This window comes from Clostridium sp. (genome assembly GCF_029267215.1).
GTDB lineage: Bacteria > Bacillota > Clostridia > Clostridiales > Clostridiaceae > Sarcina.
Genome location: NZ_JARIDH010000019.1, coordinates 1 through 115343 on the forward strand (window position 1 = coordinate 1; position 115343 = coordinate 115343).

A 115343-nucleotide genomic window follows, 5' to 3' on the forward strand; every position below is an offset into this window, starting at 1 on the left:
TTTCTCTTATTTCTTGATTGATTGCAAAATTTTTACTAATCTTGTTCACCTCCGATAGAATTTAGCCAACACAAATATATAAATAAAAAAGGACGGTTTTAAGCCGTCCTCTATTACCAAAATCAAAGTAATAAAATTAATAACCTAACTAACTTTTACGCTGAAAGGTGAGAAACGGCTGTTTCTTCTTGACATCAGTTATCTTATCACTTATTTAAATCATTGTCAACATATTTTAGAAGTATTTTATAATAATAGATCCAATTATGCTTATATATATACATGTGTTTAGTAGAATTCTTTTTTATTTAAGATTGTTTGCTATATGTTTTATAAGTTTCTACTCTTTCTCCAAAGACACTTTTTATTGTGTTCAAAAACTCTTTATTTATACATTCCTCTTCATTGTAAATTTTAATTTTTTTTGGAGAGTTAGTTATTAATCCACTTATTATAACATCTTCAACATTTACTATGCCCTCTTCAGACATATCTGTGATTTCATTCAAAAACTCTTTAAATACATCTATGCCAGAATTATCTCTAACCTCATAAACTCCATCTCTCTGTATAATAAGATTAACTTCTTCTAATTTACATTCCTGTATATCAACGAAATATTTTAAAAGCTTTATAAACTCACTATATTCTTTTTCAATCATGTACTCTTCAACAACTTTATCTATTATACATTCAATCTCTTTTATTAATCCTTTCATTCTAAATGTTATGAATCCTTCTATATTCATATAATCATTTTCTCTCAAAAATTTTATTATATCTTCAGTCATATTATTTACTCTATTTATATAATAAAATTCTTTATCACTACAAATTTTATTTTCTCCTTTTAATATTTTACTTATAGTTAAATCAATTTCTAAAATTTCATCATGTTTTAAAAAGAAATAGTTTTCATTAATATAATGAAGCATTTCCATTTCTCTATAATGCTCGATTATAACATTGTATATAGCCCTAGCAACATAAGTTATTATAATTTCTCTCTTTTTCTCATCAAATTGATCATCTTCACAGTATATTTTAACGAAGTGAGTTCCACTTGAGATACTTTCTGATATACCAATTGTAATTTCTTTGCTTTTTAGAACATGCTTAATACTTTGAATATCTTGTATTAAGTTTTTTTCATCTTCACAACATAATGTCATTAGAAGCATTTTTCTCACTCCTTCCTTTACTTTTAGTATGTATTAATTCTCTTCTAATATTCAAAAAGCTAATTTTAATAATCGACAATTTATTTATTTTTTTAGTAAAATAAAAATATAAAAAAATTAAGGAGATTATAATGAAAACTTGTTTTGTTGATTATAGAATTTCAGAAATTGAAGAAATGAATTTAAAAAATTTAGGAGTAAATATTATAAAAGTCCCTAAACATAAAAACTTATATGAAGCCATAGATGGTCATCCTGATATTCAAATAAATATTTTAAATTCAAGTTCTATTATTATTTCAAAAAATTCATGTAAAGAATTATTTGATAGCATACCAAACAATATAACTGTTTTAGAAAGTTCTCTTTCTCTTGAAAGGAAATATCCTAAAGATATTTATTTAAACGCCGTAAATTTAAAAAATATTTTTATACACAACTTAAAATATACAGATCCAATTTTATTAGAAAATGTAAAACACAAAAATTTAATTGATATAAAACAAGGCTATGCTAAATGTTCTATTGCTGTAGTTTCTGAAAATGCATTTATAACATCTGATGAGGGTGTTTATAATTCCCTTAAAGAATCTAATTTTGATGTTCTTTTAATTCCTAGTGGAGATATTTTATTGCCCGGTCTCAATTATGGATTTATAGGAGGAACTTGTGGATTAATCTCTAAAAGAGAAATGGTCTTCTTTGGTAACCTTGAAAATCATAGTTATGGAAAAGAAATTTTGAATTTTTTAAAAAAGCATAATGTTAAGGCAATTTATCTATCTGATGGAAAGTTAATAGATAGAGGTAGTATTCTTACTATTTAAATTATTTTAAATATTCCCTATATTTTACTCAATTAAGTAATAAATGTTGATAAAATAGCATATAAATATTCTCTTTAAATTTGTAACATTTTTTGTCCTATTAATTCTTTTAAATTTCTAGAAATTATTATGAACAAATTTAATGTTTATTGAATTATTTTCCACTTTAATTCATATTTATCCTTTTCCATTGATTACATGCGTTTTGCTGTAGTAAAATATATTAAATTTATAATTATATTATAGTTTTAAAGGGGGATAACTATGTTTTACTTAGGAATTGATGCTGGTGGAACTAAGACTTCATTTATGATAATAAATGAGCTTGGAGATGTTTTATCAACTTATACTGGAAGCACATATCATGTTCATCAAGTTGGATTTGAAGCTTTCAAAACAGGAATGGAAGAAGGAATTTCTAAAGTTTGTAGCCAAATAAATATCTCAAAAGAAGATTTAAACTTCTCATTCTTAGGATTAGCTGGATATGGTGAAAATGAATCTGAAATGAATAAAATGGATTCTTTAATAGAAGAAATTCTTGGAGAAAACAAATTCAAATGTGGAAATGATGTTGAAGTTGCTTTAGCAGGTTCTCTAGCTTGTAAGCCAGGTATTTGCATAATACTTGGAACTGGGGCTATAGCCTCTGGAATAACTAATGATTTAAAAACAAATAGAACTAGTGGCTGGGGACATATATGTGGAGATGAAGGATCTGCTTATTGGATAGCTAAAAAAGGAATCGAGATTTTCACCAAACAATCTGATCACAGATTAGAAAGAACAGCCCTTTATTCAATATTTAAAGAAAAACTTAACTTAGAAAAAGATTTTGATTTAATTTTTCTTATAAAAGATAATTATAAACAAGATAGAACAAAAATTGCTAAACTGGCAATGCTAGTTTATGAGGCAGCACTTAAAGGTGATAAATTTGCACTTGATATATATAAACAAGCCGCTAAAGAGTGTCTTTTAATGGTAAATGGTCTAACTACTCAGCTTCAATTTACTGGGGTTTTAAATATCTCTTACTCTGGAAGCGTATTTAACTCTAAAAACTTAATATTGAAGCCACTAAAAAATTATCTTAAAGATAATTACACCTCATTTAATTTAGCAGCACCAATTTTGCCACCAATAAAAGGAGCTGCATTAAAGGCATTAAAACTTAATCTTGGAGAAATACCTGATGGTGTAGTTGAAAATTTAGCTTCTCTTCCTAAATAGATAACACTGTAGATTTTAAATAGGGGGATGTATCAAAATATAATAATAAAACTTACAAATATATTCCTAGAATCACTAGATTTTGCTAAAAATTTATAATCATCACTACTAAAATATCACTAAAACTTAGAAACTTGCTACGCTTTAAGCAATCTAATCTTTTTAAGGTGATATTTTTACGTAATAATTTAAATTCTAAATCTCATCTAGATATTCTCTTCATATTATTTGTAAGTTTTACAAAAAGTTATTTTGATACATTCCTTTTTCTATATAGTTATAAAAATTTAATTTCAAAATAAAACGCTATTGCATAACTTCTTAGAAACACCTAAAATATAAAACTATGTTTTTAAGAATATACAATGGATTTTTTATAATCTAATATAAAAATAATTACTATTTAGATAAAAGCTAAAACTAAAGCTGTTTTAACAGATACATTGTTATTTTTTATAAAATCCTTAGCTTCTTTAACTGGAATCTTAACAACTTCAATCTCTTCATTTTCTTCTGTATTTTCTGTAGAAACTGTTCCATGAACCTTCATCTTAACAACAGCTACTGACTCATCTGACATACCTACTGATGTATAACTTGGTTTTATTATATATTCACACTCACTTGCTAAAAGTCCAGTTTCCTCAAAAAGCTCTCTGGTTGCAGCTTCCTCAACTTCTTCATTACCATCAATTAGACCAGCTGGAAATTCATATATATAATCATTTATAGCTGGTCTAAATTGTTTTATTAAAACAAATTCATCTTCTTCAGTTATAGGGATAATCATAACTCCGTCAGCCTTTTTGTGATGATTAACAACACAAGTTAAATCCTCTTTTACTCTTCTACTTGCAATAAAATAATCTTTATGATTTCCAACTTTATTTTCTATGTCTAGTTTGTATAAGTTTAAAAACTTACAATCAGTTAATTGTTTTATACCTTTTATTTTCATCTCTTTAAACTCCCTTTAAAATTTAATATTACATTATCTATTTTTACATATAAAAAAAATAAATACAAAGCTTCCCTTATATTTATCCTTAAAAATAAACCTAAATTTAGAATATAAATCTTTATTTCTAACTAAATCTCAACTTTTCAATGAATCATTGTCAAATTTTTTCAAAGGTATAAAATCATCTACTCTACTAATATTAAGCTTAATATACCCAGTTTTAAACTTTAAGTAAATAACACTTTCTAAACTACTCACCTTTTCCTCACTTAAAATCCAAAGAAAACTATTTAATAAATTTATTAAAGATTCATATATGCTATTTACTTCAAATTTTTTATTTTGATTTTTTTTTGCATAATTCCCTAAATCATTAGCAACAGATATTTCAATCAAAAATAACTCATCACTATTTTTCAAATAAAAAATCTCATCGCTACTTTCTATAAAAATAATATCTTTTTCTAGAGGAAGTGTATTTTTAATTAATTGATACAGCCTGGTTTTTTCCAAATCCATTCTATTTTCAAAATTACTTATACTAAAATTTATATATGGCGTTATTTTCCATCCAAAATCCATATGCTTTGAATCTTTTTTTCCTAACCTTATGTCCCTTAAAAATAAGATTATCAAAGTAATACTTAAAGATAATGTAATAATTAAAAGCATAGCCATACCCCCTTTTTTATTTTTTCCAAAGTGAAATTAGGTACTTTTATCACAATATTAAACATATTATATTGTGAGTTATAATCTACTATATTCTATGCTTTAAAATAAACTTTATTGATAATCAAGTTTATTTTTGTAAACCTTTTCTAAAACAAATTCATATGTTTACTATAGGGAGGCCTTTATATGAAAAAAATTGTAAAAATTCAAAAAGAAGTTACAAACGATTTAGGCATTAAAGAAGCATTAGATGTTCTAATCGCTATTGATAATGTTAAGCTTATTCAATATACTTGCCCATCTAATGATTTTTATTCTACTGACTCTGATAATTTAATAGTATTTTTAGAAGATAATGAATTTAAAATCTCAAAATCCTCTATAGAAAAAGACGTAGTTGCAGTTATAACTTGGTTTAAATATAATAAAACTCAAATAATAAAATTATTCTTAAAGGATAATGTAGTAGACAATGACGAAGTGTATGATATGACCATAAGAAAGGTATTTAGAGAAACTAATTTCTCTAATTTTGGAGAAAAACTTCTCTCATCATTGCATTAAAAGAAAAACATCTATAAGTTTTACTTATAGATGTTTTTTTGGAGGCGCCACCCGGATTTGAACCGGGGAATAAAGGTTTTGCAGACCTCTGCCTTACCACTTGGCTATAGCGCCATGGAGCGGGTACCGGGAATCGAACCCGGGTATCCAGCTTGGAAGGCTGGTGTTCTACCATTGAACTACACCCGCAATATTGGAGCGGAAGACGAGACTCGAACTCGCAACTTTCACCTTGGCAAGGTGACACTCTACCATTGAGTCACTCCCGCAATTCTGGTGGCTCGAGCAGGAATCGAACCAGCGACACGAGGATTTTCAGTCCTCTGCTCTACCGACTGAGCTATCGAGCCAAATGTCTTGAATGACTCAAGACAAATATTATTATATTAACTCAATTTAAATTTGTCAATATATTTTTTTAAATTATTTATTTTTTTTAGAATTTTTATTAGCTTCCTTTTCTAATTCTTTTTCCTCAGCTTTTTTCATTTCTTCAGAAACCTCGTTAGCTATGGCGCTTTCTTTTTCAGCTAATAATTTGCCTATATCTTCCTTAGTAAATTTATATGATTTATTACAGAAATGACATTTTAATTCCTCTTCTTTTCCCTCGTCATATAATTCTTTTAAATCTTTATATCCAATACTTATTAAAGCTCTCTCAACTTTCTCTCTTGAACAATCACACTTATATTTTGGAGTAGTTTCTTCTAGTATTTTTAAATCCATTCCATCAAATATAAACTCAATAACTTCTTCTATAGTTTTTCCTTCTGATAACATAGTTGTTAATGATGGAATTTCATCTAATCTATAAGTTAATAAATCCCCTAATAATTCTTCAGCACCTGGTAATAATTGAATTATAAATCCACCAGCTTTCTTAATTGAATGATCTCTATCAACTAATACACCTAATGCCACGGCTGAAGGAACTTGTTCTGATACTGTGAAATAATATGCAAAGTCTTCTGCTATTTCCCCACTATATATCGGAACTTGTCCTACATATGGATCTTTTAATCCTAAATCTTTTATAACTGTTAAACCACCATTTTTACCAATAGCTTCTCCAACATTCAACTTACCATTTTCTACATTTAAAGGTAAATCAACATGAGGATTTCCTATATATCCTTTAACACTACAATCTGAATATGAAGTTACTGTAACCCCTTTAGCAGGTCCACCACCATTTATTTGTAATGTAACAACCTCTTTTTCTGATTTTAACATAGCTCCCATCATAGTACCTGCTGTTAACATTCTTCCTAAAGCAGCGGCCGCTGTTGGTGTACAATCATGCATTTTTGAAGCCTCATTAACTAACTCAGTAGTTTCTGTAGCAAATATTCTTATCATACCATCTTTTGCAATGGCTCTTATTAATTTATCACTCATTATTTATCCCTCCATTATTTTCTTACTATATAAACTATTCTTTCAGTCTCTTTTGTTACCTCTTCTTCTGTGTAACCATTATGTTTCTCTTCTACTTTAAAACCTATAGACTTAAGAATACTTTCTATTTCACTTTCCTTATAAGCTCTTTCTTCATGAACCTCTGTAAATCTTTCATACTTTTCTCCATCTTTAACAAAGAAATTTAAATTCATTTCTACTATATTATCTTCAAAGATGTTTTCCCAAGCATAAAATAATTCTTCACTATCATAAGTATAAACATTATTTCCTAAAACTTCTGATATTTTATAATATGAGTTTATATCAAATACAAATAAACCATCCTCTTTTAAATGATTATATACTCCTCTTAAATAATTTTCTACACTTTCATCATCTAATATGTAATTTGTTGAATCTAAAACGCAAGTTATTAAATTAAACTTTCTATTTAATTCTAACTCACACATATCTTGGCATACAATTTTTCCTCTCACTCTATTTTCTCTAAGCTTTTTATCAGCTTCTATAAGCATTTCGTGAGAAAGATCAACAAAATAATTTTCTTTGAAGGATTTTCCTACATGAACTCCAACATTTCCCGTACCACAAGCTAAATCTAAATACTTTTCTTTTTCTATCCCATATTTTTCACACTTAACTAAGGCATAGTTTGCTATGTTCTCATAGTTTACGTCTTCATATATAAGTTCATCATAAACTTTTGCCATCATCTTATAACTCTTCATAATAATTTAAATCCCCCATATATTATTCTACCTAAAAATTATATACTTTTTTTACTTTTCGTCAACGTGAGATTTCTTTCTTCCTAATATTTCATCATTACTAGGAATGTGTAACTGTTTCTTTCTTTTAGTCATAATTCCACCAATTCTACCAGTTTCCTCTGCAGTCAATCCTCCCCATCCCAATTCATCAACTTTGTCACTTAATCCTAGTTCTCCTGCAATTTCATACTTCATTTTTTCTCTGAGCTTCTCTGCTTCATTTAGTTCCTTATTAGATTTTAACTTTCCTTTTATTATTTTCTTTAGTGGTGTCTTACTCATATCTTTACCTACCTTTAACATTTTGATATATATTTTAAGCTTATTATTCCCCCTGCAAACTTAAATATTCACATATTGAAAGATTTGCAAGTTAACTCCACTAAATCTTTCAAATTAATAGTAAAATGTACTTGATTAATAGGGATTAATTGCACTATATTTAATATATAGAAAATTTAAAAATTCAATTAAATATTAAAAGTGTAATTTTTATAAATTGAATCATATTTGCACTTTAGAAAATATAATGCATTAAGACTAAATTTAGGAGGGATATTGTGTATAATGTAGCAGTAGTTGGGGCAACAGGAAATGTAGGAAGAAAATTCTTAGAAATCCTTGAAGAAAGAAATTTCCCAATAAAAGAATTATATTTATTTGCATCAAAGAAATCAGAAGGAAAAGTATTAAAATTTAAAGGTGAAGACTTAGTTGTTGAAGAATTATGTGAAGCTAATATTATTAATAAGAAAATAGACTTTGCTTTATTCTCAGCCGGTGGAAGTGTAAGCTTAGAGTTTGCTCCTATATTCTCTAAAAATGGAGCTGTTGTTATAGATAATAGTAGTGCTTGGAGAATGGATAAAAATGTTCCATTAGTAGTTCCAGAGGTTAATCCAGAGGATGTTAAATGGCATAATGGAATAATAGCTAATCCAAACTGTTCAACAATCCAAGCTGTTGTAGCCTTAAAACCACTTCATGAAAAATACGGAATTAAAAGAATTGTATATTCAACTTATCAAGCTGTTTCAGGAGCTGGAATACAGGGTATATTAGATTTACAAGAAGGAACAAATAAAAAGTTCCCATATCCTATATCAGGAAATGTAATTCCTCACATAGATGTATTCTTAGATAATGGATACACAAAAGAAGAAATTAAAATGATTGAAGAAACTAAAAAAATACTTCATGATGATTCATTAAAAATTACAGCTACTACTGTAAGAGTGCCTGTTTTAAATTCTCATAGTGAAAGTATAAATGTAGAATTAAATTCTTCATTTGAACTTGAAGATGTTGTAAATTTATTAAGCTCTTCAAAAGGAATAATAGTTCATGATGATGTAGAAAATTTAAAATATCCGACTCCATTAGAACTTAGTGGAAATGACCCTGTCTATGTTGGAAGAATAAGAAGAGATTTCAGCTTAGATAATGGACTTAATTTATGGGTAGTTGCAGACAATATAAGAAAAGGCGCTGCTCTTAATGCTGTTCAAATTGCTGAAATAATTATAGGCAAATAAAATTTTAGGAGGTACTAATTATGAGTTTATTTAAAGGTTCTTGTGTAGCTTTAATAACTCCATTTACTGAAGATGGTGTTAATTATGAAGAATTAAGAAAATTATTAGAATGGCATATTGAAAATAAGACTGATGCAATATTAGTTTGTGGAACTACAGGCGAAGGTTCTACCATGACTTTAGAGGAAAAAAAAGAAGTTATAAAATTCTCAGTTGAGGTTGTAAATAAGAGAGTTCCTGTTATAGCAGGTACTGGTACTAACAACACTAAATCTTCAATTGAATTGAGTCAATACGCAGAAAAGGTTGGAGCTGATATGGTATTAATAATCACTCCATACTATAATAAAACTTCACAAAAAGGATTAGAAGCTCACTTTAAAGCAGTAAATGATGCAATTAACATTCCAATAATGCTTTATAATGTTCCTGGAAGAACAGGAATGAATATAACTCCATTAATGCTTACTAAACTTGCAAAACTTAATAATGTTGTTGCAATAAAAGAAGCTAGTGGAGATATTTCTCAAGTTGCTAAAATGGCTGAGTTATGTGGAAACGAAATAGATATATACTCTGGAAATGACGATCAAATAGTTCCTATTTTATCATTAGGTGGTGCAGGCGTTGTTTCAGTATTAGCTAACGTTATTCCAGAGGATACTCATAATATATGTGAAAAATATTTCTTGGGTGAGGTTAAGGATTCATGTAATCTTCAACTTAAATATCTTTCACTTGCAAACTCTTTATTCATAGAAACTAACCCTATTCCAGTTAAAACTGCTATGAATTTAATGGAATTTAACTGTGGGCCATTAAGATTACCTTTATGCGATATGGAAGATTCTAATTTAGAAATATTAAAAGAAAATTTAAAAGCTAATGGTTTAATAAAATAATATATTATATAATTAAGTATAATCATCTTATGATTTAAGATGATTATACTTATTTTTAAAATTCAAAGTATATTTAGGTTGTTTTTAAAACTTTTTATTCTTAATATATAAAAGTACAATCTAATCGAAATATTGGAGGTCCAAATAATGGTTAAAGTTATATTAAACGGTTGTTCAGGAAAAATGGGTAGCGTAATTTCAAATTTAGCTGAAACAAAGTTTCCTAATGTTGAAATAGTTGCTGGTATAGATAGAAATAATGCTCAAAGATCTTACCCAATCTTTGATAAACTAGAAGATTGTAATGTGGAATATGATGTTTTATTAGATTTTTCAAGAGCTACTGCTTTAAGAAGTTTAATAGAATTTTCAAAAAAAACTAAAAAACCACTTGTTTTATGTTCAACAGGATATACTCCTGAAGATTTAGCTTTCATAGAAGAATCATCAAAAGAAATTCCTCTATTTAGATCAGCTAATATGAGTATAGGAATAAACTTAGTAAACAATGTATTAAAGAAAGTTGCTCCTATTCTTTATGAAAACTTTGATATAGAACTAGTTGAAAGACACCACAATCAAAAAGTAGATGCACCAAGTGGAACTGCCCTACTTTTAGCTCACACAATTCAAGATTCTCTTAAAGAAGAAACAAACCTTATTTATGGAAGACAAGGTACTGCTAAGAGAGAAAAAAATGAAATATGTGTAAATACTGTAAGAGGTGGCGGAATAATTGGAGACCACGAAGTTATCTTCGCAGGTGATGGAGAGGTTATAGAAATTAATCACAAGGCAATATCAAGAGAAGTATTCGCTATAGGCGCTTTAAAAGCCTGTGAATATATGGCTGATAAAACTATGGCTGGTAAATACTCAATGGATGATGTTCTTCAATTAAACTTTTAAATTAGGCTCTGTTTTAAATTGATGTTGATTTTGGATATTCCTTCAAACCTACTTAAATCAACACTCTATTAAAATAGAACCTTAAATTAATAAAATAAGCTCTGTTTTTTAAAACAAATCTTAAAAACAGAGCCTATTTTTATTTTTTCTAAATATTATTAATAAAATTTTCTAAAGCATCCATAGCTTTTTCTAATTGATTTATACTATAACAATATGAAATTCTTAAATATCCTTCTCCACCTTTTCCAAAAGCATCTCCAGGTACACAAGCTACATTTCCTTCTTTAAGAAGTCTTTTGCAAAATTCATCTGAACGTAATCCAAACTTACTTATGTTGGGGAAAATATAAAAGGCACCCTTTGGTTTTTCAACTTCTAATCCCATTTTAATAAGCCTATTGTAGACAAAATTCATTCTCTCTTCAAAGGATTTTTTCATCATTTCAACATCTCTTATACAGTTTTTTAACCCTTCCAAAGCTCCATACTGAGCTATTGATGTTGCACAAGATACATTATATTGATGAACCTTTATTACCTCTTCATATATCTTTTTAGAACAAGCTACATATCCAATTCTAAGACCTGTCATTGAAAACATCTTAGAAAATCCACTTACATATATTATTTTATCTTTTATTTCTTTTAACTGAGCTACTGAATAATATTCTTCTTCAAAACAAAGAGAAGAATAAATCTCATCAGTTAAAACAAGTATTTCATTTTCTTTTATTACATTAACTAATTCATCCCTACATTCCTTACTAAGTAATGCTCCAGTTGGATTACATGGATAAGAAAGTATTAAAAGCTTCCCTCCTTTTTTTATTCCTTCCTTTAAACTTTCAATATTTACAGAAAAGTCCGTATTAAGTTGGTAAGTTAAAACTTCACATCCTAAAATTTTACTTATACTCTCATAGGCAGGATAAGCTATTGATGGAACTAAAACTTTTTCTCCTGCATTTAAAACAGCTGTCATTGATGCATATAAGCCTTCACTTCCTCCAACAGTAATGATAATTTCATCCTTACTAAAATCAATATTAAAGCTATTTTTTAATAACTTGGATATTTCTTCTCTAAGTTCAAGAATTCCAGCATTGGCAGTATAAGTTGTTTTCCCCTCTTCTATAGCCTTAATCATTGCATCTTTAACTCCATTTGGAACCTTAAAATCCGGTTGTCCTAATGTTAAAGAAATTGCATTTGGATACTTAGAAACCTCATTAAAAAATTTTCTTATCCCTGATATTTCTACCTGAGCAACATTTTTATTCATTAAAACTCTATCCCCTCTCTTGCATTAACACCTTTTTTATAATAGTGTTTAATTTCTTTCATCTCAGTAACTAAGTCGGCTCTTTCTAAAATTTTATCTGGAACATTTCTTCCTGTTAAAATTAACTCCATATCAATTGGTTTACTATTTATAAGGTCTAAAACTTCATTACACTCTATAAATCCAGTTGATATTGCTGCCATAATCTCATCTAATATTAAAATATCACATTCTCTATTTTCAATAAGCTTTTTAACAAAATCAAAAGCTCCTCTAACCTCTTTTTTAAGCTGTGATAACTCTTCTTCATTAAGCTCCCAAGTAAACCCTTTAACTTTCTCAAATCTATAAATTTCTAAATTAGGGAACTTACTTGCGGCTTCTAACTCTCCTGTTTTCCAAGATTTAAGAAACTGAACAATCTTAACTTCCATTCCATCACCAGCTGCCCTAAATGCCAATCCCATGGCTGCTGTTGTTTTTCCTTTTCCATTTCCTGTGTAAACTTGAACATATCCTTCTTTAAGTTTTGCCACTATTATCACTCCTTTTAGATATATTTTATAATATATTTTGTTTATTTACATACTAAATTAATTAAATATTATGGAATAGAATAAAATTTTTCTTTTATTGATAATCATTTTTGTTTATAATAATTTATATTAGGTTTTATATTTTAAAGTGCTTATAAAACTAAAATGTTATAAGAAGAAAGGATGTAATTTAATATGAGTTATAACTTTACAGATCCATATGAAATTGCTAGATTCATAAAGGAAGTAAAAAAATCAACTCCTGTTAAAGTTTACGTAAAAGGAAACTTAGAAGGTGTAAATTTAGGTTCAATAGAATGCTATGGAAATAAAGATTTCTATGTATTATTTGGTGAAAGTGATGAAGTTTTAGCTTTCTTAAATGAAAATAAAGAAAATATAGAAAACTTTAGACTTGAGAATGACAGAAGAAACTCTGCTATTCCAATGTTAGACTTATTAAACATAAACGCTAGAATAGAACCTGGCGCAATAATAAGAGACAGAGTATCAATCGGTGATAATGCAGTTATCATGATGGGTTCTGTTATAAACATAGGTGCTGAAATAGGAGAAAGCACAATGGTAGATATGAATGCCGTTGTTGGTGCTAGAGGTAAACTTGGTAAAAGAGTTCACTTAGGTGCTGGCGCTGTTGTAGCTGGTGTTTTAGAACCACCTAGCAAATCTCCATGTATAATAGAAGATGACGTTCTAATAGGTGCTAATGCAGTTATATTAGAGGGTGTTAAAATAGGAAAAGGCTCAGTTGTAGCTGCAGGTTCTGTTGTTGTTGAAGATGTACCTAGTGGTGTTGTTGTAGCTGGAACTCCTGCCAAAATCATAAAATCAGTTGATGAGAAAACTAAAGACAAAACTGAAATATTAGATGATTTAAGAAAATAATAAAAATTGCCATGAGAAAAATTTCTCATGGCTTTTATTTTTAAGATATTTCTTCATCTGAATTATTTTCTTCAACTTCAGCACTTACTTTTTCCATTTTTGAAATAGAAACTTCGTAAGCTATTTTTTTAACTATTTCTGTTTCAGATATCTTTTTTTGATATTCTCTACTTTGAAGTCTTCCCCATATTCTTATATTATCCCCTACTTCTAATGTTTTACAGAATCTTGAATTTCTACCCCATGCTATTGTTGGAATATAATCTGATTTATTGTAGCTTCTATTAACTGCTAATAATAAATCAGCTATTTCTCTTCCAAATGGAGTTGTTCTGTAAATTGGTTCCTTACAAATGAAACCATCTAAGAATATTTCATTAGGATTTTTGCTTCTTTCCTCACAGAATTCAATATTTCTTGCAAAAACTGTTAATATAAGTTTATTACTTCCATCTATGAACTTATTGTAGCTTCTTAATTGTCCTTCAACAATAACATCTGTTCCAACTTTTAAGTCCATTGTTGTTATTAATCTTTCTGACACAGTAATATTTAATAAATCCTTTGAATCACTTAACCTCATAACCTCTAAATTGAAAGTATAGAACCCTTCTCCATACATTTCATGGCTAAACTCTAGTTCTGAAACTACAGTTCCTTCTAAATAAATTTTGTTGTTTAACATTAAATTATCCATTTTAACTTAAACCCCTCTCCCCATTAGTGTTTAATCATATAATTTTAATATGTTTTTTATATTTATTTGTATAGCTAATAACTATTTCCATTATAATACATTTTGTTCAACGATTTCAACTACTTTTTTGTTTCTGATTAATTAACATTTGTTTACCATTGTAATCTATTTCGTAACTATTTTCATATATTATGTCGCTTATTTTAACAAATTCATATCCTATTTTTTTTAATGCAGGAATTAACTCACTTAAATTATCAACAGTAAATTTTCCATTATTATGATAAAGTACTATTGACCCTCCTTTTACATTATTAAAAACTCTTTTATATTCTTGTTCTTTATTTATTCCTTTCCAATCTACACTATCAACATCCCATTGAATACATTTATATCCCATGTCATTTAAAATATTTAAACTTTCTTCATTATAAGAACCACTTGGAAATCTAAAGAAATTTGTCTTAACTCCAATTTCATCTTTTATTATATTTTCTGTCTTTTTAACCTCTTCAACGATTCTTTCTCTACTTATATTTTTAAAATCTGGATGAACATAACTGTGATTTCCTATTTCATGTCCTCTTTTACTAATTTCTAAAAGTTTTTCTCTATTACCTTCTGGGTAAATCACCCATTTTCCCATAACAAAAAATGTTGCTTTCACGTGATTTTCTTCAAGAACATCTAATATTTCATATAAATAATCATTTTCTGCCCAATTTACATCAAAAGTTAAACTTATTTTTTTATCATCTCTTTCTACAGAATGTATTGGAATACTTTCTTTTGAAAAAACATATTTAAATGTAAATATTAATATGAAAAAAATTAAAATTATAACTTTTAAAAGTATTAAATTTCTATTCATTTTATTTTCTCTAATCAAATTATCTCCTCCTTTTAAATACGATTTCTAAATATTTTTCCAAATTAAATAAAAAATCATACTTAAAAAAAGTAAAACATATGTAATCTTAATCAAATAACTTTATTATATTAAAAAATATATGGTATAATATGATTATTATTTCAAAACAGTTATGGAGGAAAACATAAATGTATGATAGCACATTAGAATTAGCAGAAAACAAACTTCTTCTTTTATATATAATAAAATCAATAAAATATCCTATTTCTAATACTCAATTAACTGATATAGTATTAGAAAATAGCTTCATAAATTATTTTATGTTGCAGCAATATGTGTCTGAACTTATATCTTCTGAATTCTTAAAGTATGAAAAACAAGATGATTCAAAAGAAATATTGGTTCTTACTCAAAAAGGAGATAAGGTTTTATTCTTCTTTAAAGATAGAATATCTCCAAACAAGTTAAGACTTATTGATGAGTATGTTCGTAAACATGTAGAAAAAATAAAAAAAGAATTAAGCATTTTTGCTGATTATACGATTGGTGAAGACAGTTCCTTTATAGTAAATCTAAAGGCAATAGAAAATAGTACAATAATAATTGATTTAAATGTTAGTGTTCCTTCCAAAACTGAGGCAAAAGCTATTTGTAACAAATGGCAAACAAATTCTTCTGATATTTACAACAAAATAATTCATGCACTTATAGAAGACTAATTTTTCTATATAATTTTAGCAATAAATTTAAAATTTATATAATCTCAGGGGGAAACGAGAATTGTTTAAAAAACATAATTTTCACTTTAATTGGCTTCCACTGATTTTGGTATCGGCCATATCCATTGGATTAATTCTAAACTTTAGAACCTTGTTAAGTGATGGAATAGGACCATTTTTATCTGTTTTAACACCATTTTTTTGGGCTTTTGGAGTGGCATATTTAATAAACCCTTTAATGATGCTCATAGAAAAAAAATTTAAACTTAAGAGATCTTTTTCCTTAATAATAAGCTATGTTTTAGTTATTATATGTATTTATATACTAATAGCTATTATTGTTCCTACAATATTTAATAGCTTATCAGAATTATTTAGTAATATTTCAGACTATGCAAATTCTGCTCAAGATTTTATAAATAAAACTTTAGCAAATACACCTTTAGACTTAAATCATCTAAATTCATCTGCTACTGACTTTATTTCTAAAACATCTGCAATACTATCAAATATAGTTGGAAATTTACTTACTCAAACTATAAAAATAACATCATCTGTTGTTAAGTTTGTATTTGGTTTCATAATTTCAATCTATATGTTAATGGATAAAGAAAAACTAATCGCAGGTTGCAAAAAAATAATAATTGCTATTTTGCCATCTGAAAAATCTTCTAAACTTTTCATAAGTTTTATGGGAGAAGCACATAATATTTTCAGTAGATTTATAATTGGTAAAATAATAGATTCTCTTATAATCGGAATTCTTTGTTACATAGGATTATTATTAATGAAAGCTCAGTACTCAGTACTTATTTCTTTCATAGTTGGACTGACAAATATGATTCCATACTTTGGACCATTCATAGGTATGATTCCAGCATTCCTTTTAACACTTATTGTAGATCCATCAATGGCATTATGGGTACTTTTATTCATATTCCTACTTCAACAATTTGATGGATGGTACTTAGGACCAAAAATACTTGGAGATCAGGTTGGAGTTTCTCCTTTATTCATAATATTTGCTGTCACAGCAGGTGGTGGATTATTTGGAGTTTTAGGAATGTTCTTAAGTGTTCCTATAATAGCTCTTATAAAAATTTATACAGAGAAACTTATTGAATATAGACTTGAAAGCAAAAAACAAAATAATTTAAATTCATAATAAAAACTTAATTTTTAGTAATAATATAAATATCCTTACTTTTAAATTGGATAAAATGATATTACTAAATTTTAAGTCTAAAATTTAGTAAAAGGGAGTTAAATTTAATTTAACTCCCTTTTCTTTATGCTTTACTTTTTTATTTGTAATTATATAACTTATAGTTTATGATTAAACCATAAAAATTCTAATATTATTATAAAGGAGATTTACTATGAATTATTCAGCTGATTATTTTATTAAATCACTAAATATGATAAAACATCCTGAAGGTGGATTTTTTAAAGAATCTTTTGTATCAGATAGCACAATACCCAAAAATACATTACATATAAATGAAGACAGACCTCTTTGGACTAGCATCTACTTTCTACTAAGAACTGGAGAAAATTCTAATTTCCATAGATTAAAATCTGATGAAATGTGGTACTTCCACGCAGGAGAAGCACTTACAATATACATGATAAGCCCTGATGGAAAGCTTATTGAAAAACAACTAGGCCTTAACATAGAAAAAGGAGAAAATCCTCAAGTTTTAGTTCCTAAAGGCTATATATTTGGATCATCAATGAATAATGATGGGTTCTCACTTGTTGGATGCATGGTTGCACCTGGTTTTGATTTTAAAGATTTTGAACTATTTGAAAGAGAAAAGCTTTTAAAGAAATACCCAGACCATGAAGAAATAATAAAAAAACTCACAAGATAAAAAATTAAAAAGACTTAATCAGAATACTATAAATCTCACATATTAAAACTAAATAAATTTAATATATGAAATTTATAATACTCTCTTGATTAAGCCTTTTTTATTTAGGTTCTCTTTTAAGAAAGTGTTAATTTTAACTATTCCTTCAGACCTACTTAATTGCAAATTAAAATCAAATTTTTTAATTTTGCAATTTGAACTTATATCTTCGAATTTAAAAATTAACTAGAACAAAAATCACAATTAACCTTTTCAGAAATTTCATCGTAATATTTAGCTTGATTTTCAGAACTAAATATTATTTCTAATACATCTCCAGCCTGTATAAGAGTCTCTCCATTAGGTATTATTTCATCAGCCCCTCTAAATATTGTTACAACTAAACTTTCCTTAGGCCAAGAAACTTCTTTTAATTTTTTACCCTCTAATTCTGAACCTATTTTAACCTCAAAATTAAATATTTCCTTTTTATTAACAGCCTTATCACCCTTTATATTCATTCTTTTTAAAATTCTCTCTAAAAGACTTTCATATATAGGTTTATTATTAATAAAGTCAGAAACTAGATATGATATTGTTACTATTATCGCCACTGGTAATAGATGTTTAAAACTTCCTGTCATCTCTACTATAAGCATAAGACCTGTTATAGGTGCTTTTACAATTGATGAGAACTGAGCAGCCATTGCTAATACTATGAAGTTTGTTATAAAAATACTATCCATTCCAAAATATTTGTTTAAAATCATTCCAAATATGGCTCCAGACAAAGTACCTAAAGCCAACAAAGGAAAGAATATTCCTCCTGGAACCCCTGATGAATAGCAAAAAAATGTAAAGATAAATTTTACAATTAATATTACTATTAATACTTTAATAGCCATATTACCATTTATAACATGTTCAATAAGCATATCTCCCCCATCAATTGTTTGAGGTAAAACTAATGCCAAAATCCCTGTCATAACAAAAGGAATTATTGTTTTATATTGTACTGGGATTTTCTTTAAGGTATCTTGATAGAAATCCTGTGTTTTTAAAAGTCCTTTATTAAAAATCCATCCACTAATCCCAAGTATTACCCCTAAAATAATTAGTGTCCAATAATATTTTATTGGTAATGTATGAGTTTCAGGAATTCTTATACAAAAATTATTTCCTAAAACAACATTATCTAAGAAAACTCCTGTTAATGAGGCTGATAAAGCTGCAAGCATTACAGGAAGTGAAAAACTTCTATGAACCTCTTCTAAGGCAAATATAGCCCCAGATAAAGGAGCATTAAATATAACTGCAAGTCCTGAGCTTGCCCCACCTGTTATTAAAAGTCTTTTTTCAAAATTGCTCTTTTTAAAAATTTTAGCAAATCCTTCCCCAATTGCTGCTCCAATTTGAACTGAAGGACCTTCTTTACCTAAGGAAAGACCTGATGCCATACATATTATTCCACCAATAAATTTATCTCTAAGTACCTTAGTCCAACTAACGCTTATCTTTCCACTTAATTCTCCTTCAACCTGTGGTATACCACTACCTGAAACCATAGGATTTTTCTTAATTATTAAGCCCACAATATATCCTAAGACTATAAGCACTATAAAAACAGGAATTATATAATATGGATTTAAACTTGCATATTTATATATCTTATTAACACTCTCCATACTAAATCCTATTATGGTTTTATAAATCATAATTACAGTACCAACAATTAGTCCAACAAGTATACCATGTAATATTATTTTAAACTCAATATTCTTTAACCCCTTTAACTCCTTATCCATCTTCATATTTAATCACATCCATACTTAATTTTATGAATAAATTATATACCTTTTGTGAATAATATTTCAAATTTAGAGTTTATTATTTATTTAGTTAAAATAAATTTATCTAAACAAGCCTAATATTTTATTGTTCTTAAGCCCTTATACTCATTTTTATTTCTTATAGCTTTTCTCATGTCACCAACCATATAAAGTGAACCACATATTAAAAGTAAATCCTTATTATTACTTAATTCTAATCCCTTTTTATATGCCTCTTTATAATCATTAAACTTATAGACATCAGAGACTCTTTCTTTTACCTTATTATAAAGCTCATCAATATTTTCAGCTCTATCACTATGTGGCTCTAAAACAATAACAGATTTACACCCTCTTGTTATCTCTTCCACCATTTCATCAACCTGCTTATCTCCTAATACCCCTAAAATTAAATTTATATTTTCAAAATTAAAATATTTATCAATACTTCTTCTTAAATTTAAGATTCCGTCTATATTATGAGCCCCATCAATTACCACAAGTGGATTTTCTTCTAAAACTTCCATTCTTCCAATCCACTTAACTTTTTTTATTCCCTCATAAATATCTTCCTTGCTTATATTAAGACCCTTTTTCCTTAAATTATATAAAGAAGTTGCTGCTACCAAAGAATTTTTAACCTGATGCTCCCCAAGTAATGGACAATCTATATTAAAAGTATCCTCCTCTATTTTCATCTCTATTATTTGAATGTGATTTTTCTTATCTATAATTACAGATTTAATCTCCTCTAAATCTACTACCTTTAACTCACATCCTAATTCCTTAGTTTTATTCTCTATAACACTAAGTACTTTTTCTTCCTGAGGATAAGATATAACCTTAACTCCTTTTTTAATTATTCCACACTTTTCCCTTGCTATCTCTTCAATGGTATCTCCTAAAATATTCATGTGATCTAAACTTATAGATGTTAAAACAACTAATTCTGGATTAACAACATTAGTAGCATCAAGTCTTCCTCCTAATCCTACTTCTAAAACTGCATAATCAACCTTCTTTTTTGAGAAGTAATAAAACATTAAAGCCGTTATTATTTCAAACTGAGTTGGACTTTCATACCCAAGTTCAATAACTTTCTCTATAGCCTCTTTAACATCACTCATAAAAAATGCTAATTCTTCTTTTTTTATATTTTCTCCATTAATCTGTATTCTCTCTTCAAACTCTTCTAAATAAGGAGATGTGTACATTCCAACTTTATATCCTGCTTCTTTTAAAACAGAACTTATCATTGAAGTAGTAGAGCCCTTACCATTAGTTCCTCCAATATGTATAAACTTAGTATCTTTATGAGGATTACCTAAAAACTCTAAAACCTTCTCAATTCTATCAAGCCCAAAATTCATACCAAATCTTGAAGAATTTTTAATATATTCCATAGCTTCATCATAATTCATCATTTCTATAACACTCCTTAAAATATATAAAGAAAGTGTATCATAAAGTGCTTAAAAAATATATTTATAAATTTTAAGCACTTTAGATACACTAAAGTTTTCTTGTTATATTATTGTAAAGCTTCTATTCTTTCTAGAACAGCCTCTAACATTTCTTTATATTTAACACCTTTTTCTCTTTCTTCATTAACAACAGCCTCAGGTGCCTTACTTACGAATCTTTCATTAGAAAGTTTCTTTTCAACTCTTAAGATTTCTCCCTCAAGTTTAGTTTTCTCTTTATTTAATCTTTCTAACTCTTTATCCTTATCAACTAAGTCAAGTAATGGTAAGAATAATTCTCCACCCTTAACAACAACTGATACTAAGTTATTATCTAAGTTATCTTTATTATCTAAGAAAGTAACCTCTGAGGCAGATGCAAGTTTTTCTAAGTAAGCTGCACCATTTATGAAGGCATCTTTAGCCTCTTCTGAAGCATAAGCCATAACCTTAGCTTTTCTTGAAGGTGGTACGTTCATCTCAGCTCTTAAGTTTCTTAATGATCTTATAGCTTCCATTATGAATGTCATATCTTTTTCAGCTTTTTCATTATTTAAAGCTTCCTCATATGTTGGCCACTTAGCAATTGTTATTGACTCAGTTTCTGTGCTTAAGTGAGTATATATTTCCTCAGTTATGAAAGGCATTACTGGGTGTAATAATTTTAATCCTGTATTTAATACAGTGTAAAGTACATTAAATACTACTCCCTTAGCTTTTTCATCTTCACCATATAATACTGGCTTAACTAATTCTATATAGTAATCACAAAACTCAGTCCATAAGAAATCATGTACTTTTTGAAGAGCTATTCCTAACTCATATTTTTCCATGTTTTCAGTAACTTCTTTAATTAATGAGTTCATTCTTGATAATATCCATTGATCTGCTAAGCTATACTCTTTACATTCTTTGTATTTATCCATAAGCTCTCTATCTAAGTTCATCATAACAAATCTTGAAGCATTCCAAATCTTATTCGCAAAGTTTCTTGCAGCTTCAACTCTCTCAGGAATGTATCTTATATCATTTCCTGGGGCATTTCCTGTTACTAACATGAATCTTAAAGCATCAGCTCCATATTCATCTATAACTTCTAAAGGATCTACACCATTTCCTAAGGACTTACTCATTTTTCTTCCTTGAGCATCTCTTATGATACCATGAATTAATACTGTATCAAATGGAGTTTCTCCCATGTTATGGATACCTGAGAATATCATTCTAGCAACCCAGAAGAATATTATGTCATATCCTGTAACTAATGTTGATGTTGGATAGAAAAACTCTAAATCATCAGTTCTATCAGGCCATCCTAAAGTTGAGAAAGGCCATAGGGCTGAACTAAACCAAGTGTCTAAAACATCTTTATCTTGTTCTATATTAGAAGATCCACATTTACAACACTTAGTTGGATCATCTAATTCAACCATTATTTCACCACAATCTTGGCAGTAGAATACTGGTATTCTATGTCCCCACCATAATTGTCTTGAAATACACCAATCTTGAATATTTTCCATCCAGTTGAAATAAGTTTTTTCAAATCTCTCTGGAACAAATTTAGTTTTCTTGTTTCTTACAACTTCTATAGCAGGTTCTGCTAATGATTGCATTTTAACATACCATTGTTTTGATATGATTGGCTCAACTACTGTACCACATCTATCATGAGTACCAACGTTGTGAGTATGAGGTTTTATTTTAACTAATAATCCTAACTCATCTAAGTCAGCAACCATTTGTTTTCTAGCTTCATATCTCTCTAAGCCTTTATATTTTCCACCTAAATGGTTTATCACACCACTATCATCCATAACTCTGATTTGTGGTAAGTTATGTCTCTTACCAACTTCAAAATCGTTAGGATCGTGAGCTGGAGTTATTTTAACAGCCCCTGTTCCAAATTCTACGTCAACATAATCATCGGCAATTACAGGAATTTCTCTGTCTGTTAAAGGTAATTTTAACATTTTACCTACTAAATGAGCATATCTTTCATCATTTGGATTTACTGCAACGGCGCTATCTCCAAGTAATGTTTCTGGTCTAGTAGTAGCTATTTCTAAGAATTCATCTGAACCAACTACTGGATATTTAATATGCCAGAAGTTTCCTTCTTTTTCTTCGTATTCTATCTCAGCATCTGATAAAGCAGTCTGACATTTTGGACACCAGTTAGTTATTCTATTTCCTTGGTATATTAAACCTTCTTTATATAATTTAACGAATACGTGTCTTACAGCTTTACTTAAATTTTCATCCATTGTGAAAGCTTCTCTTGTGAAGTCAGCTGAACATCCCATTTTTTTAAGCTGTTCTCTGATTCTTTCTCTGTACTCATCTGTCCATTCCCAAACTTTTCCTAAGAAAGCTTCTCTTCCCATTTCTTTTTTATAAAGACCCTCTTTTAAAAGCTCGTTTTCAACCTTAACTTCAGTTGCAATACTAGCGTGGTCTTGTCCTGGTAACCATAAAGTGCAATATCCTTGCATTCTCTTAAATCTTATAAGCATATCTTGAAGTGTATTATCAAGTGCATGACCTAAGTGTAATTTACCAGTTATATTTGGTGGTGGCATTATTATTGTATATGGTTTTTTACTCTTATCAACTACTGGAGTAAAATATTTTTTCTCCTGCCAAGTATTATAAAGTCTTTCTTCAAACTCTTTAGGACTATAAGTTGTTGAAATATTCTTGTTATCCATTAGACAAACCTCCTTAAAATTTAAATACGAATATGTATTTATAAATTATTTTCTATTTTAAAATCAACTTTAATATTTACTTAATTAAAGTTATGTATAAAGTTTAATCTTTAAATAGTTTTTATTTAAAACATTTCAAAAACACTTCTTGAAACATCTTTTAACAATTATAATTTCAATTTAAAAATGATTTTTTAGGCAATAAAAAAAGCCTTCAATCCATAAAAGGACGAAAACTCGCGGTACCACCTTTTTTCCCTCAAAATTAAGGGCTCTTCAAAAATTAACGACTGAAAATGCCGTCTTTGATTACTTAAATTTTCACCAAAGAAACTCAAAAGCTACCTTCAAGATATAGACCTTAGAAATCTTACACCCTAGGATTTCCTCTCTAAAAAGCTCTTACTACCTTTACTCCTCTTTATCACTGTTTATATCACTATTTAAATTATAGATATATCTTATACCATTTCTAAAAGTTCTGTCAAGTAAGCAAAAAAATTCTTTATATTTTCTACATTACATGAATATTATTGCCATAGATGTTAATAATTAAAATAGATATTTTTAAGAAAGCTATTAACTATTGAAATAAATATAATTGAAAGTGTGGTGAAAAAAAGGTTGCCAATTTAAAAAGAGCAAAATTATTATAAAACTTTAAAAATAAATTAGATTAATAATATTTATATCTTTTTTTGCAACCCTCTGAGTATGAGTAATTTTTCTAAAGCTAATGATCTTTATAATACAAAAAATTATAATGATGCAATAAATTATTATAAAAAAGCCTTAGATAATGATGAATGTAAATGCCATAGCTACTACAATGCTGGTGTTTGTTACATAAAACTTAAACAATATGAAAAAGGGATTGAAATGATTACTAAAGCACTTGAAATTCATCAAGATTCAAAGTATTTTTTCAATTTAGCCTATTGTTATTCTATGACAAATAATAATAAAAAAGCATTAAGATATTTTAACCTTGCATGGGCATTAGATCATGCAGATATAGATTGTGAAAAAGCAATAAATTTAATTGTTTCAAAACTTTAAAATAGCCCTAATTCCTTTAACATATAACACAAAAACAACCAAGCGTTTCTCTTGCTTGGTTGTTTTTTTACCACTCTCCTATAATCTTTCCATCTTTATGAGTTTCTCTATTTCGTTTACTATCAAAATAGTTACCTACTTTTCCAAAGGTAGGATCTACTGTTATCCACCTATCTTGTTCTTTTAAATAAACCTCATTCCAAGAATGTGCTCCCCATTGAACTCCATTATATGCATCACCTGTGATTATTCTAACCTTTAATCCAACTTCCCTAGCCATAGCCACATAAAGACAAGCATAGTCAAAACATATTCCACGTCTACTTTCAAAAGCTTCTATTGCCCCTGATTTATACTTAGAAGGCATGCCTGTTATATTCTCTGCCTTTTTATCATCATAAGTTATATTTTCACTTATCCAAGTATAAAGAATCTTAGCCTTCTCCCTATCAGTTTCTGCATTTTTAACAAGTTCCTTCGCTTTATCATTAATAGCTTTATTTGATTTTATTCCCTGTTCTAAGGTAACTCCATTATAAAAATTTATTACATTTTTTTCTGTTTTAACTCTTTTTTGAGTTCCTTCCTTAGAAACTTCTTCTCTTTCAGAGAAATTTTTGCTAATAGCTGTTACATACCTTTCATGAAAAGATTCATATTCCTTTGTTAAGGCTGCATAATACTTATTGTCATTTAAAAGATCATAAGACTTAGAATTAAGAGTTAAATGTTCTATCTTATTGCCTAAATAACCATTACTTCCTAAAATAATTATAACTAATGCACTTATTATCATATAAAATAAAGCTTTAGGCATATTAAGTATTAACGCCACTCTTTTTCCAAATTTCTTACCTCTTTTAGCTTCTACATTCTTAAGCCATTTTAAGAATGGATTAACTATAATGAAATTAAATATTAAAAATACAAGTTTAACTAAATAATACAAAACCAATGTTAAAACTAATACTATTAATATAATTATTATCTGAGGTGATATATTAAGTTTTGATATTAAAAAGTCAAATTGAACTATAGCTATTGAAAAAATTCTTTCAATTACATTAACTTTTTTTATTAACATAAAACTTAGGTAAAGAGCTAGAAAAAGTGAAAGGTAATTCCCTAACTCTTCAATGCTTTGCTTCATTCTTATAATATTGAACTTTCTTTTATAGGAAACCAATAAAGGAATTATAAAAGAACAAAGTATAACTATATCTATTAAGTTAAAATTCATATTATCTACTCCATTAATTCATTGTTAGTTAGTCTTCTGACCACCTTATTGCAACAATCATAATCATATCCCTTTGATAAAAGAAATCTAAATAATTTTTGAGATAATTTGTATTTATCACTTTCTTTTTTCTTTAGTATATTATATCTCTTCTCTGCAAGTTTAAATGCAGTATCATCTTCATCTTCTGAATCAATATTAGCTAATTTTTCTGAAAGCATATCTTCACTTATCCCTTTTCTTATTAAGGCATATTTAATCTTATTTCTACCTTGAGTTCTAAGTCTGTCTTTTATATACATCTCTGCATATTTTTCATCGTTTATAAGATTATATTCCTTAAGAAAACTAAGTGTTTTATATATTGTATCCTCTTCAAAACCTCTCTCTTTAAGCTTATCTATTAATTCCTTCTCTGTTTTATATGCTTTCTCAACAGTCCTTAAAGCAGAATTTTTACATTTTATGAATTCATCATCTTTTACTATTTCACTTATTTCCTGAACATCTATAGAGGAATCTTTTTTAATTCCATGCTTATATATAAGTTCAGCGTCGCAAGCAAAGGTATATTCATTATCAACGTAAATATTAACTCTGTTTTGATTTTTCTTTTGAACTTCTATACTTGTTATTTTTCCCATTGTATTACTCCATTGGCTTTAATATGTGTATTGTAGGATTATTTAAATACTCTTTGCAAACCCTGTAAATATCATCACCTGTTAATTTCTCCAGTTCTTCCATACTGTCTATAAATTCAGTTATATCTTTTCCTGAAAGACTTTGAACAAGTACATAACTACAAAGATTACTACAATCTTCTAAGGTAGACACTACCCCTGTTTTATGAGTTTTCTTCATCATACAAAGCATATCTTCGTCAAAAGTTATGACTTTATTCTTTATGTCTTCTATGGAAGAATTTATAACCTCTATAACTTCATCTATTGATTCTTCTCTAACTGAGGTAAAAATATTCATTGTATTTACATTTTCATCTAAATCCATTTGACTATAAACATCATAAGCAAGACCTCTTTCTTCTCTTAACTCCCTAAATAAAATTGAGTTTGAACTCTCTGCTAGTTTATAACTTAAGATTTTTAAAGGAAGTTTATCTTCTTCTTTAACCTCTTCAAAGGCATAAAGATAAGTAACTGTCCCTTGCTCAATCTGTGATTTATATGAAGTTTTCTTAATATCTCTATTTTTTTCTTTTATTATTTTAGCTTTTTTTCCACAAGTTCCTTTCCACTTGCCAAATATGTCTACTATTATCTTTTGCATTTGTTCATGGCTAAAAGCACTTACTGTTACTATAACACAGTTATCTGGAGTGTAGTATTTTTTATAAAAATCATAAACCTGTTTTCTTTTATAACTTTTAACATGTTCTTCAGTTCCTGCTATAGAATTTCTAAGAGATGATTTATAAAATGCATACTCATGGGTTCTACTTAAGCTTAAATCTTCTAAGTCATCTTTATCAGTTCTTATTTCTGAAATCACAACACCTTTTTCTTTTTTCATCTCTTTCTCATCAAAGGAAGAGTTTAAAATCATGTCACCTAAAAGTTCTATTCCCTTTTCAAATTCTTCATCTAGGCAATTAATACTATAAACTGTTGAAATATAATCAGTATAGGCATTATAATCTCCACCTAAAAATTCTAATTCTCTATTTAATTCTTCATTACTTCTAGTTTTTGTTCCTTTAAAAAGCATGTGCTCAACAAAGTGGCTCATACCTAATTCTTTTTCTTCTTCATATAAAGAACCTATGTTAACTCCAATATTTATTGAAGCTAGCCTTGTATCTTTTTTTATTGTTATAACTTTTAACCCATTAGGTAAAATTATAGTATTTTCATCAAAAGTCCATCTCTTCATTAAAAACTCCTCTAAAATTATTTATATAAACCTTAGTTTTCATTGTATAATAATAAGTAAGTTAAAACAATATATTTTAAAGGTTGGTGGTTATATGAATAAAACGGTATTAATAGTTGAGGATGAAATACGTATAAGATTTCTTGTGAGAGATTACTTTAAAAAAGAAGGATTTAATATCTTAGAAGCTTCTGATGGGGAAGAAGCACTTAGAATATTTTCTGAAAATGCAGTAGATTTAGCCATATTGGATATAATGATGCCAAAACTAGATGGTCTTTCTGTTTGTAAAAATATAAGAGAAGTTTCAAACACTCCTATAATATTACTTACTGCAAAAAGCCAAGAGGAAGATAAACTTTTAGGCTATGAACTTGGTGCAGATGACTATATGACTAAACCTTTTAGTCCAAAAGTATTAATTGCAAAAGCTAAAGCCTTATTAAAAAGAACTGGTATTTCTACTGATAAAAATATTCTAGATTTTAATGGTCTTATAATAAATAAACTTTCTCATGAGGTTAAAATAAGAGAAACTGAAATTCTTCTTTCTCCAAAAGAATATGATTTGCTTATATATCTTTCATCAAACGAAGGAATAGCCTTATCTAGAGATAAAATTTTAGATAATGTTTGGGGATATGATTATTTTGGAGACATTAGAACAGTAGATACTAATATTAAAAGACTTAGAGAAAAGCTTATGGATAAATCAAATTATATAGCTACAGTAAGAGGAAGCGGCTACAAATTCGAGGTGAAATAGTGAAAAAAAATATTTCAAAAAGATTATTTGTAATTACTTTTAGTATAATAATTTTCTTAACTTTATTTACAATGGTATTTCAAATGACCTTTTTTCAAGAATTTTATTTAAAAAGAAAAAGTGCTGATTTAAATAATGCGGTCCTAAAATTTAGAGCTCTTTATTCCTATGATTTAAATAATACTAAATCTCTTTATAGAGCTCTTAGTTTTTTTGAATTAGAAAACAATGCTAAGATAGGTATATATTCCATTGATAGTACACCTAAATATCTTTCTGATCCAAAAGATAGTCAAAATTCAGAAGCAACAGCTTTACTTAATGATATATTTATGGAACTTTATAGTGAGCCAGACTTTGCTAAATTACTTTTAAGCTCTAATTCTGGAATTATAAGAATACATAATAGTGAAAAATATTCTACAAAGTATTTAGTTTGTATGGCTCCTTTTTCCTTTAATTCTAGAAATGACTCCATAATTATAGCCATAACATCTTTCCAACCAATTGAAGAGGCCAATGCTTTAATTAAGGATTTCTATAAATACATATTGCTTATAGTACTTGTAATAGGCTTAATACTTTCTTACGTATTTTCAAACCTAATAAGTAAACCTCTTGTTAAATTAAATAAATCTGCTAAAAAAATGAGTGCTATGGATTTCTCTGAGAAATGTGATATTAATAGAGATGATGAGATTGGAAACCTAGCTAAAACATTAAACTTCTTATCTAAAAATCTTTCTAATGCCTTAGATGATTTAAAAATCAAAAATAAAAAATTAGAAGAAGATATAGAAAAAGAAAGAGAGCTTGAAAAACTTAGAAAAGACTTCATAGCAGGGGCATCTCATGAACTTAAAACTCCTATAGGTATAATTTCTGGTTATGCTGAAGGAATTAAGGATGGAATTGTTGATGAGAATGATAAAAATGTCTATTTAGATATTATTATTGATGAAGCTGAGAAGATGAATAAACTTGTTATGGATATGCTTGAACTTTCAAAACTAGAAGCTGGAAAGATTGATTTAAACATAATAGATTTTTCATTAACAGATCTTACTGAGGAAGTTTTAATGAAAAATGCTGTTGATATAAATAATAATAATCTATCAGTTGTAAAGAATTATCCTTTAGATGAGGATTATTATGTTAGTGGAGATGACTTTAAAATCGAACAGGTTATAACAAACTTTGTTACAAATGCAATAAAATACTCTGAACCTAATAACAAAATAATAATTACTATTAAGCCAAGCGATGATGATTATATCTACTTCTCTATTGAAAATACAGGAGCCCATATTCCTGAAGAAGATTTAAATAAGATTTGGAATCAATTCTATAGAGGAGATACTTCTAGAAACAGAGGTGCTAGAAGTACAGGACTTGGATTATCAATTGTAAAGGGACTACTTCAAGTTCATAACAGTGAGTATGGTGTTTGCAACACAGAAAATGGAGTAAAATTTTTCTTTACTCTAAAAAAATCTAAAGAGATATCATACCATGAAAATATTTAAATAATAGCTAAAGCGAAGAAACTCCCATAGGTCAAAGAGCTTCGCTTCTTAAGGCTATTATTCTTTCATATTCGATAAAACTCTAAACTACTTATTAAAATGGTCATAAATTTCTATCTAAAATCAACACTAGTTTAAAACATAGCAAAATAATAGTATATTTCAACTTAAATTAAATTTAAGTACTAAAATTTAATTTAAAACTTTAAAATATAAATTCAAAAAAGAGTGAGCAATAAAATTTTACGCTCACTCTTTTTTTCTAAAACCTTATAACATTCCCCCATCAATGGTTATAATTTGTCCTGTTAAATAGGATGAATCATCAGAACTTAAAAATACTGATGTTTTTCCTATTTCATCAACCTCTCCAAATCTATTCATTGGAATCTCCTCTTCTAAAGCACTCTTTTCATCACTACTTAGCCAAGCATTCATTTCCGTGTTTATAACACCTGGTGCTATAGCATTAACTCTTATTCCCCAGGGGGATATTTCCTTAGCTAAAGCCTTAGTAAACAGGTTTAATCCACCTTTAGTTGAAGAGTATATAACCTCACAAGAGGCCCCAACATTTCCCCAAATAGAAGATATATTTATTACAGATGGATTTTTTCCATTTCTTAATAAATCCATTGAATCCCTTGTAAACTTCATAACACTTATTAGGTTTACATTCATAACATAATCTAACTCATCATCTGTCGCATCCATGAATAATCCAACTTTTGAAACTCCTGCATTATTAACTAAAATATCAAGTTTTCCAAACTTCTTTTTAATAGTACTTATCATATTTTCCCTGTGATCTTTTTTAGCTATATTTCCACCTAGAACCTCAGCACTTCCACCTAATTCCTTAATCATATCAACAGTTTTAAAAGCACCTTCATAGTCCCTATTATATCCAACTAAAACAAAGGCTCCAGCTTTTCCAAATTCTATAGCTATGCCTCTTCCTATTCCTTTTGAAGCTCCTGTTACAAAAGCTACTTTTCCTAATAATTTCTTCTCCATCTTTATCCTTCTTCCTGTTTCTATATAAAATAACATCTAATTTTTAAATTAAAACATCTTTAATCACTCTTTTAGCATTTTTGTAAAAAATCTTCTCTATTTCATCCTGAGTAAATCCCTCTTTCTCTAATACGGAAATAAGCATTCCCATTTTGCTAACATCAGTGATTTCAACTTCATTATCTATTCCATCAAAATCTGAACCTAAAGCTAAAATATCTATTCCTCCCACATTTCTTATATGTTTAATATGTCTTGCCATATCAGAAAGTAAGGCCATATCAGAATCTAAGGCATTCTCTTTTCTTAAAAATGCATTACAAAAGTTTATTCCTGTAACTCCTCCATTCTCTGCTAAAAGTTTAATCATAGAATCAGTTAAATTTCTACTATGAGGTGTTTTAACTCTGCTATTTGAATGAGATGCTATTATTGGTGCTTTAGAATATTTTAAAACATCATAAAATCCTCCATCAGATAAATGAGAGACATCTATAAGCATTCCTAATTTATTCATTTCCTCTACTATTTCAATCCCACACTTAGTAAGTCCTTTATTCATATGCTTAAAATTATAATTAGGATATCCAAGTTTATTTTCATAATTCCAAGTTAATGTTATAAGAGAAACTCCCTCTTCTTTAAATTCTCTTAACTTATCCACTTCACCTAAAATAGGCTCTCCCCCTTCAATGGTTAAAAATGCTCCTATCTTTTTTTCATTCTCTGCATTTTCTAAATCATTTATATTTCTACAAAGCACTATTTCATTTGAATTTTTATCCAGCTCTCTTTTGAAACTACTTAACATTTCTTTACAGTATTCATAAGTATCATTCCTATATTCTTTATCAATAAAAAGTGCAAAAAACTGTGCTAAAGCTTCTCCTTTTTTCAACTTCTCAATATCAACCTTCAAATCATTTTTAATAAGCCTTTTATTATCTCGTAACATAATTGATGCTGTATCACAATGAAAATCTATAAACTTCATAAAACTCACCTCTTTATATAATCTAAACTATATCAAAAATATTAAAACTTTAAAATAATTATTACTCCAAAAATTTCAACAAAAAAAGCTATGTTAAAACATTTAATTATAACATAGCTTTTAAATTTAATTCTAATATAAAGGATATTTATCACATAAAGCTTTTACCCTAGCTTTTAATGGAGCTAAATCCTCATTTCTTCCTTTAATTGCATCATTTATTAAAGATGCTATTTCTTTCATATCTTCTTCTTTAAATCCTCTTGTGGTAATAGCAGGCGTTCCTATTCTTACCCCACTTGTAACAAATGGACTTCTTGTTTCATTAGGAACAGTATTCTTATTTAAAGTAATTCCTATGCTATCTAGAAGAATCTCTGCATCTTTTCCTGTTATATCTTTATTAGTTAAATCTACTAAGATTAAGTGATTATCAGTTCCATTTGAAACTAATTTAAATCCATATGATTCCAATGCATTTGCTAAAGCCTTGGCATTTTTAACAACTTGTTCCATGTAACTTTTAAATTCTGGCTCTAAAGCTTCCTTAAAACATACTGCTTTACCTGCTATAACATGCATTAAAGGCCCTCCTTGAATTCCAGGGAATATATTTTTATCAATTATTTTTGAAAATTCTTCTTTACAAAGTATTAATCCCCCTCTAGGTCCTCTTAAGGTTTTATGAGTTGTGGAGGTGACAAAATCAGCATATGGAACTGGTGATGGATGAAGTCCTGTGGCAACTAATCCAGCAATATGGGCTATATCAACCATAAGGTAAGCTCCTACCTCATCTGAAATCTCTCTTAATTTTTTAAAATCTATAATTCTTGAATATGAACTAGCTCCTGCAACTATTAACTTTGGATTATGCTTTTTAGCTAATTCTCTTAAATTTTCATAATCTATCATCTCAGTTTTTGAATCAACACCATATGAAACAAAGTTAAATAACTTCCCTGAGAAATTTACTGGTGATCCGTGAGTTAAATGTCCTCCATGGCTTAAATCCATTCCTAAAACAGTATCACCTGGCTCTAAAACTGAAAAATAAACTGCCATATTAGCCTGTGATCCTGAGTGAGGTTGTACATTAGCATGTTCAGCCCCAAATAATTTTTTTACTCTTTCTCTTGCTAAATCTTCAACCTGATCAACTATATGGCATCCTCCATAATATCTTTTTGAAGGATAACCTTCTGCATATTTGTTAGTTAAATATGATCCCATAGCCTCCATTACTGCTTTGCTAACAAAGTTTTCTGAAGCTATAAGTTCTATACTATTTTCTTGTCTCTCTTTTTCTTTTTCTATAAGATTTGCAATTTTTTTATCTTCCTTCTGTAAATTTTCAAAATTCATTTTTCTTCACCCCAAAACAAAATATATATTACATATTATAAATTTACCAAATATTTTTATCAATAAAAAATAAATTATATTTTTAAATTAAATTATTCTACTCTTAAATAGCAATTAAAAGTTTTCATATGTTATAATTACAGTATTATTATAATTTACATAGGGGCGAATAATATGGATTTTGATAAAATATTGCATATAGCAACTTTTGCAGGAAGAATAATACTAGAAAGCGGTGGCGAAACATATAGGGTTGAAGAGACTATATGCAAAATATGTCAAGCTTATGGAGTACGTTATGCAGATAGCTTTGTTACGCCAACTGGAATAATGGTTTCTGTATATGATGAAAATAATTATACAACCACCCTTGTTAAAAGAGTCACTAGCAGAACAGTTAACCTACAAAAAATTCATTTAGTAAATGAACTTTCAAGAAAAATTTACATAGAAAAATATTCATTAGATGAAGTATTAGAAAAATTAATAGATATAAATCAAAACTGTCCAAAGTATGATTTAAAAACAAACTTAATCTTTTCTGGTATGGGTGCCGCAGGATTCACCACTATTTTAGGTGGGAAACTTGAAGACTGCTTGGTTTCATTCTTTGTTGGAATGTTCGTTCAATATGTCACTATTAAATTTAGTAACTTAGGAATAAACGCATTTTTTGTAAATAGTCTAGGTGGTGCAATAGCAGCATTACTTTCTTTAATAGCCTATAATTTAGGAATTGGTACTAGTTTAGATACTATGATTATTGGAAGTATAATGCTTCTTGTTCCAGGACTTGCAATCACAAACGCAATAAGAGATACAATAGCTGGAGACTTAATTTCAGGTATTATAAGAACAGCCGAAGCCTTCCTTATAGCCATATCTATAGCTGTTGGAACAGGTATGGTCATGAGTTTTTGGATTTCATTAGGAGGTGGTATTTAATGCAATTATTAATTGAAGTTTTATCCTCATTTTTAGCAACAATTGCCTTTGGAATTTTATTTAATATTCATGGAAAAAATTTATTTTTTGCTGGAGTTGGTGGTGGACTAGGTTGGTTTATCTATAAAATAGGTTTATCATTTAACTTTAGCATTGTTTTATCTATGTTTTTTGGTTCCATAGCCATAAGTACATACTCTGAGATTTTTGCTAGAATTTTAAAAACTCCTGTTACAACAATAGTTGTTCCAGCCTTAATTCCACTTGTTCCAGGTGGTGGAATGTATAACACAATGTATGAAGCTATAAAAGGAGACGCAATGTCTACTTGGAATCAAGCAATTACTACAATTTCATCAGCAGGTGCTTTGGCCTTAGGTGTATTATTTGTTTCTTCTATTACAAGATTAATATATTCAAAAAAGAAACTTTATACTCATGGTTCATTAAATCCTAAAAATCTTCTATTATTTAAAAAATTAAAAAACAAAGATGACATAGAATTTAACAATAAAAAATAGACCACTATTTAAGTGGTCTATCTATTTAACAAAACTATTTAATGTTTTTATTAATTGTTCTAAAGCAGCCTTTTCTTCTTCTGTGCCATCATCTATTCCCATGCAATTTCTAGCATAATTTTCTATAAGAAGAACTCCTACCTTATTTATAGCTGCTCTTATTGCGGATACTTGAGTTAGGACATCCCTACAACAGACATCCTTATCAACCATTCCTTGAATCCCCTTAACTTGCCCTTCTATTTTTCTTAATCTTATTAATATGTCTTTTCTTAAAGCTTCATTATCATTCAACTTTTACACCTCGTGATCTTATTATCATCTACTATATAATATTTTAATGTATATTATTATTTCCAATATTTTTTAAGTAAAAATCAATAAAAAAGCAACCTAAAATTAAGATGCTATTTTATTATCTCAAAATTAGATTGCTTTTATATTATTCTGCCTTATCTTCTTCAGACTTCTTTATTACTTCTATTCCTAATTCGCTTAATTGATTTTCATCAACTATATTAGGTGCTTCAGTTAAATAACAGAATGCATTTTGGTTTTTAGGGAATGTTATAACATCTTTAATATTTTCAGTCTTAGCTAAGAACATTATCATTCTATCTAAACCAAATGCTAATCCAGCATGTGGTGGTGGTCCAAATTTAAATGCTTCTAATAAGAATCCAAATCTTTCCCAAGCTGATTCTTGAGTAAATCCTAATACTTCAAACATTTTTTCTTGAAGTTTAGTATCATGTATTCTTACTGATCCTCCACCAAGCTCTTCTCCATTTAATACTAAGTCATAAGCCTTAGCTCTTACTCTACCTGGATCTGTGTCTAAATACTTAATATCTTCATCCATTGGCATAGTAAATGGATGGTGAGCTGCAAAGTATCTTCCTTCTTCTTCATCATACTCAAGAAGATCAAACTCTGTTATCCATGTAAAGTTGAACTCATTCTTATCTTTAACTAAATCAAACTTTCTTGAAAGTTCTAATCTTAACTCTCCTAAAGATTTAAATACTACTGAGTTTTTATCAGCAACTATAAGTATTAAGTCGCCAGTTTTAGCTCCCATAGTTTCAATTATCTTGTTTAATTCCTCTTCTTTAAAGAACTTAGCTATTGGTGATTTAACACCCTCTTCTTTTAATTGAATCCATGCTAATCCTTTAGCTTTGAAAGTCTTAACGAATTCTCCTAATCTATCAATATCTTTTCTTCCCATTGAAGCTCCGCCTTCTAGGCATAATCCTCTAACTGAGCCTCCATTTAAAACAGCGTCTGTAAATACTTTAAATCCGCATTCTTTAACAACTTCACTTAAGTCTGTTATTTCCATACCAAATCTTAAGTCAGGTTTATCTGAACCATATTTCTCCATAGCATCTTTGAATGTCATTCTCTTAATTGGAGTTTTAACATCAACACCAATTACTTCTTTAAATACATGTTTGATTAAACCTTCATTTAATGCCATAACATCGTCTTGTTCAACAAATGACATTTCTAAGTCAACTTGAGTAAACTCAGGTTGTCTGTTAGCTCTTAAATCTTCATCTCTAAAACATTTAACAATTTGGAAATACTTATCAAAACCTGATACCATTAATAATTGCTTAAATAATTGTGGTGATTGAGGTAATGCATAAAACATTCCTGGGTAATTTCTTGATGGAACAAGGTAGTCTCTAGCTCCTTCTGGAGTTGATTTAGTAAGCATTGGTGTTTCCATCTCTAAGAAACCATTTTGATCAAGATAATCTCTTATAGCCTTAGTTGTTTTATGTCTTATCTTGAATATATTTTGCATATCTGGTCTTCTTAAGTCTAGATATCTATATTTTAATCTTATGCTTTCTGCAGCATCTAAATCTTCTTTAATGTATATTGGAGGAGTATCTGACTCAGATAAAATTTTTAATTCCTCAGCATTTAATTCAACCATTCCTGTTGGCATGTTTTTATTAACTGATTCTCTCTTAACTATTTCACCTGTTACAGCTATGCAGTACTCTGGTCTTATTGATTTTGCTTTTTCTAGGATTTCTTCTCCTAGGTTATCATGAAATACAACCTGTAAAATCCCTTCTCTGTCTCTTAAATCTATAAATTGAAGTCCTCCAAGATTTCTATTTCTTTGGACCCATCCCATTACAGTAACTTTTTGTCCTATGTGATTTTCTCTAGCATCGCCACACATAATGCTACGCTTTAATCCATTTAAAGCTTCACCCATTTTAATTCTCCTCCTGTCTACTATTTAACTATATTTACTATTTCATTTATATCTAAGCTAACTTCGAATTGTTCTCCATCGCTCATTCTCTTAATTCTAACCTTGTTTTCCTCTATTTCAGAATCACCTACAACAAAAGTAAATCTAGCACCTATTTTATTAGCATATTTCATCTGAGCCTTAACGCTCTTTCCTAGGTGGTCTATTTCTGCTTTTATTCCAGCTTTTCTTAAGTTAAATGCTAACTTCATAGACTCTAACTTTGCATTATCACCCATTGATCCAATGTAAACATCACATCTATTTGGTTCTGGAATTTCTATTCCCTCTTCATCTAAGATTAAAAGAAGTCTTTCAAGTCCTAATCCAAATCCCATTGCTGGAGTCTTAGGTCCATCAATCTCTTCTACTAGATAGTCATATCTTCCTCCACCACAAACTGTTAATCCATCTTTTATAACTTCAAAAACAGTTTTACTGTAGTAATCTAATCCTCTTACTATTTGAGGATCTATATTGTATTCTATTCCCATAACATCTAAGTATGCCTTTAACTTAGTGAAGTGGTCACTACATTCCTCACATATGTAATCTAATATTGAAGGAGCTTCTTTAACTATAGCTTTACATTTCTTTTCTTTACAATCTATAATTCTCATTGGATTCTTTTCAAATCTTGTTTTACAAGTTTCACAAAGATCATCATAATTTTCTTGTAAGTATTGTTTTAAAGCTTCGTTAAATTTAGATCTACATTTTGGACATCCTAAACTATTTATATTTAAGCTTAATCCATTTATTCCAAAATCTTCAGTTAATGCTCTCATTACTAATGATAAAACTTCTGCATCAATTGAAGGTTCTTGTGAACCAAATACTTCTATTCCATATTGATGGAATTGTCTTAATCTTCCCTTCTGCGCCTTCTCATATCTAAAGCAAGGAGTAAAATAAAACATTTTTGTTGGTTGTGCATCTGCATATAAGCTATTTTCTATGAAAGCTCTTACTGCCGGTGCTGTGCCTTCTGGTTTAAGTGTTATACTTCTTCCACCTTTATCCTCAAAAGTATACATTTCCTTTTGAACAACATCAGTAGTTTCACCTACACCTCTTTTGAAAAGCTCAGTTGCTTCAAACATAGGAGTTTTTATCTCTCTAATGCCATATTCAGCTGATATTTTTCTTAATTTTTCTTCTATATAATGCCATTTATAAGCCTCATTAGGTAACATATCTTTAGTACCTTTTTGAGCTTGTATTGCCATAAACTATTCCTCCTACAATATTTAATTTTTATTTATATAATGTATCAAGTAATTTTATCTTACCATCAACCATTTCATCGATTCTTTTAACATATTCTTTTACATCTTTAATATTTGAAAATCTTTCTATACGATTCTTTCCTTCATCTAAGAATACAACCTTAGAAACAGCATCAGCCCCTAGTGCTATGATTGTTTGTTTATCTTCAATCATTTGAATGTTATATATACACTCTTTTTCCGATTTAGAATAACCAACATTCTCCATGTTTCCAACCATATTCTTTTGTCTATACATATAATATGGATGCATATCAAGATTTCTTCCTAATTCTTTACTCATACCATACATCTTATTAAGATTTTTTTGGTTTGCAATTTTAATACTATTATGTAAAACTAAATTTTCATGAAGTCTTGATGCTCTTTTTATTGACATTCCATGAATAGTTAAACTATCTGGATTTAATTCTTTTATTAAGGAGCAAGTTCTTTCTACTTCTTCAACATCCTCATTTGGAAGTCCTATAATAATATCCATATTTATGTTATCAAAGTATAAGCTTCTTGCCAAATTGAATTTATCCACAACATCCGCTGTTAAATGGCCTCTACCTATAGATTTTAAGGTTTTATCGTTCATAGTTTGAGGATTAATAGATATTCTAGAAACTTTATATCTTTTCATTGAATTTAATTTTTCCTCTGTTATTGAATCTGGTCTTCCACATTCTACAGTAAATTCTTTTACTTCTTCTCTATTTTCAACAAAACTCTCATAAACATGTTTCATTAATTTTTCAAACTGTTCATTATCAACTGATGTAGGAGTACCTCCCCCAAAATAAACAGTTTCTATTTTTAATCCTCTTTCATTAACATAATCTCTTATAGCTGAAATTTCCTTATTTAAAGCCTCTAAATAAGGTTCTACATCTTTCTTACATCCACCTATAGGATTCGCTGCAAAGGAACAATAAAGGCATCTAGTAGGACAAAAAGGCATTCCTACATATATACTTATTAATTTCTCATCCTTATTTACAAAACTTTCTTCTCTCTCAGCAACTTCTATACAAAGTTTAGCTTTCTCTTCACTAGCTAAGTAATTATCTTCAAAGTATTTTATTATTTCTTCTTCTGACTTTCCTTCTCTTATAAGAGATAATGCGATTTTACTTGGTCTAATACCAACTAAAGTTCCCCAAGGATATTCATCCTTAAGTGTGTATTCTAAGAATTTAAAAATTCCTTTTTTAAGTTCAGTTTTAAATCCATAGCCTTCTTCATATTCATATGAAAAACTATTTTCTCTATTTGAAACAGTAACCTTATCTTCAGCTATTGTTACATCATAGTCTCTCTCTTCATCTTCTTCTACAAATTTTAACTCTTTAAAAGTATAGAAGATATTAAACATTTGATAAACATCATATCTATACTTTAAATCATTAAGATATATTTTAATATACATAAAAATCTCCTGATAAAAATGGGTTTCTTTGTCTTTCGTGTTTTATTGTTGAACTTGGTCCATGTCCAGGATAAATAGCTATGCTATCTCCTAATGGAATAATTTTTTTATTTATACTACTTATAAGATCTCCACTATTTCCTCCTTGGAAATCACTTCTTCCTATTGATTCTTTAAATAAAGTATCTCCTGTAAATAGGCAATCTCCTATCAAGAAGCACATTCCACCTGGTGTATGTCCTGGTGTTTCTATGCATTTTGCTTCAAGATTCTTAGTTAATTTAATAATCTCTCCATCCTCTAAGTATCCATTAGCCTTTGATATTTTTCCAAAAACATCAATTTTTTTCTCAATCATTTCCTCATCTTTTTTATCTATATAAAATGGTACTTTAAATCTCTCAGCTATTTTTTCTACTGAACCAACATGATCAAAATGTCCATGTGTTAATAAAATAATAGTTGGTTTGGCTCCTAAATCCTCTATAACTTTTTCTATTCTTGATGAATCTGCTCCTGGATCTAAAATTGCACACTCTTTTGTCTCTTCATCCATAACAATGTAGCAGTTTGCTTGGTACATACCTACTGGAATTGCTTTTATCATCATATCAATCCCTCCTTCATAAACTCCTATTTAAAATAGTTTTTCTAAAATCCTATATATATTATAATGCTTTATTACTAAAATAGTAACATATGTTTAGAAATTCTTTTTACTATCTATCATTAAAGTAACTGGACCATCATTTTCTATATCAACTATCATATGTGCTCCAAACACTCCAGTTTCAACCTTTATTCCCTCTTCTCTACACATACTAACAAATTCATCAAAAAGCTTTTTGGCTTCATCCCCACCTAAAGCATTCATGAAATTTGGTCTTCTACCTTTTCTACAATCTCCATAAAGAGTGAATTGTGATATAAGAAGAAGTTCTCCCTTAACATCTTTTAATGAAAGATTCATTTTATCATCCTCATCTTCAAAAGCCCTTAAATTCAATACTTTATCTTTCATATATTTTAAATCGTCTAGTGTATCTTCTTTTCCTATTCCAACAAGAACATTAAATCCTTTATTTATAGCTCCCACAATTTCTCCATCAACCTTAACTGATGATTTATTAACTCTTTGTACTACGACTCTCATTTCAAATTCCCCTTTATTTGTTTACTCTATAAACATCAACTATTCCTTTTAATCGTCTAAATTTTTTCATTAAATCACTTAATTGTTCTACACTATCTATTTTTATTTGAATATTTATATTTGCTATTCCGTTTTTGCCTGATTTAGCATTTACTCCAACAAGACTTAGTTTAGAATCAGTTATAACAAGCATAATATCTGATAATAAACACATTCTATCTTCGGCTTTAACTTCAAGTTCTGCTACATATGCAGCTCCCTTTTCATTTCCCCAGCTAACTTCAACAACCTTTTCACTTTCTCTTTCTAATATTGACTTAAAGTTAGAACAATCTTTTCTATGAATAGAAACCCCTCTTCCTTTTGTAATATACCCCTCTATATCATCACCAGGAACAGGATTACAACATCTTGCAAATCTGATCATTATATTGTTTAATCCCTTAACAGTAACTCCACAACTTTGTTTCCTCTTAGTTTGTCTTTCATTTCTTGCAATTTGTTCTTCAATATTCTTATTTAATTCATCTTCTGTTGGTTTTTTAATTTCATTTTCTTTTAATTTAGAAATAACTGTAGAAACTAAAAGTTCACCTTCTCCTATAGAAATATACATTTCATCAATATTATTCAAATGATATCTCTTCATTAACTTCTCATATAAAGGTCCTTTTAAAAGTTCAGAAGAATTTAAAGATTGCTTCTTAAATTCTTTCTCTAAAATCTCTTTTCCTCTTTCAAGATTATCATCTCTTCTAGCTTTTCTAAGCCATTGTTTTATTTTACTTCTAGCTTGATTACTATTTGCAATCTTTAACCAATCTATATTAGGTCCTTTTGATGATGACGATGTTAATATCTCTACTATTTCACCTGTTTTAAGCTTATAATCTAAAGTAACGATTTTTCCATTCACCTTAGCTCCAACGCACTTATTTCCTATATCTGTATGGATTTTATAAGCAAAATCAATAGGTGTAGCCCCTGCTGGTAAATTTATAACTACTCCTTTTGGAGTAAACACAAATATTTCATCGGAGAATAAATCAAGTTTGAATCCTTCCATAAATTCAGTAGCATCAACAGCCTCTTTTTGCCACTCAAGTATATCTCTAAGCCAAGTTAACTTATTTTCAAAAGACATTTCTTTTGAATCTGTTCCAGTAACCCCGCTTTTATACTTCCAGTGAGCAGCTATTCCGTACTCAGCTGTTCTATGCATCTCAAAAGTTCTTATTTGTATTTCAAAAGTTTTACCACCACTACCTATTACTGTTGTATGTAATGACTGATACATATTAGGCTTAGGCATAGCTATATAATCTTTAAATCTACCAGGCATCGGTTTATAGATAGTATGCACTATTCCTAAAACTGCATAACAATCCTTAACTGTATTTACTAATATTCTTATCGCAGTTAAATCAAAAATCTGATCTATGCTCTTATGCTTGTTAACCATTTTTCTATATATACTATAGAAATGTTTTGGCCTACCATCTATCTCACATTCTATATTAGCTTTTTCTAAATTTTTCTTAATTTCATCTATTATATTTGAAATATACTCTTCACGCTCAACTCTTTTTTCTGATATCTTATGTACTAAATCATAATATTCTTCTGGATTTATATATCTTAAGCATAAGTCTTCAAGCTCCCATTTAATCTTAGACATACCTAGTCTATGGGCTAATGGAGCAAAAATATCTAAAGTTTCCTTAGCTTTTCTCTTTTGCTTTTCTGGCTTCGTATATTTAAGAGTTCTCATATTATGAAGTCTATCAGCTAACTTTATAATAATAACTCTTATATCTTTAGCCATAGCTAAAAGCATTTTTCTTACATTATCAGCCTGTTGCTCTTCTTTGCTCTTATATTTTATTTTTCCTAACTTTGTAACTCCATCTACTAAGTTTGCTACCTCAACATTGAAAATATTACTTATATCCTCATAAGTATAATCCGTATCTTCTATTACATCATGAAGAAGTCCTGCAACTATAGTATTTGTATCCATCCCCATATCAGCTAATATCATGGATACGCTAATAGGATGAGTTATGTATGGTTCACCAGATTCTCTCTTTTGTTCTTTATGTGCTTCAAAAGCTAAATCATATGCTTTTTTAACTAAATCTATATTAACATTATTCCCATTAGCTTTTATTTTAGAAATTAGTTCTTCTAACATACTGGATTTTTCTCCCCTACTTAAGATTTATTTTAATATATTATATTATTATATAACAAAAAAATAAAATAAACCAATAAAATTAATGGCTGGTTTAACAACCAGCCATTTTAACATTTAATTATGATATTTTACAAATTTAATATATATTAAACTTCATAATCAACTAATGATGTTATTTCATATCCATCTAATTTGTCTCTTCCTTTTAATTCTGTTAACTCTATAGTGAATGCTAAACCAGCCACTTCTCCACCAGCTTGCTCAACTAATTTAGCAACCGCTGCTATTGTACCACCAGTAGCTAAAAGATCATCAACTATTGCTACTCTCATTCCTGGTTTTATAGCATCTTTGTGTATTTCTAAAGTATCTTTTCCATATTCTAAATCATATTCTACTTTCACTGTATCTGAAGGTAATTTTCCTGGTTTTCTTACTGGGATAAATCCAACTCCTAAAGCATACGCTACGGGAACCCCAAATATAAATCCTCTTGCCTCTGGTCCAACAACCACATCAATATTTTTATCCTTAAAAAATGCTGCCATTTGGTCAACAGATTCTCTTAAACCTTCTCCATCAGCTATTAAAGTAGTTATGTCTTTGAAACTTATGCCTTTTTTAGGAAAATCCTCTATAACTCTTATCTTATCCTTTAAACTCATTGCTTTGCCTCCAAAATTAATAAATATATAAATTTTAATTACTACCTAATTTTTTCATTATAAATATACTTAGTTATTTGCTCTGCCCTATCCTTATCATTAGTAGTTAAAAGTTCTACTATAATTTTAGCATTGTCCTTTTTACTGATAGCTCCTTCACGAGGAGTTATCTCATTAACTATTTTTGTTATACTCTCTATATTTATTTCACTAATATTAAAGAAACTCTTAATAGCATTCAATCCTATACTATATGTATATCTTAAATATTGAATGCCTTCCTTTAATATTATTCCATTTTCACCTTTATTCTCAACATTTTTAGAAACACTACCTATAAGTATTAAATCTAAATACTTATTTATTCTCTTCATGTTATAATATATAGCAATAGCTTGCATTAACTTAAAAGTTAACCCTGAATTAGTCAAATCTTTATATCTATACGAACATTTTTCTTCACTTGGGTTTATATATGTTGAATCATAAATACACTTTGTATCTTTATTTTCCATTATTATCAAATCTATATTTAAATCATTACAAAGATTTTCAACTTTTTTATCAACAAGTCCACATCCAACTGTTATCAAAAGTTCTGCTCCTAAAAAAGCAATATCTTCTCTAAGTGTATATTCATCTATATCATAGTTTTTCTCTTCATAATCTGAACTTATACAATATTCAACATCAGCATTTAAATATTTTAATATAAGCATTAATGATGATATGGCACATATAGAATCCAAATCACATCCACCATATATAACTATCTTTTCTCTATTGTTAATTGCAGATGCTAGTCTTTCTATTGCTTTATTCATATTTTTAATATTAAAAGGGCTATACCCAGATATGTAATTAGTGCAATATATGTTTTTCCAAGCCTTCTGCATAATTTAACTCCTCCATAAAATTAAGAAAACAAGTATATTATAATTTAAAATTGACTTTTTGACAAATACTTTTCAAATAAATACGTATTCACAGTATATTTTTATATTTTTTTGTTATATTTTATTTAAATATGTCATTTTTTAAGATAAAAAACTTAAAAAGGTGCCAGAAGATTAAAATTCTTCTGACACCCATTTAAAATATTATTAATTTCTTGATTTTTTGTTTTTTTGATGGTTAGTTATCATACACCAAATTGGACTTGCTATAAATATTGATGAACAAGCACCTGATGCTATACCAACTATTAATGGGAAAGCAAAATCTCTAACAGTTGGAACGAATATATAAACACAAACTATAGTTATTAAAGTTGTAAGAGTTGTGTTTATTGATCTTGACATAGTTTGTGTAATACTTATGTCTGCAATCTCATTATTATTCTTTCCTCTTAATTTCTTTCTATTTTCTCTTATTCTATCAAATATAACTATTGTATCATTAATTGAATAACCTACTATAGTAAGAATTGCTGCTATAAATGGAGTATTTATTGTTATTCCAAAAATAGTATACACACTAATAGTTATTAATACATCATGTAAAAGAGCTACTATTGCTGCAATACCAAATGAAAATTCAAATCTTATAGCTACATATATAAGCATACATATAACTGCGATTACAAGGGCAATTATTGCATTCTTAGTCAAGTCACTGCCTACTGATGCTCCTATTTGATTTTGAGATACTAAAGCATCATCTTTTAAATCATATTTTTCTTTTAAAGCTTTGAATATTTGGTCAACTTGATTTGTATCCAAGTCCTTAGCTTTTATTTGAAGTTCTGTACCATTTACTTCATTTGTAGTTGCATCTTTTGAATAATTTACTATAATTTTATCAACATCTTCTTTATTAAATTCTTTACCCATGTTTATAACAACCTGAGTGCCACCTTTAAAGTCTATTCCAAAGTTCATTCCTCTAGTAAACATAAATCCAAAACCTATAGCAATTATAATAATTGATATAGAAAACCATATTTTTTTCTTTTCTACAATCTTAAGCATTATGTCTACCCCCTTCTTTAACTTTGATTCTACCAAACATTGAAGGTTTATTTAATATTCCCATGTTGAATCCAAGATTCATGAAGAATCTAGTTATTACTACTGCTGTAAGCATACTTATCATTATACCTATTAATAATGTTAATGCGAATCCTTTAACAGGACCTGATCCAAAGAAGTATAAAACTAACCCTGCAATAAGTGTTGTAATATTTGAGTCTACAATTGAACTTAAAGCATTACTAAATCCTATCTTCATTGCTGACTTAACACTTCTACCATTTCTAAGCTCTTCCTTAGTTCTTTCAAAAATAAGTACGTTAGCATCAACCGCCATACCTACAGTTAATAAGAAAGCTGCAATTCCTGGTAAAGTAAGTGTTACACCTACTGATATAAATGTATATAAAACTAATAAGATATATACACTAAGTGACATACAAGCTATAAATCCTGGTATTCTATAATAAAGTATCATGAATATGAAAATTATTAATACACCTATAGCTCCAGCCTTCATTGCATTTGGTAATGCATTAGAACCTAACTGGGCACCTACTGTTTCAACAGAAACTGCTTTTACTGGCACTGGTAATGCCCCTGCATTTATTATACCTGCTTTTTTTTGTGCCTCTTGTAAGTTTTGTTCTCCAGATATAACTGCTTCACCATTACTTATTATGTCATTTACAACTGGATCTGTTAACACATCATTATCCATTTTAATTGCAATTTTTTGGCCTTTGAATTTTTTTGTTGCTTCTGCGAACTTATTTTTTCCTTCTTCATTAAGTTCTAATTTTATTTCTGGTTGTCCTGTTTGAGAATTTATATATGCGCTTGCTTTTTTAACATCTTTTCCTGTTAAAATTATTTTTCCATCAGGACCTACAAAAGTTAATTCTCCTGTTTTTTGTAAAGAATCAACTATAGACTTTGAATCATATTGTCCTGGAATATCAATTCTTATTCTATTATTTCCTTCTGTTGTTACTGTTGTTTCTGAAACTCCAACTTTATTAACTCTTAAAGAAAGAAGTTCCTTAGTTGTATTTAGCTGATCTACAGTTACATCTTTAGATTGCATTTCCATAAGAACAGAAACTCCACCCTGTAAATCTAACCCTTTTGTTATAACCTCATTAAACGTTTTAAATTGATAATTCCCCAAAGTAAATCCTTTGAACCCTGCAAGAGCTAAAAAACTTATTACTGCTATGGAGATAAAGAATAATATGAAGCTACCTGTTTTTGATTTCATGGTTATCCCCCTCTGTAAAAATTTCTCTAATAAACTAAATTATATTAATTTGTTGCCATACAGTCAACATATGGCAACTTTTGTTAATACTATGTTATTTATTATTGATTTCCATAGTTTTTGATTTTAATGCTATAGCACATTCAATTCTCTTTTTCTGCATTTCACATCCAATTTCATATGGTACATGTATATCACCATTGAAATTAAAGTTGTTAGCTTGACAACCACCACTACAATAGAATCTAGCCCAACACTCTTTACACTTTGGTTTATTGTATATGTGAGCTTGTTTAAATTCTGATGTTAACTCTTTTTTCATTATTCCATCTTCTATGTTTCCTAATAAGAAATCAGGGTTTCCAACGAATTGGTGACAAGGATATATTTCTCCATCTGGAGTTACAGCAATGTACTCATGACCTGCTCCACATCCTGCTATTCTCTTGTAAACACAAGGTCCACCATTTAAATCAATGTTGAAGTGATAGAACTTAAAAATGTTGTCTCCCTCTTCTAATCTTCTTACCATTTCATTATATAATTTGTCATACTCTCCATAGATAGTTTCTAAATCTTCTCTTCTTAAAGATAACTCATGTTCATCTGGTAAAACAACTGGTTCTATTGATATTTCATCGAATCCTTCATTAGCAAGAGCCATTACATCTTGGAAGAAATCAGTATTATTTCTTGTAAAAGTACCTCTAGCATAGTATTGCTTACTTGGATCTCTCTTTTCAACCATTTTCTTTATATTTGGAAGTATTCTATCATAACTTCCTGAACCATCAACTCTTATTCTGACAGCATCGTTAACTTCTTTTCTTCCATCTATTGAAAGAATTATATTTCCTATATTTTTATCTATATAATCCATTCTCTCATCATTTAGAAGAGTAGCATTAGTAGTCATTGTAAATCTTACATTTTTACCTACTTCTTCTCCTCTTTTTTTACCATAATCGATTATTTCTTTTATAGTATCAAATACCAGTAGTGGTTCCCCACCAAATAAATCAACTTCTATATTTTTAATTCCACCTGAGTTTGCTAGTACAAAATCTATTGCTTTTTTACCAACTTCTGCACTCATTGGCTTTCTACATCCCTTGTATTCTCCTTCATCTGCAAAACAGTACTTACATCTTAAGTTACAATCATGCACAACATTTAAGCATAAAGCTTTTATATATGATGGTGCCTTATCACTTTCTTTAGCAACCTCTTCATATAAATCTCCTGAATATAAAGCCTCATCTTCAACTAATTGAAGTAAATCCTCATATGCTTCTTCTATATCTTTCACTTCGTATTTATCTTTTAATTTTTCAACTAAAGATTCTTTAGTACTTAATTTGTTATCATCATCTAACATATTGTAGATAAGATCATCAACAATATGAACACTTCCAGAGTTTACATCTACTACGTAATACTCTCCACCTTGCATAAATTTATGTATTAATGCCACAATATTTCCTCCTAACTAAGAACTATGGCAGCAACTTTAAAAGTTACTGCCACTTAAAAAATTTTATAATTAATTTTCACAAGCTAAGTTTGCTACTGTAGCTGATGTTTTACAAGCTGATTGGCATGAGTTTGCACACTCTCTGCAATCTGCTGGTTTACATAAGCTCTTTTTTAAGCTTGACTTGTTTACTGTTTTTATACGCTTCATTTACTCTTCCTCCAATCAAAACTATCTTTAACATTATACCATGCATAGGTATAATTTTAAAGTTCTTTTTAGAAAGCTTTATTTGATTTATCAACACTATTTTTTCACATTACAAGATAAAATTCAATACTTAAGCAAAAAAAATAGTTATTTTTATGCTTTTATACATTGAAATAACTATTTTTCAAAATAATTAGTCAATTTTTGAACTTATACCTTGTTTTGAAAACTCTAGTTTAGTTCTATCTTGACTAGATTCTATTATAACACTATCATCTTTTATTTTTATTATTCTACCTATGATTCCACCTCTAGTTACTATTTTGTCATTAACTTTTAGTTCTTCTATCATAGAATCGTATTTTTTCTTTCTTTTCTTTTCAGGTAAGATAAGTAGAAAATAAAATACAGCAAACATTAAAATAAAAGGTAATATCATTCCTATTAATGATTTCGGATTCATTCTAGCCACTCCCTTCTTAATTTATATAATTTTATTATTAAGCTCTTCCATTCCACTCTTCTAATTTTTTAGCTTTGAATTCAGCAAAGTATCCGCCATCTATAGCATCTCTTATATCCTCCATAAGCTTATTGTAGAAGTATAAATTGTGAAGAACACATAATCTCATAGCTAGCATTTCTTTAGCTTTGAATAAATGTCTTATGTATGCTCTTGTATAATTTTTACACGCAGGACATTGACATCCTTCATCTATTGGTCTAGCATCTAATTCAAATTTAGCATTCATTAAGTTTATTTTACCACCTTTAGTGAAAACATGACCATGTCTTCCATTTCTAGCTGGTAAAACACAATCGAAGAAGTCTACTCCTCTTTCAACTGCTTCTAATATGTTTGATGGAAGACCAACTCCCATTAAATATATTGGTTTATCTTCTGGTAAGTGAGGAACTACAGCATCTATAATTCTATACATTTCCTCATGAGTTTCTCCAACTGCTAATCCTCCGATAGCATATCCATCTAAATCCATTTCTCTTATAGTTTTAGCATGTTCTATTCTTATATCTTCATAAACTCCACCTTGGTTGATACCAAATAACATTTGTTCTTTATTTACTGTATCATCTAATGAGTTTAATCTATCCATTTCAACTTTACATCTTTCAAGCCATCTAGTTGTTCTTGCAACTGACTTTTCTACATATTCTCTAGTTGATGGGTTTGGAATACATTCATCAAAGGCCATAGCTATTGTTGAACCTAAGTTACTTTGTATTTGCATGCTTTCTTCTGGTCCCATGAATATTTTTCTTCCATCTATATGAGAGTTAAAATAAACTCCCTCTTCTTTTATTTTTCTCATTCCTGCTAATGAGAAAACTTGGAATCCACCTGAATCTGTTAAGATTGGTCTATCCCAATTCATAAATTTATGTAACCCTCCCATTTTCTTTACAACCTTATCTCCTGGTCTTAAGTGTAGGTGGTATGTATTAGAAAGCTCTACTTGACATTCTATTTCCTTTAAATCCATTGATGAAACAGCACCTTTTATGGCTGCTAATGTTCCAACATTCATGAATACAGGTGTTTGTATTGTTCCATGAGGAGTTACAAACTCTCCTCTTCTAGCTTTCCCGTCTTTCTTTAAAAGAGTGTATCTTTTTTTAGTCATGAAAACTGTCCTTCCTTTGCTTTTTATTTTATGAACATTGAATCTCCAAATGAGAAGAATCTATATTTTTCTTTTACTGCTTCATTGTAAGCATTCATTATATTATCTTGACCAGCTAAAGCTGAAACAAGCATTATTAAAGTTGATTCTGGTAAATGGAAATTTGTAATTAAATTATCTACAATATTAAACTTATATCCAGGATATATGAAAATATCTGTCCATCCACTTTGTTCTCTTACTCTTCCATTCTCATCACCAATAGTTTCTAAAGTTCTTGTTGAAGTTGTTCCAACTGCTATTACTCTATTTCCTGATTCTTTAGTTTTATTAATAAGGTCAGCATTTTCCTTATCTAAATGATAGTATTCTGAATGCATAACATGGTTATTAACATCATCAACCTTAACTGGTCTAAATGTTCCAAGGCCTACGTGTAATGTTAAATATGCTATATTAACACCCTTAGCTTTTATTTCTTTTAATAATTTCTCAGTAAAGTGTAATCCTGCTGTTGGTGCCGCTGCTGACCCTTTTTCCTTAGAATAAACTGTTTGATATCTTTCTTTATCTTCTAGTTTTTCATGAATATATGGAGGAAGTGGCATTTGTCCTAGTTCATCTAAAACTTGCTCAAATATTCCATCATACATAAACTCTATGATTCTATTTCCTTCTTCTCCAATTTCTCTAACGATAGCCTTAAGCTTTCCTTCTCCAAATGTGAAAACTGTTCCTACCTTAGCTCTTCTACCAGGCTTAGCTAAACATTCCCACTTATCCCCTTCAATTCTTTTTAAAAGAAGGAATTCTATCTTACCACCAGTTTCTTCTTTAGCACCTATAAGTCTAGCTGGTAAAACCCTAGTATTATTTAAAACTAAAGTATCTCCCTCTTTTAAGTATTCTAATATATCATGGAATCTTCTATGTTCAATTTCCCCAGTTTTCTTATCAACAACCATTAATCTTGAAGAATCTCTCTTTTCAAGTGGATATTGTGCTATAAGTTCTTCTGGTAAATCAAAATAAAAATCACTTACTTTCATCTTTACACCTTCTCTATTTTATTTATAAATCCCTATTTTAATAGTACTATAATTTTTTCAACAATACTGCTTAAAATAAAATTATTTTTCAAATAATGTATATTGTTTTGAAGCTAACTTAGCCTCATTAAACCTTGTTCTTCCTAAGTGTTTATAAGCCTTATCTGTAGCCATTCTTCCTCTTGGCGTTCTAACTATGAATCCTTTTTGAAGTAAATATGGTTCATAAACATCTTCTATTGTATCTAGCTCTTCTCCAACAAAGTATGCTAAGGTTTCTATACCTACAGGTCCCCCATTGAAATTATCTATGATAGCCTCTAAAATTTTGTTGTCTATTCTATCAAAACCTTCACCATCAACTTCTAAAAGTTCTAATGATTTTTTTGCAGCCTCTTTTGTAATTTCATTATCATATAGAACTTCTGCAAAATCTCTCACTCTTTTTAAAAGTCTATTTGCTATTCTAGGTGTACCTCTTGACCTTCTTGCAATCTCAAAGGCTCCCTCTTCAGTTATTTCACATCCTAAAATTTCAGCACTTCTAATTATGATTTCTTTTAATTGCTCATTAGTATAGTATTCCATAGAACATAAAACCCCAAATCTATCTCTTAATGGTGAACTAAGCATTCCAATTCTTGTTGTTGCACCAATCAAAGTAAATTTAGGTAAATCTAATCTTATAGACTTACTAGCAGCACCCTTACCAATTATTATGTCTAAAACATAGTCTTCCATAGCTGGATATAATATTTCCTCAACACTTCTATTTAACCTATGTATCTCATCAATAAATAAAACATCGTTTGTATTTAATGTAGTTAGTATAGCTGCTAAGTCTCCTGCTCTTTCAATTGCTGGTCCTGATGTTATTTTAAGATTTCCACCCATTTCATTAGCAATTATATTAGCCAATGTAGTCTTACCAAGACCTGGAGGACCATATAAAATTACATGATCTAAAGCTTCTCCCCTATTTTGAGCTGCTTTTATAAATATATTTAGTCTTTCTTTAACTTTATCCTGACCAATATATTCATTTATCTTCTCAGGTCTTAAACTATATTCATTAACTGAATCAATCGCCATTTCATTAGATGTAACTAATCTATCACTCATTTAATTACACCTCCTAACGCATTAAAAGTTTTAAAGACTCCTTTATCATACTTTCTAAAGTTAATGTCTTATCAACTTTTTCTAAAGCTTTCTGAGCCTCTTTTTCTGTATATCCTAAGGCGACTAAAGCACCAAGTGTTTCATTTATGTTGAAACTATAATCATTTTCTTCAATAATACCATCCATTAATGAATCTTCTTCTCCAACTAATTCATCTGGTTTTAATTTATCCTTAAGTTCTAAAATAATTCTCTGAGCTGTTTTCTTACCTATTCCTGGTGCTCTTGTTATATGTTTTTCATCCCCCATCATTATTGCATACTTTAAATTATTAACTGTACTTATTGATAAAAGTGATAAAGCAGCCTTAGCACCTACTCCATTTATAGATAAAAGAAGTTTAAACATCTCTAACTCTTCTCTTGTTGTAAAACCATATAAACCTATAAAATCTTCTCTAACTATTTGCTCTAAATAAAGAAGAACCTCTTCTGAAACCTTAGGCATATTAGACATTGTATTTCCTGAAGTAAATATTTTATATCCTATGTTGTTTAACTCAATTACAACATAGTCCTTACTTATTCCTTGAAATTGACCTCTTATATATTCGTACATTCTTAATGCTCCTAAATTGTATAATAAGTTCTTTAAATCTATATAATACTTTAACACGAAGAAGGAATATTATCAATGAGATACATAAAATTTACTTTTCCTTTAAACTCCCATAAAAGCTTTATTTCAAAGCTTTCTTAAACTTTCATATAAAGCAAAAAGATTATATCAATTGAGATTGATATAATCTAATATAAAAACTAATAAATATACATTTTATTAATTCACCTTAAAATATTTTCACTCTATCCTTAGAAATTATTTCATCTATTAATTTAGTTCCACTTTTCATTAAAATAATATTATTTTTTTAAATATATTCATAAATTTAAATACATTAATTAGCTTATATAATTTGTCATATGTTCTTCACACTCTTCTCTTGTATCATACTTTTTCTCAAAGTTAATTATTTTATCTCTATCAACTTCTGGTAAATCCTCTATTTTCTTTGTACTTACATCCTCTGGTTTTTCTATGGTTGGAACTCCCTTTGAATCAGCTTTAAACATAGCTATATACCCATCTTTTTCTCCTATATAATATTTGCCAGCTTCTAATATATTCATGTCATTTAAAAATACCATTTCTCCATTTTCTGAAGAAACAAGTTCGTACCCTTCTAAGGCCATTTCTTCTACCATAGCTTCTACTTCATCATCTGTTATACCTTCTTTTTTAGTTATTTCACCAATTGTAGTCTTATAATCAATAACCACAGCATCATCTAAAGTTCTTCTTGCAAATAATACAGTTGTATTTGGATTTTTTATGTTATTTGTTTCTTTTTTAATTGAACTACCATTTACCTCTTGAACCTTTTTTAAATTGTAATTGTAAGATAAAAAGTAACCTGTTGAAAAAACAAAAATACCTAAAAGAATAAATGCTGCTGTTTTAATACCATTATTATTTTTTATACTATTAAAATTCATATCATCACCTCATTGGTGATTATTAACAAATATTTTTTCTTTTATACATACACAAAATAAAAAGTAGTGAAAAACCCCACTACTTTTTTAATTTCATGATTAAACTTTAATAAATCATACAATTTAAGCTCTTATTTATCAAGCAACATCATCATTCTTTTTCTTTTTTAACACTAAAGTTCCACCTATACTTAATATTGTTCCAAAGACAGCAACTATTCCACCGCCAAAAGGCATTCCTGTCTGTGGTAATTTATCACTTGGTTTACTTGGCTCTATAGGTTTAACTGGATTTTCTGGATTACTTGGATCAACTGGGTTTTCTGGCTCAACTGGATTTTCTGGTTCAACTGGCTTACTAGGTTCTAAAGTTTCATCTTTTCCTGCAATAATAAGAGACTCTAAATCAGTTATTGCTTTTATTCCTTCATTTTTCCATAAGTTTGCTATCTCATCTCTTATTACTAAGTTTGTATCCTTCTTATTCTTAGCAGCTGAGAAATCATATGAATCTCCACCAACAGCCATGAAGTCATTAGTTACAACAGTATAGTACTTGTCTTCTTCAAGCTTAGTTCCATCAGCTAATCTAACAGAAGTTATTTTCTTCCCTCTTTCAGCCCCAGGAGTGTACCATACTTTAACACCAGCATGTTGTCCCCATCCAAAATTATCTGGCTCAATACCATGTTCTAAAACTTTAATTATATCTTTTCCTTTCATTTCCATTGTAAATAAAGTATTATCAAATGGAAGTATAGTATATAAATCTCCCACTGTTATAGTACCAGCTTGTAATGGAGCTCTCACTCCTCCACCATTAGTTATAGCTATATCAACTTTAGCTATTTTTCTCATAGCCTCAGCAACAGTAGCCCCCATAGGAGATAAACCTTTATCTCTATTATGATCTAAATTCACTTCTAAATCTGCTATTTTCTCTTTCATTATAGGCCCTAGTTCTTCTTCATATTTTGCTAAAATATTTTTCATATTTTCATCTTCTATAAGAGAATCTTTTCTAGCTGATATATCATCTAATTTAGTAGTAACTTCTAAGTCACCTTTTTCATCAAATTTTAAATTAACATATCCTAAATTTCTACCATTTTTATAAGCTTGAATAACTGGTACACCATTTACTACACCTTCCACTCTTTGATGACTATGAGCTGATATAATTGCATCTACTCCTTCTACATTTGCAACATCAACTATTTCTCCAGTAATTTCTCCATTTTCTCTATTTTGTTCACTTCCTAAGTGAGATAATACTACCACAGCATCAACTTTTTCTTCATTTTCTAAATAACTTACCCAAGTTTTAGTGGCTTCTTTTGGATCTTTAAATTCTAAATGAGCCACATTAGCTGGATTAGTTTTATATGCAGTTTCAGGAGTCGCAAGCCCTATAAATCCAACTTTCTTTCCTTCTCTCTCCACAATTCCATAAGGCTTGGCCCATTCTACTGGTTTGCCAGTTTCTTTTTCATATATATTAGATGCTAAGAATTCAAATTCACCAGCCTTAGCCCAATCTGGAATATATTCATACCCCCAGTCAAATTCATGATTTCCAACTGCTGAGAAATCTACTCCCATCTCTTTTAACATATCACTAACTGGTTTACCTTTTAATAAGTTAGACATGGCACTCCCTTGATATATGTCTCCCCCTGTAACAACTATAGTATTAGGTTTTTCTGATTTAACTCTTTTAACTTCTCCAACTAACTTTGAAGCCCCAACATCTTTTCCACTATTTTTTAAAGAACCATGAAAATCATTAAAAGTAAGTATAGGAATCTCAACTTCCTTACCTTTTGATTCAGTTTCTTTATTTTCTTCTGCTACTGATTCATCATTCTCTTTTAATTCTAAATCTTTTTCACTTTCTTTTCCTTCAGTAGTTTCTCTTTCCACTACTTCCTCTTCATTTTCTAAATTTGTTTCATTATTGGTGTTATGAACCCTATCATCACTAACTTCCTCTCCAAAAGATTCAGCCTTAATATTATCCATTAACTCACTATTTTCTTCTAAAGAATTTGATGGATTTTCACTTGCCATTACATTGGTAAGTGGTGATGTTACACCAAGCATCATAGTTGTAGCAACTGCAAATGCTGTAAACTTTTTTTCCCTTACTTTTTTAAGCATATATTTTCCCCCTTATTAGCTTTACATTTGTAATAAAAGTAAATTTCATACAATATATATATTACAATATGTAACGAATATTTTCCAAAGACAACTTGTTAATTATACGTTAATATTATTTTGCTTTTTATATAAAATTTACTATTAAAAGCAATATAAGTCTTTTAAATTATGTGCATACTTACTAATATTTAAATTTTTTTAATATTAAGACCTTAATTCTTATTGATTACTCTTAAATAATTATTTATTATTATATTAATTTAATAAAATTTTTAACACCAAGTTAATATCTTTCCATATTATGTATGTTAGAATATTATTATATTATTCTTTAAGATAACAATTTCTTAATTTAGGAGGATTTTATGGAATTATTATTTATTTTAATTTTTACAATGATGCTTATTACAGCTTTTGTAACCTCAATAAATGAAACTAAAAAGAATAAATAAATTAAAGATTAATATTATATAATTTCTATATAAAATAAAAAGCAGAAATCCTTAGTTAATATTCCACAATCACTAAAGATTTCTGCTTTTTCTATTTTTTCTTGTTTAAATATATTTTAAAATATACTATTCATCCCATCCTTCTGGGAATTCAGCATTGTGATAAACCTCTTGAACATCATCATCATCTTCAAGTAAGTCTAACATCTTTTGGAATTTCTTTGCATCATCTTCGTTGATAGCAGTTTCAGTGTCTGGTATCATTTTAACTGATGCTTCTAAGAATTCTAAACCTTCAGCCTCTAAAGTCTCTCTTACTGTACCAAAATCTTCTGGGGCAGTAGTTACAACGAATACTTCTTCTTCTGATGCGAAATCTTCAGCACCAGCATCTAAAGCCATCATCATTATTTCATCTTCATCTAACTCAACTTTTTCTATTACTATTTCACCTTTCTTTTGGAACATGAAAGCAACACATCCTGATGTACCCATGTTTCCGCCACCTTTAGTGAAAGCACTTCTTACATTTCCTGCAGATCTATTTTTGTTATCAGTTAATGTTTCAACCATTACTGCCACACCTGATGGACCATATCCTTCATAAACTATTGATTCGTAGTTTACTGTATCAGCCTCTCCAGATGCTTTTTTGATAGCTCTATCTATTGTATCATTAGGCATGTTAGCAGCCTTAGCTTTTGCAACTGCATCTTTTAATCTTGCATTTCCATCTAAGCTAGCTCCACCTTCTTTAACAGCCACAGCTATCTCTTTTCCTAATTTAGTGAATATTTTTCCTCTTTTGGCATCCATTTTACCTTTTTTAGCTTGTATATTATGCCACTTTGAATGTCCTGACATCCTTATTCCTCCTAACATATATATGAACTATTATTTAAATTTCTTTTAATATCTTAAAATAATACCTCAATATTATATCATAGTGATTTTCACTCTTCAACTTGCCCAAAGACACTTATACTCTTATTTATCAAAACTTTCATAAAGTTATATAAATAAATCTAAAGAGATTTTAACTCTCAAACTCTTATTCGTCAAAACTTTCGTAAAGTCTATTTCCTTCTTTGAAGTATATTCCTTCTAAATCTTTACTCATAATAGCTTTTCCATTTGTAGCCTCTGTAAAATTTTTCTCCATTTCTGGAATCATTTCTTCCTCTGCTAAAATGTATATCTTAACATTATCTGTGAACTCAGTATCTTCTATATGCCAATTATTTTGACCACAAATATATTGAATCTTTCCATATAAATCATAATCTATTTCTATTGAAAGCATAGCTCCCTTAACTTTTTCAACAATTCCTGCTGCATTTATTGCAATAGAAGCTCCCTTAGTATATGCCCTTGTAAGTCCACCTGTTCCAAGTAAAACTCCACCAAAATATCTAGTTACAACCACTGCGCAGTCTGTTATTCCCTGCTTTTTTATTACCTCTAATATTGGAATTCCTGCTGTTCCTTGTGGTTCCCCATTATCACTATATCTTTGTATTCCCATATTAGAACCAATAATATATGCATAACAATTATGTCTAGCATCCTTATGCTTATTATTTATAGAAGCTATAAATTCCTTTGCCTCTTCCTCAGTTGTAACCCTCTTAACATACCCAATAAAAACTGACTTTTTTTCTTCGAATCTATCATCAGCTGCTTTTTTTACTGTTATATAATTCATCCCATCTACCTACCTTTTAAAACATCATGTATATTATCTATTCCTCTTTCTATCTTACTATAATCTATTTGAGAAAATCCAATTCTAAAACTTTTATCACCATCATTAGGATTTTTAAAGAATATATTTCCTGGTGTTATTATAGTTTGTCTATCTTTAAGCTTATAAAATAACTCTTTAGATGTTATATCTACATTTTTATTTATCTTCAAAAATATATTAAGTCCACCCTTTGGTTCTTGAAAAGACACCATTTTTCCTAATTTATCATGAATAAGTTTCTTTATATAATTATATCTTTCTGAATATTCCCTATTTAATATTTCTATATGCTCCTTCCAGTATCCTTTATCAATATACTCTTGCAAAGCTCTTTGCATAAGACTTGATGTTGCAATATCAGTATTAACTTTCAAGGCCTGAAATTCTTCCTTAAATTTATCTGGAGCTATTAAGTATCCCATTCTTATTCCTGGCAAAAATATTTTTGAAAAACTCTTTATATATATGACTCTTTCAGAATCTAAACTTCTATATGGTGCATACACTAAGTCATCTGAATACACTAATTCTGAAAGATAATCATCCTCTAATATGTAAAAATCATATTTATATGCAAGTTCTATTATCCTTTTCTTTTTCTCTAAAGAACAACTAATTCCTGTAGGATTTTGAAAATAACTCATTGTATAAAAACACTTTATCTTATTACTTCTTAAAAGCAATTCAAATTTTTCTATGTTTGGCCCATCACTTTCCATTGGAATTTCTAAAATATTAGCTTTTCTAAGTTTAAATACTAAAAGTGCTCCTCCATATGTTGGTCTTTCAACAACAATATTATCATTTACATTAACTAAAGATTTGCCAACTATATCAATACCTTGTTGTGCCCCTGAAATTATAAGTATATTATCTAAATTATTTTCCCCTTTCCAAAATTCATCATTTATACTTTTTCTTAAATTTAAATATCCTAAAGGATCACTATATATTAACGCCTCTACTCCATCTCTTTCTAAAACATCATCTAAGGCTTTTTTTAATTTTTCAACTTGGAAAAAGTTTGCACTAGTTGTTTCTCCAGTAAAATCAATCCAATTTTTCAAATCTCCTGAGGCTATTTTTCTAAAAATCTCGTTATAATCCTGTTTAAAACTTCTATAAACTTCTTTGTTCTTTGCATAAGTTCCACTCCCTTGAGATTGATAGGCATACCCCTCTTGTGAAAGCTTTTTATAAGCATTTATAACTGTTATTTTATTTATTCCTAAATATTCTGATAAAGCCCTTATTGTTGGAAGTTTTTCTCCCTCTTCTAACTCATTATTTTCTATTAAGGATTTTATCTTTTCATAAACAACTAAATATTTACACACACCCTCTTGAAAATCCACACTAAATTTATTCATAGCCTGCACCCTTACTACTCATTATCTTTTATTAAATACACTTTTTCTGTAACTATTTTATCTCCTATTTCAGAAAATCTTTCTCTTCCACTCTTATTTACAATATCACACTTATATAAATATCCTAATATTTCCTCAAAATCAATTTTAAATCCTAAAAATTCCTTTGAAAACTTTATTTCTTGTGAACTTAAATATCTATTTTCCTTATGCATAAACTCTGTTAAAGCTTTTACAACTCTTCTTATATTTCTTTCTAAAAAGCTTTCTATATATAGATAAACTCTCTCTAAAGTATTTCTATCTGGAGTATTAAAAATACTATTTATCATATTTTCAAAATTTCTATCTAATTTCATAAGCATTCCAGTTGAACTTTTAGTTATTAAATATCCATTAAAATTTAAGTAAACCCTACTGAAACTATCTACAGAATGCATAAGCGCCTCAAATGATGAATAGAAATTCTCATTATGGACACATTTTTTATAAAGATTTATATCTTGTAGAAGTTCTCCTAAATAAACTAAATTCCACTTTTCACTATGTGAATCCATATAATACTTTATTGAAGTTAATTTATCTGATATTTCTTGATCCTTTGAAAATATTAATTTTGATGATATAAATTTTCTATGTATTGTGCTTCCCGTTATTTCTCCCTGACTAAAAGTCATAAGAAATCTTTTTGATATTATCTTTAAATGAAGTGATACTCCAAGCTCTTCTCCATATATATCTTTTATTCCTTTAAAATCCTCATCAACAATAACAAATAAATCTATATCTGACCCTTCCCATATATCTCCATTTATTATACTCCCAAAAGCAGTAACAGCAAGAACTTCCCTATTCTTCTGTAAGTCACATATAACTGACTTAAAAGAATTTTGATATTTTAATATTATTTCGCTCACAAAATATCCCTCCTCAATGACTTCTCACAAATTTATTACTCTTCAAATTACAAACATTCACTTTTCTTAATTAAGCATTCTAAAGAATCCTTTAATAAATAAACACTTACTTCTATCTGTTTTAGTATATCATAAGATAGGTCTAAAGCTTTTTTCCCTTCTCCTTTTTTACCATATGCATTAGCTTGATAAATATTAGCTGTGGCAGCTGTGTTTTGTAATGCAAAACTAAGAAAATATACTATATCTACAGAAGGTCTAACAACTCTATCATAATAAACCTTAAACTCTTCCCCAACAGATAAAGAGGCTGCACTAGCTTGTATAGTGGCTGCTTTAAAAAGAATATCTCTTACTTGAGTATATAGTCTATCAACCTCATTTGAGCAAATATTCATATTACCATCTAAAGCTTCTCTTATAAAAGCTGCGTCCAATGCATCAATACCATCTGAATTATCATCGCGTCTATCTCTTTCTCTGCTAGCTCTATTGTCTCTAGAATCATTCTCCATATAGAACTCCTAAAAATTAGTATCATTAATATTATACTTTTACTAATTAATTTTTATGATGCCACTTATTTAATAACAAAAGCTAAATTCAAACGAATTTAGCTTTCTACAAAAATAATACTACTGCTCTATTTCATATTCTCTACATTTATTTTCTACTTCTTGATCAACTTCAGCCTTTATGTAAGTTCCATCTTCTCTATAATCTTCTTCACTTACATTAGCATTTCTATGAAGATATGCTACAACCTGTTGAGATGTATATGGGATTATATATTCTTTACTCTTTAAAGTATAAGGTAATTCTTCACTTATATCATTTAATAAAGATTCTAAGTTTATTTTTTCTTTAGCTGAAATCTTAACCACTTTATTATATATTGAAGAATATTTTGCCTCTAATTCAGTTAATTTTTCTTCATCTGCCATATCAATTTTATTAAGAACTAATATTTTCGCAGATTCTAAAGCATTTAACTCTCCTAAAACTTTCTCTACTGCTATTATTTCATCCTGTGCATTATTTGATGATGCATCAACAACATGACATAAAAGATCTGAATATATAACTTCCTCTAAAGTTGATTTAAATGCTTCAACTAATTCATGAGGCAGTTTACTAACAAAACCCACTGTGTCTGTCAAAGTTATATCCCTATTATCAGGTAATTTTATGGCTCTTGTGGTTGTATCTAAGGTAGCAAAAAGCATATCAGCCTCAAAAACCTTATCCTTAGATTGAGTAGCTAATGTTGAAGCTGATTCTAAGCATAATGTATTTCTTAAAGTTGATTTACCAGCATTAGTATATCCAACCAAAGAAACCTGTGAAGTTTTATCTTTGCTTCTTCTTTCTCTTTGAGTTTCTCTTATTTTTTTGATTTTTTTAAGTTCTGCTTGAAGGTCATATATTCTTTCTCTTATATGTCTTCTATCTATCTCTAATTTCTTTTCCCCTGGTCCTCTTGTTCCTATTCCACCACCTGTTCTAGACATAACGGTACCAAGTCCCATTAATCTAGCTGCTCTATATTTTAATTGAGCAAGTTCTACCTGTATCTTAGACTCTCTAGTTTTAGCTCTTCTTGAGAATATTTCTAGAATAAGAGTAGTTCTATCAATTACCTTAACACCTAAGTTAGCCTCAAGATTTTTAACCTGTGCTCCTGATAATTCATCATCAAAAATAACTAAGTTAGCCCTAGTTATTTGTCTTATATTTGCAATCTCTAAAACCTTACCTCTTCCTATATAAAATGAAGCATCTATTTTACTTCTATTTTGAAAAACTTTTTCTAAGGTTGGAATGTTACAAGCTTTTGCAAGCTCTTCTAATTCATCTAAACTTTCTTTTGTATCACATCCAACTAAGATTGCTCTCTCACTATCATCCTCTTCAACATTACTTGTTCTTATAAGTTCTTCAATATGAGTTATCTTATCTAAGATATTCATTTCTAAACAATCTTCTATTGATATATGAGGATATTCTTCACTTATAAGAAGTTCATTTTCTACATAGCAAAATCCTAAAGATACATCCTTAGGCTTTCCCTCATCAACTGCTATAGCCATGATTGTATCTAATTTTAATTTCATAAGCGCAGATATATCTAAAGCTGATAATCTACAAACTCCACTTGGATGAGTATGAATTATTCTAACTCCTGATAATCTTTTTTCATGTATATCTAATAGAGGAATTTCTACACTTGATGAATCTCCTATAGCTACACTTACTACTTTTCCTTTTCTATTTATTCCTACACTTATCTCTCTTTCAATCTGAGAAGAAAGTCTAGAAATAACATTTATCATATCCTCTGTACAAACGCTATATTTAGGTACATTTATTTTATAAAGTTCTTCTAGTTCTTTAAGCACTAAATTTTTTATACCATCAGTATTTCCATGTATCATATATTACCACCTCGTAATATTAATTATGTTTCTTGACAATTTTCATTTAATTTTATACTATAAATACAATATTGTAAATAATACAACAAAGTTAGGGGAGAAAATCATGGAAGATAAAAACAGAAATATATTACTTTCTGAAGAACAAATTAAAGAGCAAATAGCCATTGTAGGTAAAAAATTAACCGAAGATTACAAAGATAAAAATCTTTACGTTTTATCATTATTAAGAGGAAGTTTCATTTTTGCAGCTGACTTAGTAAGAGCAATTGATACTAAAACTCAAATAGGATTCATGACTACTTCAAGTTATGGACATGGAGAAGAAAGTACAGGAATAGTTCAAGTTGTTAATGATATTCCTGATAACATAGAAGGATTAGATGTATTAATAGTTGATGATATAATTGACTCTGGAATAACAATGGACTTTGTTATTAACCATGTAAAAAAATTAGGTGCTAAATCAGTTAAAACTTGTACTCTTTTAGATAAACCATCTAGAAGAAAGGTTGACTTAAAACCTAACTACTGTTGTTTTGAAATTGAAGATTTATTCGTTGTTGGTTATGGACTAAACTACGGTGACCACTACAGAAATATACCTTATATATTCAACTGGGAAAAATAATTATTTTCAAATTATTAAAGGAGGGATTCCCTCCTTTTTCCATGCCCTAACTTGTTATTTTTTAATATATTCTCATATCATAAAAGCCAACTTATCTATGTTATAACCTTTCTCAATCACACTCTTTATTAAAAAAGATTTTAATTATTTAAACTCTCTAATTCTCAATTTTTTTCTCTTTTGAAATTCTATCTCCTTTAAGCATATTTCCACCCCCAATATACTCTGGAACTTTTCCAACTATAACTGTATCTGATAAAGGAATTTTATTAACTACCTGAACCTCTTTATACTGAAGAGGAAGTATTATTTTCAAATCAGTTTTCACATTAACAAAAATTTTATGTCTAGTCTGATTTATACCCGCACTTTCAAAAATCGATTCATAATCAACCTCTACCCTTCCTATTGGCTCCATCTTTACAGTTATGCTAGGTCCCCAGTATGACATTATATTGTTTTTTGTTATATATCCAATTGGCATCTTAACCCCTATTGATCCAATTTCCTTTATATCTTCTTGAGATTTTATAGAAACTTCAGTAGCCAAATCATTTAACTTTATTGTATCCGCTTTTAGCATATTTATATTTCCATTTTCATCCTTTTCAATATTAATCAAATCTTCATAATTAAATTTTTCGCTATATACCTCAACTATATTTTTATTAATTACGTCTACGGTTTTAGCTTGCATTTCTGAATCTGCAACCAATAAAACAGTAGATGCAATTATTTTATCAAAAATATATATAAAACTTATAAATGCTATAATGCTTATTACTAAAAATATTATTAAATATTTTTTAAAACAAACTCTTCTCTGTTTATGTTTATTTATATAATACAAGGGTTGCACCTCTTATAAATTAGTTTACTCTTAATATTATTATGCTATAATATTATATAATATTTCTTTAAATATATAATAATATAATTATGTAATTTATTAGAAATATAAAGTTTTATTATGTTAGGAGGAAAAAATGACTGACAAAAAAAGAGAGCATAAAGATAATCAGCAAAAATCTAAAAAGCCTAAAAATCAATCAAAAGTAAAGAAATTTTTTAAATGGTTCTTTATAACGATTTTAGCCTTAGGAATAACTGCTGTAACACTCCTTGGAGTTTACGTTCTTTCAGTAATAAGTTCTGCTCCAAAATTGGATGTAAAAGCAATACAATCTCTAAATCAGCCATCCATTATTTATGATGATAAAGGCGATTTTATGGATAATGTTATTACACGTGAACAACGTTATGTAGTATCATCAAGCGAAATCCCTGATAACCTTAAAAACGCTTTTGTAGCTATCGAAGACGAAAGATTTTATGAGCACAAAGGAATAGATCTTAAAAGAATTTTTGGTGCTGTTATTATAAACTTTAAAAACAAATTATCAGGTAGAAATTCTGTTCAGGGAGCTTCTACTCTAACTCAACAACTTATAAAAAATGCAGTACTTACAAATGAAGTTAGTTATGAGAGAAAAATAAAAGAAATTTATTTAGCCTTAGAACTTGAGAAAAAGATGAGTAAAGATGAAATTTTAACTACTTACCTTAACACAATTCCAATGGGTGGATACCAATATGGTGTTGGAGCTGCTTCTCAAAGATTCTTTAGTAAAAATGTTTCTGACTTAACTTTAGTTGAATGTGCATATTTAGGCGGACTTACTCAAGCTCCAACTACTTACGATGGACTTTCAGAAGCTAACCAAAAAGAACCTGGAAAATCAAGATATATAAATAGAACTAAATCTGTTTTATTTAAAATGCATCAACTAGGATATATATCTACTGAACAATATGATAATGCTATACATGAAATAGATACAAAAGGAATTGTATTCACTCCAAATAATAAGCTAACAAAAACTAATTTCGAGTGGTTTACAAGACCTGCCATAACTCAAGTTAAACAAGATTTAATGACTAAATATAAATATACTCAAGAAGAAGTTGATAAACTTGTGGCTAATGGTGGTTTGAAAATCTATACCTCTATGGATAGAAAATTACAAAATAAAGTTCAGAAAATATTAGATGATAAAAATAATTATTGGGCTATTACTAAAAACCCTGATGAAAAAAATGAAAATGGAATTTATACTCTACAAGCTGCAGCCACAATAATAGACTATAAAACTGGTCATGTTAAAGCCTTAATAGGAGGTAGAGGTGAACAACCACCAATGTCTCACAACAGAGCTTACTATGACTTAAAATCAGTTGGTTCAACTATAAAACCATTGACTGTTTATGGCCCTGCTATTGATTTAGGTCTTGGTGGAGCAGGTTCTGTTGTAGATGATTCTCCACTTACAAAAAAACAATTATCTTCAACAGGGTATAAATCACAACCTAAAAATGAATATAGAAATTATAAAGGATATCTAACTTTCAGAGAAGCCTTAAAAATATCTAGTAATATAGGTGCAATCAAGGTTGCAAATGAAGTTGGAACAGCAAACTCTATAGCTTATGGAGAAAAACTCGGCTTAGTATTTGGACCAAATTCTAGAGGAATATCAACAACTGCATTAGGTCAATTCCAAAGTGATCCTAATGATCCAGATGGAGGAAATGTTTATAAATTAGCTTCTGCCTTTGGTGTATTTGGTAACAATGGTATTAAAACTGAAGCAAAACTTTATACTAAAGTATTAAATTCTAGTGGAAAAGTTTTGCTAGATACAACTAAACCAGAAGAAACTCAAGTATTCAGTCCTCAATCTGCTTATATACTATATGATATGCTTAAAGAACCAGTTGAAAATTACACAGCAAAAGCTGCAAAATTCGGCAATATTCCTGTTGCAGGTAAAACTGGAACAACAACTGGTGATAAAGACTACTTATTTGCAGGATTAACGCCTTATTATTCAGGCGCTGTTTGGATTGGTTATGATAAACCAAGAGAAATGGGAACAAGTAGTGGTAAGGTAACTCCTCCATTATTCGGTAAAATAATGAAAGTAGCTCATGAGGGATTAAAATATAAAGAAGTTCAAAATCCAGGTGGAATCAGTAAAGTTGCTGTATGTATGGATTCTGGGTTAAAACCAACATCATTGTGTGCTCACGATCCTAGAGGAAGTAGAGTTTACTATGACTGGTTTGTAGATGGAACTGCTCCTTCTGAATATTGTGATCACCATGTAAAAGTTAAAGTAAATAGATTAAATAATAAACTTGCAACTGATAAAACTCCATCAAGTTTAGTCGTTGAAAAAATATTCTTAAGTAGAACTGGAACAATAGGTCAAACTCTAGTTTCAAAATATGTGGTACCAACAGAATACGATGATATGACTTCAATTCATGTAGAAGATAAACCTGATGATGACGGTGATTCATCTAAAAAACCTGAAACTCCAGAAACTAATCCTGGAAATACCACAGATAACAGTACAAATCAAAATGTTATTCCTTCAACCTCAGGTCAATCTGAAGAAATAATACCTCCTCCATCAGTTGGAAATAATAATACAGGAACAACACCACCTACATCATCTCCTAATGATGATTAACAAAGCATTAAAATGCAATAAAACTAATATCAACTTGCATTTTATATGATATCCAAATAAAGTTATCGAGATTTTACATTCTCTCGGTAGCTTTATTTATTTTTTATCCATCCCTTTAAACCAAAGATATACACTCCTCCTCATAACAACTCCTTTTTACAATCATTCATATTCGTCTAAAACCATACTATTTCTCACTGTTTATATGAATAATCCTATATTAACTCTTGCATTTTTTCAACTTTCGTATTAAAATAAATTATAAATGTTATATAAATCGAGAAATTATATTTTTACAGAAGGAGGAATTTATGAACACACTTAATGAAATTATGAACTCAGTAAACAATGTAGTAATTAATTTTAACAGTTTCCTTTGGGGATACGTACTAATCGTTTTATTAATTTTTACAGGTCTTTTATTTTCTTTTAAGACTAAGTTCGTTCAATTTAAATACATAAAAGAAATGTTCCGTCTTTTAGGTGATGGCTTTGGAAAATCAGATAAAGAAAAAGGTGGGGTTTCTTCATTCCAAGCCTTTTGTATAAGTACGGCTTCAAGAGTTGGTACTGGTAATATAGCTGGTGTTGCGATTGCAGTATCAATCGGTGGTCCAGGTGCTGTTTTCTGGATGTGGATTATTGCTTTAATAGGTTCTGCATCAAGTTTTGTTGAAAGTACACTAGCACAGATATATAAAATTAAAGATAATGATACTTTCAGAGGTGGTCCTGCTTACTACATGGAAAAAGGACTAGGAAAAAGATGGCTAGGTATATTATTCTCAATACTTATAACAATATGTTTCGGTTTTGTATTCAACGCTGTTCAGGCTAACACTGTAAGTATTGCATTCCACAGTGCATTCGGATTTTCAAGATTGTCAATAGGTATTATTTTAGCAATAATAACTGCATTAGTTATTTTTGGTGGAATACACAGAGTAGCTAAGGTTTCAGAAATAATAGTTCCAATATTAGCAGTTGCTTATATACTAATTGCTATAGTAGTATTACTTTTAAACATAACTGAAATACCTTCAGTATTAAAACTTATTGTTGAATCAGCCTTTGGAATGAATCAACTTGTAGCAGGTGGACTTGGTGCAGCAGTAATGCAAGGTATCAAAAGAGGATTATTCTCTAATGAGGCTGGTATGGGTAGTGCGCCAAATGCGGCAGCCACAGCTACTGTTTCACACCCAGTTAAACAAGGATTAATCCAAACATTAGGTGTTTTCACTGATACTTTATTAATTTGTTCATGTACAGCTTTCATAGTCCTTTTATCAGGATCATACATAGGAACAAATTTAACAGGTATAGAATTAACACAGAAAGCCCTTGTTTCTCAAATAGGACCTTTCGGAGCTTACTTTATTGCAATATGTATATTACTATTTGCATTTAGTTCAATAGTTGGTAACTTCTATTATGGTCAAACAAACATAGAATTTATAAACTCTAAAAAATGGATTTTAAATGTTTATAGAATAATTGTTATTGGTATGGTTTTATTTGGATCAGTTACAGAAGTTGCTTTAGTTTGGAATTTAGCTGACTTATTCATGGGATTAATGGCTATATTAAATATAATATCAATCTTATTCCTTGGAAAATATGCATTCCTTGCACTTAAAGATTATACAGATCAAAAGAAAGCAGGAATTAAAGAACCAGTATTTAAAGCAAAAAATATCCCTGGATTAGAAAACGTAGAAGAATGGCAATAAAAACAAAAAGCTTTGAGATTAATTTCTCAAAGCTTTTTTTATATCAATCTTTCGAAAACAACTTTCTTCTCAAGTTCTAAGTTTTCTAAATCTATTTTAATTTTTGATATTGAAGGGCATCCCTCTTCTCTCCATTTTCTCATATATGAAGGTGTAGCCTTAAAACTATAATAATAAACCTCTTCATATTCATCTGAAAATTCTAAAACCTCTAACTTGCTTTCACAACTTATGTTAATTATGTCTTTTTCTACATTACTTAGTATTGGCCAAAAATACTTCATAGGTATGTTATATTTATATTCTTCTCTGTTTTTAACCACTCTACTTTCAAATAAAGCTCTTTTTATTATTCTATTTTCCTTATGTACCTCATCAATATCTGCCTTAAAAACTACATTTCCTCTTTTGTCTTCATCTAATTTAATGTTTATCATTTAATAAACAACTCCTATTCAATCTAATTAAGTAGAATTTTTCAAATTAAAAATCTAATTCATCTAATATAGATTCTCCAAAAAGTTTTTTCATCAAGTATTTAAATCCTTCTACTTCAAAAGATTTTTTTTTAACCATTATAAATCTACCATTATCAATTACATTTTCCTCAGAACAAGTAATTGAACCAAGCTCTTCTTTAATTTCTTCTTTCCATTCCTTATAATAATACCCTTTTAACCCTCTTAAAAGCTTATTTTTGATAAAAGGTATAATTCCATTTCCTAAAACAAGAACTCTCTCACATCCATTTATACTTTTTAAAATACTATTAAAATCTTCATCTATATTAATTTTATTTGTTTTACTAGATGGAACTATTAAAACATCTAAATCAACCTCTTCTATGGATTTAAGATTTTCAAAATATATATTGTAAAAATTCCTATGACTTAATGATTTTTGAGTTCCTATTAGTTCTATTGAAATAAGTTTTCTTTCTAAAATCCTATTTATTCTTTCAGCCATTTCTATAAAAGATATTGCTGAACTTAAAATCATATCTTCATATATAAATATTCCTATTACTCTATCTTTTAAAACAATATTATTTGTATTTTTAAAATCCTCCTTAAATAATCTATAAGAATAATTTTCCTTATTTTTATACATTATTTTAAATCCAAATCTCTCTAACCTTTCTCTATTTCCATCTAAAGGGACTGTATCTAACATATATAGCCCCCCAAATTCATAAAAGAAGAATTCTAATATAAGCTGAACAGCTTCTCTCCCATATCCTTTATTTCTCTTGGAAATTTCTATTCTAACATTTAATCTAGCCGTTTTAGTTATAGAATCATATCCATGGAAACTAGCTTCTCCAACTGGATTATCGTTATAGTCAAATACTAGGCAATAAAGATTTCTTCCATCTGTTGGATTTACCATCTTTTTATAAAAACCATCCCACTTATAACTTGGAAAAGATACTGTTTTCCCTACATCAGTCATACTATCCATATCACCCCATAGTTTTTCTGTATAACTTAATTCTTCTAAGCGAGGTGTTCTTATGTATATTTTTCTCCCCTCTCTCCTATAACAATTTCTTTTATCCATCAAACTACCACACCAATCATTTATTAATTTAAGAGTATTTTATCATAATTACCACAAACTGTGAAATTTTTTGCTTACAATTAAACAATTATTCTTCTTTAATTTACTAATACTATATATTCCTACCTTTGTAATTAATGCTACTAATAAAAATTCCCACTTTGTTATTCTTCATAAACTTTTAATTGTAAATATTATTCATTATTTTTTTGTTGATTTTTACCGAAAAACTATTTATAATTATCTATGTTTGTTTAGTAATTTTAAACTTTAAGTTTAGTAAAACTGATAATTAATGAAATAGAGGTGTGAAACTTGGAAATAGGAGATAAAATTAGACGTCTCAGAGTGGCCAAACAGTTAACACAAGAAGAATTAGCAAATAGATGTGAATTATCTAAAGGATTTATTTCTCAACTTGAGAATGACCTTACTTCTCCATCAATAGCTACTTTAATAGACATATTAGATACATTAGGTACAAATCTGACGGAATTCTTTAGCGAGGATACAAATGAAAAGATTGTCTTTTCAAAGGATGATATGTTCGAGACAGAAAATGAAGAACTAAAATATAATCTTATGTGGTTAGTTCCAAATGCTCAAAAAAATGACATGGAACCTATAATGATTACCATTGAATCAGGAGGCCAGTACATAGAAGAAGAACCTCATGAAGGAGAAGAATTTGGATATGTTTTATCAGGAACAATCTACCTTCATTTAGGAGATAAAAAAGTAAAAGTAAAAAAAGGTGAGAGTTTTTATTTCAAACCAAAATCAAATCATTATATATCTAATGCGGGAAAAGTTTCTGCAAAAGTTATTTGGATAAGTACTCCACCATCATTTTAATATAAAAATTAGAAAGCAGAGGTGTTAAATTTGAAAGATAATAATATTATTGAATTAAAAGGAATAACTAAAGCATATGGTAAAAACACCATTTTAGATAACCTTTCTTTAAACATTAAAAAGAATGAATTCCTAACTCTTTTAGGACCTAGTGGATGTGGTAAAACAACCACTTTAAAAATAATAGCTGGATTTGAAACTGCAGATAGCGGTCAGGTGGTCTTTGAAAATAATATTATTAATGATATACCACCTTATGAAAGACAATTAAACACAGTATTCCAAAAGTATGCTCTATTTCCTCATATGAATGTTTATGAAAATATAGCATTTGGATTAAAGTTAAAAAAACTTTCTAAGAAAGTTATAGATGAAAAAGTAAAAGAAATGCTTAAACTTGTTGCACTTGAAGGATTTGAAAATAGAGATATTGAATCACTAAGTGGTGGTCAACAACAGAGGGTTGCTATTGCAAGAGCCTTAGTTAACGAACCAAAGGTTCTTTTATTAGACGAGCCTCTAGGCGCCTTAGATATGAAACTTAGAAAAGGAATGCAAATAGAACTAAAAAAAATACAACAAAAATTAGGTATTACTTTCATCTTTGTAACTCATGACCAAGAAGAAGCTTTAACAATGTCTGATACTATAGTTGTTATGAATAAAGGTGAGATTCAACAAATGGGTTCTCCAGAGGATATATACAATGAACCTGTTAACTCATTCGTTGCCAAATTCATAGGAGAAAGCAACATAGTTGATGGAACTATGTTAGAGGATTTCAAAGTTGAATTTGCTGGCAAAGTATTTGACTGTGTTGATAAAGGCTTTGATAAAAATGAAGCTATTGAGGTTGTTATTAGACCTGAAGACTTTGAAATTGTTAAATACGAAGATGGTATGTTAAAAGGAACTGTTAGCTCTATTATTTTCAAAGGTGTTCACTACGAAATAGAAGTAAAGGATGAAAACTACACTTGGATATTACACAATACAAAGCATGCTGAAATAGGAAGTAAGATTGGATTAAGCTTAGATCCTGAAAGCATACACATAATGAAAAAAGAGAGTGATGTTTAAAAATGAAAAATTCTAATAAAAAATTATCCTTTGTAGCTTATCCATATGTAGTATGGAGTGCATTATTCATAGTTATCCCTTTACTTTTAATAGTTTTCTTCAGCTTTACCTCAAAAGTTGATGGAAGATTTGTATTTTCATTAGAAAATTTCCAAAGATTATTTGAACCAATATACTTTGGAGTATTTGTACGCTCTATTTGGCTTGCATTTTTATCAACTTTTTTATGTTTATTAGTTGGTTACCCTGTGGCCTACATAATTTCTAAACTTCCAATAAAGAGAAGAAATATATTAATACTTTTATTTATACTTCCAATGTGGATGAACTTTTTACTTAGAACATATGCATGGATGGCAATATTGAGTAGAGATGGGCTTATAAACACATTATTAGGTTATATTGGCATAGGTCCTCTAAAAATGCTTTATACAGATGGTGCCATATTACTTGGTATGATTTATAACTTCTTACCATTTATGGTTATACCAATATATACTGTACTTATAAAAATAGATAAAAACTTAGTTAATGCTGCTTATGATTTAGGTGCTACTAAATCTCAAGCTTTCAGAAAAGTTGTTTTACCACTTAGTATTCCTGGAATAATTTCAGGTATAACAATGGTATTTATGCCAGCAGTATCAAACTTCGTAATTCCTAACCTACTAGGTGGTGGAAAGTATATGCTAGTTGGTAGCCTTATTGAACAACAGTTCACAACAATAGGTAACTGGAACTTTGGTTCTGCCTTATCAATCTTCATGATGATATTAATTTTAATATCTATGGGATTTATGTCTAAATATGAAAAGACTAACAAAGAAGGAGGTAAATAGTCATGATAAAAAAGTTAAATGATTTTATATCTAGATTTTATCTAGCTATAGTTTTCATATTCCTATATACACCAATCGTAACATTAATGATCTTCTCATTTAACAGTTCAAAATCTATGGCTGTTTGGGAAGGCTTCACTTTTGATTGGTACACTTCTCTCCTTCAAAACGATAGAATATTAGAAGCCCTTTATTACACAGTGCTTATTGCCGTTATAGCTTCCGTTGTTTCCACAATAATAGGTACTATAAGTGCCATAGGAATAAATAATATGAAAAAAGGGCCTAGAACTTTACTTCTTAATGTAAACTACTTACCAGTTTTAAATCCTGATATAGTTACTGGTATTTCATTAATGACTTTATTTGCAATAGCTGGTATATTATTTGGATTAAAACCTGGATTTTGGACTATGCTTTTAGCTCATATAACATTTGATATTCCATATGTTATATTATCTGTTTTACCAAAATTAAGACAGCTTCCTCCAAATCTTACTGATGCTGCCTTAGATTTAGGTGCAACACCTTCATATGCATTAAGAAAAGTTATAATACCTCAAATAATGCCTGGTATAGCTGCTGGATTTTTAATAGCTTTCACAATGTCAATTGATGATTTTGTTATAAGTTTCTTCACTACAGGACCTGGGGTTTCAAATCTTTCAATAGAAATTTATTCTATGGCTAGAAGAGGAATTTCTCCTGAAATAAATGCTTTATCAACTTTAATGTTTATAGTTATTCTTGCATTACTTCTTATAGCTAACAAAAAACAATCTTTAGTGAAAGGAGAACGTTAATATGAAAATTAAAAAATTCTTATCAATAGCTTGTGTAGCATTATTTTCTGCATCTCTTTTTGTTGGATGTGGAGCGAAAAAAGAAGATAATTCTAAAGCTCAAAATAACAGTAACGTTCTTTATGTTTATAACTGGGGAGATTATATTGATCCAGACCTTATTACTAAATTTGAGTCTGAAACTGGAATAGATGTTAAATATGATGTTTATGATACTAATGAAATAATGTATCAAAAACTTAATAGTGGTAATGTATCTTATGATATAGTAATACCTTCAGATTATATGATTCAGAAAATGAAAAAAGAAAATATGTTAGCTAAAATAAATTATAAGAATATTCCTAACTATAAATATATAGGAAAACAATTTAGAAATTTAGCTTATGATCCAACAAATGAATATTCAGTCCCATATATGTGGGGAACAGTTGGTATTATATATAATAAGAAAAAAGTAACTGACCCTGTGGATAGCTGGGATATTCTTTGGAACAAAAAGTATAAAGATCAAGTTATAATGCCTGATAGTGTTAGAGATGCTATGGCTGTTGCTGAGAAAAAACTTGGATATTCTTTAAACACTGAGAATTTAGACCAAATAGAAAAAGCTAAACTAGAACTTATGAAACAGAAAAAAGCTGGATTAATACTAGCATATATGGTTGACCAAGTTAAAGATGTTATGGTCGCTGGCGAAGCTTCTCTTGCTGTTGCATGGTCTGGAGATGCTGTTACTATGATGGAAAGAAATCCTGATTTAGCCTATGCACTTCCTAAGGAAGGAACAAATAAATGGTTTGATGCAATTGCAATACCTAAAAATGCTCAGCATAAAGAAAATGCTGAAAAATTCATAAACTTCCTTTGCGATCCAGAAAATGCCAAACAAAATGTTGAATATATAGGATACTCTACTCCAAATACAGAAGCTTATAAATTACTTCCTAAAGAAGTACAAGATAATAAAGTAGCCTATCCTGATCCAGAATCTATAAAAAACTCTGAAGTATTTGTTTCTTTACCAGAAAAAATATTAAGAAAATATGATGAAGCTTGGTTAGAAATAAAATGCGTTTACTAATAAAAAAACATGTGCTGATTTAGCACATGTTTTTTATTATCCACATATTTTTTCACTTAATATTTCCGGGAACCATAATTTTATTTCTCTATTTGCACTTTCTAATGAGTCTGATGAATGAACAGAATTTTCCTTACTACTTAAGGCAAATCTTCTTCTTATTGTGCCAAATTCAGCCTTTTCTGGATTTGTAGGACCATTTAAACTTCTAATTTTTTTGATTGCATCCTCTCCCTCAATAACTAAAGCTATAAGTGGACTTCTAGTTATATATTTTATTAGAGAATCAAAAAAATGTTTTCCTTCATGTTCTTTGTAATGCTTTTCAGCAAAATCTTTATTAATCTGTTTCATCTCCATAGCTTTTATCTTTAGTCCTGCTCCCTCATAAACCTCTAATATTTTTCCTATAATATTTCTTTCAACTGCATCAGGTTTTATTAAAACAAGACTTTTCTCTAAACTCATGAAAATTCCTCCCTAAAAATTATTTCCCTTAAAATATATTATACTTATACTATTACATTTATGTAATTATTAGAAATTAAATTCACATAAATTATTCATTATTAACTTATTATTTCCACTTAATTTTGAAACCTATATTATATATCAATCTTCTAATTATAATTAATATTAAAAGATGTGTTAATTTATGCTTAGAATGCTACTTATAAAAAAAATTTATAACTTACTAATAGATAAAATTAGTTTTACTTTTAAATACATGTAATCTTAGTATTAATTAAATCAAAAAACACAAGTATATACATACCTGTGTTTTTTATTTAATTATATAAGCTATCTTCTTTAAACTTACATAAAAACTTTATTAAAAAGGTTTTTATATTCTATGCATCACAGCTATCCTGTTCCGCACCATATCTTGCACTTCCATCCATATTGAACTCTTCATTATCCTTGTATGATATGAAAATTCCATCATTTGGTTCGTGTCCTTTTCTTCTTTTTCTATTTTCTTTTTTATTATTCTTCATTTTTATCAACCTCCTTCAAATTTATTATTTGAATTAAGGCCTTTTTTTATTAAAGAAATTATTTATATGAATTTTTAAACCTAGACCATATTTTCCCTACATTTAAATAACTAACATATAAATCTTATGTTCACTCTATAACTCTATAGATTATCCCACATATCCTCTATACTTTCATAATCTTCTAAAACTTCATCCATTAATTCTAAAGCTTCATCATTATTCCAAGTTTCATACTTTTTTATATTATTAACCATTATTATATTTTCTTCTTTTCCCTCTTTAACAAGTATAGTGCTTTCACATTCATTTTTATATTTAGTTAAATCTTCTATTATTGTATTATTTAACTCAATAGTCTTTACTCTATTATTCTCTTCATCTCTAAAATCTATAAGTATTCTATTAGATTTTAGCAATGCATTTAAAAATTCAAAATGCCACTGAAAACCATAATTAAGCCATAAATCGTAAGTAGTATCTTCTCTGTTATCAAATCTAAGCATAACTAAAAATAAATCTATTTTTTTATTACTTATGATGCTACTTTTTAATCCAACCAAAACTTCATCTTTCAAATCACCTAACACTTCCAAGTAATCTTTAACAAAAATTATTGGTAAAACTTCATTATCTACTTCTACTAAAAGTGGATTCAATGTTCCAATTTCACTCTTTTTTAAAATATCATCTACAGTTAATGATTTCATATATACCACATCCCATATTTCATTTAATTAATTATTTCATTTAATTAATTATTTTATTTCTTTAAGACATAATCAACTTTTAGGAATATATCTTATTTTTTATTTAAAATATCTTATATTATATAGTAAAATTCAAGTAATTTCTATCATTAAAGGTCTACACTGTAAATTCTATTATTATTGTTATTATCCCCTATAGATGTTATAATAAAAAAAGTTTAATGAGATTTAAAAATTAGGAGAGATGAAAATTGGTTAGATTTAAGAAAAAGCTTTTAAGCTCACTATTAGTCGCTTTATCAGTATCATTATTCACACCAGCAAAAACAACCGTACATGCTGCCGAACTTCAACAACCTGATATAGTTGGAAAATATGCTGTTACTCTAGATTATGATACTGGAGAAATTATTTATGCAAAAGGAATTGATGACAAAGCATACCCAGCTAGTACCACAAAGGTTATGACAGGCCTTTTATTCGCTGAAAATGCAAAGAAAACAGATTCTCTTCCTTACACAGCTGATGCGAAAAATCAGCAACCATACACATTAAATGGTAGTTTTGGCCCTATCCCAGTTGGAGAATCAATGAATAATAATGATTTAATGAAAGCATTACTTATGTTCTCAGCAAATGATGCTGCATATGTAATAGCTGACGGGGTTGCAGGAAATGCTGAAAAATTTAGTGATATGATGAACCAAAAAGTTAAAGAACTTGGGTTAAAAAATACTCATTTCGTTACTCCAAATGGTCTTCATAGAGATAATCACTATACAACAGCTTACGATATAGCTGTTATACTTAGAAATGCCTTTAAAAATCCTTGGATTAAAGAAACTATGGGACTTAAAGAAAGCACAATTACTATTAACGGAAAAAAAGTAATTTTACATAACAGAAATAAAGACCTTGGTATAGACGGAAATATTGGTGGAAAAACTGGATTTACTACTCCTGCTGGAAGATGTTTAGTTACAGTTTATGAAAGAAATGGCAGAAAAATAGTTGGAGCTGTTTTAGACTCTCAATATGATGCCAAGGATGAAACTGTATTTAATGATATGAACAAAATCATGAACTATAGTTATGATGTAAAAGAAGTTCCTTATATCAAAGCAAATACTACAGTTGATACTATTCCTGTACAATATAAATTATTTAGATGGTTTGGCCCTAAAAAGACTATAGATGTACCCTTTAACTCAACACAAAATATTAATTATTATGACAATACTGTAAACAAAAAAGAAACTACTAAATCAATAGATTTAAAAGGTATGAATGCTTGGCAAATAGCTTCTAATCCAGAAGCTGCCCATGTTACAGTAAGTCAAAGAGCTTATAGTAAAAACTATCCTGTTCAAGCTGAAATAAGTACATTTACACTTATAAAAGCAAACTTACTAAGTTACTTTGGAATATTGGTATTAATTGTAGTTGTTATAGTATTAATCTTATTATTAATAAGAACTATCAACTTAAGAAGACGTAGAAAACGTAGAAGAAGAATATTTTAATATAATAAAAAAAGATTTAGTCTTAGGCTAAATCTTTTTTTATTTTTAATAAATTATTATGAAATCCAAAAACTATAAGCTATGCAGAAGAAATCATAAGTTTTATTTTTAATATATTATTCTGAAATCACAATATTAATTTTAATTTATCTTATATAGTTTTTTAAATATATTGTTTATTATGCATTAAGTTTTTCAATAATATCTAATAAATCATTGGGCTTGTCTATAAAATAATCTGGATTACTCTCTTCTAATTTATATAAAGGCAAAGCAGTGTAAGTAACTCCACAAGTTTTTATCCCTGCATTTTTTCCTGACAAAATATCATATGGTGAATCTCCTAATATCATAGCTTCTTTAACATCAACTCCTATCTCACTACAAGCTTTCAGAACTGGCTCTCCATCTGGTTTATGCTTATTTGTAGATTCTGGAGTAATAAAAGTATCAAAATACTTAAATATACCCATTAATTTAGCTCCTCTTTCTGCCATATCCCTCTTCTTAGAAGTTACAACACCTAATTTTATTCCCTGAGATTTTAATTCTTCTAACATCTCTTTTACTCCAACGAATTCTTTACATTCTTTATCATGAAGTTCTAAATTTACTTTTCTATAAAATGTTATCATTTCATCAACTCTATTTTCATCATAATCTTTAAAAATCATATGTAGTGGTCTACCAAAATTCATTCTTATTTCCTCTTCAGATGGTTCTAAATTCATAATTTCTTTGTATGTGCTTTGAAAAGATTTAAGTGTTAAATCATTACTATTTATTAATGTTCCATCTAAGTCAAATAAAACTGCTTTTATCATAAAATTCTCCTTTAAAATTCAAAATAATCACCTTTTTTCCTCATTATATCATAAAAATTTTAATTTTTTTCATAAAACTCTTCACAAATCCTTAATTATGTTGTATATTAATTATTAAATAAACAAAATTTACAAAAGCATTGATAGGAAGAAGTAATCTTTGGAAAGAGTTTTAGCGATTGAGGGATGGTGTAAGCCTCATACTATACCTTTGATGAAAAACATCCTTGAGCTTCTAACCGAACTCTAAATTATTAGACAGTAGACTTAGACGGGTTTTCTTTCCGTTAAAAGAAGAACAGTGTTAAGATGCACTGGTTTAAAGTGAGTGCTTTTGTACTAACATAGGTGGTACCGCGGAGATATTATAGCCTTCGTCCTATTTAATTATAGGATGATGGCTTTTTTTATTATAAAAAAATACACCTATTTTTATACGTATAAAATTTTTTAAGTTAAATAAAAACTTGTTTGGGGCCATAAACAAGAATTAATTTATTAAAATAATTTAAACTAATATAGTAAAATTATTTAATTTAAAGTAAAAATATTTGTTAAGGAGTTTTTTAAATGGAAAAATTATTTATACCAAAAGAATATAAACCTTTATTATCATTAAAAGAAACAGAAATTGCTATAAAAGATCTTAAGGACTTTTTTGAAAATTCATTAGCAGAAAACTTAAACCTAACTAGAGTTTCTGCTCCACTATTTGTAAGTGAATGTTCAGGATTAAATGATAACCTAAATGGTGTAGAAAGACCTGTTAGTTTTGACATGAAGGCTATGCCTGACCTTAATATTCAAATAGTTCACTCTCTTGCTAAGTGGAAAAGACTTGCACTTCATAGATATGAGTTTGAACATGGTGAAGGACTTTACACTGATATGAATGCCATAAGAAGAGATGAGGACTTAGATAACATTCACTCTATATATGTTGACCAATGGGATTGGGAAAAAATTATAAGTAAAGATGAAAGAAATTTAGACACATTAAAGACTACAGTAAAATCAATCTATAAAGCGTTTAAAGATTCAGAAGATTTTATAGTTTCAAAATATCCTCATTTAGAAAAATTACTTCCTGAAGAATTAAAGTTTATAACATCTCAGGAACTAGAGGATAAATATCCACACCTTACATCAAAAGAAAGAGAAACTGCTATTTGCAAAGAATATGGAGCAGTCTTCATAATAGGTATTGGTGGTAAACTAAAATCTGGAGAAAAGCATGATGATAGAAGTCCAGACTATGATGATTGGACATTAAATGGTGATTTATTATTCTACTACCCTCTTTTTGATGAGGCTGTTGAACTTTCATCTATGGGAATAAGAGTTGATGAAGAAAGCTTACAAAAGCAATTAAAAATTGCAGGCTGTGAAGATAGAAAAGATCTTCCTTTCCATAAAATGCTTCTTGAAGGAAAATTGCCTTATACAATAGGTGGTGGAATTGGTCAGTCAAGAATTTGTATGTTCTTTCTTAGAAAAGCTCATATTGGAGAAGTTCAAGCCTCCATATGGGATAAAGATATGATAACAAAATGTGAAGAAAACAACATTCATCTTTTATAAAAATTCAATATTATCCCCCTGTTAAATAGGGTATAATTTTCTTAATAAACTAATAAAAGGGGGATTATATTATGACTGAAGGTAGTTTTAAAAATTTATTAGACCTTATTATATTAATAGGCTTAATTTTTGTGATTATAAAAGTAAATTTACTGCTTGGTAGCATATTACTTTTATCATTCCTTATATTTAAGCTAACAATCAACAAACACCTAATATATATGTTTAAAGGGGCTAAACTATTAAAGTTAGGAAATTTAAAAGAATCCATAGAATATTATAAAAAAGCTGCATTTTGTCAAAATTCTAATGTAAAAGCAATTAAAACTTATATACTTTTAGAAATTAAGAATGATTCTTTTGAAGAAGGGTTAAACACATTAAATAATATTATTTCTAAAAGAAAATTTTCACCTAATGATGCAAATGAACTTGATTTACTACAATCCATAATATATTGGAAAATTGGCGATATAAAAACTTCTCTTAAAATTCTTGATGATTTAAAAAGAAGTGGATATAACTCTTTAGAATTTTATGAAATTTATGGATATGTATTAATTAAAAATGAAGATTTTGAAAAAGCAATAGCAATAAGTACTGAGGGCTTAAAAATAGATGATTTAAGTCAAATATTAAGAGCAAACTTAGGAGAGGTTTTTTATAGAATTGGGGATATTGAAAAAGCTTGTTTTTATTTTAATGATTTAATTGATGAATGTACAAATTTCTCTGAACCATACTATTTTATGGGTCTTATTTCAAAAGAAAAAGAAGATTTTTATAAAGCTAAGGAAAACTTAAATAAAGCGCTTAAGTATAATGAGTCTATTCTAAGCAACTTATCAAAAAATGATATAGAAAACGCTTTAATAACTATAAATCCTTAATTTTTATGATTTTTGATTATAGCTAAAAATATAAATTCATTCTATAATGTATAAGGAACTTTAAAAAGTTCCTTATATTTTTTTAAAAAAGGAAGTGATTATCTAGTGAAGCTTTTAAGAGAAATGCTTATAGTAGTTTTTATATACTTCATAGGCGAATTTATTTCTAAAAACTTTATACATAGTGTACCAGGAAATATTATTGGTATGTTACTATTATTAGTTTTACTATGTACTAAAGTTGTCAAAGTAGACGCTATAGACACTGTAGCTCAATTTTTCTTAGACCATTTAGCCTTTTTCTTTGTTCCAGCAGGTGTTGGTCTTATGACAACTTTTGGATTATTAAAAGGAAATATTCTAAAATTATTAGTAATATGTATAGCATCAACATTTGTAGTAATAGGTGTGACAGGATTAGTTGTACAGGCTTTAATTAGAAGAAAAGAAAAAAAATTATTAGGAGATGACATTAATGAGCAACATTGTTAGTAATCCTTTATTCGGAATTTTATTAACCCTTTTTGCGTTCGAAATTGGTATGACCATTTATAAAAAAACAAAAATGCCAATTTTAAATCCACTACTAACTGCAATTGCTTTAGTAATCGCAGTGCTTGTTACATTTCATATAAGTTTTAAAACTTATAATATTGGAGGTAATTTCATAAATGCCTTTTTAGGACCAGCTACTGTAATATTAGCAGTTCCTCTATATAAACAACTACAATTATTAAAAGATCACTTTGTTCCAATTATTACTGGAATTATAGTTGGAAGTTTTGCTTCTATGTCTTGTGTTGTTATAATGGGATATTTCTTAGGAATAAACCATAAACTTATAGCTTCCCTAGTTCCAAAATCAGTTACAACACCAATCGGAGTTGAAGTAGCTAGTGGACTTGGTGGAATTCCTTCAATCACAGTAGTTGCAATCATAATAACAGGTATCACAGGTGCAGTAGTAGCCCCTATTGTATGTAAAGTTTTAAAAATAGAACATGCCGTTGCTATGGGTGTTTCATTTGGAACAGCTTCACATGCCGTTGGTACTACCAAGGCCTTAGAAATAGGTGAAACTCACGGTGCCATGAGTTCATTATCAATAGGGGTAGCAGGATTAATAACAGTTTTCTTAGCACCACCTATATATATGTTGGCAGCATTAATATTAAATTTTGCCAAATAAAAAACAGTGTGATTTTATCACTGTTTTTTTATTTTTTTAAGAAAGTATTGATTTTAACCATCCATTTAAGTCTACTTAATTTTAAGTTAAAATAATAATTTTATATATAAAAAGAGGTTAATCTAAAAGACAAACCTCTATAAATTAACCTTTAATTATATTTAAATATTACTTTAAATAAATTCCATTCTCCATTTGAAGTATCCTTTTTCTTCATCTTTTTCGTAGAAGAAATATGCTGAGAAGGTATTTCCTTTTCTACTTTTTAGATTTCTAAAACCTACTTTTCCATTAGCTAATAAAAGTTTTACCATTTGAGGTGTTACTCTTTTTCCAAAGGAAGTTATATATCTATCGTTTTTCCAAATAGTATATTTACATCCATTCTTCCAGTTTACACATCCAAAACCTTTTTCTCCTTCTATAACTGGGTTTCCACAATTAGGACAAACACCTAATACTTCTACTCCTTCAGGGGCTTCAACTTTTATGTGCTTTGCCATGGAATCATCATTTTTTATGGCTTTAACTCCTTCTAAAGTGAAGTTTTTTATAAGTTCTAAGAAATCTTCCTTTTTAACTTTTCCTCTTTCTATGTCTGAAAGAGTTTTTTCTAGTCTACCTGTGTATTCTAGGTCTAAAAGCTCTTTTACTGGGAATATTTCAACAATTGTTCTTCCTAAATCAGTACAAGTTAAACTTTTTCCTTTGGTTGTTATATACCCAACATCCTTAAGCTTTTTAATTGTTTCCGCTCTTGTTGCTGGTGTTCCTATACTAAATCCACTTAATATTGATGCCATGATCTCTTCACTATCTTCCTCAGCATCCTCCTTAAAACTCTTACCACAAGTCTCCATTAATCTTAATAAAGTTTTTTCAGTATGTTTTTTAGGTGGTTTTTTAGTTACCTTATTTATTTTACTATCAACTAAGTCCACAATATCCTTCTCCTTTACCATAGGAAGTATTGTATCCTTACTATCTATCTTTTCTACTACTCTCCATCCTTCAACAAGCTGAACTTTACCTTTTGAAACAAATATCCCTTTAACTTCTGGTTCATTTATTTTAGTTGTTATTTTTGTTTCTTCAAATTCAGCAACAGGCATAAACTGCATTAAAAATCTATTTTTTACTGCCATATAAACTATTCTCTCATCTTGAGTTAAGTTATTAGGTTTCATGTATGTTGGAACTATGGCACTATGGCTTTCTACCTTTGAGTTATCAAAAACTCTCTTACTCTTAACAAATTTAACTTGCTCTTCATATGGCAATCCAACCTTTAACTTCTCTAAAACATTTCTTGTTCTATCAACTAAACTTTCTTCTAAGGCCACACTTCCTGTTCTAGGATATGTTATAAATTTCTTTTCATATAAAGACTGAGCAACCTTTAAAACCTTATCTGAAGTCCACCCCTTATATTTACTTGTTATGTATCCTTGAAGATTTGAAAGATTAAATAAAAATGGAGGATATTCTTTTTTCTTTTCAGTTTGTTTTTCTATAATTTCTCCATTTTTATCTTTAAGTTTAGCTTTAATCTCATCTAACATTTTCTTATCTTCAAATTTTTCTGAGTTATTTTCATAATATGTTCCCTCAAATTCTTCATTTGAAGATGTTTTAAATGTGGCGTTTAATTTATAATAGGCACTTGATTTAAAGTTTTCTATTTCCTTATCCCTATCATAAATTATCTTTAAAGTTGGAAGAAGAACTCTTCCTATGTTGAGAATTTGGCCATCATTTAATTTATATTTTATTGTTGTAACAGAAGTTAAGTTTATCCCAATTATCCAGTCAGCCCACTGTCTTCCTATACCAGCATCTTGAAGAGATTGCATCTCGCAATTAGGCTTTAGTTTTTCCATTCCTTTTTTAACCTCATCTGCTGTCCACTCATTTAATAGAAGTCTATAAACAGGCTTTTTTTCTCTAAAATAAAGGAATATTTCGTCAGCTATTACTTGCCCTTCCCTATCAAAATCCGTTGCTGATATTATACACTCAACATCCTCTCTATCAATAAGGCCTTTTATTATTTTTATTTGCTTTTCAGCACCCTTATCAACCATATTTCTATTTAAAGAATCTTGCTTTATCTTATACTTAAATGTTTCAGGAATGAATGGGAATTTTTCCATTCTCCATCCTTTCATATTTTCATCATAATCTTTTGCATCAAATAGTTGTAATAGATGACCAAAAGCCCAAGTTATAAGATACTCTTCTCCTTCAAAGTATCCATCTTTTCTCTTTTTAATATTAAATGCATCTGCAATATTTCTAGCAACAGATGGTTTTTCTGCAATTATGACCTTTTTCAAAGTATCACTCCCAAATTATTATCCTTTTGTTATAATATCTTCTTATTCACTATTATTAGTTTTGACAAATTTCTAAATTTATTTCAAAGCTATAAATATATTAAGCTTTGTTTTAAACTAGTTTTGATTTTAGATATAACTTTACGACCATCTTAATAAGCGGCTTAGAGTTTCATTGAATATGTAAGAATAATAGCGTTAAGAAGCGAAGTTGTTTGACCAATGGGAGTTTCTTCGCTTTAGCTATTATTCTGGAATATTCAATAGAAACTCTCTGCAAAATTAAGTAGGTCTTATTGGATAGCTAAAATCAAAACTCTATTAAAACAGAGCCATTTATAAAATTAACCATTGGTTAAAATAATAAACTCACAGCCTAAAAAGACTGTGAGTATTCACTTATTTTTATTTCAAAATAAATTCTAATCTTTATTTATTATAATATAAAATTCAATTTATTCATAGCCTATGAAATATAAGTCACTTATATAAGTCAGATAATTTTCTAAAGAAATGTTAAAAAATCTAATATTTTCTACATTTCATTTAACATCCATATAAATAAATTTAAAACTCCTGCAAAGGAAACCCATACTATATAAGGAACCATAAGCCATCCTGCTATCTTATCAAATTTAAAAAATTTTATTGTGGTTATTATTATAATAATCAATAATATTATAAGTTCAATAAAAGCTAATCCATATAATTTAAACCAAAAGAATATTATGCTCCATGCAAAATTTAGAATTAACTGGAGTCCATAAAGCAATAATTCCACTTTTGTTTTCTCTCCACTCTTATACCTTAAATATATTCTATAAGCTGCTATGCCCATAAGTATGTATAATACTGTCCAAACAACTGGAAACACCCATGATGGTGGGCTAAACCAAGGTCTATTAAGATTCTCATACATTTTTGCATTTCCACTTATTAATTTTCCTACTACTAAACTTCCACCTAAACTTATTAAAAGACTTATTATTAGGTCTCCTAAATTAAATTTACTATTAACCTTAAATATATTCACATACACCACTCCTCAATGTAAGTATATGTTTATTATGAAATATTTATTATATATAAATATCAAAAAACAATGCAAAAGCTTTTACTCCAACTTTTGACCTTATATGTTTATTATATATAAATATCAGAAAACTCCACTTCAACCTTTTCCATAAGATTATAAAAATCACTTTTAAATTCAAGCTCTATACTTTCATTTTCTTTAAACAACTCAATATCATAAAAATAAAGTTTAAATTGATTGCCCTTTTCTTCATTTACATTTACTTTCAAATCTCCCCCCATAATATTCATAAGAGATTTGCTTATATAAAGGCCTAGTCCACTTCCTTCTTGAGTTCTGTTTAAAGCCTTATTATTTTTAGTGAACTTATCGAAAATATATTTTTGTTCATCAAAACTAATAATATCACCATCATTTTCTATCATTATTACTAAGTTTTTTTCTTCAAAATATATTCTTATATACACCTTTCCATTGTATTTACCATATTTTAATGAATTTGAAAGTATATTAAGTAATACTCTTTCTAATAAATCCTTGTCAAAAGCTACAAAAGCCTCTTCAAAGTCTGGATCAAATATAATATTTATATTTTTCTTTTTTATATATTCTGATGAAGCATCTATAGTATTTTCAACAACTTCCACAATGTTATAAACCATAATAACTGTATCTATATGTCCTTCTGATATTCTATTAGCATCTATAAAGTTATTTATGGTTCTAATAAGCCTTAAACAGTTTTTTCTTATTATTAAATTATTTTTTTCTATTGATTCTATATTTTCATTTTTTATATTTAAATCATTTAATTGAAGAGCTGAATTCAAAACATTAATAGGAGTTCTTAATTCATGACATATATTTGTGAAAAATTCTCCCTTTATATGTTCCTCTTGTAATTGTTTAGTTAAATACTTATTTAGTCTTAAAACATTATTTCTTTTTGTTACATCCTTTATTATTATGACAGTATAGTTTTCTCCTAAAGGAATTGTATAAACTTCTCCATCTAAAAATTCATTATCTTGAGTTTTTAATATTATTTCACTATATCCATCTAATCCAAGTTTTGCTTTATCATACATTTTTCTTTTACTTATCATCTCTTTAACAACTTCTATATTTTTAAGAAGTATTTCTTCTCTATTATTTATTCCTAATAAGTTTAATGCCTTATTATTAAGATAAAATAATTTATCATCATTAAACATAAACAAATAATCTCCTATAGATGATACAATTTCATTAAATAAAATTTCTTCTTGATTTAGTAGATTTTCTAATTCTTTTAATTCCTTAATCTTTTTATTTAAATACTTTCTATTTTTTCTGTATTCCTTTTTTTTAATACTCATAACTTTATTTAAATCATTAAAACTTTTATTTAGTGATGAACTTATTAGCCCCTCTGCCAATACATAATAAGAAGTAAATTCAATAAGCATTCCTAGAAATATTCCACATACAGAAATATTTAATCCATTTCCTATTTTATTTAATATAACTAAATTTCCAACTGAGTTTAACAATATATATATTATGGAATAATAAAAAAATTCATCATCATCTTTTTCACTAATAATAACAATATTCATAAAAGTAATTAAAAATAAAAATATTATGACTAAAAACACAATATTTTTAAAACATAATAAAACCATTGTCTTTTTTAAAAATTTCATACTACTAAATATAAAAAAATAAATTAAATTCCCAATTAAAAATATTAACATTAATTTTCTATTTAGACTTTTAAAAGATGATTTCTTTTTCCTCTCTAAGACTATAGAAAGGAAAATAATATATTGCAAAATTATACTAAACAATTGATAAAAAAACATCTTATTACTTATAATAAAAACATTATTATCAATTATAAACATTATCTTTATAAGTATAATCCAAATTAAACCTGCATTAAGGTAAGAAACTAAATTTTTTTTATTTCCTATTTTAGTACTCTCTCCTATAAATAAGGCTATGCCTAAAAATACAACTGAAGAAACTCTTAATGCCTTATAAAAAAAATCATAATTACTTTTATTAAAATAAAGTACAGAAATAGTAATTAATGTTATATATATTCCTCTTAAAATATAATATTGTAATTTTGGATTTTCATCTTTAACATTGTAATTCACCTATATTTTCTCCCTATTAAATTCTATTCTTATATTAGTACCTACCTGTTTTATTGAAGAGATCTTCATTTTACCGTTTTGTAATTCTACTAGGTTCTTAACTATATATAATCCAATACCAGTACTCTTGTTTTTTATTCCACTGTCACTTTTATTTCCTTTATAATACCTTAAGCATGCATTTTTTAAAAACTCTTCATCCATCCCTTCTCCAGTATCACTAAACTCAATAATCACCTTATTTTCATTTCCTTTTATATTTACAGCTATACCCCCATACTCTGTATGTTTTATTGAATTTGAAATAAGATTTATAACTATTCTCTGTATAAACTCATAATCGCATTTAACATATAGCTCTTCTTCATTTGTATCAAAAATATATCCTAAATTCTTATCTTTTATATATTCAGATAGCTTGTCTATGAATTCTTCAATCAATGCTACTATGTTATAAATTTGAAGATTAGGTTTTAAGTAATTATAATCAATCTTAGAAGAATCAATTAAATTATTGGCTAACCTCATTAAAATCATACAATTTTCTTTATTAACTTGGTTATAATAATCTATTTTTTCAAAATCAGAACTATCTAACATCTTTCTTTGCAATTGAGAAGAGGTATAAATAACATTTATGGGAGTTTTTAGATCGTGAGATATACTAGATAAAAAATCATTTTTTATCTGCTCTTCTAAAGTTTCTTTATTTAAATCTGCTTTTATCTTCTCAGATTTTTTAAATTCAGTAATATTCTTCAAAGATATTATTAATTTATCCCTTGTTTCTGCTAATATTTCTATATCCCAAAAAATTTCATAATCATTTATTTTAAGAGAAGCAACTCCAGATTTCGTTAATAAAAACTTTTCTTTATTCTTAACTTCTACCAAATCAAAAATATTTTTATTTATTATTTTCCTTTTATCACTTACTCTCATTTCTTTTACAAATTCTTTATTTGTAGTAAAAATTCTAAAATTACTTTTGTTTAAAATTATTATTGAAGTTGGAAGGTTTTCTAAAAAATCCTTAAAATAAGTTTCCTTACTTCTTATTTCCATATTAAACTTTTTAAACTCCCTATTACTTTCCTCCATACGCTCACTTAAAATACTAATCTTATTATTTCTATGTATCATTTTATTGTTTAAAAAGTTATAAGGTCTTCTTATTAACATTTCTGAAGTACTAATATATATTAAATAATATGACCCTATTTTTAATATATCTGTAATTAATAATATCCATGTAAAACCTGATGTAAAAGTTAAAAAATCCAGTATTATTAATAATAGGTTTGTTAATAATAATATTTTCACATGATTTAAAAACTTATTCTTTACTAATTTAATATCTTTTATTTCCAAAAGTATTATTATAATAAAGAATATAGAAGCTCCCCAAAACATGTAAATATCCCTAATAAACAAACATACTAATCCTATAAGTATTATAGAAAATATTTTCCATTTTTTAATAAATTCTCTTCTTTTAAAGCTTACAACTAAAAATAAAGAGTATATACTCTCAAGTATTAAAGAAATAGCTACACTTTTAAGTTTTACATACTCAATCATATTATCTTTATAACGCCCTAAAACTAAATATGTTAGAGTATAAAATTTTAATAAAGCAATGATTAATAACAATAAAATTATAACTTTAAATATATTTTTATTTGAAAACTTAAAAATAGTTGTTACTACAAACATTATAGTGAATATAAGTATTGTTTCTATTAATGTTGATATATTTAATGCAACATATGGATTTAATAAGTATATAAAAACTAAACATAAACACATTATTAAGAATCTATTTTTAAATTCTAAAACTTTGTCCAACTTTAAATATATGTATTCCTCAAAATACTCCAAAGTAATTCACCCCTTTAAATATCCCATACAACTATACATTATCATAAACCTTATATAAATTTATTTATCTTTTTGTAAATATTTTTCATTTATTGTAAATTAATATAAAAAAAAAAATAGAAATTAGCTTTTACTAATTTCTATTTTTTCTACAAATTCTTTAAATTTTTTATTCTCCCTAACATAAGCTAAATCATTATCTTTATTTATATATTTCATAAAGTCAGGATAATATTCTAAAGCTTTTATTAAATCATCTACTGCACTCTCTAAATCTTCTCCTAATAAGGCTTTAAAGCAACTTCTATTATAAAATAAGAAATGATTTTCTGGATTAAACCTTAAACCTAAAGAAAGAATCTCTATTCCTTTTTTTAGATTTTCCTCTTCTTTATATATAACTGCTAAATTCAAAAACGTAAATGGATATCCAAAGTTTTTCTTCATTGATTTATCATAAAAATTTTTTGCCTTATCAAATAGATTTAACTTCTTATATATAACGCCCATATTAAATAAGGCTAAATAATGTTCTCCATCAATTTGAAGTGCTTTAGAAAACATTCTATAAGCATCCTGAAGCATCTCTCTCTCTTCATATATTGACCCTAAATTTATGTGAGCCCAGAAATCCTCAGGACATACTTCTATTGTTTGTTTATAATATTTTATAGCCTCTTCTTTATCTCCTAAATTATCTAAGGCATTGGCTAAGAAAAATAATGCTCTATCATATAGTGGATTAATATCTAATGCTTTTTTATAAAGCTCCACAGCTACCCTATAATTTTCTGCTTCATCATATATAACAGCTAATCCATAATATGCTCTCACTTCAAAATTATTAACTTTTAAAGCTTCTTTATACTTTTCCTTAGCTTTTTCACTTTCTCCAAGTTCATCAAACATAAGAGCTATGCTTATTATTAAATCTATATCTTTTTCATCTTCAAGTAATTCCTCAGCTCTTAAATAAAAATTTAATGCCTTTATTAAATTTCCTTCATCGTGAGCCTTATCCCCATTTCTTATATACTTATCTATCACTCTATAATCAACGCTCATACTCTACCTACTTTTCCAAAATATTTTGTATTAAATATAAAAAGAGTGTATTAAAATACACTCTTAAACCATAATTATATATATCTTTTAAATCTTTTTCAACATCCACTCAATTGTGTCATTCATAACCTCTTCTTTATTTTTTTCATTTAACATTTCATGCCTACCATCTTTATATAACTTATAAACTACTTCCTTAACCCCATATTTTTTAAGCTTATCACTTAAATTCACTATACCTTTTCCAAAATTACCTACAGGGTCACACTCTCCTGCAAAAATATATATTGGCATATCCTTATTTATTTTTTTCATATTTTTATCCTTATGTATGCTTTTTACCCCTCTTATTAAATCATAATAAAATGAGGTAGAACATATAAAACCATATTTCTCATTTTCAATATATTTATCAACTTCTTCTTCAACACTGCAAAGCCAATCAAAATTTGTTCTAGTAGGCTCAAATTTTTTATTATATCCCCCAAAAATAAGTTTATCCATAAGCTTACTTTTATATTTTCTTCCTTTTAATTTCATTTCTAAATCAGCTATTTTTTCACCTAAAGGAGCTAATTTGTCTGGCTCTCCATTAGTTCCTGATAATACTAAAATATCTATAAGTTCTCCATGTTCTTGTACAAGCCTTTGACTTACAAAAGATCCCATACTATGTCCAACTAATATTATCTTATATCCTTTATGTCTTTTTCTAGAAGATTCAATAAACTCCTTAGCATCTCTAATTAGCCAATCAAAGCCTTCACAATCAGCAATATAACCTAAATCCTCTTTATTCTTTGCTGTAAAACCGTGTCCTCTATGATCATGGGCATAAACTAAAAAGCCTTCATTAACAAGTTTCTCTGCAAATTCATCATATCTAACAGCATCTTCAGTCATGCCATGTAATATATGAACCACTGCTTTATATTCTTCTCCACTACTCCATTTATATGCTTGTAAATTTTTCCCTTCGCTATCTTTAAATATAAAACTCTCCCTCATAATACTCAACTCCTTTTTTAGACTATACAGTACAAATTGTCTTTAATAATACCATACGCCTAAATCAAAACAGTTTAAATATAAATAATATTTAATTTACTAATTCTTATATATCTCTTAATACTTTATTCATATATCGTTATTTTCTAAATATTTTTCAAACTTTCTTTCCCAAAATACTCCTCTAGCCTTATCAATCTGAAAAACATATTCAAAAAAAGGTTCAAGCTCCTTTCTTTTATAAAGCCCTTTAAAAAGATGTCTAGGATAAACGACTTTCTTTTTATAATTATTTTTAGGATCTATTATCTTTAAAGTAAAATCCTTTTGAATGAAAATATCCTTACATCTAATATCTATCCTTTTAAATCTTAATTTTTCAAAATCTAATATCATATTATAAAGCTCTTCACAAAGTTTTCTATTTAGTTTTTTTCTTCTTAAATATTTATCTAGACGAACCCCATCAACATATTCTCTAATCATATATCTCTCACCAATTTCATGAAGCTTTGGGAAAAATCTAGACTTACTAACCCTCTTCATTATGCCACATTCATCTTTACACACACTATTTTTTCTAAATATCTTAATAACTTTATTTTCACCTAATAAAAATACAACTCCATTATGCCCTTCCCCTACAAACTCACTTTCCCTAAAACACTTCTCTAATTCATCACTAAAATTAACACTATAATCAAAGTTTTTACTCATATATAATCCCTTTTAAAATTAATATCACTATATTATACAAAAATTTAAATAAAAAAATACCCCCCCTTATAAGCTTAACTTTTATACTTAAGTTTATTTATGATATTCTTAAAATTTAAATAAAAAAACTCCTTAGAATTATTTTAAGTTAATTCTAAGGAGTTTTTATTTGGTACAGATAGCGGGATTTGAACCCGCACACTTTAAAAGTAATACCCCCTCAAGATACCGTGTCTGCCATTTCACCATATCTGCATATAAAAATTTAACAATATATTTATACGCAAAATATTTTTTAATTATTCCTTATATTTTTGAAAAGCTAATAATGCATTTAAATTATCAAAGGAATACACACTATTATTTTTTTCATCTCCAAAACCACCATATAATAAACTTTCCTTATTATCTATTTGGTAGTATTTTAATTTGTCTATTGCCTTGTTGAATAATTTTTCATCCCCAATATGATTAGCTATTAAAGCAACATTTGCATATATTGAAGGTGATTCTATTTTAGATGTAGGTTCTCCACTTTTAGAATCATAGGTTGCAACTAAAAATCCATCTTTTTTAAAATTATCTTTTATCCATTTAATTGATGCCTCTTCATTTTCATTAGCTTCAATTCTATTTAAAATAACAATTGTTGATAACAATAAATCTATATTTTTATCTTCATCATACTTTTTTGTATCTTCATAAAATACTTTTCTATATAGTGGAACTTCACTTGAAACTTTTCCATTCTCTATTATTAAGTTAGACTTTTTATAAACTTCATTCCACTTAGGATCTAGTTGACCAAGCAACTTCATTACTGGTAAGTCTAAATAACATAAGGTTGTTGTATTACCTTTTCCGTACTCATCTATGTAATCAACTAAAGTTCCATTTTCTTCTGCATGTTTTAATAATGAATTAGCTATGTTTACAGCATAGAACTTATAATAAAAATTACCCCATCTATTATTAGCTAAAAGTAAAGCTTTAATTATTCTAAGTTCATCAATTGTTGCTGAAGAACTTGAATTTTTATCTCCATCTTTTCTCCAGCTTATAAGTCCATTTTTAAGTCTCATTTTTTTAACAATATCAAAATTATTATCAAATAACTCTTTCTTATCAGCATTTACTGCATAAAGCATTATAAGCCCTTCTGATTCTGATAAAACAGAGTGCCCCTTTGTTATATCTCCCTCTGAATTCTTATCTAAATAGTTTGTATATATTCCATATCCTGATTTACTTAAATTAGACTCTATAAAATTTAAAAGCTTTTCCTCTTCTGGGGGGTTAAAATTATCACTCCAATTTACATTCATATGTACTGACTTAAAATATTCTCTATTAACTCCTACAAAAACTATTCCTATAACTAAAATTATACTAACTATTATCAAAAACCTCTTCAAACATTATCTCCTCCTAAAACACTAAAGTCTCCTATGTTTTATATCTACTAAAAAATAATTGAGCTATATCAAAATAACTTTTAATAAAACTTATGAACAAATCTGAAAGAATACCTAGTAATTCTAAGAATATATTTGTAAGTTTTATTATTAAGTTTTGATACAGCCCAATTAAATTTAATTAAGTATAAAGTGATTTATAAATATTAAAATAAACATTCACCTTTTTTACATATTTATCAGTTTCTTTAAAAGGTATATAAGTAAGATTCTTCCCATCATTTGAATGTTCAGTACTCTTTAACCACTCATTAACTCTCCCTCTTCCTGCATTATAAGCAGCAATAACTAAGTCCCAATTGTGGAATTCACTATATAAGTTATTTAAATACCAACATCCAAATCTAATATTAACATCTGGTTCATTTAAAAGCTTTGGATCAAAATCCTCTATTCCCTGTTTTTTAGCTATCCATTTTCCAGTTGAAGAAGTTATTTGCATAAGACCTCTTGCATCCTTATTAGATTTAGCTTCCTCATTGAAATTACTTTCTGCTTTCATTACTGATAATACAAAATACGGATCTAATTTATACTCTTCACTATATCTTTCAACATAATTCATATACTTAAGCGGAAATATAACACTCTTTAGTATATAAGTACTACCTAAAAACAATAAATATATGGCTAATAAAAAAATTATAAGCCTTATAATTTTTTTCATATAACTCTCCTATTTATATAAATTAAAAAACTCTATCAAATCATCTACCTGTTCCTTGGTTTTAATTAAATTGCCACTATTATCAATTATGAAATTAGCATATTCTTTTTTTCTATCTAAACTTAACTGAGAATTTATTCTATTTATAGCCTCAGCCTTACTTAGTTTATCTCTAAATCCTATTCTTTCGATCTGACTATTTTTATCAACCCAAACTAAAACAACCATATCCATGTCTTTATGCATATCATTCTCTATTAATGTTGCACCATCAACAATTGCTATCTTTTCACCTGATTTTTCTAGTTCATTAATCTTCATAGCAATCTCTTCTTTTATATAAGGCATTATAATTTCCTCATACTTAATTCTTTCCTTTGGAAACCTAAAAATATGATTTCCAAACTCTCTTCTTCTAAAATCACCTCTCCAATCAAAGAAATGCCCTCCAAAAGTGGATCTCACTCTTAAAAGTATATCAGGATATTTTTCTAACACCTCTCTAGCAATAATATCTGCATCAATAATTTTTATTCCTGCATCTTTTATCATAGATGATATAGTGCTTTTACCAGAACATATTCCTCCAGTAAGCCCTACTTTAATCATAACAAAATCCTCCCTTATTTTAATTTATACCAATCTTCACCTATGTTAACATCCACATCTAATGGAACACTTAACTTAATAGTGTTTTCCATCTCTTCTTTAAGAAGTTTCTTAACTTCATTAAGTTCACCTTCAACTACATTTATTATAAGTTCATCATGAACTTGAAGTATTAATCTACTCTTTAAATTTAATTCTCTTATTTTTTTATATACATTTACCATAGCAAGCTTTATTATATCTGCTGCTGTCCCTTGTATAGGAGCATTCATTGCAAGTCTTTCCCCTAAAGATTTAACTATTTTATTTGAAGCATTTACTTCTGGTATATATCTTCTTCTATTTAACATAGTTAAAACATATCCCTTTGTTTTTGCCTCTTCTATAACATTTGAAATATACTCTTTAATTTTAGGATATCTTTCAAAATATATATCCATATATTCCTTAGCTTCTTTTCTACTTATGTGTAAATCCTGTGAAAGACTAAAATCGCTTATTCCATAAACTATACCAAAGTTTACGGCTTTTGCTCTACTTCTCATTAAAGTAGTAACCTCTTCAACTGGTACCTTAAATACTTCTGATGCTGTCTTAGTGTGTATATCTGAATGATGATTAAATGCATTTATCATATTTTTATCATCAGCTATGTGAGCAAGTACTCTAAGTTCTATTTGTGAATAGTCAGCTGAAATTAATAAGTCTCCTTCATTCTTTGGTATGAACACCTTTCTTATTTCTCTACCCATTTCATATTTAACAGGTATATTTTGAAGATTAGGTTCTGTTGATGAAAGTCTTCCTGTAGTTGTTACTGTTTGGTTAAATGTTGAGTGAATAGAACCATCCTCATCAATAACAGCTTTTAATCCCTCAACATATGTTGAGTAAATTTTAGAAAGTTGTCTAAAGTATGTTATCTTCTCTATGATTGGATGCTTATCCTTTAACTTATCTAAAACCTCAGCATTTGTTGAGTATCCTGTCTTAGTTTTCTTTATAACAGGTAAATCTAATTTTTCAAATAATATTTTTCCAAGTTGCTTTGGAGAATTTATGTTAAACTCTTCTTCTGCTAGGTCAAATATTGTTTTTTGAGTTTCATCAATTTCCTTTTTAAACTTTATTGAAAGCTCATCTAATATGTCTTTATTAACCTTAAATCCTATTGATTCCATAGAAGATAAAACCACTTCTAAAGGAAGCTCAATGTCATACATTAATCTTTCCATTTTTTCTTCTTCTATTTTTTTCTTTAAAACATAAGTTAAATCCTTCATAAATGATATTTCTACCTTGTTTTCTTCTCCCTCTTTAATATTTGGGAATTTTGAAAGGTAGCTATTTATCAATGACATAAGTTTATAATCACCCTTTGAAGAGTCTATTAAATATGCGGCTAACTCACAATCAAAAGCTAATCCATTTAACTTAATTCCTAACTTTCTTAAGGCAGTTATGGCATTTTTAACACTATATCCATTCTTTAATATATTTTTCTCTTCAAAAAACTTCTTAAATAATTCTAAATTGCTTTCATCTTCTTTTAACTCTTTAAAATTAATCTCATAGTTTTTATCATTAAAGTTTATAAATATTTTATCAATCTCTATAGTAGAATATTTTTCTTCATTTAAATAAGTGAAATTTATGAATACTTCTTTTTCTAAAGAAGCAAGTGCTTTCTCTAACACTTCTTTACTATCTATAACCTCACATTGAACCTCTAATTCTGGTTCCTCTTCCTCTCCATCTGATAACTTATCTATAATAGATTTCATTTGAAGCTTTGTAAATAAGGCTTTTAATTCATCTTTATTGTATTCTTCTTTAGATTTTATTTCATCTAGGTTAAAATCTATTGGAACATTAGTCATAATAGTTGCAAGTTTTTTTGAGAATATTGCTTGTTCACTATATTCTGTTAAATTCTCTTTTAACTTCTTACCACTTATGTTGTCTATATTTTCTAAAACTGCTTCAATTGAGCCATACTCTTTTATAAGTTTAAATGCAGTTTTCTCTCCTACCCCTGGCACTCCTGGGATATTATCTGACTTATCTCCCATAAGCCCCTTAACATCTATAAACTGAGTTGGAGTAACCCCAAATTCTTCAACCATTCTATCAAAGTTGTAAACCTCTGTTTCAGAAACTCCTCTTTTAGTTATGCATACATTTATATTTTGAGAAGCTAATTGAAGAGCATCCTTATCTCCAGTCATTACGAATACTTCAATTCCTTCACCCTCTGCAAACTTAGCTAAACTTCCTATAATATCGTCAGCCTCAAATCCATCTAACTCATAAGTTGTAATTGAAAAAAGCTTAAGCATTTTCTTTACTATTGGAAACTGTTCTGAGAGTTCTTCTGGCATTTTCTTTCTTCCAGCCTTGTAATCACCATACTCTAAATGTCTAAAAGTAGGTGCTTTCTTATCAAAAGTACAAACTATATAATCTGGCTTTATATCATCTTTCATTTTAAAAAGCATATTTGTAAAACCATAAATAGCATTTGTATGAGTACCTTCACTATTACTTAAAAGGGGTACTGCATAAAATGCTCTATTTAAAAGACTGTTTCCGTCCAATATTAATAATCTTTTCATTTCTTCCTCCAACTATGTTTATTTAAATAACATATTCTTGTTCATATTATCTAAAGGTATAAAACTTATAAAACTAAAATTTATAAATATGAAAAGAATATATTTATAAATTTTAGTCACAAAAGTTTTTAATACTCTTTTAATTATTTCCATTAGTTTTAATTATATTATCATATTTTAGAAAATACTTAAATCTAATTCCTCTGATAAATCTTTCATAACATGAGTACCAGCTATGCTGTTTCCTTTATCATCTAAAGCAGGTCCAAATATACCTATACCCATTCTTCTTGGAACAGCAGCCATTATTCCTCCGCCAACTCCACTCTTAGCAGGAATTCCTATATGAACTGCAAACTTTCCTGAGTCATCATACATTCCACAAGTAACCATTATAGTTTTTATTATTCTACAAACTTCCCTTGATATTACTCTTTCTCCACTCCAAGGTAATACTCCATCATTGGCAAGCATTGCACCAAGTCTAGCTAAATCCTTTGCATTTACTTCTAATGAACATTGTCTAAAGTATAAATCTAATATATCGTCTATATTTCCTTCTATAACTCCATTACTCTTCATAAAATAAGCTAAGGCTCTATTTCTATCCCCAGTTTCTTTTTCTGATAAATAAACATCCTCATTTAAATCTATAGTATCATTTCCCATTACTTTTCTAGTAAACTCTAAAATCCTTTGGAATTTATCATCAACATCCTCTCCCTCTATTAAAGAAGTAGTTAGGATAGCTCCTGAGTTAACCATTGGATTAAAAGGTTTTTTAGATGGTTTTCTCTCTAATGAAACTATACTATTAAAACTATCTCCAGTAGGTTCAACTCCAACTCTAGAAAACACTCTATCTTTTCCATTATCTAAGATTGCAATCATTAAACTTATAACCTTTGATATACTCTGGATTGTAAATTTCTTTTCATACTCTCCAGCACCCTCTTCTTTACCATCAAGAGTAACTATATATATACCTAAATCTTCTTTATTTGCTTTTTCTAATTCTGGAATATATGATGCTAATTTTCCATGTTCTACGTATTGTCTATTATCCTCTATTAAATTTTCAAGAAAATTCTTCACTTTTGTTCTCTCCTTACCATTTAATTTGTAACATACTAATCTAATAATCTATAACCATTATAACATTTTAATTTACTTATTATAAATATTTAAATCCTTTTGAATTCTTAATCTTACTATAAATTTAAAAACATTTCAAATTAACTTTTTTATTTTTATTTCATATTCTATAGTAAAATATTTTGAGGTTTTTTTATGGATATAAATGATTTAAATATATTAATTAAATATTTGGATACTCTCTCAATAAAAGATTATAAAAAAAAATTCACTTTTTTAGGGGAAGGAATTGCAAGAAAAGTTTTTGCATTAAATAAAAATTTAGTTGTTAAGGTTGCTAAAGATGAAGATGGACTTCATCAAAATTTTGTTGAAAGCTATATATATAATAATACCCCCTTAAATCTTAAAAGATATCTCTGTCCAGTTTTGATTTATAAAAAAAACTTTTTGATTATGCCTAGAGCAGAAAAGCTTTTAAACATTAGAAGAGCCTCTTTTGTTAAATTAGATGAATTAAGAGATGAAAACACAGTTTATGAAGATATAGCTAATCTTTCTGAAAAATTTCTACTTTTTAAAGAAGATTTATATGTTCATAGTTCATGGGGTTTTCTAAATGATAATTATTACTTGATTGATTATGGATGCACTTCAGAAAAAGGGGATTTATATTATGATTTTATCATGAGATTAAATGGTCTTTTATAAAAATAATAATTCTTATTATTTGTTTTATAAATTTCTGTAGATTATAATATATTATAAGAATTTGTAAAGAAAGGCCTGATATTATGGATAAATTTCAAAGCATGTTAGAAAATTATGCAAAACTTGCCACACATATAGGAGTAAACGTTCAAGAGGGCCAAACTCTTGTAATTTCATCACCTATAGAATGTGCAGAATTTACAAGAATGCTTGTTAAATCAGCTTACGAAAAAGGAGCTAAAGAAGTAGTTGTTCAATGGAGCGATGAAATAAGCAGCAAATTAAAATATGAATACTCCCCATTAGAAGTTTTTGAAAGCTTTCCAGATTGGATGAAAGAATCAAGATTAAGCTATGCTAAAGAAGGTGCTTGTTTCTTAAGTATATCAGCTTCTGACCCCGAACTTCTAAAAAATATAGATCCAGCTAAAATTGCAGCTTTTAGAAAATCATCAAGTACTGCCTTAAGAGAATTCAGCGAATTATTAATGAGCAATAAAAATTCTTGGTCAATAGTTTCTATTCCAACAAAAGCTTGGGCTAAAAAAATATTCTCTGAATTATCAGAAGAAGAAGCAGTAGATAAATTATGGAGTGAAATATTTAAAATAGTTAGAGTTGATGCTGATGATCCAGTAGCTGCTTGGAATAAACATAAAGAAACATTAAAATTCCATATGGATTATTTAAACGAAAAGAATTTAAAATCTCTTCACTTTGAAAATTCATTAGGAACAGATTTAACAATTGAACTGCCAGAAAATCATCTTTGGGCTGGTGGAGCTGAATATACTCAAGATGGAGTTGAATTCATAGCTAATATGCCTACAGAAGAAGTCTTCTCAATGCCACACAAAAATGGTGTTAATGGAATAGTTTATAGTTCAAAACCATTAAACTACGGTGGAAACTTAATAAATAACTTCTCAGTTACATTTAAAGATGGTAAAGTTGTAGATTTTAAAGCTGAAGAAGGATATGATACATTAAAACATCTTTTAGATACTGATGAAGGGGCTAAACACTTAGGAGAGGTTGCACTTGTTCCTTATGACTCACCAATATCAAACTCAGGAATAATATTCTTTAATACTTTATATGATGAAAATGCTTCATGTCACTTAGCTTTCGGTAAAGCATACTCATTATGTATTAAAAATGGTGAAAATATGAGCAATGAAGAATTAGAAAAAGCAGGTGCAAATGATTCATTAACTCATGTTGACTTCATGATAGGAACTAAAGATTTAAAAATAACTGGTTTAACTCATGATGGTACTAAAATTTCTGTTTTTGAGAATGGAAACTGGGCATTTTAATAAAAACTTCTAAATAATTTATTTTGAAACATCATTAAAGTTTTTAAATAAATTTCTTAAAACAAAAGGATAGCCTTAAAGAAAAAAGACTATCCTTTTTTTTTATTATTTTAACTAAATTTTTTTCATTCTAAATTTAAAAACACTTTATTTTTAATAAAAAAACTTTAAACTTAATTGACGGAGACATCCTATTGTAATTTAAATTTTTTCTCATCATAACCTAAAAATAAAACTAAAAATATAACTTCCATAACCTCAAATAATTTTTTCATTAGTTTCAACTCCTTTTATATCTTACATACTTAATTATATCTTTCTTAGATATATTTTCATATTTTTCTATATTACGAATTCCTTTCAAATTTGTAATCTTCTATATTAGATATATCCAATTAAAATAAATTAATACTGTAATATAAAAGAGATTTATACAATAAAAACCTAGTATATTTTTAAATTACCTATAAAAATAAAAAAACACTTAGGTAAATAACCTAGTGTTTTTAAAAACGAGACAAGTCTATAAGCCGAGTTCTGTATTTGACAATCATCTATCTAGGCCTACCGTTACCGATAGGCTCAAGCGACACACCCGAGGACGGGACGGGCAGCCCCTATATGTCCTCCTATTTGGTCTTGCTTCGAATGGGGTTTACATAGCAGTATAGTCACCTATACACTGGTAAGCTCTTACCTCACCTTTCCACCCTTACCTAGACAAGTCTAGGCGGTTTATTTCTGTTGCACTATCCTTAGAGTCACCTCCACTGGACGTTATCCAGCATCCTGCCCTATGAAGCTCGGACTTTCCTCTCCTAGTTCAAAGACTAGCAGCAATTGTCTGGCTTACTCGCAAGATTAATATTAACATATTAAATTGATTTTTTCAAATAAAATTTTTACCATCTCTTCCACAGTACTGTTATCAATATAATAATAGTAGCTAAAAATGCAATAGGAATACCTACTTGACTTATTATTAAAAGTATTAAAAATCCACCTATAACACACCATTTAAGTTCATTGTTTATCTTATTTTTATTATAGTTACTACACTTTTTTATCTTCCCATAATTTTTTTGAAATTTTTAACCAACCTATGAAAATCATTTTTTAACTCTCTAAAACAATCTTGATTTAAGTTATTATTAAAATTTGATCCCATAAACTCTATCCTAAGTATTTTTATTATTATATTATATGAAGACTCCCCTACCTAAAGTGTATATAGCAAAACAAAAAGGCCCTATAAACTCTTAATCTCCAACACCGAAATCTGTGTTTTCAAATAGAACTTCTATGTTGTTATCATTTTTCTTTAAGAAAGAATACTCCTTTTCAAACCATTTTATAAGTTCTTCATCTCTCTTAAATTTAGTTGTATTTTCAGTCCATATATTTACTGTTCCATACTCAAAATTATTTAAAAGAGTTTCCATATCTCTCTTTATCATTTCTTTGGTTTGCCCTTTTATCCCAACCATTAAGCATATTGATTTAAAATATTTCTTTATTTCATTAACATCTTTAAATCTAGCATTTTTATTTAAAACTTCATTTCTAAAATCATCATTAAAAGTTTCTATACCTGTTTTAAATATTATTGGAATATTAAAATATTCTTCTATTTCCTTTAATCTATTTCTATAACACCAATGTGCTTCAAAGAAAAGTTTTTTAATATTCTTTTCTTCCACAATCCTTTTAATATCTTCTAATGTTTCCTTAGGTAATTCAAATACACTTCCTGAGTTTATAACTTCTAATACACCATAAACTCCCTTTACATTAGATAGGATTTCTTTATTTAATTTAACTATTTCTTCTACATTATTTGAATTATCCTCTATATAATCACAAAAGGCACATTTTCCCCATACACAAGGAAAAGACTTTAATAAAACAATTTCTCTATTGTTTTTATTATGTATAACATTATATCTATCCATTACATTTCTCCATTTTCTAAATTTTAATTTTAACTAAAAAATTTTTACCTTCTATCAAACTGTTCTGTTTTAAGAGAGTTTTTATTTAGCTATCTCTTAAGACCTACTTAATTTCAATACTAGTTTAAATCAGAGTTCATCTAAGATTGAAGAACTTAATACCTAATAATATCATTAATTTTAGCACCAGTTTAAAACAAATCCTATGAAAGCCCCATTTATTATCTGATTCTTTGGGTTTTAGCTAAAATACTACTAGGTAGTCTTCTGACAACTTGTACCATTATTAATGCTGCTAAAAGCTTATCACTATAGTCTGTAATAAACTGAGTTATAAAGGCACTTAAAACTTTATTAACCCCTAAATTGTTTAAAATAACTATTATATAACTTGAACCTGATGAAGTGAATCCATTAAATAAGTAAGCTGTTATTAATGCCCCACTAAAACTAACAAAAATAGTCATTATAAACACACTTATAAATATTTTCTTTCCTTTCATTAGACCCTTTTCATAAAAATATCCTGCAAAAAATCCTGTGAATATTTGAACTGGTGCAAAATATAAAGAATATATATCAAAAGTTATTCCACTTGTTATACTTCCTAAAACTCCAGTAGCCACTCCATAGGCTGGTCCTAATATAAATCCAACCATTATTGTACCTAATGAATCTAAATAAATTGGTAATCTTAAATTTAAAGCTATAAATGCCCCTATTATATTTAATGCTATTCCTATTCCTACTATTGATATTTTTAAACTCTTTGAATTTCTCATTTTTATCCCCCTAAACCCCATATTTTTCATTATTAAGTATATTTTTAATATCTCTAATATGGTCTGGGAATATCTTACCTAGGAATCTAAGCATAAATTCCTTGCTATTAACTTTTTCAAGTACAAGAGCATTTTTTCTCTTTTTATAAAAATCAGCCACATCAACAACGCTTTGACCCATTGATATATCAGAGCAAGCAATATCAACGTAGGCTTTAAATCCTTGACAAAGATCCCTATTTATAAAATATTCTACAGCTAATGGATCATTTATAACACATCCTAGCGTTCTTTCCTGAGCCCAGTGAAAATCCACATAAAATCTTGTAATATCATAGATGAAATCTCCAACTTCATCCTTAAATTGATGTATCATTTCTCTTAAATTTGGAGTAAGCACAATTTCTCTTGTAACATCTAATCCTACCATAGTAAATTCCCCCTTATATTTTTCAAGGAATTCCTTTGCACCATGTGGATCTACCCAGTAATTAAATTCTGCAACTGGTGAACAATTTCCATGACTTTTATAAGCTCCACCCATTGAAACTACTTCCTCTACCTTATGAAAAGCCTTACTATCTTTTCTAATGGCCTTACATAAATTAGTCAATGGTCCTAATGCTATAATACTAATATCTTCATTATATTTAAGAGTATTTAGTATAAAGTCTACTGCACCCTCTTTTATTAAATCTTGTGATACCTCTTCAAAGAAAGTTTCACCAATCCCATCATCACCATGAGTATCTTGAGCTGTTACAAGGCTTCTTTTAATAGGCACACTCTCTCCTACATATACAGGAATGTCTAATCTATTTAAAAGCTTTAAAACTTTCAAAGCATTTTTAGCTCCCTGAATACTTTCTACATTTCCTGATACAGTTGTTATTCCAACAACCTCAATTTCTTCTGATTTTAATGCAAGAATTAATGCTAAGGCATCATCTATTCCTGGATCACAATCAATAATCACTTTTCTCTTGTCCATTTTATTTCCTCCCTTTGATTTAACTTAACCAAAAGGCGCTGCTATTACTCTCAAAACATTCCTTATCCCTTTAAAAATTCTTTGAAAATAATAAAAACTATATTATAGGCATACTAAAGAGTATAACTATCCCATAATACAGTTACAGCCCTTAGTTTTTTATAGAGGGATGGTTACGAACCTCTACCAATATTTCTTGGATTTTATATAAAATTTTAGGTATGATGTTTATTATAACACCATACCTATTATATACCAAAACTATATAAATTCAAATGGATCTTTAGAAACCTTTGATATAAAGAATTCAACATCTCCATCTAATTTTTCTTTTACCTTTTCACTTAAATTAATTAATACAGGCCATTCTGAATTAAAATGTCCAACATCTATAATGTTTAATCCCATTTCTCTATAATCAGAAACAAAATGATATGTTGTGTCTCCTGTTATTATTAAGTCTGCCCCAAACCTCTTTGCATCATAAAAGAAATCTTGCCCACTGCCATTTACAATAGCAATTTTCTTAACATACTTATCTAAATCACCTGAATATCTTAAATTTTTAATTCCTAAAGAAGACTTTAATAAGTTTATAACATCAATAACCTTCATTTCTTCTCTTAAATCAACAACTCTTCCTATGCCAGCCTCTTTATCAAACTTATTTCTATCCATAATGATTCCATCTTCAAAACCTAAGATTTTTACTAAGGTATCATTTAATCCACCTTTAACAGAATCCCAATTAGTATGAGCTGAATAAAGATTTATATCATTTTTAATAAGCTCTATTATTTTTCTACCTAATAAAGTATCTGTTGTTATTTCGCTTGGCTTTCTAAATAAAAGTGGATGATGAGTTAAAATAAGTTCAGCCCCTAAATTTTTAGCCTCACAAATAACATCCTCTGTACAATCTAAAGCCAATAAAATTTTAGTTATATTTTTTTCTCTATCTCCAACCATAAGACCTACATTGTCAAAGTCTTCTTTTAAATTAACTGGAGCTATCTCTTCTACTATATTTATAATGTCATTTAATTTCATTATAACATCCCCTTAAGCTTATTAACTTTCTCTTCTAAATCAGCTTTTCTTTTTTTAGCAGCTTCTGTATCATCTTTAATAAAGTTTGATATTTTCTCACACATTTTTATTTTTTCTTCTAAGAATTCTTTTAATAAAGGATGATTTTTCTTTCTTAAAAGAGGGCTAACCTCATAATCTAACTCATCTTCAAAAACTAATTTTTCTGAAGTTTCATTATATTTCACTTTAAATAATTCATAGAATCTTCCTTCATCTTTAATTAAATCCTCATCTAAAATTTCATAATTATTTTTATACAAGAATTCCCTTAAAACCTCTGGATTTTGAGCAGGTTGTAATATTAAGAAGTCATATTTTTTAACCTTATCCATATCATTTAACAAAATATCTCTAGTAAGATTTCCTCCCATACCAGCTAATATAACTCCATCTACTTCTCCTACTTTTAAAGGATTAAGACCAGGACCTAAAAGACATTTAACCTTGTCAGATACACCTTCAAATACAACATTAACCTTAGCCTTTTCTATTGGTCCTTTATTTATATCAGAAGCTATGGCTTTTTTGCAAATGCCTTCTTTAACTAGATAGATTGGTATATATCCATGATCTGTTCCTATATCAGCTATACTTTCACACTTATCAACATGCTCAGCTATTTTTTTTAATCTTTTACTTAGTTCCATGCTATCCCACTTTCTACAAATAGTTTATCAATGTTTGTATTTGAGAACCTAAAAATACTAATGATATTATGAAAGAAATATAAATATATCTCTTTGCAAGCTTTTTATCATACTTAGCACAAAAATGTCCTGCATAATACATACATACTAATAAAACCATATTCATTATGCCATATATAATTTGTCTTACTGTGAATTCTTTACCACTTCCAAAGGTACAAGGAATAAAATTAGAATTAAAATCCAATGGCATTTTATCAGGAATATTTCCTGATAAATATAAAATTGATGGTATTAAAATAATTGCTAATATTAAAACTGATGTTACTATAAAAGGAATATAAAAACTTTTATCTTTTATAATAGTTCTAACATTATTAATCTTAACTTCAAAACTTTCCTCTTTTATGCCTCTAGAAGTTATTAAATTTTTAAATTCATTAAAATCCTCTGGAGATAATCCATAACTTACCTCCTCTGTATGTATGTATATAACTTTTTTCCCACAAGTTACAAACATACGCGCAAGTCCAACATTATTAACTACACATCTACCAAAACAATATTTATGCTTTCCAAAACCTGATAATTTAAAACCATTTATAAACTTATCCTGTTCTAAGAAACCATTTATATCTTCAAAGTTTATCCTAAGCTTCTTTAACCCTCTAAAACAGTTTATTTCAATGTATTCATCATTAACTTCATAAACTAAGGATAAATCAAGTAGAATGTAATAAATACATACTCCACTATAAATTAAACTTGCAACAACCACTAAATTTCTTTCTAAATAACCATTTATAATGTTACTTAGAATTATTAACAATGCATTTCCTACTAAAAAATAAGCAAAAAGTTCAATTACTCCATGCCCTCTTCTAGCCCTAAACTTTGTCATTTACTACTTCACCTCAGACTAATTATATCATAAAACCTATTCATTATTTAATTGTAGTTTTTATTCACAAAAATATACAATTTTATACACTAATATTATTTACAATAAAATATATTTTAAATTTAAACTTAAAAGAGGTTGTGCAAAAACACAACCTCTAAATATATTAATCTAAGTAATCTTTTAATTTCTTACTTCTACTTGGATGTCTTAACTTTCTAAGAGCCTTAGCTTCAATCTGTCTAATTCTCTCTCTTGTTACGTTGAATTCTTTACCAACCTCTTCAAGAGTTCTCGCTCTTCCATCATCTAATCCAAATCTTAATCTTAGTACTTTTTCCTCTCTAGGTGTTAAAGTATCTAAAACATTAATTAATTGTTCTTTTAACATAGTGAAGGCAGCAGCCTCAGCTGGAGCTGGAGCATCATCATCTGGAATAAAGTCACCTAAGTGTGAATCTTCCTCTTCCCCAATTGGAGTTTCTAAAGAAACTGGCTCTTGAGCTATTTTTAATATTTCTCTTACCTTATCAACTGGCATATCCATTTGCTTAGATAATTCCTCTGGTAAAGGATCTCTTCCTAACTCTTGAACTAATTGTCTTTGAATTCTTATAAGCTTATTTATAGTTTCAACCATATGAACTGGTATTCTGATAGTTCTTGCTTGGTCAGCGATAGCTCTTGTTATTGCCTGTCTTATCCACCATGTAGCATATGTTGAAAATTTATATCCTTTTCTGTAGTCGAATTTTTCAACTGCCTTTATAAGACCTAAGTTACCTTCTTGTATAAGGTCTAAAAATAACATTCCTCTACCAACATATCTCTTAGCTATACTTACAACAAGTCTTAAGTTTGCTTCTGCTAACTTTTTCTTAGCATAGTTGCTTCCTTCTTCTATCTTCTTAGCAAGTGCTATTTCATCTTCTGATGATAATAGTGGAACTTTACCTATCTCTTTTAAGTACATTCTTACAGGGTCATCTATTGCAATTCCCTCTGGAACAGAAAGATCTAATTCTTCCTCCTCTTCCTCTTCTTGCTCAATTTCACTTATAACCTCTATACCCATTGACTCAAGAACCTCGTAGATTTTCTCTATTTGTTCTGGAGTTAATTCTATTTCATCAAGCTCCTCCATTATCTCCTTGTAAGTTAATGAACCGCTTTTCTTTCCTTTATCTATAAGCCTTTTTACTAAGACCATTTTGTCAGTTTTTTCTTTTACTTCTTTACCTTCATTTTTCTTTGCTTTTGTTGTTTTAGCTTTCATTTTATTACCTCCTTCCGCCATTAAAACTACTTACTCCTTTCTAATTGTTTAAGTTTATCACTTATTTCCTTAGCTCTTTTAACTAATTCAAGTGATTCCTTAAACATATTGTTTTGTTCACATCTTTTTAATTCTTTAAGTACAGTAGTCTGTTCTTGTTCTAGTTTATATTTTCTTATAAGACTTATATAATCTTTAACAAGAACTTCTATATTAGAAGAATGATCTAATATAAGTAAATCTTTTACTTCTAGCCATTCTTTTAAAACTTTTGGATCTTCACATTTCGCCTCAATATAATTTTCTAATCCATTAAATCCATTGTCTTCAATAGCTTTATTTATTATATCTTCTAATAATTTAATATTTGGAGAAATTAAATCATCCTCTAAATATTTCATTACTAAGTCATGGCTTTCCTCCATACTAAGAAGTCTTAAAACACTTCTTTCGCATTTAACATAAGGAGGCTCTACATATAATTTTGTTCCATATTCTTCCTTATTATTCACATTTTCATTTTTTTTATTGATATTTGTCATCTTTTTGTTCAACAAATCATAAAATGCTTGTTCTTTTATAGATGTTTCCTCAGAAATTTTTTTTATGTAAACATCTTTCTCTATAGGATTAAGAGCTGATAATATATTTACTACTCTCTCTGCGTATTTAATAAGAGAGTTATTATCTGAAAAATCAATTCCAATCCTAGCTCTTCCAAGTTTATAATCTATAAGTTTTTTTGCAGATTCTATTAATTTCATGAAAGCTTCTCTTCCATTAGCTCTAATAAATTCATCTGGATCTTTACCTTTAGGCACTGTTAGTACTCTAACATCTAATCCAGCATTTTGCAATATCTCAAGCCCACGTAAAGTAGCCATTTGACCCGCAATATCTGCATCATAAGATATTATTACTCTATCTACATATCTTTTTAATAATCTAGCTTGATTATCAGTTAATGCAGTTCCTAAAGAAGCAACTACATTAGTAATTCCATACTGATGAAGTGATATACAGTCCATATATCCTTCAACAATTATTAATGTTCTCTCTTTAAGCCCATTTTTTATAGCAAAGTTTAAAGCATAAAGATTGGTCCCTTTGTGAAATACCATAGTCTCTGGTGAGTTTAAATATTTAGGTTTTGAATCATCTAAAACTCTTCCACCAAATCCTATTACACTTCCTTTGTAATCAAAAACAGGGAAAATAACTCTGTTTCTGAATCTATCATAAAAAGTACCTTTTTCACTTTTTATTCCTAATCCTGCAGCCTCAATAGCTTCATTGCTAAATCCTTGACCTCTAAGATAGTTTATTGTGTTTTGCCACCCTTCCTTAGAATATCCAAGTCCAAAGCTTTTTAATATATTTTCTTTTATTCCTCTTCTTAAGAAATATTCTTTGGCTTCTTTGTTATTTTGCAAGTTAGAAAAGTAATATCTAGCAGCTTGCTTATTTATGTTATATAAAACCTGTTTTTTTCTCTGAACATCACTTTGTTTACCATCCTCTGTTTGAATTATTATGTTAGCTCTATCTGCAAGCTCCTTAACAGCATCAACAAAGTTTAAGTTTTTGGTTTTCATAACAAAACTTATTACATTTCCAGCTTCTCCACAACCAAAGCATTTAAATATTTGTTTATCTGGAGAAACACTAAAAGATGGGCTTTTCTCATGATGAAATGGACATAAGCCAGAAAAGTTTCTTCCTGCTCTTTTTAGTCTTACAACATCAGAAACAACATCAACAATATCGTTCTGCTCTTTAACTTTTTCTATAATTTCTTCTGAAATTCGCAAGAAACCTACTCACCTTCTTAATTTTTTTGCTAATTAATTATTATTCGACATTAATTGCTAAATTCCTTTCCAAATTTTAAATATAACTTTTTTTTTATTATTTTTCAAGTCTAAATTCACAATAATTATATTTTAGCAATATTTAGCTTTAATTATTCCAAAAATACTTAATAAATCACAATCTTTGGAATATAAATTTTATTAAATTCATTTAAACAATAATCATCAGTCATTCCAGCTACATAATCAGCTACTCCTCTATGAATTCCTTCTTCTTCACAGATGTTTTTATAAAGCTTTGGCATCTCATGACAATTATTATAGTAATACTCTATAACTCTACTTAAAACAAACTCTGCTTTTTTTCTCTCATCCTCTAAAAACTTTCCTAAATAAACATTTTTAAATAAAAAACTTCTAAGCCCAAAAAGTGCATCCCCAACATCTTTACTTAGAGATACATTCATTTTATTATTTTTCATATTATTCATTGTATTAAAAACACAATCTTTAACTAAAGTTTCTATCCTTTTACTACTGCTATGACCTAATATTTCAACAAGATGTCTCGGTAACTCTTCTTCTTTTAAAATACCTGCTCTAATAGAATCATCAATATCATGATTAACATAGGCTATTTTATCTGCAAACCTAACAACTTGTCCTTCAAATGTTGCCGCATTTTGTGTAATATTTGAGAATCCACTATGATGCAATATTCCATCTAATACTTCCTTTGTTAAATTCAATCCTCTTCCCTTTTTATCTATTTTTCTAACAACCCTTACACTCTGTTCATTATGTTTAAAACCACCTGGTAAAAATTCATTTAATATATCCTCTCCAATATGTGCAAAGGCTGCATGACCTAAGTCATGACCTAAAGAAATAGCTTCTATTAAATATTCATTTAAAGAAAGAGCTACCCCTATGGTTCTTGCAATTTGTGATACTTCTAATGTATGAATAAGTCTAGTTCTATAATGATCCCCATATGTTCTTATAAAAACTTGTGTTTTTCTTTTTAACCTTCTAAATGATTTACTATGGATTATTCTATCTCTATCAACCATAAAACAAGTTCTTATATCATCTTGTTCTTCTTCACGCTCTCTTCCAAGTGAATTTTCAGCAAACTGTGCTACCTTATTTAACTTAATTCTTTCAAATTCTTCAATATTCTCTCTTATTTTCATAGCATCACCTATTATATATATTCTATATATATATTTAAATTCCTTTCATAATATTAATCTTTTATTTAACTTATACATAAATTTTTACTAATTAAATAAAAGAGGTTTTAAAATTAAGAAAAAAATTTATTATTTTTTAAATCTTTATTCCCATAACACAAAGTATTTCATATTTTAAAGTATAATCTAAAGTTAAGAATAATATGCTTATAATAAGGAAATTTATTAGGAGGTCAATAATGGGAAAGCATTCTAATAACTTTAATGAAGCCTATGAAGTTTTTAATACAGTAAAAACTAAAATCTTACCTATGTATAACCTAGAAGACTCTTCCATAGAAAATATAAAATTTAAAAAAACTGAGAAAAATAGAGCTGTTTATAAAATTAGTAATGAAAAAAATATTTTTTGTCTTAAAAAAGTTTACTATGATGAAGGAACCCTTTTATTTATTTACTCTGTTATGGAATGGTTTGCTAGAAATGAAATTAAACTTCCAAAAATGCTTCCTTCAAAAAACAATGGTAGATTTACTAAAGCAGATGGTATGCTTTTTATGCTTTGTCCCTGGGTTAAAGGAAAAAAATGCGATTTTGATAATTTAGAACATATCTTATTATCCATAGAAAATTTAGCTAAAATGCATACTTGTTCAAGAAACTTTAAAGCAATTGAAGGTAGTTTAATTAAAATTGGATTTGATAGTCTATACATATCCACATTAAAACACTTTAATAAAATACTTGATTCTTTTAATATATCAACTAAAATACATCATAAAGATAAATTTTCATCAATATTCCTAGATATTTTTGATGCCAATCTACATCTTGCTGAAGAATCTCTTTTTATTTCTGGATTAATAAACCATAGTAACCTAAGTAAATCCCTTTGTCATGGAGATTATGTAAATAAAAATATTTTAATTGATAATAAAAATGTTTGGGTAATTGACTTTGATAAAGCCTCTCTAAATTATTCTATGTATGATTTATGTTATTTCATGAGACGTTTATTAAAAAGATCAAATACTAATTGGGATATAGACTTAACAAGAAAGATACTTAAAACATATAATTCAATTGCTCCTCTTACAGAGGATGACTTCAAATATGTTTTTTCATACCTAGCATTCCCACAAAAATATTGGCGTTTATCAAAAGACTATTATAATAACATAAAAAAATGTAATAAATCAATGTTTATAGAATCTCTTAAAGAAGTTGCACTAGATACTTATGCTCAAGTAAAATTTGTTGAAGAACTCAGAACATTATTAAGAAAAGATTTTCAAATTACTCTATAGGCTTACTTTTTATTCAAAAAGGCGTATATCTAAATAAATTTCACTAAAAATTATTTAGATGTACGCTTAATTTTATCAACTATTAATTTCTCTTAAATACTTATTATATGTCATTGATATTATATTAAAAAGATGGATTCAAATTAATGAATCCATCTTACTTAAATAAATCAAAAATTTATTCTTAATTATTATCTTTTATTTTTAATTTGTGCTTGTGCAGCTGCAAGTCTTGCTAATGGAACTCTATAAGGTGAACAACTTACATAATTTAATCCTAAGTTGTGGCAGAATTCAACAGATGAAGGATCTCCACCGTGTTCTCCACATATGCCTAATTTAATATCAGGTCTTGTTACCTTACCTTTTTCACAAGCAATTCTCATAAGCTCTCCAACACCTTCTTGGTCTAATTTAGCAAATGGATCTTGCTCATATACTCCTTTTTCATAGTAATCTTTTAAGAATTTAGCTGCATCATCTCTTGAGAATCCAAATGTCATTTGAGTTAAGTCATTTGTTCCAAATGAGAAGAATTCAGCCTCTTCTGCTATCTTATTAGCTGTTAAAGCCGCTCTTGGAATTTCAATCATTGTTCCAACCTTATAATCTAATTGAACCCCTTTCTCTTCCATTACTTTTTTAGCTGTTTCAACAACTACCTTTTTAACATACTTTAATTCTTTTATTTCACCTATTAAAGGAATCATTATTTCAGGAACTATATTATATCCTTTATTCTTCTTAACTTCTATAGCAGCCTCTATAACGGCTCTTGTTTGCATTTCAGCTATCTCTGGGTAAGATACTGCTAAACGACATCCTCTATGACCCATCATTGGGTTAAATTCATGTAATTCAGCCACTACATTCTTAATCTCCTCTGTACTTACTCCAATTTCTTTAGCTAATGCATTTATATCCTCTTCTTCACTTGGTAAGAATTCATGTAAAGGTGGATCTAAAAATCTTATTGTAGCTGGTCTTTCTTCTAAAGCTTCATAAATTCCTATGAAATCTTCTCTTTGCATTGGAAGAATTTTTTCTAAAGCTAATCTTCTACTTTCTTCATTCTTAGCTAAAATCATCTCTCTAACGGCTAAAATTCTATCCTCTGCGAAGAACATATGCTCTGTTCTACATAATCCAATACCTTCTGCACCAAATTCAACAGCTTGCTTAGTATCTCTTGGTGTATCAGCATTAGTTCTGACCTTTAATTTTCTTATTTCATCAGCCCATCTCATAAATGTAGCAAAATGTCCAGTTATCTCTGGAGAAACTGTTTTAACTTTTTCAGTATATATATTTCCTGTTGAACCATCTATTG

Annotated in this window: 104 protein-coding genes, 5 tRNA genes, 1 other RNA gene, 1 pseudogene, 1 riboswitch and 3 other annotated features (1 of these 115 running past the window's edge); of the genes and pseudogenes, 31 read left to right on the forward strand and 80 right to left on the reverse strand. The window is 28.2% G+C overall.

Translation table 11 applies throughout. From position 1 onward, the window contains the following. Nucleotides 1-78: 78 nt before the first annotated feature. Nucleotides 79-196 (reverse strand) — a sequence feature (ribosomal protein L20 leader region). Between the two features lie 112 nt (nt 197-308). Next, a complete protein-coding gene (gene ytxC, locus Q1K13_RS01655) occupies nt 309-1181 on the reverse strand; it encodes a putative sporulation protein YtxC (RefSeq protein ID WP_300347189.1) in 873 nt (290 codons plus the stop codon). 131 nt (nt 1182-1312) lie between these two features. Between ytxC and Q1K13_RS01660 the strand changes: the two genes are divergently transcribed. Both Q1K13_RS01660 and Q1K13_RS01665 read left to right on the forward strand, forming a co-directional pair. Further along, nucleotides 1313-2008 (forward strand): DUF6873 family GME fold protein, encoded by a 696-nt coding sequence (locus Q1K13_RS01660; protein WP_300347192.1) that lies wholly within the window; start codon nt 1313-1315, stop codon nt 2006-2008. A gap of 264 nt (nt 2009-2272) precedes the next feature. Then, nucleotides 2273-3241, forward strand: a complete 969-nt coding sequence (locus Q1K13_RS01665) for an N-acetylglucosamine kinase (protein WP_300347211.1) — start codon at nt 2273-2275, stop codon at nt 3239-3241. A 403-nt stretch (nt 3242-3644) separates the two neighbouring features. On the opposite strand, the gene Q1K13_RS01670 is transcribed toward Q1K13_RS01665, so the two are convergent. Together Q1K13_RS01670 and Q1K13_RS01675 are read right to left on the reverse strand one after the other, a co-directional pair. Continuing rightward, nucleotides 3645-4199: an NUDIX hydrolase gene (locus tag Q1K13_RS01670; RefSeq protein ID WP_300347212.1), complete on the reverse strand. Its 555-nt coding sequence runs from the start codon at nt 4197-4199 to the stop codon at nt 3645-3647. A 138-nt stretch (nt 4200-4337) separates the two neighbouring features. Beyond that, nucleotides 4338-4874 carry a hypothetical protein gene (locus Q1K13_RS01675; protein ID WP_300347213.1) on the reverse strand — a complete coding sequence of 179 codons (537 nt, stop codon included), beginning with the start codon at nt 4872-4874 and terminating at the stop codon, nt 4338-4340. Between the two features lie 189 nt (nt 4875-5063). Here Q1K13_RS01675 and Q1K13_RS01680 point away from each other — a divergent pair, with 189 nt between their 5' ends. After that, complete coding sequence (locus Q1K13_RS01680; RefSeq protein WP_300347215.1) at nt 5064-5441, forward strand: hypothetical protein; 378 nt, start codon at nt 5064-5066, stop codon at nt 5439-5441. 39 nt (nt 5442-5480) lie between these two features. Here Q1K13_RS01680 and Q1K13_RS01685 read toward each other — a convergent pair. The 7 genes from Q1K13_RS01685 to Q1K13_RS01715 form a co-directional block, all read right to left on the reverse strand. After that, nucleotides 5481-5555, reverse strand: a tRNA-Cys gene (locus tag Q1K13_RS01685). Nucleotide 5556: 1 nt separating this feature from the next. Beyond that, nucleotides 5557-5630: transfer RNA gene (locus Q1K13_RS01690), tRNA-Gly, on the reverse strand. 5 nt (nt 5631-5635) lie between these two features. Continuing rightward, a tRNA-Gly gene (locus Q1K13_RS01695) sits at nt 5636-5710 on the reverse strand. A 5-nt stretch (nt 5711-5715) separates the two neighbouring features. Then, nucleotides 5716-5791 (reverse strand) — tRNA-Phe (locus tag Q1K13_RS01700). Nucleotides 5792-5864: 73 nt separating this feature from the next. Continuing rightward, nucleotides 5865-6842: an Hsp33 family molecular chaperone HslO gene (hslO, locus tag Q1K13_RS01705; protein WP_300347218.1), complete on the reverse strand. Its 978-nt coding sequence runs from the start codon at nt 6840-6842 to the stop codon at nt 5865-5867. Nucleotides 6843-6856: 14 nt separating this feature from the next. Further along, nucleotides 6857-7594, reverse strand: coding sequence for a class I SAM-dependent DNA methyltransferase (locus Q1K13_RS01710; RefSeq protein ID WP_300347221.1), 738 nt, complete (start codon nt 7592-7594; stop codon nt 6857-6859). A 51-nt stretch (nt 7595-7645) separates the two neighbouring features. Beyond that, nucleotides 7646-7918 carry an alpha/beta-type small acid-soluble spore protein gene (locus tag Q1K13_RS01715; RefSeq protein ID WP_300347224.1) on the reverse strand — a complete coding sequence of 91 codons (273 nt, stop codon included), beginning with the start codon at nt 7916-7918 and terminating at the stop codon, nt 7646-7648. Nucleotides 7919-8196: 278 nt separating this feature from the next. Between Q1K13_RS01715 and Q1K13_RS01720 the strand changes: the two genes are divergently transcribed. From Q1K13_RS01720 to dapB, 3 genes are all read left to right on the forward strand, one after another. Continuing rightward, the gene (locus Q1K13_RS01720) at nt 8197-9171 is read left to right on the forward strand and encodes an aspartate-semialdehyde dehydrogenase (protein WP_300347227.1); all 975 of its coding nucleotides are present in this window, start codon (nt 8197-8199) and stop codon (nt 9169-9171) included. Nucleotides 9172-9191: 20 nt separating this feature from the next. Continuing rightward, nucleotides 9192-10073, forward strand: coding sequence for a 4-hydroxy-tetrahydrodipicolinate synthase (gene dapA / locus Q1K13_RS01725; RefSeq protein WP_300347230.1), 882 nt, complete (start codon nt 9192-9194; stop codon nt 10071-10073). Nucleotides 10074-10220: 147 nt separating this feature from the next. Beyond that, entirely contained in the window at nt 10221-10982 is a 762-nt protein-coding gene (dapB, locus tag Q1K13_RS01730) for a 4-hydroxy-tetrahydrodipicolinate reductase (RefSeq protein ID WP_300347233.1), read from the forward strand. A gap of 148 nt (nt 10983-11130) precedes the next feature. Here the strand turns inward: dapB and Q1K13_RS01735 are convergent, their stop codons facing one another. Both Q1K13_RS01735 and cobO read right to left on the reverse strand, forming a co-directional pair. Then, a complete protein-coding gene (locus tag Q1K13_RS01735) occupies nt 11131-12267 on the reverse strand; it encodes an aminotransferase class I/II-fold pyridoxal phosphate-dependent enzyme (protein WP_300347236.1) in 1137 nt (378 codons plus the stop codon). Then, nucleotides 12267-12803, reverse strand: coding sequence for a cob(I)yrinic acid a,c-diamide adenosyltransferase (gene cobO, locus Q1K13_RS01740; protein WP_300347238.1), 537 nt, complete (start codon nt 12801-12803; stop codon nt 12267-12269). Before cobO ends, Q1K13_RS01735 begins: the two co-directional genes overlap by 1 nt. A 195-nt stretch (nt 12804-12998) precedes the next feature. On the opposite strand from cobO, the gene dapD reads away from it, so the two are divergent. After that, on the forward strand, nt 12999-13709 hold the full coding sequence (gene dapD / locus Q1K13_RS01745) for a 2,3,4,5-tetrahydropyridine-2,6-dicarboxylate N-acetyltransferase (RefSeq protein ID WP_300347240.1): 711 nt from the start codon (nt 12999-13001) through the stop codon (nt 13707-13709). Nucleotides 13710-13749: 40 nt separating this feature from the next. On the opposite strand, the gene Q1K13_RS01750 is transcribed toward dapD, so the two are convergent. Together Q1K13_RS01750 and Q1K13_RS01755 are read right to left on the reverse strand one after the other, a co-directional pair. After that, nucleotides 13750-14406: a single-stranded DNA-binding protein gene (locus tag Q1K13_RS01750; protein ID WP_300347241.1), complete on the reverse strand. Its 657-nt coding sequence runs from the start codon at nt 14404-14406 to the stop codon at nt 13750-13752. A 115-nt stretch (nt 14407-14521) separates the two neighbouring features. Further along, nucleotides 14522-15277 carry a polysaccharide deacetylase family protein gene (locus Q1K13_RS01755; RefSeq protein ID WP_498038033.1) on the reverse strand — a complete coding sequence of 252 codons (756 nt, stop codon included), beginning with the start codon at nt 15275-15277 and terminating at the stop codon, nt 14522-14524. A gap of 188 nt (nt 15278-15465) precedes the next feature. On the opposite strand from Q1K13_RS01755, the gene Q1K13_RS01760 reads away from it, so the two are divergent. The 3 genes from Q1K13_RS01760 to Q1K13_RS01770 all read left to right on the forward strand — a co-directional run bounded on the left by Q1K13_RS01760 (nt 15466) and on the right by Q1K13_RS01770 (nt 17870). Continuing rightward, nucleotides 15466-15996: a DUF4364 family protein gene (locus Q1K13_RS01760; protein WP_300347244.1), complete on the forward strand. Its 531-nt coding sequence runs from the start codon at nt 15466-15468 to the stop codon at nt 15994-15996. Between the two features lie 61 nt (nt 15997-16057). Continuing rightward, on the forward strand, nt 16058-17161 hold the full coding sequence (locus Q1K13_RS01765) for an AI-2E family transporter (protein ID WP_300347246.1): 1104 nt from the start codon (nt 16058-16060) through the stop codon (nt 17159-17161). 214 nt (nt 17162-17375) lie between these two features. Continuing rightward, nucleotides 17376-17870, forward strand: a complete 495-nt coding sequence (locus Q1K13_RS01770; protein WP_300347248.1) for a cupin domain-containing protein — start codon at nt 17376-17378, stop codon at nt 17868-17870. A 221-nt stretch (nt 17871-18091) separates the two neighbouring features. Here the strand turns inward: Q1K13_RS01770 and Q1K13_RS01775 are convergent, their stop codons facing one another. The 3 genes from Q1K13_RS01775 to Q1K13_RS01785 all read right to left on the reverse strand — a co-directional run bounded on the left by Q1K13_RS01775 (nt 18092) and on the right by Q1K13_RS01785 (nt 23852). Further along, nucleotides 18092-19660, reverse strand: coding sequence for a ClC family H(+)/Cl(-) exchange transporter (locus Q1K13_RS01775; protein ID WP_300347249.1), 1569 nt, complete (start codon nt 19658-19660; stop codon nt 18092-18094). A gap of 113 nt (nt 19661-19773) precedes the next feature. After that, on the reverse strand, nt 19774-21099 hold the full coding sequence (locus Q1K13_RS01780) for a bifunctional folylpolyglutamate synthase/dihydrofolate synthase (protein WP_300347435.1): 1326 nt from the start codon (nt 21097-21099) through the stop codon (nt 19774-19776). A gap of 110 nt (nt 21100-21209) precedes the next feature. Continuing rightward, a complete protein-coding gene (locus Q1K13_RS01785; RefSeq protein ID WP_300347250.1) occupies nt 21210-23852 on the reverse strand; it encodes a valine--tRNA ligase in 2643 nt (880 codons plus the stop codon). Nucleotides 23853-24074: 222 nt separating this feature from the next. Beyond that, nucleotides 24075-24289, reverse strand: a binding site (T-box leader). Between the two features lie 277 nt (nt 24290-24566). On the opposite strand from Q1K13_RS01785, the gene Q1K13_RS01790 reads away from it, so the two are divergent. Next, on the forward strand, nt 24567-24911 hold the full coding sequence (locus tag Q1K13_RS01790) for a tetratricopeptide repeat protein (protein WP_300347251.1): 345 nt from the start codon (nt 24567-24569) through the stop codon (nt 24909-24911). A 67-nt stretch (nt 24912-24978) separates the two neighbouring features. On the opposite strand, the gene Q1K13_RS01795 is transcribed toward Q1K13_RS01790, so the two are convergent. Genes Q1K13_RS01795 through Q1K13_RS01805 form a run of 3 tightly spaced genes read right to left on the reverse strand, consistent with a single transcriptional unit; the run spans nt 24979 to nt 28044 of the window. Further along, on the reverse strand, nt 24979-26151 hold the full coding sequence (locus Q1K13_RS01795; RefSeq protein WP_300347253.1) for a transglutaminase-like domain-containing protein: 1173 nt from the start codon (nt 26149-26151) through the stop codon (nt 24979-24981). 5 nt (nt 26152-26156) lie between these two features. Beyond that, nucleotides 26157-26795: a recombination regulator RecX gene (gene recX / locus Q1K13_RS01800; RefSeq protein WP_300347256.1), complete on the reverse strand. Its 639-nt coding sequence runs from the start codon at nt 26793-26795 to the stop codon at nt 26157-26159. A gap of 4 nt (nt 26796-26799) precedes the next feature. After that, the gene (locus tag Q1K13_RS01805) at nt 26800-28044 is read right to left on the reverse strand and encodes a M16 family metallopeptidase (protein WP_300347258.1); all 1245 of its coding nucleotides are present in this window, start codon (nt 28042-28044) and stop codon (nt 26800-26802) included. A gap of 94 nt (nt 28045-28138) precedes the next feature. Between Q1K13_RS01805 and Q1K13_RS01810 the strand changes: the two genes are divergently transcribed. Beyond that, a complete protein-coding gene (locus Q1K13_RS01810; protein WP_300347260.1) occupies nt 28139-28810 on the forward strand; it encodes a response regulator transcription factor in 672 nt (223 codons plus the stop codon). Further along, entirely contained in the window at nt 28810-30336 is a 1527-nt protein-coding gene (locus Q1K13_RS01815) for a sensor histidine kinase (RefSeq protein ID WP_300347261.1), read from the forward strand. Before Q1K13_RS01810 ends, Q1K13_RS01815 begins: the two co-directional genes overlap by 1 nt. A gap of 270 nt (nt 30337-30606) precedes the next feature. Here Q1K13_RS01815 and ymfI read toward each other — a convergent pair whose 3' ends face one another. The 3 genes from ymfI to glyA all read right to left on the reverse strand — a co-directional run bounded on the left by ymfI (nt 30607) and on the right by glyA (nt 33712). Next, complete coding sequence (gene ymfI / locus Q1K13_RS01820; protein WP_300347262.1) at nt 30607-31353, reverse strand: elongation factor P 5-aminopentanone reductase; 747 nt, start codon at nt 31351-31353, stop codon at nt 30607-30609. 43 nt (nt 31354-31396) lie between these two features. Next, a complete protein-coding gene (locus Q1K13_RS01825) occupies nt 31397-32347 on the reverse strand; it encodes a dipeptidase (RefSeq protein ID WP_300347263.1) in 951 nt (316 codons plus the stop codon). Between the two features lie 132 nt (nt 32348-32479). After that, the gene (glyA, locus tag Q1K13_RS01830; RefSeq protein ID WP_300347264.1) at nt 32480-33712 is read right to left on the reverse strand and encodes a serine hydroxymethyltransferase; all 1233 of its coding nucleotides are present in this window, start codon (nt 33710-33712) and stop codon (nt 32480-32482) included. A gap of 174 nt (nt 33713-33886) precedes the next feature. Between glyA and Q1K13_RS01835 the strand changes: the two genes are divergently transcribed. Together Q1K13_RS01835 and Q1K13_RS01840 are read left to right on the forward strand one after the other, a co-directional pair. Further along, nucleotides 33887-34657 (forward strand): threonine/serine exporter family protein, encoded by a 771-nt coding sequence (locus Q1K13_RS01835; RefSeq protein ID WP_300347267.1) that lies wholly within the window; start codon nt 33887-33889, stop codon nt 34655-34657. Beyond that, the gene (locus Q1K13_RS01840) at nt 34657-35178 is read left to right on the forward strand and encodes a threonine/serine exporter family protein (protein ID WP_300347268.1); all 522 of its coding nucleotides are present in this window, start codon (nt 34657-34659) and stop codon (nt 35176-35178) included. The genes Q1K13_RS01835 and Q1K13_RS01840 overlap by 1 nt, the downstream gene beginning before the upstream one ends. 21 nt (nt 35179-35199) lie before the next feature. Here the strand turns inward: Q1K13_RS01840 and Q1K13_RS01845 are convergent, their stop codons facing one another. The 26 genes and pseudogenes from Q1K13_RS01845 to hflX all read right to left on the reverse strand — a co-directional run bounded on the left by Q1K13_RS01845 (nt 35200) and on the right by hflX (nt 63544). Further along, nucleotides 35200-35472, reverse strand: a complete 273-nt coding sequence (locus Q1K13_RS01845; protein WP_300347269.1) for a metal-sensitive transcriptional regulator — start codon at nt 35470-35472, stop codon at nt 35200-35202. Between the two features lie 148 nt (nt 35473-35620). After that, complete coding sequence (aspS, locus tag Q1K13_RS01850; RefSeq protein ID WP_300347270.1) at nt 35621-37420, reverse strand: aspartate--tRNA ligase; 1800 nt, start codon at nt 37418-37420, stop codon at nt 35621-35623. A 20-nt stretch (nt 37421-37440) separates the two neighbouring features. Beyond that, nucleotides 37441-38688: a histidine--tRNA ligase gene (gene hisS / locus Q1K13_RS01855; protein WP_300347272.1), complete on the reverse strand. Its 1248-nt coding sequence runs from the start codon at nt 38686-38688 to the stop codon at nt 37441-37443. A 28-nt stretch (nt 38689-38716) separates the two neighbouring features. Continuing rightward, nucleotides 38717-40162: a coproporphyrinogen III oxidase gene (locus Q1K13_RS01860; protein ID WP_300347274.1), complete on the reverse strand. Its 1446-nt coding sequence runs from the start codon at nt 40160-40162 to the stop codon at nt 38717-38719. Further along, on the reverse strand, nt 40152-40772 hold the full coding sequence (locus tag Q1K13_RS01865) for an MBL fold metallo-hydrolase (protein WP_300347276.1): 621 nt from the start codon (nt 40770-40772) through the stop codon (nt 40152-40154). The genes Q1K13_RS01860 and Q1K13_RS01865 overlap by 11 nt, the downstream gene beginning before the upstream one ends. 93 nt (nt 40773-40865) lie before the next feature. Continuing rightward, complete coding sequence (gene dtd / locus Q1K13_RS01870; protein ID WP_300347277.1) at nt 40866-41315, reverse strand: D-aminoacyl-tRNA deacylase; 450 nt, start codon at nt 41313-41315, stop codon at nt 40866-40868. A 13-nt stretch (nt 41316-41328) separates the two neighbouring features. Then, entirely contained in the window at nt 41329-43509 is a 2181-nt protein-coding gene (locus Q1K13_RS01875) for a RelA/SpoT family protein (RefSeq protein WP_300347280.1), read from the reverse strand. 149 nt (nt 43510-43658) lie between these two features. Further along, nucleotides 43659-44177, reverse strand: a complete 519-nt coding sequence (locus Q1K13_RS01880; protein WP_300347282.1) for an adenine phosphoribosyltransferase — start codon at nt 44175-44177, stop codon at nt 43659-43661. A gap of 41 nt (nt 44178-44218) precedes the next feature. Continuing rightward, nucleotides 44219-45073 carry a DHH family phosphoesterase gene (locus tag Q1K13_RS01885; RefSeq protein ID WP_300347285.1) on the reverse strand — a complete coding sequence of 285 codons (855 nt, stop codon included), beginning with the start codon at nt 45071-45073 and terminating at the stop codon, nt 44219-44221. A 207-nt stretch (nt 45074-45280) separates the two neighbouring features. Then, nucleotides 45281-46147 carry a protein translocase subunit SecF gene (gene secF / locus Q1K13_RS01890; protein WP_300347287.1) on the reverse strand — a complete coding sequence of 289 codons (867 nt, stop codon included), beginning with the start codon at nt 46145-46147 and terminating at the stop codon, nt 45281-45283. Next, nucleotides 46140-47408, reverse strand: a complete 1269-nt coding sequence (gene secD, locus Q1K13_RS01895; protein WP_300347291.1) for a protein translocase subunit SecD — start codon at nt 47406-47408, stop codon at nt 46140-46142. Before secD ends, secF begins: the two co-directional genes overlap by 8 nt. A gap of 94 nt (nt 47409-47502) precedes the next feature. After that, entirely contained in the window at nt 47503-48882 is a 1380-nt protein-coding gene (scfB, locus tag Q1K13_RS01900) for a thioether cross-link-forming SCIFF peptide maturase (protein WP_300347293.1), read from the reverse strand. Nucleotides 48883-48951: 69 nt separating this feature from the next. Continuing rightward, a complete protein-coding gene (scfA, locus tag Q1K13_RS01905) occupies nt 48952-49092 on the reverse strand; it encodes a six-cysteine ranthipeptide SCIFF (RefSeq protein ID WP_003451489.1) in 141 nt (46 codons plus the stop codon). A 193-nt stretch (nt 49093-49285) separates the two neighbouring features. Further along, entirely contained in the window at nt 49286-49555 is a 270-nt protein-coding gene (yajC, locus tag Q1K13_RS01910; RefSeq protein ID WP_300347295.1) for a preprotein translocase subunit YajC, read from the reverse strand. 37 nt (nt 49556-49592) lie between these two features. Next, the gene (gene tgt, locus Q1K13_RS01915; RefSeq protein ID WP_300347297.1) at nt 49593-50735 is read right to left on the reverse strand and encodes a tRNA guanosine(34) transglycosylase Tgt; all 1143 of its coding nucleotides are present in this window, start codon (nt 50733-50735) and stop codon (nt 49593-49595) included. A 23-nt stretch (nt 50736-50758) separates the two neighbouring features. Further along, on the reverse strand, nt 50759-51784 hold the full coding sequence (queA, locus tag Q1K13_RS01920) for a tRNA preQ1(34) S-adenosylmethionine ribosyltransferase-isomerase QueA (protein WP_300347301.1): 1026 nt from the start codon (nt 51782-51784) through the stop codon (nt 50759-50761). Between the two features lie 81 nt (nt 51785-51865). Then, the gene (gene ruvB, locus Q1K13_RS01925) at nt 51866-52906 is read right to left on the reverse strand and encodes a Holliday junction branch migration DNA helicase RuvB (RefSeq protein ID WP_300347303.1); all 1041 of its coding nucleotides are present in this window, start codon (nt 52904-52906) and stop codon (nt 51866-51868) included. A gap of 13 nt (nt 52907-52919) precedes the next feature. Next, entirely contained in the window at nt 52920-53525 is a 606-nt protein-coding gene (ruvA, locus tag Q1K13_RS01930) for a Holliday junction branch migration protein RuvA (RefSeq protein ID WP_300347305.1), read from the reverse strand. Between the two features lie 341 nt (nt 53526-53866). Next, on the reverse strand, nt 53867-54460 hold the full coding sequence (locus Q1K13_RS01935) for a hypothetical protein (RefSeq protein WP_300347308.1): 594 nt from the start codon (nt 54458-54460) through the stop codon (nt 53867-53869). A 138-nt stretch (nt 54461-54598) separates the two neighbouring features. Next, nucleotides 54599-56278, reverse strand: a pseudogene (locus Q1K13_RS01940) (5'-nucleotidase C-terminal domain-containing protein); the annotation flags it as partial. Nucleotides 56279-57201: 923 nt separating this feature from the next. Beyond that, nucleotides 57202-57939 (reverse strand): YebC/PmpR family DNA-binding transcriptional regulator, encoded by a 738-nt coding sequence (locus Q1K13_RS01945; RefSeq protein WP_300347312.1) that lies wholly within the window; start codon nt 57937-57939, stop codon nt 57202-57204. Between the two features lie 187 nt (nt 57940-58126). Beyond that, the gene (locus Q1K13_RS01950) at nt 58127-58780 is read right to left on the reverse strand and encodes a YigZ family protein (RefSeq protein WP_300347314.1); all 654 of its coding nucleotides are present in this window, start codon (nt 58778-58780) and stop codon (nt 58127-58129) included. 5 nt (nt 58781-58785) lie between these two features. After that, entirely contained in the window at nt 58786-60192 is a 1407-nt protein-coding gene (locus tag Q1K13_RS01955) for an aminotransferase-like domain-containing protein (RefSeq protein WP_300347317.1), read from the reverse strand. A 14-nt stretch (nt 60193-60206) separates the two neighbouring features. Then, nucleotides 60207-61109 carry a nucleotidyltransferase domain-containing protein gene (locus tag Q1K13_RS01960; protein WP_300347319.1) on the reverse strand — a complete coding sequence of 301 codons (903 nt, stop codon included), beginning with the start codon at nt 61107-61109 and terminating at the stop codon, nt 60207-60209. A gap of 47 nt (nt 61110-61156) precedes the next feature. Then, nucleotides 61157-61624 carry a hypothetical protein gene (locus tag Q1K13_RS01965; RefSeq protein WP_300347321.1) on the reverse strand — a complete coding sequence of 156 codons (468 nt, stop codon included), beginning with the start codon at nt 61622-61624 and terminating at the stop codon, nt 61157-61159. A 120-nt stretch (nt 61625-61744) separates the two neighbouring features. Beyond that, nucleotides 61745-63544, reverse strand: coding sequence for a GTPase HflX (gene hflX / locus Q1K13_RS01970; RefSeq protein WP_300347322.1), 1800 nt, complete (start codon nt 63542-63544; stop codon nt 61745-61747). Between the two features lie 106 nt (nt 63545-63650). Here hflX and hpt point away from each other — a divergent pair, with 106 nt between their 5' ends. Continuing rightward, complete coding sequence (gene hpt / locus Q1K13_RS01975) at nt 63651-64175, forward strand: hypoxanthine phosphoribosyltransferase (protein WP_300347325.1); 525 nt, start codon at nt 63651-63653, stop codon at nt 64173-64175. Nucleotides 64176-64332: 157 nt separating this feature from the next. Here hpt and yunB read toward each other — a convergent pair whose 3' ends face one another. After that, complete coding sequence (yunB, locus tag Q1K13_RS01980; protein ID WP_300347327.1) at nt 64333-65025, reverse strand: sporulation protein YunB; 693 nt, start codon at nt 65023-65025, stop codon at nt 64333-64335. Nucleotides 65026-65161: 136 nt separating this feature from the next. Between yunB and Q1K13_RS01985 the strand changes: the two genes are divergently transcribed. Both Q1K13_RS01985 and Q1K13_RS01990 read left to right on the forward strand, forming a co-directional pair. After that, nucleotides 65162-67711: a transglycosylase domain-containing protein gene (locus Q1K13_RS01985; RefSeq protein ID WP_300347328.1), complete on the forward strand. Its 2550-nt coding sequence runs from the start codon at nt 65162-65164 to the stop codon at nt 67709-67711. 332 nt (nt 67712-68043) lie between these two features. Continuing rightward, nucleotides 68044-69444: an alanine/glycine:cation symporter family protein gene (locus Q1K13_RS01990; RefSeq protein ID WP_300347437.1), complete on the forward strand. Its 1401-nt coding sequence runs from the start codon at nt 68044-68046 to the stop codon at nt 69442-69444. 38 nt (nt 69445-69482) lie between these two features. Here Q1K13_RS01990 and Q1K13_RS01995 read toward each other — a convergent pair whose 3' ends face one another. Together Q1K13_RS01995 and Q1K13_RS02000 are read right to left on the reverse strand one after the other, a co-directional pair. Beyond that, entirely contained in the window at nt 69483-69881 is a 399-nt protein-coding gene (locus Q1K13_RS01995) for a hypothetical protein (protein ID WP_300347331.1), read from the reverse strand. A gap of 46 nt (nt 69882-69927) precedes the next feature. Next, on the reverse strand, nt 69928-71004 hold the full coding sequence (locus Q1K13_RS02000; protein WP_300347333.1) for a GNAT family N-acetyltransferase: 1077 nt from the start codon (nt 71002-71004) through the stop codon (nt 69928-69930). 315 nt (nt 71005-71319) lie between these two features. Here Q1K13_RS02000 and Q1K13_RS02005 point away from each other — a divergent pair, with 315 nt between their 5' ends. The 5 genes from Q1K13_RS02005 to Q1K13_RS02025 are packed head-to-tail and all read left to right on the forward strand — an operon-like array spanning nt 71320 to nt 75665. Then, the gene (locus tag Q1K13_RS02005; protein ID WP_300347334.1) at nt 71320-71859 is read left to right on the forward strand and encodes a helix-turn-helix domain-containing protein; all 540 of its coding nucleotides are present in this window, start codon (nt 71320-71322) and stop codon (nt 71857-71859) included. Nucleotides 71860-71889: 30 nt separating this feature from the next. Beyond that, nucleotides 71890-72939: a spermidine/putrescine ABC transporter ATP-binding protein gene (gene potA, locus Q1K13_RS02010; RefSeq protein WP_300347336.1), complete on the forward strand. Its 1050-nt coding sequence runs from the start codon at nt 71890-71892 to the stop codon at nt 72937-72939. A gap of 2 nt (nt 72940-72941) precedes the next feature. Next, nucleotides 72942-73778 carry an ABC transporter permease gene (locus Q1K13_RS02015; protein ID WP_300347337.1) on the forward strand — a complete coding sequence of 279 codons (837 nt, stop codon included), beginning with the start codon at nt 72942-72944 and terminating at the stop codon, nt 73776-73778. Nucleotides 73779-73780: 2 nt separating this feature from the next. Continuing rightward, nucleotides 73781-74581 (forward strand): ABC transporter permease, encoded by an 801-nt coding sequence (locus Q1K13_RS02020; RefSeq protein ID WP_300347340.1) that lies wholly within the window; start codon nt 73781-73783, stop codon nt 74579-74581. Nucleotide 74582: 1 nt separating this feature from the next. Beyond that, on the forward strand, nt 74583-75665 hold the full coding sequence (locus tag Q1K13_RS02025) for an ABC transporter substrate-binding protein (RefSeq protein ID WP_300347342.1): 1083 nt from the start codon (nt 74583-74585) through the stop codon (nt 75663-75665). 36 nt (nt 75666-75701) lie between these two features. Here Q1K13_RS02025 and ndk read toward each other — a convergent pair whose 3' ends face one another. From ndk to Q1K13_RS02040, 3 genes are all read right to left on the reverse strand, one after another. Next, nucleotides 75702-76133: a nucleoside-diphosphate kinase gene (gene ndk / locus Q1K13_RS02030; protein ID WP_300347345.1), complete on the reverse strand. Its 432-nt coding sequence runs from the start codon at nt 76131-76133 to the stop codon at nt 75702-75704. Between the two features lie 383 nt (nt 76134-76516). Beyond that, nucleotides 76517-76663 carry a hypothetical protein gene (locus Q1K13_RS02035; RefSeq protein ID WP_300347347.1) on the reverse strand — a complete coding sequence of 49 codons (147 nt, stop codon included), beginning with the start codon at nt 76661-76663 and terminating at the stop codon, nt 76517-76519. Nucleotides 76664-76806: 143 nt separating this feature from the next. Beyond that, on the reverse strand, nt 76807-77373 hold the full coding sequence (locus Q1K13_RS02040; protein WP_300347350.1) for a hypothetical protein: 567 nt from the start codon (nt 77371-77373) through the stop codon (nt 76807-76809). 251 nt (nt 77374-77624) lie between these two features. Between Q1K13_RS02040 and Q1K13_RS02045 the strand changes: the two genes are divergently transcribed. Continuing rightward, nucleotides 77625-78896, forward strand: a complete 1272-nt coding sequence (locus Q1K13_RS02045) for a D-alanyl-D-alanine carboxypeptidase family protein (protein ID WP_300347352.1) — start codon at nt 77625-77627, stop codon at nt 78894-78896. A gap of 179 nt (nt 78897-79075) precedes the next feature. Here Q1K13_RS02045 and ppaX read toward each other — a convergent pair whose 3' ends face one another. Further along, entirely contained in the window at nt 79076-79720 is a 645-nt protein-coding gene (gene ppaX / locus Q1K13_RS02050) for a pyrophosphatase PpaX (protein WP_300347354.1), read from the reverse strand. Nucleotides 79721-79851: 131 nt separating this feature from the next. After that, nucleotides 79852-80105 (forward strand) — a binding site (T-box leader). A 185-nt stretch (nt 80106-80290) separates the two neighbouring features. Here ppaX and asnA point away from each other — a divergent pair. The 4 genes from asnA to Q1K13_RS02070 all read left to right on the forward strand — a co-directional run bounded on the left by asnA (nt 80291) and on the right by Q1K13_RS02070 (nt 83380). Then, entirely contained in the window at nt 80291-81301 is a 1011-nt protein-coding gene (asnA, locus tag Q1K13_RS02055) for an aspartate--ammonia ligase (RefSeq protein ID WP_300347356.1), read from the forward strand. A 71-nt stretch (nt 81302-81372) separates the two neighbouring features. Beyond that, a complete protein-coding gene (locus tag Q1K13_RS02060) occupies nt 81373-82191 on the forward strand; it encodes a tetratricopeptide repeat protein (RefSeq protein WP_300347358.1) in 819 nt (272 codons plus the stop codon). Nucleotides 82192-82296: 105 nt separating this feature from the next. Then, nucleotides 82297-82683, forward strand: a complete 387-nt coding sequence (locus tag Q1K13_RS02065; RefSeq protein ID WP_300347360.1) for a CidA/LrgA family protein — start codon at nt 82297-82299, stop codon at nt 82681-82683. Continuing rightward, the gene (locus Q1K13_RS02070; protein ID WP_300347362.1) at nt 82667-83380 is read left to right on the forward strand and encodes an LrgB family protein; all 714 of its coding nucleotides are present in this window, start codon (nt 82667-82669) and stop codon (nt 83378-83380) included. The genes Q1K13_RS02065 and Q1K13_RS02070 overlap by 17 nt, the downstream gene beginning before the upstream one ends. Nucleotides 83381-83553: 173 nt before the next feature. On the opposite strand, the gene Q1K13_RS02075 is transcribed toward Q1K13_RS02070, so the two are convergent. The 13 genes from Q1K13_RS02075 to glsA form a co-directional block, all read right to left on the reverse strand. Then, on the reverse strand, nt 83554-85716 hold the full coding sequence (locus tag Q1K13_RS02075; protein ID WP_300347363.1) for a type IA DNA topoisomerase: 2163 nt from the start codon (nt 85714-85716) through the stop codon (nt 83554-83556). 535 nt (nt 85717-86251) lie between these two features. Further along, nucleotides 86252-86749, reverse strand: a complete 498-nt coding sequence (locus tag Q1K13_RS02080) for a TspO/MBR family protein (protein ID WP_300347366.1) — start codon at nt 86747-86749, stop codon at nt 86252-86254. Nucleotides 86750-86859: 110 nt separating this feature from the next. After that, the gene (locus Q1K13_RS02085; RefSeq protein ID WP_300347368.1) at nt 86860-88896 is read right to left on the reverse strand and encodes a sensor histidine kinase; all 2037 of its coding nucleotides are present in this window, start codon (nt 88894-88896) and stop codon (nt 86860-86862) included. After that, nucleotides 88897-90777, reverse strand: a complete 1881-nt coding sequence (locus Q1K13_RS02090) for a sensor histidine kinase (protein WP_300347371.1) — start codon at nt 90775-90777, stop codon at nt 88897-88899. A 123-nt stretch (nt 90778-90900) separates the two neighbouring features. After that, entirely contained in the window at nt 90901-91842 is a 942-nt protein-coding gene (locus Q1K13_RS02095; protein WP_300347373.1) for a tetratricopeptide repeat protein, read from the reverse strand. An 87-nt stretch (nt 91843-91929) separates the two neighbouring features. Continuing rightward, on the reverse strand, nt 91930-92850 hold the full coding sequence (locus Q1K13_RS02100) for an alpha/beta hydrolase (RefSeq protein ID WP_300347376.1): 921 nt from the start codon (nt 92848-92850) through the stop codon (nt 91930-91932). A gap of 129 nt (nt 92851-92979) precedes the next feature. Then, nucleotides 92980-93567, reverse strand: a complete 588-nt coding sequence (locus Q1K13_RS02105) for a hypothetical protein (protein ID WP_300347378.1) — start codon at nt 93565-93567, stop codon at nt 92980-92982. 170 nt (nt 93568-93737) lie between these two features. Beyond that, a tRNA-Leu gene (locus tag Q1K13_RS02110) sits at nt 93738-93822 on the reverse strand. A 44-nt stretch (nt 93823-93866) separates the two neighbouring features. Further along, nucleotides 93867-94982 carry a glycosyl hydrolase family 8 gene (locus tag Q1K13_RS02115; protein ID WP_300347380.1) on the reverse strand — a complete coding sequence of 372 codons (1116 nt, stop codon included), beginning with the start codon at nt 94980-94982 and terminating at the stop codon, nt 93867-93869. A 181-nt stretch (nt 94983-95163) separates the two neighbouring features. After that, on the reverse strand, nt 95164-95709 hold the full coding sequence (locus Q1K13_RS02120) for a lytic transglycosylase domain-containing protein (RefSeq protein ID WP_300347383.1): 546 nt from the start codon (nt 95707-95709) through the stop codon (nt 95164-95166). Nucleotides 95710-95718: 9 nt separating this feature from the next. Continuing rightward, on the reverse strand, nt 95719-96318 hold the full coding sequence (coaE, locus tag Q1K13_RS02125) for a dephospho-CoA kinase (RefSeq protein ID WP_300347386.1): 600 nt from the start codon (nt 96316-96318) through the stop codon (nt 95719-95721). Between the two features lie 14 nt (nt 96319-96332). After that, nucleotides 96333-98933, reverse strand: a complete 2601-nt coding sequence (gene polA / locus Q1K13_RS02130; RefSeq protein ID WP_300347388.1) for a DNA polymerase I — start codon at nt 98931-98933, stop codon at nt 96333-96335. 177 nt (nt 98934-99110) lie between these two features. Then, on the reverse strand, nt 99111-100028 hold the full coding sequence (glsA, locus tag Q1K13_RS02135; protein WP_300347390.1) for a glutaminase A: 918 nt from the start codon (nt 100026-100028) through the stop codon (nt 99111-99113). A gap of 195 nt (nt 100029-100223) precedes the next feature. Between glsA and Q1K13_RS02140 the strand changes: the two genes are divergently transcribed. Together Q1K13_RS02140 and Q1K13_RS02145 are read left to right on the forward strand one after the other, a co-directional pair. Beyond that, nucleotides 100224-100739 carry a hypothetical protein gene (locus Q1K13_RS02140; protein WP_300347391.1) on the forward strand — a complete coding sequence of 172 codons (516 nt, stop codon included), beginning with the start codon at nt 100224-100226 and terminating at the stop codon, nt 100737-100739. An 83-nt stretch (nt 100740-100822) separates the two neighbouring features. After that, entirely contained in the window at nt 100823-102058 is a 1236-nt protein-coding gene (locus Q1K13_RS02145) for an aminopeptidase (protein WP_300347392.1), read from the forward strand. Nucleotides 102059-102567: 509 nt separating this feature from the next. Here the strand turns inward: Q1K13_RS02145 and rnpB are convergent. The 10 genes from rnpB to Q1K13_RS02195 all read right to left on the reverse strand — a co-directional run bounded on the left by rnpB (nt 102568) and on the right by Q1K13_RS02195 (nt 112706). Next, nucleotides 102568-102914: RNase P RNA component class A (gene rnpB / locus Q1K13_RS02150), an RNA gene on the reverse strand. 403 nt (nt 102915-103317) lie between these two features. Beyond that, complete coding sequence (locus Q1K13_RS02155; RefSeq protein WP_300347394.1) at nt 103318-104010, reverse strand: radical SAM protein; 693 nt, start codon at nt 104008-104010, stop codon at nt 103318-103320. A gap of 221 nt (nt 104011-104231) precedes the next feature. Continuing rightward, nucleotides 104232-104792, reverse strand: a complete 561-nt coding sequence (locus Q1K13_RS02160; RefSeq protein WP_300347397.1) for an ECF transporter S component — start codon at nt 104790-104792, stop codon at nt 104232-104234. Between the two features lie 10 nt (nt 104793-104802). Further along, nucleotides 104803-105783, reverse strand: a complete 981-nt coding sequence (locus tag Q1K13_RS02165; RefSeq protein ID WP_300347399.1) for a nucleoside hydrolase — start codon at nt 105781-105783, stop codon at nt 104803-104805. Nucleotides 105784-105928: 145 nt separating this feature from the next. After that, nucleotides 105929-105973, reverse strand: a riboswitch (PreQ1 riboswitch). A 71-nt stretch (nt 105974-106044) separates the two neighbouring features. Continuing rightward, entirely contained in the window at nt 106045-106833 is a 789-nt protein-coding gene (locus Q1K13_RS02170) for a Nif3-like dinuclear metal center hexameric protein (protein WP_300347401.1), read from the reverse strand. Further along, a complete protein-coding gene (locus tag Q1K13_RS02175; RefSeq protein ID WP_300347403.1) occupies nt 106833-107522 on the reverse strand; it encodes a tRNA (adenine(22)-N(1))-methyltransferase in 690 nt (229 codons plus the stop codon). The genes Q1K13_RS02170 and Q1K13_RS02175 overlap by 1 nt, the downstream gene beginning before the upstream one ends. A gap of 13 nt (nt 107523-107535) precedes the next feature. Continuing rightward, complete coding sequence (locus Q1K13_RS02180) at nt 107536-108423, reverse strand: PH domain-containing protein (protein WP_300347406.1); 888 nt, start codon at nt 108421-108423, stop codon at nt 107536-107538. A gap of 166 nt (nt 108424-108589) precedes the next feature. Continuing rightward, complete coding sequence (gene rpoD / locus Q1K13_RS02185; RefSeq protein ID WP_498038032.1) at nt 108590-109720, reverse strand: RNA polymerase sigma factor RpoD; 1131 nt, start codon at nt 109718-109720, stop codon at nt 108590-108592. A 5-nt stretch (nt 109721-109725) separates the two neighbouring features. Beyond that, nucleotides 109726-111510 (reverse strand): DNA primase, encoded by a 1785-nt coding sequence (gene dnaG, locus Q1K13_RS02190; RefSeq protein ID WP_300347410.1) that lies wholly within the window; start codon nt 111508-111510, stop codon nt 109726-109728. A 167-nt stretch (nt 111511-111677) separates the two neighbouring features. Further along, complete coding sequence (locus Q1K13_RS02195) at nt 111678-112706, reverse strand: deoxyguanosinetriphosphate triphosphohydrolase (RefSeq protein WP_300347412.1); 1029 nt, start codon at nt 112704-112706, stop codon at nt 111678-111680. A 239-nt stretch (nt 112707-112945) separates the two neighbouring features. Here Q1K13_RS02195 and Q1K13_RS02200 point away from each other — a divergent pair, with 239 nt between their 5' ends. Next, nucleotides 112946-114013, forward strand: a complete 1068-nt coding sequence (locus Q1K13_RS02200; RefSeq protein ID WP_300347413.1) for a CotS family spore coat protein — start codon at nt 112946-112948, stop codon at nt 114011-114013. 191 nt (nt 114014-114204) lie between these two features. On the opposite strand, the gene ppdK is transcribed toward Q1K13_RS02200, so the two are convergent. Further along, nucleotides 114205-115343, reverse strand: the end of a protein-coding gene (gene ppdK, locus Q1K13_RS02205; RefSeq protein WP_300347414.1) for a pyruvate, phosphate dikinase. 1492 nt of this gene lie beyond the right edge of the window; 1139 of the gene's 2631 nt are visible here — the last part of the coding sequence; its start codon lies beyond the right edge, outside the window; the stop codon is at nt 114205-114207.

Coding starts and splice junctions, on each gene's coding strand:
- Q1K13_RS02165 (WP_300347399.1), bottom strand. CDS start 105,783: ATGGACAAGAGAAAAGTGATTATTGATTGTGATCCAGGAATAGATGAT.
- Q1K13_RS02145 (WP_300347392.1), top strand. CDS start 100,823: ATGGATAAATTTCAAAGCATGTTAGAAAATTATGCAAAACTTGCCACA.
- Q1K13_RS02040 (WP_300347350.1), bottom strand. CDS start 77,373: ATGAAATCATTAACTGTAGATGATATTTTAAAAAAGAGTGAAATTGGA.
- Q1K13_RS02100 (WP_300347376.1), bottom strand. CDS start 92,850: ATGAGGGAGAGTTTTATATTTAAAGATAGCGAAGGGAAAAATTTACAA.
- Q1K13_RS01805 (WP_300347258.1), bottom strand. CDS start 28,044: ATGAAGAGATGGACTTTTGATGAAAATACTATAATTTTACCTAATGGG.
- Q1K13_RS01660 (WP_300347192.1), top strand. CDS start 1,313: ATGAAAACTTGTTTTGTTGATTATAGAATTTCAGAAATTGAAGAAATG.
- tgt (WP_300347297.1), bottom strand. CDS start 50,735: ATGACTAAAAAAAGATACACTCTTTTAAAGAAAGACGGGAAAGCTAGA.
- hslO (WP_300347218.1), bottom strand. CDS start 6,842: ATGAGTGATAAATTAATAAGAGCCATTGCAAAAGATGGTATGATAAGA.
- Q1K13_RS01990 (WP_300347437.1), top strand. CDS start 68,044: ATGAACTCAGTAAACAATGTAGTAATTAATTTTAACAGTTTCCTTTGG.
- scfA (WP_003451489.1), bottom strand. CDS start 49,092: ATGAAGCGTATAAAAACAGTAAACAAGTCAAGCTTAAAAAAGAGCTTA.
- Q1K13_RS01675 (WP_300347213.1), bottom strand. CDS start 4,874: ATGCTTTTAATTATTACATTATCTTTAAGTATTACTTTGATAATCTTA.
- Q1K13_RS01885 (WP_300347285.1), bottom strand. CDS start 45,073: ATGCAGAAGGCTTGGAAAAACATATATTGCACTAATTACATATCTGGG.
- secD (WP_300347291.1), bottom strand. CDS start 47,408: ATGAAATCAAAAACAGGTAGCTTCATATTATTCTTTATCTCCATAGCA.
- Q1K13_RS01755 (WP_498038033.1), bottom strand. CDS start 15,277: ATGAATAGAAATTTAATACTTTTAAAAGTTATAATTTTAATTTTTTTC.
- Q1K13_RS02140 (WP_300347391.1), top strand. CDS start 100,224: ATGGATATAAATGATTTAAATATATTAATTAAATATTTGGATACTCTC.
- dtd (WP_300347277.1), bottom strand. CDS start 41,315: ATGAGAGTCGTAGTACAAAGAGTTAATAAATCATCAGTTAAGGTTGAT.
- Q1K13_RS01770 (WP_300347248.1), top strand. CDS start 17,376: ATGAATTATTCAGCTGATTATTTTATTAAATCACTAAATATGATAAAA.
- Q1K13_RS01785 (WP_300347250.1), bottom strand. CDS start 23,852: ATGGATAACAAGAATATTTCAACAACTTATAGTCCTAAAGAGTTTGAA.
- Q1K13_RS01955 (WP_300347317.1), bottom strand. CDS start 60,192: ATGAATAAATTTAGTGTGGATTTTCAAGAGGGTGTGTGTAAATATTTA.
- Q1K13_RS01715 (WP_300347224.1), bottom strand. CDS start 7,918: ATGAGTAAGACACCACTAAAGAAAATAATAAAAGGAAAGTTAAAATCT.
- Q1K13_RS01735 (WP_300347236.1), bottom strand. CDS start 12,267: ATGAATAAAAATGTTGCTCAGGTAGAAATATCAGGGATAAGAAAATTT.
- dapD (WP_300347240.1), top strand. CDS start 12,999: ATGAGTTATAACTTTACAGATCCATATGAAATTGCTAGATTCATAAAG.
- yajC (WP_300347295.1), bottom strand. CDS start 49,555: ATGAATCCGAAATCATTAATAGGAATGATATTACCTTTTATTTTAATG.
- Q1K13_RS01935 (WP_300347308.1), bottom strand. CDS start 54,460: ATGAATTTTAATAGTATAAAAAATAATAATGGTATTAAAACAGCAGCA.
- Q1K13_RS01965 (WP_300347321.1), bottom strand. CDS start 61,624: ATGGAGAATGATTCTAGAGACAATAGAGCTAGCAGAGAAAGAGATAGA.
- Q1K13_RS02170 (WP_300347401.1), bottom strand. CDS start 106,833: ATGAAATTAAATGACATTATAAATATAGTAGAAGAGATAGCTCCAGTT.
- hpt (WP_300347325.1), top strand. CDS start 63,651: ATGGAAGATAAAAACAGAAATATATTACTTTCTGAAGAACAAATTAAA.
- recX (WP_300347256.1), bottom strand. CDS start 26,795: ATGGGAAAAATAACAAGTATAGAAGTTCAAAAGAAAAATCAAAACAGA.
- ndk (WP_300347345.1), bottom strand. CDS start 76,133: ATGAGTTTAGAGAAAAGTCTTGTTTTAATAAAACCTGATGCAGTTGAA.
- Q1K13_RS01995 (WP_300347331.1), bottom strand. CDS start 69,881: ATGATAAACATTAAATTAGATGAAGACAAAAGAGGAAATGTAGTTTTT.
- Q1K13_RS01950 (WP_300347314.1), bottom strand. CDS start 58,780: ATGAATTATATAACAGTAAAAAAAGCAGCTGATGATAGATTCGAAGAA.
- Q1K13_RS01795 (WP_300347253.1), bottom strand. CDS start 26,151: ATGAATTTTAACTTAATAGATATAGTTATACTTTGTTCTTTTATAATT.
- glyA (WP_300347264.1), bottom strand. CDS start 33,712: ATGAATTTTGAAAATTTACAGAAGGAAGATAAAAAAATTGCAAATCTT.
- Q1K13_RS02180 (WP_300347406.1), bottom strand. CDS start 108,423: ATGACAAAGTTTAGGGCTAGAAGAGGGCATGGAGTAATTGAACTTTTT.
- Q1K13_RS02120 (WP_300347383.1), bottom strand. CDS start 95,709: ATGAAAAAAATTATAAGGCTTATAATTTTTTTATTAGCCATATATTTA.
- Q1K13_RS01865 (WP_300347276.1), bottom strand. CDS start 40,772: ATGATGATAAAAGCAATTCCAGTAGGTATGTACCAAGCAAACTGCTAC.
- Q1K13_RS01760 (WP_300347244.1), top strand. CDS start 15,466: ATGTATGATAGCACATTAGAATTAGCAGAAAACAAACTTCTTCTTTTA.
- Q1K13_RS02095 (WP_300347373.1), bottom strand. CDS start 91,842: ATGAGCGTTGATTATAGAGTGATAGATAAGTATATAAGAAATGGGGAT.
- Q1K13_RS01780 (WP_300347435.1), bottom strand. CDS start 21,099: ATGAATTATGATGAAGCTATGGAATATATTAAAAATTCTTCAAGATTT.
- Q1K13_RS02105 (WP_300347378.1), bottom strand. CDS start 93,567: ATGAGTAAAAACTTTGATTATAGTGTTAATTTTAGTGATGAATTAGAG.
- ruvB (WP_300347303.1), bottom strand. CDS start 52,906: ATGAGTGATAGATTAGTTACATCTAATGAAATGGCGATTGATTCAGTT.
- secF (WP_300347287.1), bottom strand. CDS start 46,147: ATGCTTAAGATTGTAGAAAAGAAAAAAATATGGTTTTCTATATCAATT.
- Q1K13_RS01875 (WP_300347280.1), bottom strand. CDS start 43,509: ATGTTAGAAGAACTAATTTCTAAAATAAAAGCTAATGGGAATAATGTT.
- ytxC (WP_300347189.1), bottom strand. CDS start 1,181: ATGCTTCTAATGACATTATGTTGTGAAGATGAAAAAAACTTAATACAA.
- Q1K13_RS02155 (WP_300347394.1), bottom strand. CDS start 104,010: ATGGATAGATATAATGTTATACATAATAAAAACAATAGAGAAATTGTT.
- rpoD (WP_498038032.1), bottom strand. CDS start 109,720: ATGGCGGAAGGAGGTAATAAAATGAAAGCTAAAACAACAAAAGCAAAG.
- ruvA (WP_300347305.1), bottom strand. CDS start 53,525: ATGTACGAATATATAAGAGGTCAATTTCAAGGAATAAGTAAGGACTAT.
- Q1K13_RS02025 (WP_300347342.1), top strand. CDS start 74,583: ATGAAAATTAAAAAATTCTTATCAATAGCTTGTGTAGCATTATTTTCT.
- Q1K13_RS01840 (WP_300347268.1), top strand. CDS start 34,657: ATGCAATTATTAATTGAAGTTTTATCCTCATTTTTAGCAACAATTGCC.
- Q1K13_RS01790 (WP_300347251.1), top strand. CDS start 24,567: ATGAGTAATTTTTCTAAAGCTAATGATCTTTATAATACAAAAAATTAT.
- asnA (WP_300347356.1), top strand. CDS start 80,291: ATGGAAAAATTATTTATACCAAAAGAATATAAACCTTTATTATCATTA.
- queA (WP_300347301.1), bottom strand. CDS start 51,784: ATGAAAGTAAGTGATTTTTATTTTGATTTACCAGAAGAACTTATAGCA.
- Q1K13_RS01680 (WP_300347215.1), top strand. CDS start 5,064: ATGAAAAAAATTGTAAAAATTCAAAAAGAAGTTACAAACGATTTAGGC.
- Q1K13_RS02000 (WP_300347333.1), bottom strand. CDS start 71,004: ATGGATAAAAGAAATTGTTATAGGAGAGAGGGGAGAAAAATATACATA.
- ppaX (WP_300347354.1), bottom strand. CDS start 79,720: ATGATAAAAGCAGTTTTATTTGACTTAGATGGAACATTAATAAATAGT.
- Q1K13_RS01665 (WP_300347211.1), top strand. CDS start 2,273: ATGTTTTACTTAGGAATTGATGCTGGTGGAACTAAGACTTCATTTATG.
- Q1K13_RS01835 (WP_300347267.1), top strand. CDS start 33,887: ATGGATTTTGATAAAATATTGCATATAGCAACTTTTGCAGGAAGAATA.
- Q1K13_RS01670 (WP_300347212.1), bottom strand. CDS start 4,199: ATGAAAATAAAAGGTATAAAACAATTAACTGATTGTAAGTTTTTAAAC.
- Q1K13_RS02060 (WP_300347358.1), top strand. CDS start 81,373: ATGACTGAAGGTAGTTTTAAAAATTTATTAGACCTTATTATATTAATA.
- Q1K13_RS01775 (WP_300347249.1), bottom strand. CDS start 19,660: ATGAAGATGGATAAGGAGTTAAAGGGGTTAAAGAATATTGAGTTTAAA.
- polA (WP_300347388.1), bottom strand. CDS start 98,933: ATGAAAAGATTATTAATATTGGACGGAAACAGTCTTTTAAATAGAGCA.
- dapB (WP_300347233.1), top strand. CDS start 10,221: ATGGTTAAAGTTATATTAAACGGTTGTTCAGGAAAAATGGGTAGCGTA.
- Q1K13_RS02195 (WP_300347412.1), bottom strand. CDS start 112,706: ATGAAAATAAGAGAGAATATTGAAGAATTTGAAAGAATTAAGTTAAAT.
- Q1K13_RS02160 (WP_300347397.1), bottom strand. CDS start 104,792: ATGAGAAATTCAAAGAGTTTAAAAATATCAATAGTAGGAATAGGAATA.
- Q1K13_RS02200 (WP_300347413.1), top strand. CDS start 112,946: ATGGGAAAGCATTCTAATAACTTTAATGAAGCCTATGAAGTTTTTAAT.
- aspS (WP_300347270.1), bottom strand. CDS start 37,420: ATGGGTGAAGCTTTAAATGGATTAAAGCGTAGCATTATGTGTGGCGAT.
- Q1K13_RS02070 (WP_300347362.1), top strand. CDS start 82,667: ATGAGCAACATTGTTAGTAATCCTTTATTCGGAATTTTATTAACCCTT.
- Q1K13_RS01945 (WP_300347312.1), bottom strand. CDS start 57,939: ATGTCAGGACATTCAAAGTGGCATAATATACAAGCTAAAAAAGGTAAA.
- Q1K13_RS01710 (WP_300347221.1), bottom strand. CDS start 7,594: ATGAAGAGTTATAAGATGATGGCAAAAGTTTATGATGAACTTATATAT.
- Q1K13_RS02015 (WP_300347337.1), top strand. CDS start 72,942: ATGAAAAATTCTAATAAAAAATTATCCTTTGTAGCTTATCCATATGTA.
- Q1K13_RS01860 (WP_300347274.1), bottom strand. CDS start 40,162: ATGTATATTAAAATATATCTTAATGATTTAAAGTATAGATATGATGTT.
- Q1K13_RS01825 (WP_300347263.1), bottom strand. CDS start 32,347: ATGAAGTTTATAGATTTTCATTGTGATACAGCATCAATTATGTTACGA.
- hisS (WP_300347272.1), bottom strand. CDS start 38,688: ATGGCAATACAAGCTCAAAAAGGTACTAAAGATATGTTACCTAATGAG.
- Q1K13_RS01880 (WP_300347282.1), bottom strand. CDS start 44,177: ATGAGTTTAAAGGATAAGATAAGAGTTATAGAGGATTTTCCTAAAAAA.
- dapA (WP_300347230.1), top strand. CDS start 9,192: ATGAGTTTATTTAAAGGTTCTTGTGTAGCTTTAATAACTCCATTTACT.
- Q1K13_RS02020 (WP_300347340.1), top strand. CDS start 73,781: ATGATAAAAAAGTTAAATGATTTTATATCTAGATTTTATCTAGCTATA.
- Q1K13_RS01750 (WP_300347241.1), bottom strand. CDS start 14,406: ATGGATAATTTAATGTTAAACAACAAAATTTATTTAGAAGGAACTGTA.
- hflX (WP_300347322.1), bottom strand. CDS start 63,544: ATGATACATGGAAATACTGATGGTATAAAAAATTTAGTGCTTAAAGAA.
- ymfI (WP_300347262.1), bottom strand. CDS start 31,353: ATGGAGAAGAAATTATTAGGAAAAGTAGCTTTTGTAACAGGAGCTTCA.
- Q1K13_RS01810 (WP_300347260.1), top strand. CDS start 28,139: ATGAATAAAACGGTATTAATAGTTGAGGATGAAATACGTATAAGATTT.
- Q1K13_RS02035 (WP_300347347.1), bottom strand. CDS start 76,663: ATGAAGAATAATAAAAAAGAAAATAGAAAAAGAAGAAAAGGACACGAA.
- coaE (WP_300347386.1), bottom strand. CDS start 96,318: ATGATTAAAGTAGGGCTTACTGGAGGAATATGTTCTGGTAAAAGCACT.
- Q1K13_RS01985 (WP_300347328.1), top strand. CDS start 65,162: ATGACTGACAAAAAAAGAGAGCATAAAGATAATCAGCAAAAATCTAAA.
- Q1K13_RS02175 (WP_300347403.1), bottom strand. CDS start 107,522: ATGGAACTAAGTAAAAGATTAAAAAAAATAGCTGAGCATGTTGATAAG.